The following is a 107,290-nucleotide window of genomic DNA, read 5'->3' on the forward strand; positions in this document are numbered from 1 at the left end:
GAACAGCACCGGTGCGTCGTCGGCAGCGGTATCCGTGCTCATGCGTTCTTCCACTGCGCAGCGCGCTTTTCCAGGAAGGCAGTCACGCCCTCGACCTGGTCGGCGGTGTCGAACAGGTCGACGAAGGCTTCGCGCTCGGCCACCAGCGCCGAGGCGTGGGTGCCGGTGCGGGTGGACTGCACCAGGGTCTTGCAGGCGGCGATGCTGGTCGGGCTCTGCTTGCCGGCCTTCTTCGCCCATTCCAGCGCCAGCGCCTTGGCTTCGCCCTTGCCGACCTTTTCTTCGGCCAGGCCAATGCGCAGCGCGGTCTCGGCGTTGATGCGCTCACCCAGCAGGATCATGCGCTTGGCCCAGCCCTCGCCGACCAGGCGTGGCAGGTTCTGGGTACCGCCGGCACACGGCAGCAGGCCGACGGTGGCCTCCGGCAGCGCGACCTGGGCATGGTCTTCAATGATGCGCAGGTCGCAGGCCAGCGCGCACTCCAGGCCACCGCCCATGGCGTAGCCGTTGATCGCGGCGATCGACACGCCACGGAAACCGGACAGCGCTTCGAAGGCTTCACCGAAGCGGCGCGCGGCCTCACGTGCAGCGGCCTTGTCGCCGGAGGCGAACTGGTTGAGGTCGGCACCGGCGGAGAAGAATTTCTCGCCGTCACCGGTGATCACCAGCGCGTAGATGTCGCGGTCTGCGTTGAGCGCGCCGACCAGGTCGCGCAGCGCCGACAGGCTGTGCACGGTCCAGGTATGCGCCGGCGGGTTGTTCAGGGTGACCACGGCGGTGTGGCCATCCACCTCCACCTTCAGGCCCACGTGCTCCTGGGTACGCCAATCCTTCATCGCAGTTCCTCTTCGGTGTTGAGCAGGTGACGGGCAACGATCACCCGCATGATCTCGTTGGTGCCTTCCAGGATCTGGTGCACGCGGCAGTCACGCAGCAGGCGCTCGATCGGGTATTCGCGGATGTAGCCGTAGCCCCCGTGGATCTGCAGCGCTTCATTGCAGACGTTGAAACCGGCATCGGTGGCGAAGCGCTTGGCCATCGCGCACCACACGTTGGCATCGCTGGCACCGGCATCGAGCTTGCGTGCCGCGGTGTGCACCATCTGCCGTGCAGCCACCAGCTGGGTGACCATGTCGGCCAGCTTGAACTGCAGCGCCTGGAACTCGGCCAGCGCCTTGCCGAACTGGCGGCGCTCGCCCATGTAGCGGCGCGCAGCATCCAGTGCACCCTGTGCGGCACCCAGCGAGCAGGCGGCGATGTTGATGCGGCCGCCGTCCAGCCCCTTCATGGCCAGCTTGAAGCCGCCGCCTTCCTCTCCCAGAAGGTGGCTGACCGGCACGCGGACGTTCTCGAAGGTGATGCCACGGGTGGGCTGGCTGTTCCAGCCCATCTTCTCTTCCTTGCGGCCGAAGCTGATGCCCGGCAGGTCCGCCGGCACCGCAATGGCGCTGACACCGCCGGCACCGGCACCGCCGGTACGCGCCATCACCACCAGCAGCTCGGTGGCACCGGCGCCGGAAATGAAGGCCTTGGAGCCGTTCAGCACGTAGAAGTCGCCATCGCGCACGGCGGTGGTCTTCAGCGACGCCGCATCGGAACCCGCACCCGGTTCGGTCAGGCAGTACGAGGCCAGCTTGCTGCCCGAGGACAGGTCGGTGCCCCACGCATCGCGCAGGGCCGGCTGGCCCCACCTGGACACCATCCACGAGGCCATGTTGTGGATGCTGATGTACGCAGCGGTCGACGGATCGACGTTGGCGAGCTCCTCGATGACGACGGCGGCGTCCAGTCGGCTCAGGCCGCTGCCGCCCACTTCCGGGTCCATGTACAGACCGCAGAAGCCCAACTCACCGGCCTTGGCGATCGCCTCGCGCGGAAAGATGCCCTCCGCATCCCATCGCGCGGCGTGCGGCGCCAGTTCGGCCTGTGCGAAGTCGCGCGCCGCCTCGCGGTACGCCTGCTGCGCTTCTTCCAGTTCCGTCGTCATCGAGTGGCTCATGGCTGCTCCTGCCGTTACTTCAGGCTGATCGTGGTGTTGACGCCGTGGCTCAGCGTCTCGTCATCGAACCAGCGCGCGGTGACCGTCTTGGTCTGGGTGTAGAACAGCACCACCTGCTTGCCATACGGGCCCAGGTCACCCAGCTTGGAGGCGCGCGAACCGGTGAACGAGAACAGCGGCACCGGCACCGGGATCGGCACGTTGATGCCGACCTGGCCGACGTCGATGTCTTCCTGGAACTTGCGCGCGGCAGCGCCGGACTGGGTGAACAGTGCGGTGCCGTTGCCGTTCGGGTTGCTGTTGACCATCGCGATGGCCTCTTCCAGCGTTTCCGCTTCGAGGATGACCAGCACCGGCCCGAAGATTTCTTCCTGGTAGATGCGCATGTCGGTGGTGACACCGGCAAAGATGGTCGGGCCAACGAAGTTGCCCTTCTCGAAGCCATCGACCTGCGGCTTGCGGCCATCGAGCACCAGCTTGGCGCCCTGCTCCACGCCCGAGGCGATCAGGCCTTCCACGCGCTCGCGGGCGCTGCAGGAGATGACCGGGCCGACGTCGGTACCGGACACGGTGCCGGCGCTGACCTTCAGGGTCTGGGCCTTGGCCACCAGGTCCTGCACCCAGTTGCGCGCTTCACCGACCAGCACCAGCGTGGAAGCCGCCATGCAGCGCTGGCCAGCGGCACCGAAGGCGGCACCGACCATTGCGTTGAGGGTCTGTTCCTTGTTGGCGTCCGGCAGCACCACGGCGTGGTTCTTGGCGCCCATCATGCACTGCACGCGCTTGCCGGCCAGCGAGGCGCGGTTGTAGACGTGTGTGCCGACGCGGGTGGACCCGACGAACGACACGGCCTTGATGTCCGGGTGGTCGCAGATCGCGTTGACCACTTCCTCGCCGCCGTGGACGACGTTCAGCACGCCCTTGGGAATGCCGGCTTCCAGGGCAAGCTCGACCAGGCGCATGGTGACCATCGGGTCCTGCTCGGAAGGCTTGAGGATGAAGGTGTTGCCCGTTGCAATCGCCATCGGGAACATCCACAGCGGAATCATCGCCGGGAAGTTGAACGGGGTGATGCCAGCGCACACGCCCAGCGGCTGCATGATCGTGTAGGTGTCCACGCCATTGGCCACGTTGTTGGCCAGCTCGCCCAGCTGCAGGTTGCCGATGGCGGCGGCGTGCTCGACCACTTCCAGGCCGCGGAACACATCACCTTCGGCGTCCGGCAGGGTCTTGCCCTGTTCGGCGGTGAGGATGTGGGCCAGCTCACTCATGTTTTCGCGGATCAGCTGCTGGTACTTCAGGAAGATGCGCGCGCGGGTGCCGATCGGGGTCTTGCGCCAGGTCTTGAAGGCTTCCTTGGCGGCGGCGACGGCGGCGTCCACTTCGCCGGTGGTGGCGAACGGCACCTGGGCCAGCACGTCCTGGGTGGCCGGATTGATCACGTCCTGCCAGTGGGAAGTGGCCGATTCAACGAACTGGCCATCGATCAGCATGCGGATACGGGGCGCTGCAACAGTCATGACGACAATCCCACAGGGTGCGAAAGATGCTTGGCATTATTCACAGCACCCGGCTCGATTTCCGGGCTGAATCCGCTTAATCTGGCCAACACGCCCCACGATTCCTGTTAATTCTGTGAATTATTCAGCTCCCCAGCGGCAACTCGGCCTGCGCCTGCTGCGGCTGCGCGAGCAGCGCGGCTACAGCCAGGCCGATCTGGCGCGTGCGCTGGGGCTGTCGGCCAGCTACCTGAACCAGATCGAGCGCAACAAGCGCCCACTGACACCGGCGGTGCAGAAGAAGCTGGGAGAGGTGCTGGGCGACGTTTCCTCGCTGTTCGATGACGATGAGCCCGCCGCCCTGCAGGAGGCGCTGGGCGAAACCCTGCGCGACCTGGGCCTGGCCGAGGTCAGCGCGACCGAACTGCGCGCCCTGGCCGGCAACCTGCCGCAGGTCAGCCGCGCGCTGTTGGACCTGCACCGTCGTCACCTGGCGCTGCGCGAGCACGCGGCCGCACTGGAGTTCCAGCTGGGCGAGCCCGGCGCCGGCAGCACCCTGCCCGCCGGTGACCAGGTGCGCGAGTTCTTCAACCGCATGCACAACCACATTCCCGAGCTGGACGAGCTGGCCGAGCAGCTGTTCGCCGAATGGGGGCTGTCGCCCGGGCATGTGGCACCGCGGCTGCGCCAGCTGCTGGCCGACCGCCATGGCGTGCTGGTGGAAGTGGCCGCACTGCAGGCCGGGCGCGAAAAGCGGCACTACGATGCCGGTGCGCGGCGGCTGTGGCTGCCCGATTACCTGGAGCCCGGACAGCAGGCGTTCCAGATGGCGGCCGAGCTGGCCCTGCACGGCTACCTGCCGCAGATCGATGCGGTGGTGGCGCGCGCCGGGTTCACCGATGAGGCACGCATCGCGCAGGCGCGGATCGGTCTCTCCAACTATTTCGCCGGTGCGCTGGTGATGCCGTACATGCGCTTCCTGCGTGCAGCCGAAACCAGCAGCTACGACATCGAACTGCTGGCGCACCAGTTCGGCGTCGGCTTCGAAGCGGTCTGCCACCGGCTGAGCACGCTGGCACGGCGCAGCGCGCCCGGCCTGCCGTTCTTCTTCATCCGCGTGGACCGCGCCGGCAACGTCTCAAAGCGCCATTCGGCCACCGATTTCCACTTCTCGCAGGTGGGTGGATCGTGCCCGCTGTGGATCGTCTACGAGGCGTTCAACCAACCCGGGCGCATCCTCACCCAGACCGCGCGCATGCCCGATGGCCGCCGTCATTTCTGGCTGGCGCGGCAGGTCAGCAGTGGCCCGGTCGGCCATGGCCAACCGCGCAAGACCTTCGCGGTGGCGCTGGGCTGCGACCTGCAGCATGCCGAACGCCTGGTGTATTCACTGGGGCTGGATGTGCAGAGCCCGGGCAATTCGGTATCGATCGGCCCAGGGTGCCGGGTGTGCCCGCGCGAGGACTGCATGCAGCGCGCGTTCGCGCAGTTGCCGGGGCGATAGGGGGTTCTGCAGGGCCGCGCCCTGCACCCGTGGTAGCGCCGGCCGCTGGCCGGCAAGAGCAGCAACCACTGCGGGGTCAGATCCGTTTTCCTGCGGAAACGGATCTGACCCCGATTCGACCGCAGGATCGGGTCAGTAGATCGGGGTCACCTTCATCTGCGGCAGCGGACGCGGTGCGCCGTCGGTAAGGTCCGGGCCGAGGTCCTCCCAGGTGCGGCCCTGCTCGACCATCAAGCCCCACAACTGCTGCGAGGCCAGCCGTTTGTCTTCCGAGCCCAGCTTGTACGACGGTGGCGTCGGCTGACCGCTGGCGACCATCGCGTACGCCGCGCGGTAGGCCAGCACCTGCTGCGCCGGATCATCGGTGCGCGCCACTTCCAGCGTGTAGCGCTGGTAGGCCGAGGCCAGGTTGCGCCAGCGGATCCAGTAGTGGTTCTCGAACGAGAACGAACAGAAGCGCGCACCGGCCAGGCTGCCCTTGTCGGCGATGCGGGAGAGTACCTCCTGCGGCATGTCCAGGTTCATGCCGCCTTCGTCGCCCTGCAGGCTGACGTGCACGATGCGGTCGCGATAACCCGGTGCGCGCGCCTGCAGCAGGTCGCGCCAGTTCTGCATGGTCGCCACCACCGCGAACAGGAAACGACCCAGCTCGGCTGCGGCCAGTGGCGTGGCGATGGACTGGTAATGCCGTTGCCAGCCGTGGCGGTTTTCGGTGGGCAGGAACACCGCATGTTCCAGCGCCTGGCGGCCGCCGCTGCCCCGGCTCACCGCTTCGGCGTGCTGTGGATAGACCAGGTTGATGGCGAAAGTCGGCCAGCGCGGCAGCGCGGCGTCGAACAGATGGATCGGGAAGTTGCTGCTGATGCCGCCATCGGAGAACCAGCAGATGCGGAAGGCGGTGATCACCGGGCCGCAGGTCTGCCCGGCACTGGTCAGCCCTTCCATGCTGTCGGCAACGTTGTGCTCCTGGTCGGCTGCGGGGGCGGTCGGTTCGCAGCGTCGTTCGCGGCGTGAGGGTTCATGCAGCGGCACCGCGCTGATCAGCAGCGGGAAGCTCAGGCTCATGCGCGTGGCCACCAGCACCGGCAGCTTCGGGCCCTGTGGCAAGTGGTAGTACTGCCGCCCTTCCACCTCCAGCGGCGGGCCGGCCTGGCTCACCAGCCACTGCACCACGCTGGCGGGGAACAGCTGCTCGAACTCCTCGCGCAGGAACCAGAACTGCGCACCGCCCAGCGGCAGCGTGCGCGGCTCATTGTGTGAGATGCAGGTGGTGATCATCTGCAGGCTGATCGCATGCGGGCTGTCAGGCTCACCGGCGTAGCGCGGCGCATCGTGCAGGTCGGCGAAGGTCAACGGTGCATCCAGCGGCTTGCCGGACAGCTGCTGCAGGCATTCATGCAACCACTCGGTCAGCGCCGGCCTGCGTGGATCGCGGCTGAGGCCGCTGCACAGGCCCAGCAGGTTGCGACGCGCCACCCGCGCGACCCGCAGCGCGGCACCGGCCACACCCGCACCGTAGGCGCACAGCAGTGATGGCAGCAGCGTGGCGGCCACGCCGCTCCAGCCACCGCCCCACCAGCCCAGGCCGAGCAGCAGCGCCAGCGACACCAGCACTTCCAGCGGCGCGATCTCGAATACCGCAACGGCCAGGCACAGCAGTTTGTGCGGCAGGCTGGCATTGCCGGTCAGCACCACCAGCAGCCGATAGGCCGCGCGCGCGCCGCGCGCCGGCTGGAACAGGCTGTAGATGAAGCCGCGCCGGGACAGCTGTGCCGACACCGCCGACAGCCCGCCATAGCCTGCATCGCCGGGCAGCTGCTCGCCGGCCTGCTGGCGGCGATCGCCGCAGGCCGCTGCAGCCGCCACCGCTGCCGCAATGGCGCCGGCTGAAGTGCCGCCGATGCTCTTGAAGCGATACTCGCGGGCCAGCGCCAGTACCGCATTGGGGTACACGATGCCGCTGGTGATGCCGCCTTTCATGACCAGATCGCAGTACTTGTCCGCCACTGTCTTGCCCCCGAGCATGCCGTCCGCCGCGTGGGTTGCAGTATGGCGCAGCGGCTTCTCAGGACCTGAGAACAACGGCGCAGTCCGCGCACGCAATGCGCCGTTCAGCAGAAAGCACGGCTGCAGGCTTGACCCGCCCCGCCATCGGCGTAGCATCTGCAGCAAGCCAAGGGACAGACCCGCGGCTGCCACAACGACATGAGGGATTCTCATGGAATTCGACTATCTCGTCTTCATCGGGCGATTCGAGCCCTTCCACAACGGCCACGCCGCCGTTGCCCGCCTGGCCCTGAGCCGGGCCCGCAAGCTGATCTTCCTGGTCGGCTCTGCCGATACCCCCCGCAGCCTGCGCAATCCCTGGACCGTGGCCGAACGCGCCGTGATGATCCAGGCAGCCCTCGACGGCCACACCGACCGTCTGCTGATCCGCCCGCTGCGTGACCACCTGTACAACGAAGCACAGTGGATCGCCAACGTGCAGCGCCAGGTGGCTGACGCCCTGCGCAACGACGGTGCCGCCGCCGATGCCAGGGTAGGCCTGATCGGCATGGACAAGGATGCGTCCAGCTACTACCTGCGCGAGTTCCCGCAGTGGCCGCTGGTGGACGTGCAGCACACCGCCACCCTGTCGGCCACCGAGCTGCGGCGCTACCTGTTCGAGGCCGGCGACGTCGACTTCCACGGCGCGCTGCTGATGCTGCGTGGCAATGTGCCGGCGCCGGTGTACGACATGCTCGAAGCGTTCCGCAAGAGTGCGCCTGCGTATGGCCAGCTGGTGGCCGAGTACCGCTTCATCGAACAGTACAAGGCCGCCTGGAAGGATGCGCCCTACGCGCCCACCTTCGTCACCACCGATGCGGTGGTGGTGCATTCGGGCCACGTGCTGCTGGTGCGTCGCCGCTCGGAACCCGGCAAGGGGCTGTGGGCATTGCCCGGCGGCTTCGTCGGCCAGGAACAGAGCCTGCTCGACAGCTGCCTGCGCGAACTGCGCGAGGAAACCCGCCTGAAGATTCCGTTGCCGGTGTTGAAGGGGTCGCTGAAGGGCCAGCAGGTGTTCGACCACCCGGACCGCAGCCAGCGTGGCCGCACCATCACCCACGGTTTCCACTTCGAGTTTCCGGCCGGCGAGCTGCCGCCGGTGCGCGGCGGCGACGATGCCGACAAGGCACGCTGGATACCGGTGAGTGAGGCCCTGGACATGGGCCCGCAGCTGTTCGAAGACCACCTGCACATCCTGGAGTACTTCCTCGGCCGCGGCTAACCGGCCCGGCTTTCCCACTGGCGGATAGACCGCCGGTGCCACCCGACGCGAAGGAGCTTCCGTCATGCACTACCTCGATAATCTTCTCCTCAACACCGACAGCTACAAGGCCAGCCATTGGCTGCAGTACCCGCCGGGTACCGATGCCACGTTCTTCTACGTCGAATCACGTGGCGGCCTGCACGATCGCACGGTGTTCTTCGGCCTGCAGGCGATCCTCAAGGACGCGCTGGCACGGCCGGTCACCCACGCCGACATCGACGACGCTGCGGCGGTGTTCGCCGCGCATGGCGAACCGTTCAACGAGGCCGGCTGGCGCGATATCGTCGACCGGCTTGGCGGCCACCTGCCGGTGCGCATCCGCGCCGTGCCCGAGGGCAGCGTGGTGCCTACCCACCAAGCACTGATGACGATCGAGTCGACCGATCCGGCCGCGTTCTGGGTGCCGTCGTACCTGGAAACGCTGCTGCTGCGGGTGTGGTATCCAGTCACCGTGGCCACCATCAGCTGGCACGCACGGCAGACCATCGCCGCGTTCCTGCAGCAGACCAGCGACGATCCGCAGGGGCAGCTGCCGTTCAAGCTGCATGACTTCGGCGCGCGCGGTGTATCGAGCCTGGAATCGGCCGCGCTGGGCGGTGCCGCACACCTGGTCAACTTCCTCGGCACCGATACCGTATCGGCGCTGTGCCTGGCGCGCGCGCACTATCACGCGCCGATGGCCGGCTATTCGATTCCCGCCGCCGAGCACAGCACCATCACCAGCTGGGGCCGCGAGCGCGAGGTGGACGCCTACCGCAACATGCTGCGCCAGTTCGGCACGCCCGGTGCGATCGTGGCGGTGGTATCGGACAGCTATGACATCTACCGCGCCATCAGTGAGCACTGGGGTACCACCCTGCGCGATGACGTGATCGCCTCGGGCGCCACCCTGGTCATCCGCCCCGACTCGGGCGACCCGGTGGAGGTGGTTGCCGAAAGCCTGCGCCGGCTGGATGAAGCGTTCGGCCACAGCCTCAACGGCAAGGGCTACCGCGTGCTCAACCACGTGCGGGTGATCCAGGGCGACGGCATCAATCCGGACACCATCCGGGCGATCCTGCAGCGCATCACCAACGACGGCTACGCCGCCGACAACGTGGCCTTCGGCATGGGCGGTGCGCTGCTGCAGCGGCTGGACCGCGATACGCAGAAGTTCGCACTGAAGTGCTCGGCGGCGAGGGTCGAGGGTGAGTGGATCGACGTCTACAAGGATCCGGTCACCGACGCCGGCAAGGCCAGCAAGCGTGGCCGCATGCGCCTGCTGCGCCGCCTGGACGATGGCAGCCTGCACACGGTGCCGCTGCCGGCCAACGGCGACGACACCCTGCCGGACGGCTTCGAGGACGCAATGGTGACCGTGTGGGAGAACGGCCGCCTGCTGCACGACCAGCGGCTGGACGACATCCGCACGCGGGCGGCCGTGGGGCATTGAAGGTGCATTCCGACCGGGGTCAGAGCCCGCTGCGTGGCAGCGGGATCCGACCCCTTCCTTCCGCTGGGGCCGGATCCCGTTGCAGCGTAGCGGGTTCTGACCCCTGCGCTCTTGACCGGCGCCACCAACAGGTCCACCTTGCACACGCCGAAGGTATCCCTCCCATCGCTGCGGCGCGGGGAGGGATTTAAACGGGAATCCGGTGAAGGCGCCTCGCGCGTCCATTCCGGAGCTGCCCCGCAGCGGTAAATGGAAACGAATCCTGCCAACAGCACTGGGCTCGCGCCTGGGAAGCGGCGGGTAGTAGGTGGGCTGCGGCCCGTGTCCATCAGCCCGAATACCGGCCCCGGCCGGGGGACACGACCGTCCCCTGACTCGACCTGGAATCTCCGCGGGGAGGTTGCCGGGGCCGTCGTCGTCCTGCGCGTGCAGGCGGTGTGGCCGCGCGCGTCCTGTTCACGGTATCCGGCCAGACCCGTTCACCCACGCGCTGATGCATGGGCCACCGCCGTTGCCGGCGGTCCATGCGGTACCTGACGATGACCGAGCTCCAACGCCCCACCCTGACCCTGCCCGCCGACGGCAAGCGCCTGCTGCTGCATTCGTGCTGCGCGCCCTGTTCCGGCGAAGTGATGGAGGCGATCACCGCCTCCGGGATCGACTACGCGATCTTCTTCTACAACCCCAACATCCACCCGGTGAAGGAGTACGAGCTGCGCAAGCAGGAGAACATCCGCTTCGCCGAGCAGCACGGCATTCCCTTCATCGACTGCGACTACGACACCGACAACTGGTTCAGCCGTGCACGCGGCATGGAAAACGAGCCTGAACGCGGCATCCGCTGCACGATGTGCTTCGACATGCGCTTCGAGCGCACTGCGCTGTACGCGCACGAGCACGGTTACGACACCATCAGTTCTTCGCTGGGCATCTCGCGCTGGAAGAACATGGCGCAGATCAACGGCTGCGGCATCCGCGCCGCCTCGCGCTATGAAGGCCTGCAGTACTGGGACTACAACTGGCGCAAGGGCGGCGGCGCCAGCCGCATGATCGAGATCAGCAAGCGCGAGCAGTTCTACCAGCAGGAATACTGCGGCTGCGTGTACTCGCTTCGCGATGCCAACCGCCATCGCCGCGAGAATGGCCGCGAGCGGATCAGGATCGGCCTGCTGTACTACGGGCGGGACGCTGGGACGCCACAGGGCGATTGACGTGCAGGCATGGGGCGGCCACGCTGGTCGCCCCTTCTGTTGTAGCGGAACTGCCATGACCGCCCTGCCCGCCGATGTCGCCCTGCTGGTGATCGACCTGCAGCCGGACTTCATGCCCGGTGGCGCCTTGGCCTGCGACCAGGGCGATGCGCTGGTGGCACCGATCGCCGATCTGCTGGCGCAGCGCCGCTACCGCACCGTGGTGGCGACCCAGGACTGGCACCCGGCCGACCATGCCTCGTTCGCCAGCCAGCACCCCGGCCAACGCCCGTTCGAGACCATCCTGCTGCACGCGCAGCCGCAGACCCTGTGGCCGGACCACTGCGTGCAGGGCAGCGCCGGTGCCGCGCTGCACCCGGGCGTGGACTGGACCGTGGCCGACCTGATCCTGCGCAAGGGCACGCGCCAACAGGTGGATTCGTACAGCGCCTTCCGCGAGAACCATGGCCCCGATGGCGAGCGCCCGGCCACCGGCCTGGCCGGCTGGCTGCACGAGCGCCGCATCCGCGAAGTGCACGTGTGCGGCCTGGCCCGCGATTACTGCGTGCTGTGGAGCGCGCAGGACGCGGTGAAGTCCGGCTTCCGGGTGAAGTTCCTGTGGGACCTGACCCGGCCGGTGACCGAAGCCAACGACGCGATGGTGCGCGATGCGCTGGGCAAGGCGGGGATCGCAATCGCCTGACCCACGACGGTAGTGCCGGATCACATCCGTGGGTAGCGCCGGGCCATGCCCGGCGGACCTGGAAGGGGCAGCACGTTACCGGAACACCACCGTGCGATGCCCGTTGAGCAGGATGCGGTGCTCCACATGGCGGCGCACGGCGCGTGCCAGCACCAGCGATTCGGTATCGCTGCCCAGCCGCACCAGCTCGCGCGGCGCCATGGCGTGATCCACGCGGGCCACGTCCTGTTCGATGATCGGTCCTTCGTCCAGATCCTCGGTGACGTAGTGCGCGGTGGCGCCGATGATCTTGACCCCGCGCGCGTGTGCCTGGTGGTACGGCTGCGCGCCCTTGAAGCTGGGCAGGAAGCTGTGGTGGATGTTGATCGCACGCCCGGCCAGCGCGCGGCACAGCGTGGGTGACAGGATCTGCATGTAGCGTGCCAGCACCACCAGGTCGATGCGCTCGCGCTCGACCAGGTCGATGATCTGCTGCTCCTGCACCGCACGCGTATCGGCGGTCACCGGCAGGTGGTGGAACGGTACCTGGTAGGACGCGGCCAATGGCGCGAAGTCGGCGTGGTTGGAGGCCACCGCGGCAATGTCGACCTTCAGCTGGCCGCTGTGGGCGCGGAACAGCAGGTCGTTGAGGCAGTGCCCCTGCTTGCTGACCAGCACCAGCAGGCGTGCCCGGCGGCGGCCATCATGCAGCTGCCAGTCCATGCCGAAGCCTTCGGCAAGCGTGGCCATCGCGGCGTGCACGGTCTCCAGCGGCAGGCCGGCGTCACGGTCGAAATGCACGCGCAGAAAGAAGCGGCCGCTTTCCTCATCGCCGAACTGCTGGGCGTCGAGGATGTTGCAGCCGTGGTCGAACAGCAGGCCGGACACGCGGTAGACGATGCCGGTACGGTCGGGGCAGGACAGGGTGAGGATGGAATCGGGGCGCATCGCCACAGTGTAGGGCAGCTTCCTGCCCAGCAGCCGGATGATCACCGATGCAACCGAACCGCTTGGTTCAGTCCCAAGCGATACTTGGCCATCACCGTGGCAAGCTGGTCGGTCATGAACCTGTTGCAACTGATCCGCAGCTTCACCCGCACCGCAGAGACCGGCAGCATTGCCGCCGCGGCCCGCATCCTTGGCATCAGCGCCACCGCAGTCGGCCAGAACATCAACCGGCTGGAAGCGCATCTGGGCGTACGGCTGCTGAACCGGAGTACGCGCCAGCTGGCGCTCAGCGAGGCCGGCGCGCTGTACCTGGCGCAGGTCCGCCACATCGAGGCCGACCTGGCGCGCGCGCAGGCGATGGTCACCTCCGGTGATATCGAACCGGCCGGGCCGCTGCGCATCGCCAGCAGCAGCGCGTTCGGCCGCCACGTGCTGGCCCCGTTGCTGCCGTCACTGCAGCAACGCTACCCGCAGCTGCAGCTGGAACTGCGGCTGACCGACCGCGCCGTGCAGCATGGTCCAGAGGCGGTGGATGCCAGCATCCGCATCGGCGCGCAGCTGGAAGACGGCGTGGTCGCACGGCAGCTGGCACGCGTGCCGTTCGTGTTCTGCGCCTCGCCGGCCTACCTGAAGGCCCATGGCACCCCGCAGGAACCATCGGATCTGGGCAGCCATCGCGGGCTGCTGCACCGCTTCCCCACCGATGGCCGGCCGTTGCGCTGGGGCCTGCTGAAGGACGGCCAGCGTGTGGACGCCGTGCTACCGCCGAGCATGGTCTGCGATGACATCGATGCGCTGGCGTCGCTGGCGGCGGCCGGTGCCGGCATCACGCGATTGGCTGCGTTCGTGGCCGAGCCCTACCTGCGCGATGGACGCCTGCAGGCCGTGTTCGGCGCCGACAGCACGTGGCGTCCGGAGCCGATGGAGGTCTATTTCTGCGTCAGCGATCGCCGCGACTTCACCGCCAAGATCCGCGCGCTGTTCGAGCACCTGCGGGCCGGCATGGCGCCGGCCTGGCGGGTGTGAGCCTCAGCGCGCCTTGAACACGCCGCGCGCATCGCGCGGCTCGCAGCGCAGGTACTGCGGCGCCGGTTCCACGCTGTCGCGCAATGCGGCGGCGGCATGCCACGGCCAGCGCGGGTCGTAGAGGATGCCGCGCGCCAGGGCCACGGCATCGGCGTGGCGATGGCGCAGGATCGATTCGGCCTGCTCCGGTTCGGTGATCATGCCCACGGCGATCACCGGCATGCGCACCTTGGCCTTGATCGCCGCCGCGAACGGCACCTGGTAACCGGGGCCGACGGTGATCTTCTGGCGCTCGTCCAGGCCGCCACTGGAGACATGCAGGAAATTGCAGCCGCGCGCGTCCAGCACCTGGGCCAGTGCTTCGCTCTGCACCAGGTCCCAGCCACCCTCGACCCAGTCGCTGGCGGAAATGCGCACGCCCACGGCGACCTTGTCGGACACCGCCGCGCGTACCGCGTCGAACACTTCCACCAGCAGGCGCAGGCGGTTCGGCAGCGACCCACCGTAACCATCGGTGCGGCGGTTGCTCAGCGGCGACAGGAACTGGTGCAGCAGGTAACCGTGCGCGGCATGCAGCTCGATCAGCTCGAAGCCCAGGCGCTCGGCGCGCACCGCACTGGCAGCGAAGGCGGCGATGACCTCGGCGATGCCGGCTTCGTCCAGTTCCTGCGGTGCCGGATCGGCGGCATGGAACGGCAGCGGCGACGGCGCCACGGTGGCCCAGCCACGCGCATCGCCGGCCGGCAACTGGCCACTCCCGTCCCACGGGCGGGCGGTGGATGCCTTGCGGCCGGCATGGCCCAGCTGGATGCCCAGCGGCATCGGCGACCAGCGGCGGACGCTGGCCAGCACCTGTGCCAGCGCGGCCTCGGTGCCGTCATCCCACAGGCCCAGGTCGGCCCAGCTGATGCGGCCGCGCGGCTCGACCGCGGTGGCTTCCAGGATCAACAGGCCGGCGCCGGACTGCGCCAGGTTGCCCAGGTGCATGGCGTGCCAGTCGCTGGCGCGGCCGTCTTCGGCGGAGTACTGGCACATCGGCGCGATGACGATGCGGTTGGACAGGGTCAGGGGGCCGAACGAGATCGGCGAAAACAGCTGGCTCAAGGGGGTGATGAACGACGTAGGGGGTGTGTATTGCACCGCTGCGCGGCTTCTGGATCAACCGTCTGGATGGATCGCTGTTTCGCAGCCGATCATGCCGCCGAGCGCCGAACAACCCCTTGTAAAGCCGAGCCCACGCTCGGCTCAGCCCGCCACCCAACCGGACAAGGCTTCAGCGCAGTCCCGCTCATCCTTGAACAACAGCAGGTCGTCGGCACGGGTGCGGCCGCGGTTCAGCGCCGCCACCGGCAATCCTGCCTTCGCCGCCGCCTGCACGAAGCGGAAGCCGGAATAGACCATCAGTGACGAGCCCACCACCAGCACCGCATCGGCCTGCTGCAGATGATCGTGCACCGCCGCCACCCGCTCGCGCGGCACGTTCTCGCCGAAGAACACCACGTCCGGCTTCAGCACGCCGCCGCAGTGCGGGCAATCGGGCACCACGAATGTGGAGAAATCGGTCTCCAGGTCGGCATCACCGTCGGGGGCGATGCCGGCCTCCAGCGCGTCCCAGCCGGGATTGGCGTCCAGCAGCCGCTGCTGGAAATCCTCGCGGCCACTGCGGCGCTCGCAGCCCATGCAGCGCACCAGATCCAGGCGGCCATGCAGGTCGATCACGTTGCGGCTGCCGGCGCGCTGGTGCAGGCCGTCCACGTTCTGGGTCAACAGCACCTGCAGCTTGCCGCGGCTTTCCAGGGCGGCCAGGGCCTGGTGGGTGCCGTTGGGCCGGGCCAGGCCGAAGCGCGGCCAGCCCAGCAGGCTGCGCGCCCAGTAACGCTGGCGGGTGGTCGCCTCGCCCATGAAGGCCTGGTAGGTCACCGGCGGCGTGCGTTTCCACTGGCCGTCGGCGTCCCGGTAATCGGGTATGCCCGAGGCGGTGCTGCAACCCGCGCCGGTCAGCACGAACAGGCGCTCGGCGCGGTCGATGAAGTCGGTCAGTGGCAGGGTCATGGCTGCCAGATGGGGGCGCCGCAGTGCCCCCGCAAGCACCGGTTCAGCCGGTGGTCTCAGGCGGCCGGCAGCGGCGGCACCGCGATCGGGTGGCCTTCCTCGTCCAGCGCGATCATCACGAAGTGGCCGCGGGTGCACAGCTTGCGCTCGCCGCTGTGCAGGTCCTCGGCGACCAGTTCCACCTCGACCTTCATCGAGCTGCGGCCGACTTCGACGATGCGGCCGATGGTTTCCACCATCTGGCCGATGCGGATCGGCAGCTTGAAGTCGACCTGGTCGCTGCGCGCGGTCACCACGGTGCGGCGCGAATAGCGGGCGGCGGCCAGGAACGCGGCCTTGTCCATCCATGCCAATGCCTGGCCACCGAACAGGGTGCCCAGGTGGTTGGTGTGGTTGGGGAAGACGATTTCAGCCATGCGCACTTCGGTGGGCGGCACGGTCTCGGGGATCGGGGTCATGGGGGTGCTTCGGTGTGGGGTGCTGCGGATTCTAAGCGACCGGCGTGATGGCCATCGGCATGCACGTGCAACGGTCACCCGGCAGCGGTGCCTGCGCAGGCCGCGCCTGCGGCAGGCGTTACACTGCGCCACGCCCACTGCCAGGACTGCCCATGCCCGCCACTTCCGACCTGCTGGCCTTTGCGCTGGTTTCGCTGGCCATGGTGCTCACGCCCGGGCCGAACATGATCTACGTCATCTCGCGCTCGATCTGCCAGGGGCCGATGGCTGGCCTGATCTCGCTGGGCGGGGTGGCGCTGGGCTTTGTGTTCTACATGCTGTGTGCGGCACTGGGCATCACCGCCCTGCTGATGACCGTGCCGTTCGCCTACGACGCGCTGCGCATCGGCGGCGCGCTGTACCTGCTGTACCTGGCCTGGCAGGCGCTCAGGCCCGGCGGCCGTTCGCCGTTCGCGGTGCGCGACCTGCCGCAGGACAGCCCGCGCAAGCTGTTCACGATGGGCTTCCTGACCAATCTGCTGAACCCGAAGGTGGCGGTGATGTACCTGTCGCTGCTGCCGCAGTTCCTGCACCCGGACGGCGAAGGCAGCGTGCTGATGCAGTCGATCGTGCTGGGCTCCACCCAGATCCTGGTCAGCGTCAGCGTGAACGGCATGATCGCGCTGACCGCCGGCAGCATCGCCGGCTTCCTGGCCGCGCGCCCCACCTGGCAGATGGTGCAGCGCTGGCTGATGGGCACGGTGCTGGCCGGGCTGGCGGTGCGCATGGCGGTGGAAGGGCGGCGCTGATTGTAGAGTCGAGCCATGCTCGACTTTCTTGCGAGCAGCAGTCGAGCGTGGCTCGACGCTACGGAAACAAAAAACCCCGGCATTGGCCGGGGTTCTTCGTTGCGGCAGGCCTGGCCGGTTCGATCAGAAGTTCATGTCGAAGGCGACTTCGCCCTGAACGCCGACCTGGTAGGCCGAGACGCGGCGTTCGAAGAAGTTGGTCAGCTCCTGCACGTCCTGCAGTTCCATGAACGGCAGCGGGTTGCGCACGTTGTACTTCTTTTCCATGCCCAGCTTGGCGAAGTGCTGGTCGGCGCAGTGCTGCAGGTACTGGCGCATGTCGCGGGTCGAGATGCCGGCCACGCCACCGGACAGCACGTCCTCGGCGAACTGCACTTCGCATTCGATGGCTTCGGCCAGCATGTCGTAGACCTGCTGCTTCATCTCGTCGTCGAACAGGTCCGGCTCTTCCTCACGCACCACGCGCACCGACTCGAACGCAAACTCCATGTGCGCGCTCTCGTCGCGGAACACCCAGTTGGTGCCCGAGGCCAGGCCCGGCAGCAGGCCGCGCGAACGGAAGTAGTACACGTAGGCGAACGCAGCGAAGAAGAACAGGCCTTCGATGCAGGCGGCAAAGCAGATCTGGTTGAGCAGGAACTGGCGGCGCTGTTCGCGGGTCTCGATGCGGGTCAGGTCCTGGATCGAGTCGATCCACTTGAAGCAGAAATCGGCCTTCTTCTTGATCGAGTCGATGTTCTCCACCGCCGAGAACGCCTTGGCGCGCTCTTCCGGATCCGGCAGGTAGTTGTCCAGCAGGGTCAGGTAGAACTGCACGTGCAGTGCTTCCTCATACAGCTGGCGCGACAGGTACATGCGCGCTTCGGGCGCATTCAAGTGCTGGTACAGGTTCAGCACCAGGTTGTTGGACACGATCGAATCGCCGGTGGCGAAGAACGCGACCAGGCGGTGGATCAGGTGGCGCTCACCCGGCGACATCTTGCTGTGCAGGTCGGTGATGTCGATCTGGAAGTTGATCTCTTCCACCGTCCAGGTGTTCTTGATCGCATTCCGGTACATGTCATAGAACTGCGGGTAGCGCATCGGGCGCAGGGTCAGTTCAAAACCGGGATCGAGCAGCATCTGCTTGGGCTTGTCGGCCATGGGTGTTTCCTTGAATTCCTGGGTGAGCCGCCGGGCGTGGCCCGGCGCTACCGTGGGTGTTTTTCCGCAGCCGAGCATGGCTCGGCTCTACAGGTGCGAGGTGTTCGAGTGCCGACCAACGGTCGGCACCCACCGCGCGGTGTCTTACTGGCAGGCCTCGCAGGCTTCCGGGTTTTCCAGCGAGCAGGCGATGGCTTCGTCCGGGCTGAACACCTTGGCCGGGGCCGCAGCGCTGACCGTGGTCTTGGCGATCTTGGTGGCCGGGCGCGAACGCAGGTAGTAGGTGGTCTTGATGCCCTGCTTCCAGGCGTACATGTACATGGAGGACATCGCGCCGATGTTCGGGCTTTCCATGAACAGGTTGAGCGAGGCCGACTGGTCGATGAAGGCGCCACGCTCGGCGGCCATGTCGATCAGCGAACGCATCGGCAGTTCCCACGCGGTGCGGTAGACCTCGCGCAGCGTTTCCGGAATCTGTGCAACGCCGGCGATGGAGCCTTCGGCCAGCTTGATGGCATCGCGCATGTCGGCGGTCCACAGGCCCAGCTTCTTCAGCTCGTTGACCAGGTAGCGGTTGACCTGCAGGAAGTCACCGGACAGGGTCTCGCGCTTGAACAGGTTGGACACCTGCGGCTCGACGCACTCGTAGCAGCCGGCGATCGAGGCGATGGTCGCGGTCGGGGCGATCGCGATCATCAGCGAGTTGCGCAGGCCGTGTTCCTTGATGCGGGCGCGCAGGGCATCCCAGCGCGCGGTGTCTTCCGGCACCACGTTCCAGGCGTCGAACTGCAGTTCGCCACCGGCGGCACGGGTGTCGTTGAACGACGGGTGCTTGCCACGTTCCTGGGCCAGCTCGCAGGAGGTTTCCAGCGCGTGGAAGTAGATCGCTTCGGCAATCTTCTTCGACAGGGCGCGGGCTTCGGCGCTGTCGAACGGCAGGCGCTTGCGGAAGAACACGTCCTGCAGGCCCATGCAGCCCAGGCCGACCGGACGCCAGCGCAGGTTGGCGCGGCGGGCGGTTTCGATCGGGTAGAAGTTCAGGTCGATGACGCGGTCGAGCTGGCGCACGGCCAGGCGAACGGTCTCGGCCAGCTTGTCGAAGTCGAACTCGTTGTGCTCGTCGAAGTGGTTGCCCAGGTTGATCGAACCCAGGTTGCACACGGCGGTTTCATCGTTGGAAGTGACTTCCAGGATTTCGGTGCACAGGTTGGACAGGTGGATCACGTTGCCCGGGCGCAGGGTCTGGTTGCTGGCGCGGTTGCACTTGTCCTTGAAGGTCATCCAGCCGTTGCCGGTCTCGGCCAGGGTACGCATCATGCGGGCATACAGCTTGCGCGCGGAGATGGTGCGGTTGGCCTTGCCCTGGGCTTCGGCCTGCAGGTAGGCCTGCTCGAAGGCTTCGCCGAACAGGTCGGTGAACTCCGGCACGACGCGCGGATCGAACAGCGACCATTCCTGGTCGGCTTCGACGCGCTTCATGAACAGGTCCGGCACCCAGTTGGCCAGGTTCAGGTTGTGCGCACGACGGGCTTCGTCACCGGTGTTGTCGCGCAGCTCGAGGAAGTCTTCGATGTCGGCGTGCCAGGTTTCCAGGTACACGCAGGCCGCGCCCTTGCGCTTGCCGCCCTGGTTCACTGCGGCCACCGACGAATCCATGGTCTTCAGCCACGGCACGATGCCGTTGGAATGGCCGTTGGTCGACTTGATCAGCGAACCACGCGAACGCACGCGGGTGTAGCTGACGCCGATGCCGCCGGAGAACTTCGACAGCTGGGCGATGTCGCCGTACTTGGAATAGATCGATTCCAGCGAGTCCTGCGGCGAGTCCAGCAGGAAGCACGAGGACAGCTGCTCGTGGGTGGTGCCGGAATTGAACAGGGTCGGGCTGGACGGCAGGTAGTCCAGGTTGCCCATGCGCTTGTACAGCGCCAGGGTCTCGGACACGTCCTCGCTCAGCGCGCTGGCGATGCGCAGGAAGAACTGCTGCGGGGTCTCGATCACCTTGCGGGTGTGCGGGTGGCGCAGCAGGTAACGGTCGTACAGGGTACGCAGGCCGAAGTAATCGAAGTTCAGGTCCAGCGAGATGTCGATGGCATCGTTGAGCTTGCGTGCGTTGGTCTGCACGAAGTTCAGCAGGCGGTCGTTGATCAGGCCGACTTCATGGCCACGGCTGACCGACTGCGAGAAGGCGTAGATTTCCTGGCCCGAGACTTCCTTGGCGATGTAGTTGGCCAGCAGGCGCGCGGCGAGACGGCCGTACTCGGGCTCTTCACCGATCAGCAGGGCGGCGGTGCGGATGGACAGTTCGTCCAGCTCGCGGGTGGTGGCACCGTTGTACAGGCCGGAAATGGTGCGGGTGGCCACGCGCATCGGGTCGACGGCGTGCAGGCCTTCGGAGGAACGCTGCACCGCACGCACGATCTTGTTCAGGTCCACCAGTTCGGTGGTCCCATTGCGCTTGGTAACACTCATCGCGTTGGCCGTCGGCGGCGACGTCAACAGGAATTCGCTTTCCTTCTCGATGGTGGCGCTGGATTCGGTGCTCACGGCGTGTGTCCTCTTGGCGTGATTTGGGGGTGCTCGATGCATCGGGTGACGCGGCCCGGGACATGACAGCCCAGGATGGCAGGACGGCGTCGCAGGGGATGAGACCCTGCGCCTGCCACTGCCGTTGACGATCGCGGATGGGTACCCCGGGGCAACCCCTGGAATGGGGGTTGCTGCGACCGACGGCCACAAGATAGTGGGGGTAATGGGGTCCGTCAACGCCAAATGTAGTGAAATTCGGCAATCCCTTGCGCCGCAAGGATCGTGCCATCGGCGCCCTGATCAGACGCTTCAGACCTGCCGGAACGGGCTGCGCAGTCAAGTCCGAAAGGCGTCATTGCGGTGGCACAACGCACCGCGAAAACGGAACAATGACAGCTTCACATGACAGTGATGAAACTGGCTAGGGACAACCCTGTGGATAGGTGGTGGGCAGCCGGTGGGAAAGCCGGTATGGCCGGACGAATCGCCATCGCGCAGTGACTTTCGGCGGGTGACGGCGCCTGCCGAACGCGGGATGCTGGGGTCCTGCAATGACCGGAAAGGATTCCACCATGCGCCTGTCAGCACCCGCCTTGGCCCTGCTGGCTGCTGTGGTCACCGTACCTGCAATTGCCGCTGACACCCCGAAGCTGCGCGCGGACCAGTGCGGTATCCACACCGACTATGACGTGCTGGTGGACAGCGGTGGCATCTGGCTGCGGCATGGCCCGCAGGCACCGCACGAGGTGGTGTTCCACGATGGCGTGCTGAGCCTGGACGACACGGTCGTGCCGGTCAGCGAGGCCGACGCGGCCCGCCTTCGGCAGATGGAGGCCGGGGCACGGCAGCTGATGCCGGCCGCCACGGCGCTGGCCCATGAAGTGAGCGGACTGAGCTTCGACGTGCTCGACGGGGTCTATGAAAGCCTCACCGGTACCGCCAACAGCCGCAAGGTCCGGCGCCTGCGCCGGCAGGCCGATGACTGGATCGGCGGCACGCTGGGCAAGGGCTACTGGGAACAGGCTGTGTTCGGGCCAGGCTTCGAGGCCAAGGTGCAGGACATGGCCGAGTCGCTGTCCGCCTCCATCGCCCGCAGCATGCTGTGGCAGATCTTCACCGGACGCAGCGATGCGATGGAGGCACGCGCCGACCGTCTGGACGCGCAGATGGAACAGCAGCTGGAAGGCCGCGCCGAACGCATCGAGGCCCAAGCACAGTCGCTGTGCCCGCTGGTGCAGTCGCTGGCCGACACCCATGACGCGCTGGAAGTGCGCTACCAAGGCCAACCGCTGCGGCTGCTGGAGCGCAGCGAGAGCGTTCGGGTGGAGCACGGCGATGGCTCGGGCCTGCAGGTGTCGGCCGGGCCGGATGAGCGGCCGCGTGGGAATGCGGTGGCGCCTTCCCGATAGCTGCGCGGCGCTGCTGTAGAGCCGAGCCCATGCTCGGCTCCCTTTCGGCACATCATCCAGAAGCAGCCGAGCGTGGGCTCGGCTCTACAGTAAACCGCCCTCACGCCCGGTGCGGGGTACCCAGGTACTCGGCGCTCTGCATCTCGATCAGGCGCGAGGCGGTGCGTTCGAACGCGCCCTGCAGGCGCTGGCCGGTGTACAGCTCGATCGGCGAGGTGCTGGCGGTGCAGACCAGGTTGACGTGGCGGTCGTACAGCTCGTCGATCAGGTTGACGAAGCGGCGCGCGGCATCCTCATTCAAGCGGTCGAAGGCGGGAATGCCGCCCAGCAGCACCGTGTTGAACTCGTGCGCGATCTCGATGTAATCCGAGGGCCCGCGCGGGCCTTCGCACAGCGCGGCGAAATCGAACCAGGCAATGCTCTTGCCGCGGCCACGCACCGGGATCTTGCGGCCCTCGATCTCGATGTTGCCGGGCTTGGCCGGCTGGCCGCCGCTCAGCTCGTTCCAGCGCGTGGCCAGCCAGTCGTCGCTGTCGGCCGCCAGCGGTGCGCGGTATACCGGCGAGCGGGTCAGCGCGCGCATCCGGTAATCCTCGGTACCTTCGGCGTACAGCTCCACGCAGAAGCGCTGCAGCAGGCCGATGGCCGGCAGGAAGCTCTCGCGCTGCAGGCCGTTGAGGTACAGGTTCTCCACTGCGGTGTTGGAGGTGGTGACCAGGGTCACGCCCTCGGCGAACAGGCGCTCGAGCAGCCGCGCCAGCAGCATCGCATCGCCGATGTCGGTGACGAAGAACTCGTCCAGCACCAGCACGCGCAGGTTGCTGCGCCATTCCTGGGCGATCTTCGCCAGCGGGTCGCTCTGGCCCTGGTGCTCGCGCAGGCGCTCATGGACGCTGCGCATGAAGCGGTGGAAATGGGTGCGGTACTTCTGCTTGATCGGCAGCCCGTCGTAGAACAGGTCGACCAGGAAGGTCTTGCCACGGCCGACGCCGCCCCAGAAGTACAGGCCCTTGATCGGCTCGGGCTTCTTCCAGAACGAAGACAGGCGGTCCAGCCAGCCATCCTCGGCACTGTCCAGCAGGCCCAGGTGGATGCGGTCCAGCTCGGCCAGCGCCGCATGCTGGGCCGGATCGTTCTGCCAGTCGCCACGGGCAACCCCTTCCGCATACCGCTGCGACGGGGTCAGCTCGGGTGCACTCATGCCGCCGCGCCCAGCCAGTGCTTGACGCCGTGGGTCAGCGCGCCGCGCAGGTCGATCAGCTTGCGGTGGAAGAAGTGGCTGGTCTCGGGCATGCGTACCAGCTCATGCGGGGCGTCCAGCGTGTCCAGCCACTGGTAGACGGCCTGCGGGTCGACGATCTCGTCCTGCTCGCCCTGGATCACCAGCCAGCGCGCCGGCGGCGCGATGCCGTCGAAATCCCAGCGACCGGCCGGCGGCGCGATCGAGATCAGCGCTTCCGGCTGCAGCGTGGCGGCGGCCTTCAGCGACACGAACGCACCGAAGCTGAAACCGGCCAGCCACAGGCGGTCGTCCGGGCGCTGGCTGCGCACCCAGGCCGCGACGGCCTTCAGGTCATCCTGCTCGCCCACGCCGCCATCGAAGGTGCCAGCCGAACCACCCACGCTGCGGAAGTTGAAGCGCACCGTGGCGATGCCCAGCTCGCGCAGGGTGGAGGCGGTCATGGTGACCACCTTGTTGTGCAGGGTGCCACCTTCGGTGGACAGCGGATGGCAGACGATGGCCACGATCGGCTGCACCGGCACATCGGCCTTGGGCAGGTCGACGACCACTTCCAGCGGGCCGGCCGGGCCGTCCAGTTCGAGGCAGGCGGTTTCGCCGGGGGCGACGGGGAACAAGGGCTTGTGCATGGCACCATGATACCGTCCCCCGCCCCTGCCCTGTGCCCGCCCCATGCTCTATCTGTCACTGGCCGTGATCTGCAGTGTGCTGGTTTCGGTGTTGTTGAAGGTGGCCGCACGCCGCCAGCTGGATGTTGCGCAGATGGTCACCTGGAACTATCTGGTGGCGGCAACGCTCACCGCCGTGGTGCTGCAGCCACCGCTGGATGCTCTGCGCGCGCCGCGTGCGCCGTGGCCGTCACTGCTGGCGCTGGCGGTGGTGCTGCCCTCGATCTTCCTGGTACTGGGCCGCGCGGTGGCGGTGGCCGGCATCGTCCGCAGCGACGTGGCGCAGCGGCTGTCGTTGCTGCTTTCCCTGGCCGCCGCCTTCCTGTGCTTCGGCCAGACCGCAACGCCCTGGAAACTGGCCGGCCTGGGCCTGGGCCTGCTGGCGATGGTGGCCATCAGCCTGCGCCCGCGCGGCCCGGCGGTGGCGTCCTCACCCGGCGGCTGGGGCTGGCTGCTGGGCGTATGGGCCGGATTCGCAGTGGTGGACGTGCTGCTCAAGCAGGTGGCGCTGTCCGGCACGCCGTCGATGGCGGCGGTGCTGGCCAGTTTCAGCGTCGCCTTCGTGCTGATGCTGGCAGTGCAGCTGTGGCGGCATACGCGTGGCCGCAGCCGGCTGGCCTGGCGCAACCTGGGCGCGGGCGCGCTGCTGGGCCTGCTCAATGGCGGCAACATCCTCTTCTATGTACACGCGCACCAGGCGATGCCGGACAGCCCGGCCACCGTGTTCGCCGGCATGAACATCGGGGTGGTGGTCTTGGGCGCGCTGGTGGGTGTGCTCGCCTTCGGCGAGGCCACCACGAAGTGGAACCGCGCCGGCCTGGCACTGGCGGTGCTGGCGATCGGGATGATCGCCTGGGGGTGAGCGATACCCGGGGTCGGATCCCATTCCCACGGAATGGGCTCTGACCCCTACGCCTCAGACCCCGCGATGCCTTGGGTCAGAGCCCATTCCGTGGGAATGGGATCCGACCCCGGCCTGGCGCGTTACTTGTCGAAGCCCAGCAGCAGCGGGTCGTGGTCGGAGCTGCGCCACGGGCCCTGCACGTTGCGGCCCTGGTAGCCGCTGGCGTCCTGCTCGTCGGCGTTGCTGTGCCATTCGGCGGCACCGCGCAGGCGCCTGGCCATGCCCGGGTTCAGCAGGGCGTGGTCGAGGCGGCCGGTGTAGCCGTTGTAGACGTAGCTGTAGGGATGCTCGACCTTGGCAACCTTGAACGCGTCCTGCCAGCCCAGATCATGCAGGGCGCGGATCGGGTCTTCCATCGCGTAGGCATTGAAGTCACCCAGCAGCACCGCGTCCCTGGCGCCGGTACCGGTCGGATCGGTCTGCAGCCAGGCGTGCAGCTGCTGCGCCGACGTCACACGGGTGGCGTTCCAGCAGCCCTGATTGTCGTTGCGATCGGCGTCGGCACCGGCCGCGTCACGGCAACCCTTCGATTTGAAATGGTTGGCAACCACCACGAACGGCGCGCCCTGCTTGCCCTGGAAGGCCTGCGCCAACGGTACGCGGCTGTGCTCGACGAACGGGCCGCCGGTCAGCGTGGCCGGCTTGCCGACCGGCTGCAGGCGCGTGCTTCGGTAGATGATCCCGACCCGGATCGGGTTGTCGCCGGGGCCGTTGCCGGCGTCGACGAAGCGCCAGTCGCCCTGCGCGCCGCGGTCGCGGTTGAGCGCATCGACCAGTTCGGCGATGGCCGACTGCGGGCCGTAGCCGTCGTTCTCCAGTTCCATCAGCGCAGCGACATCGGCGCCCAACGCATTGACCGTGGTGACCAGCTTGGCGAGCTGCGCCTTGTGCTCGTCCAGCGTGCGCGCGCCGCGCAGCGTCGGGAAGCCACCGCCCTGGCCGTCACCATTGAAGAAATTCTCCAGGTTGAAGGCGGCCACGTGCAGGCTTCCCGGCACCGTGGGTACTGCCGGGCGCTTCAGTTCCGGCAGCTTCAGCGCGCCTTCGACCTGCAGGCGCGGATGGCCCTGCGCGTCCACGCGCACGATGCCCTCCACATTGCGCAGTTGCATGCCGGTGCGCAGCACCGGGTTGCCCGGCAGGTAGGGCACGCTGGCGGGGTCGCGGGCATCGCTGCCATCCTCCAGCACCAGGCGGCGGCGCTGGTTGTCGGCCATCACCTGCTCATAGCCGGCAGTGCCCGGCGCGGCCACTTCGGTCGGCTGCCAGAGGCGGCCATCGAACGCCACCGTGAGCTGGCCGAAGTGCTGCAGGCCATCGGTACCGGCCAGGGTAAGCGGCGCGGCGATGCGCACGCGCTGCCCATCCAGCGCGCGCCAGTCGGCCGGCGCAGCGGTCAGCACCACAGTGGCGCTGCCGCGCGCGACGGAGGGCGGCGCGACCGGCGTGGCCTGCGGCTGGGCCTGGGCAAAGGCGCCGGCCGGCAGCAGCAGGGACAGGGCAAGGGCGAGGGAACGGCGGCGCATCAACGGGCGACTCCATGGAAGAGGCGCACAGACTAACCCTGAAATGCGAAACCCCGCCTGCGCAGCGGGGGCATATGAGCGATCAGGCCTCGGTGGGCAAAGCCGGGGGATCGTAGAGCCGAGCCCATGCTCGGCTGCACCTGGCCACACCGCGCGGAGAGCAGCCGAGCGCGGGCTCGGCTCTACAGGAAGCGGCGCGTTGCGGCGGTTACTTCAGGTTGCCCAGCATCCAGTCCACGGTGGCGTGGATCTGTTCTTCGGTCAGCGCCGGGTTGCCGCCCTTGGGCGGCATGATCCCGCCGTCGGGGCCGGTATAGCCCTCGATGGCGTGCTTGTAGAGGGTGTCCTTGCCCTGCGCGATGCGCTTGTCCCAATGCGAATGGTCCAGCGTCGGTGCCATGCCCACACCGTTGGTGTGGCAGGCGGTGCACAGGTTGTCGAAGATCACCTTGCCATCCTTGGTGCCGCCGTAGGCCACCTGCGACCCCGCCTTGGCCAGCGCGGCGGCCTTGGCCGCGGCCTGCGCGGCGGCGCCGGTGCTGCCGGCATAGACCGCGCCGGTGGGCGAAATGCGCTGTTCGGTGCGCTTGGCCGCAGTGGGCGACACCTCGGGCGGAATCCGGGTGTGGATGTAGGCGGCAAGGAGGATGAGGCCGAGGGTGATGGTCGCCAGCAGCGCGATCACCATGGAGAAGCGTTTCAGGAACTCCAGATCGTAATTCCGCACTCTTCGTTACCCCTGGCTGATAGTCGTTGGACCACGGCTGAGCGACTGCGTGATGGACCGAGTATAGAACGCGCCTTGCGTGCGACAACAGGCGTCACTGCTGGTGCGGCGCAACATGCCGGGGGCTGGGGTCGGGGATGGGGTCAGATCCCTTTTGCGCCGCAAAAGGGATCTGACCCCAGCAACAGAAGCCGGCCAGCGGCCGGCGCTACCGGATTACCGGGGCACCGATCGCGCGCAGGCAGAAGCTGCAGATCGCATCCACCAGCGCGTCTTCGTCGCGGTGCGCTTCGCGGCTGGGCGCGGTCGGACCGACCATCGCTTCGGTGAAGGCGCCGACCAGGCACGCGGCGGCCACATGCGCGTCCTGCGCCGGCAGCTCACCGGCGGCCACGCCTTCCTCCACCAGCCGCAGGAACACGTCGCCGAACGCGCGACGTCCGCGCATGCGCTCGGCCTCCACGTCCGGATCGACCGGTTCGACGATGAAGGCGTGCGCCAGCCCCGGCCCGGCCAGGGCGCGGCGGACGAAGGCGGTGATTGCCAGCCGCAGGCGCTCGCTGGCCACCTCCGGACCGCTGGCGATGCGCTCCATGATCGCGACCTCGTGGGCCACCGCGGCGTTGAGCACCTCCACGAACAGCTCGGCCTTGGACGGGAAGTGGCGATAGATCAGGCCGGTGGACACCCCCGCCTGGGTCGCCACGGCGGTCACCGGGGCGTTGCGCCAGCCGCCGGTGGCGACCAGCTCGCGGGTGGCCAGCAGGATCCGTTCACGGGCGCCCGCCAGGCGTTCTTCCATCAATGCAGAGCGTTTATAGGCCATGTTCTGATTCTAGTTTCAATTTTTGAATTCGTATTCACTTCTTATCCGAACCCCGCTACGCTGGGGCCATCGCCCGTGCGGGTGGCGGTCCTGCCGACCGCCGCCCGCTCCCCCGCCGGGTGCGTCCATTCCCTGCCATCCCGCCGTGGAGCCACCACAATGCACGTGCCATCCCTGAACTTCGATCTTGGCGAAGACATCGACCTGCTGCGCCAGAGCGTGGCCCATTTTGCCGCCGCCGAGGTCGCACCGCTGGCCGCCGAGGCTGATGCCAGCAACCAGTTCCCGCTGGCCCTGTGGCCGAAGCTGGGCGAACAGGGCCTGCTCGGCCTCACCGTGGAAGAAGAATACGGTGGTACCGGCATGGGCTACCTGGCCCACGTGGTGGCGATGGAAGAAATCTCGCGCGCCTCCGGCGGCATCGGCCTGTCCTATGGCGCGCACTCCAACCTGTGCGTGAACCAGCTGCGCAAGAACGGCAACGAAGAACAGAAGCAGCGCTTCCTGCCCGGCCTGTGCAACGGCAGCCTGGTCGGCGCGCTGGCGATGAGCGAACCGGGTGCCGGTTCGGATGTGGTGTCGATGAAGCTGCGCGCCGACAAGCGCGGCGACCGCTACGTGCTCAACGGCAACAAGATGTGGATCACCAACGGCCCGGATGCCGACGTGCTGGTGGTCTACGCCAAGACCGACATGGAGGCCGGTGCCAAGGGCATCACCGCGTTCCTGGTCGAGAAGGGCATGAAGGGCTTCTCCACCGCGCAGAAGCTGGACAAGCTCGGCATGCGCTCCTCGCCCACCTGCGAGCTGGTGTTCCAGGACTGCGAGATTCCCGAAGAGAACGTGCTGGGCCAGGTCGGCGGTGGCGTGCGCGTACTGATGTCCGGCCTGGACTACGAGCGCGTGGTGCTGTCCGGTGGCCCGCTGGGCCTGATGGCCGCGGCCATGGACGTGGTCATGCCCTATGTGCACGAGCGCCACCAGTTCGGCGAACCGATCGGCAGCTTCCAGCTGATCCAGGCCAAGATCGCCGACATGTACGTGGGCCTGGGTGCCTGCCGCGCGTATGTCTATGCCGTGGCGCGCGCCTGCGACCAGGGCCGCACCACCCGCCAGGACGCCGCCGGTGCGATCCTGTACGCCGCCGAGAAGGCCACCTGGCTGACCGGCCAGGCGATCCAGATCCTCGGCGGCAATGGCTACATCAACGAATACCCGACCGGCCGCTTGTGGCGCGACGCCAAGCTGTATGAAATCGGCGCCGGCACCTCGGAGATCCGCCGCATGCTGATCGGCCGCGAACTGTTCCAGCGCACCCTGTAAGGCCACCGCGATGACCGTCCTGAACAGCCAGCTGCAACCGGGCAGCGAAACGTTTGAAAGCAACCGCGCGGCCATGCAGGCCGTAGTCGACGACCTGCATGCCACCCTCGCGCGCACCGCGCTGGGTGGCAGTGAGGCGGCACGCGCCAAGCACACCGCGCGCGGCAAGCTGCTGGTGCGCGACCGCATCGACGCCCTGCTCGACCCCGGCAGCGCCTTCCTGGAAATCGCGCCGTTGGCCGCGCACGGCATGTATGAAGACGCCGTGCCCGCCGCGGGCGTGGTGGCCGGCATCGGCCGGGTGAGCGGCGTGGAATGCGTGATCGTGGCCAACGACGCCACGGTCAAGGGCGGCACCTATTACCCGATGACGGTGAAGAAGCACCTGCGCGCGCAGGAGATCGCCGAGCAGAACCACCTGCCGTGCATCTACCTGGTCGATTCCGGTGGCGCGTTCCTGCCGCTGCAGGACGAAGTCTTCCCCGACCGCGACCATTTCGGCCGCATCTTCTACAACCAGGCCAACCTGTCGGCGCAGGGCATTCCGCAGATCGCCTGCGTGATGGGCAGCTGCACCGCCGGTGGCGCCTATGTGCCGGCGATGAGCGACGAGACCGTGATCGTGCGCGAGCAGGGCACGATCTTCCTCGGCGGCCCGCCGCTGGTGAAGGCGGCCACCGGTGAAGTGGTCACGGCCGAGGAACTGGGTGGCGCCGACGTGCACACCCGCATCTCCGGCGTGGCCGACCACATGGCCGACAACGATCTGCAGGCACTGGCACGGGTGCGCGCGATCATCGCCCAGCTCAACTGGCGCAAGCCGGAACCGGCGATGGCGGTGCGGCCCCCTGAAGCGCCATTGCTGCCGGCCCATGAGCTGTATGGCGTGATCCCGGCCGATACGCGCAAGCCCTACGACGTTCGCGAAGTGATCGCGCGGCTGGTGGATGGCTCGCGCTTCGACGAGTTCAAGCCGCGCTACGGCGCAACGCTGGTGACCGGTTTCGCCCATCTGAACGGCTACCCGATCGGCATCATCGCCAACAACGGGATCCTGTTCTCCGAGTCGGCCCTGAAGGGCGCGCACTTCATCGAGCTGTGCACCCAGCGCAACATCCCGCTGGTGTTCCTGCAGAACATCACCGGCTTCATGGTCGGCCGCAAGTACGAACAGGGCGGCATCGCCAAGGACGGCGCCAAGCTGGTGATGGCGGTGGCCTGTGCCAGGGTGCCCAAGTTCACCGTGGTGATCGGCGGCTCGTTCGGTGCCGGCAACTACGGCATGTGTGGCCGTGCGTACTCGCCGAACTTCCTGTGGATGTGGCCGAACGCGCGCATCGGCGTGATGGGCGGCGAGCAGGCCGCCAGTGTGCTGGCCACGGTCAAGCGCGATGGCATTGAAGCCAAGGGCGGCCAGTGGCCGGCGGCGGAAGAGGATGCCTTCAAGGCACCGATCCGCGACCAGTTCGAACAGCAGGGCCACCCGTACTACGCCAGCGCGCGCCTGTGGGACGACGGCGTGATCGATCCGGCCGACACCCGCCAGGTGCTGGCGCTGGCGCTGTCGGCCAGCCTCAACGCCGCCCCGCAGCAGACGCGCTTCGGCGTGTTCCGCATGTGACCCGTGCCATGACCGAGCACGCTCCTATGAAGCACGTTGCCATGTTCAGCAAAGTCCTGATCGCCAACCGCGGCGAAATCGCCTGCCGCGTCATCGCCACCTGCCGCCGCCTCGGCATCGCCACCGTGGCGGTGTATTCCGATGCCGACCGCAACGCACGCCACGTGCGCCTGGCCGACGAAGCCGTCCACATCGGCCCGGCCGCCGCACGCGAGAGCTACCTGCGTGGCGATGCCCTGCTTGACGCCGCGCGCGCTACCGGCGCACAGGCCATCCACCCCGGTTACGGCTTCCTGTCCGAGAATGCCGACTTCGCCGATGCCTGTGCCGCCGCCGGCATCACCTTCATCGGGCCACCGCCCAGCGCCATCCGCGCGATGGGTGACAAGAGCGCGGCCAAGGCGCTGATGGCCAAGGCCGGTGTGCCGCTGACGCCGGGTTACCACGGTGACCAGCAGGCGCCGGACTTCCTGCGCGCGCAGGCCGATGGCATCGGCTACCCGGTGCTGATCAAGGCCAGCGCCGGTGGCGGTGGCAAGGGCATGCGCAAGGTCGAACGCAGCGAGGACTTCGTCGATGCGCTGGCCAGCTGCCAGCGCGAGGCGGCCTCGGCGTTCGGCAACGACCACGTGCTGGTCGAGAAGTACGTCGAGCGCCCGCGCCATATCGAGATCCAGGTGTTCGGTGACAGCCACGGTGAGGCGGTCTACCTGTTCGAGCGCGACTGCTCGGTGCAGCGCCGCCACCAGAAGGTGCTGGAAGAAGCACCCGCGCCGGGCATGAGCGCGGAACGTCGTGCTGCAATGGGCAAGGCCGCGGTCGATGCCGCACGCGCAGTGGGCTATGAGGGTGCGGGCACGGTGGAATTCATCGCCGGCCCGGACGGCGATTTCTACTTCATGGAAATGAACACCCGCCTGCAGGTCGAGCACCCGGTCACCGAATACATCACCGGCACCGACCTGGTGGAGTGGCAGCTGCGCGTGGCTTCGGGCCAACCGCTGCCGCTGCGCCAGGACCAGCTGGCCATCCATGGCCACGCGATCGAAGCGCGGCTGTACGCCGAGGATGCCGACCGTGGCTTCCTGCCCTCCACCGGCACCCTGCGCCGCCTGCGCCTGCCGGCAGCGTCGGCCAACGTGCGCGTCGATACCGGCGTGGAGGAAGGTGACAGCATCACCCCGTACTACGATCCGATGATCGCCAAGCTGATCGTCTGGGACGTGGACCGCGACGCCGCGCTGCGCCGCATGAGCCAGGCCCTGGCCGACTGCCAGGTGGTGGGCGTGACCACCAACGCCGGCTTCCTGCGCCGCCTGGTGAATACCGATTCGTTCGCGCACGCCAGGCTGGATACGGCGCTGATCGAACGCGAACAGGCGGCATTGAGTGCCGTGGGCGACGCGGGTGTGGACCTGTGGCTGCTGGCCGCCGTGGCCGCGGTGGCAAGCACGGCGCCCGCCAGCACCGACGTGCGCGATCCGCATTCGCCGTGGCGGTCACAGGATGGCTGGCGCCTCGGTGCGTCCGCGCCGCGCGTAGTGCCGCTGCAGCAGGGCGAACGCAAGCACACGCTGAAGGTGTGGGCGCAGGCCGATGGCTGGCGCGTGCAGTGCGATGACGCTGCACCGGTGCGGGTGATCGGCACGGCCGATGTGCACGGACTGACGGTGCAGCTGGGCGAGCGCCGCGGGTCGCTGCAGCTGCTGCGCGACGGTAACCAGCTGTACCTGTTCGGCGCCGACGGCCAGCACCGCTTCACCCTGCATGATCCAGTGGGTGAATCGGACCACGCCGTGGCCGACGCCGGCAGCCTGCTGGCACCCATGCCGGGCAGGATCGTGGCCACGCTGGTCGCGGCCGGTACCGAGGTCAAGCGCGGCACGCCGCTGGTGGTGCTGGAAGCGATGAAGATGGAGCACACCCTGCAGGCACCGGCCGATGGCACGGTGAAGGGTTACCGTGCCAAGGCCGGCGACCAGGTCGGCGACGGCGCGGTGCTGGTGGACTTCGAGGCGACCTGATCGCCGGGGCGACGGCCGCTCAGCGGTCGTCGCCCGTCGCCACCCGCCCGGCCGGATCGAATTCGGCCGTGTCCAGCGTGGCACTGCGCCAGCCCAGGCCACAGATGGCCATCGCGCTCTGGCCGATGCCATCGAACCCAAAAGCACGATCGACATCGGCATCGTTGATCGCCGCTGTCACGAATGCTGCCAGCCCGCGCTCGGTGGCGCACAGGTACAGCAACTGCGAAATGTGGCCCACGTCCAGCGTCACCGCACGGTGCGCCTTGGCATGGTTGCGATACTTCCAGAAGCAGCGGTCATAACGCGGTGCCAGTACCAGCAGCGCTGGCGCATCGGCGAACCACGCCTGCCCGGACAGCATCCGCCGCGCCATCGCAGGCAACGCCTGCGGCGGTGGCGAGGGCAGCGGCAGCACGGCGTGCTGCACCGGATGATAGTGGTACAAGCCCGGTGCCAATCCTTCCACGTTCTGCACCAGCAGGAAGCCCTCGGTGGGATGCAGGCCGCCACCGGAAGGCACGTTCTTCTTCAGGAACTCGGTATCGCGCTCGACCTTCTGCACCGCGTGCGCCATCAACGTCCGCTGCAGCACCTGGGCCAGCAGTGGCAGCGGCAACGCGCGCTGCGGGTCGAAATTGCGGCAGGTGGTGCGACGCGCCAGCAGTGCATCGAACGCGGCCTCTTCGCTGCGCGGCAGCGGCTGGTAGTCGCCCTGCATCGGCTGCACCACCGGCGGTGGCGGCCCCAGGCGCTGGCGCAGGCCGGCCGCGGTGTCCAACCCCTGCCGGCGCATGTCCTCCACGCTGTCCACGGCCTGCCAGCGCGCATGGCGATGGGCCAGCGCAGCCAATGGCCACCACTGGCTGCGCCGCAGCGCCTCGTCGCGCATCTGGTGCCCCACCTCGCTCGGTGGGTCGGTCAACAGCAGGCCCTGTTCGACCAGGCGGGCCAGCATGGCCGGGCAGGCATCGGCGGGCGGTTCGCTCCAGCGGTGCGCGCTGAGCCCGCCCAGCAGCTGGCGCTCCTCGGCGTCCACCGGCAGTGGCTGGTCCAGGTGGGCGGCCAGCGCCACCCAGCTGATCTGGCTGTCCATCTCGGCGTGGCCGGCCAGCATCGCGCGCAGGTCCAGGGTGACCGCCTCGCGAGGCTCGAACATCAGGCTGGCGCAGCGGCGCAGGCGCATCGGTTTCCTTCCTTGTGCCGCACAGCCGGCATAGCAGCAACGACCGCAGCGCGGCCAACTTTAGCGACGTGCACAGCGCGGCCCTCAATGGCGGGCTGTCGCGGCCGATACGAGTAGCTCCACCTACGGACAATCCCCATGAGCCATCCCCGTCTTTCCGCCGCCGACGCCAGCACCCTGCTGGACCACCTGATCGGCAGCGAAGCGTTCCGCAGCCACTTCACCGCTTCGCCGGCCAAGGCCCTGGCCTCGATCGGGCTGGACGGTGCCGTTGGCGAAAACGACTGCATGAAGATCGGCACCCTGGCCTCGGTCGAGGAGCTGAGCCGCACCCGTGATTCGCTGCATGCGTACCTGAGTACCTCGACCGCCTCGATGACCGTGGTGTTCTGCTTCGAAGCCGACCGCATCGACGAGCGCGTCAACGCCTGAGTCCGCATCAGCGCGACACTCGCACCGACGTCGCCTCGGTGGCGATGTCGTGCACATTCAGGGGTTGCCAGACCTGCATGGACGCCACCTCGGCAATGGCCTGGCCGTGGTGCCGGGCCAGCCAGGCCTGCTCGCGACGCACGCCGGCAGTGTCCTGCTCGGCACGCAGTGCCTGCAGCAGCACAACGTGGGCCTGCACAGGTTCGCTGCCATCAAAGGTGGGCTCGAGCAGATGGCGTGCCGCCCGCGGACGCTGTTGCGCCAGTTCGGCCATCGCCAACACAACCCGACGCCACTTGCCCACCACAGGGCTGCGCTGCCGCTCCAGCAGTTCGCCATGGTCGCGCAGCCACTCTGCGGCCAGCGCATGCTGGCCCTGGCGCTGGGCCAGATAAGTCAGGGCCAGCAGCTGCAGGCTGCGGCTGCCCACGGCGGAGTCGTCGTTGTTCCGCAGCAGCGGCCGCAGCACGGCGGCAATGGATTCAAGCTCCTTCGCATCGCCGGCCGTGCACAGCGTGGTCACGGTGGCGTGCTGCAGGCGTTGATGGATCTGGTAGTCGATCAGATCCGGTGCTGGACCGTCCGCAGCAATCGCGGCATGCAAACTGCTGCAATCACGCTGCTCCGCAGCCACCAGCAGGTGGGCCCGCAGGCGCATGCGCTGTTGCAGGTCGTCCCCCCGCGGCAACCGCATCAACAGCTGCTGCGCCTGTGCATCCAGGCCCTGCGCAACCAGCACGTCCACATCCAGGTCGTCGGCCTCGTCATTGCCGCGCAGCATCCGTGCCTGGCGCAAGGTGCGCATTGCCTGCTGCGGCTGGCCGAGGCCCAGCTGTGCCCGCGCCAGATGGATGGTCGGATACAGCCGCAACGGGTCCTGAGGCACCGTCGCGGCGCGCGCATAGGGCTCGGCCTCGGTGAAGCGATTGTCCTGCAGCAACCCCCAGGAGGTATTGGACAGCCCAGCAAACGAATCCGGATAGATCTTGGCCAGTGCACGCCACTGTTCCAGCGGCCAGCCACCGGGTTCCAGTTCGGCCTGCCAGCCCTTCAGGTACAGGCGCTCACGCGCGGGCAGGCGCTGCTGCTGGGCCAGCGCGTGCTCCAGCGCGTCACGCGCGTCCGCGACCTGCGCGGTGCGCGCATGCAGCTTGGCCACGCCCATGTAGGCCAAGGCAAAACCGGGATCGATGTCGATCGCGGCCTGGTAGAGGTTGCGTGCTTCTTCGAAGCGACGCTGACCCAGTGCGCTCTCGGCCAGCGCGAACGCACGCAGTGCGCGCAGGTCCTGGGTCGAGGCGCGCGGCAGCGGCAGGGATTGCTCCAGGCTGGCCACCGACTCGCCCAGTCCGCGACGCAGGCGACCGACCACGTCGTCCACGGCGAACACCATCTGGTCGGATCGATCGGCGGTGGCGGTGAAGGTCTGGATCACCTGGCCACTGCCCGGTGCGGCAACATCGATGGCCAGCTCGTAGCCACCGATCTTCTGCCGCACGGTCGGCAGCAGCACCGCGCGCGCGCCCTCCCGCACCGCCACATCGACCGCGGTATCGCGGTTGAGCCGGGTATCGCCCGAGAGCCGCGCCATTTCCAGGCTTTCGCGGATCTTGCCTTCCGACAGCACGTTCACGTAGCGCGACTGTTCCAGCGCGATCCGGATCGCGTGCCGCATCGAGTCATCGAAGATCGGATCGCCGGTGAGGTTGTCGACATCGCCAAGCACCACCCAGTCACGTTCGGCGAAGGCAATGGCCGGCTCCGACCGCAGCAGCAGCCAGCCGCCCAGCACGGCCGCGGCAAGGATCAGGCCTTCGGCGGCCAGCACCAGCGGTTGCCGCCACAGCGGCAGGTCGCGGCGCGCCTTGGCGTTGGCGCGCGGCATGCGCAGCGGCGCCGAACCGATCTCGCCCACTTCGATCACTTCCTGCACCACCGGCACGCCCTTGAAGCGCCAGCGCCCGTGCGATTTCCACAGCAGGCGCGTGCCACGCTCGCCCAGTGCATCGGTGGCACGGCGGGTCAGCGATTCGGCCACCGCCGACAGCAGGATCTGGCCGGGGCGGGCCAGCATCATCAGGCGCGCCGCCATCGGCTTGGCCAGGCCTTCCACCTCCATCGACTTGGCACCGGCACGGACCGCCTCGGTACTGTTCTCCCAGGTCAGCACGTCGCCCACGTGCAGGCCGGCGCGCGCGCGCAGTTCAATCGCGCGCTGCTGGCCCAGCGCGTGCAGTTCGCGCTGGTAGTCCAGGGCGAAGCCCAGTGCGTCGACGGCGCGCTCGAACAGCATGAACAAGCCATCGGAGCGATCGATCAGCTGGCCGTTCCAGCGCTGCTGCAGCACCAGTACCAGGCGATCGTGTTCCTGGAACAGGCTTGCCGCCGCCACATCGCCGATCCGCTCGACCAGCTGCAGCGAATCACACAGATCGGTGAACAGCAGGGCGCGCAGCTGTGGGCTATGCGGGGCTGACGTTCCGTTGTCGCCATTCATCGCCTGCCTCTCCCTATTGGCCGTCCGGATCATCCGCCCAGCGCAGGCAGTTGCCGCCATCGCGCTTGGCCTGGTACAGCGCACGATCCGCGCAGGCATACCACTCGCTCCAGCCTGCCTCCGGCGCCAGCAGGCAGGCGCCGATGCTGACCAGGCTCACATGCGGCGTGCCATGGCTGCGCTCGAGCAGGCCATGCACCGCACTGATGATGAACTCGGCCGCGTGCTGCACGATCTCGCGGTTGCCACGGCGCAGGATCAGGCAGAACTCATCGCCACCAAGCCGGCAGGCCAGGTCCTGCTCGCCGGCCATCGAGCGCAGGATGTTGCCCATGCTCTGCAGCACGCGGTCGCCGGCCTGGTGGCCGTGGCGGTCGTTGATCTGCTTGAAGCGGTCGCAATCGATCAGCAGCAGCGCCTGCGGCGGCCCCTCGGCCCGCTCGCGGCACTCCTGCAGGTACAGGGTGAGGCCTCGCCGGTTGTGCAGCCCGGTCAGTTCATCGGTACGCACCAGCTCACGGGTGTGGGTCAACTGATGGGTAGTGATGTACAGATTGTCCAGCGCGGTTTCCAGATCGTGGTTGCGCCGGCGCAGCTGTGCGATCAGTGCCTGTTCGTTGGCCAGCACGCGCATGATCGTGCGGCGCAGGAAATAGGCCACCAGGCCGGGATCGGATTCGACCAGCCGATGGAAATCGGCCGGGCCCAGCTCCAGCACATCGCAGTCGACCAGCGCGCGCGCACTGGCGCTGCGCAGGTGGTCGCCGACCAACAGGCCCAGTTCTCCGAAGAACTCGTGCTGCCCGAGCGTCTTGATCACCAGGTCCTCGCCGAAGTCCAGTTCGATCTGGCCTTCGAGGATCACATACATGCGCTCGCCGCGGTGGCCACGCTGGAACAGCCACTGTCCGGCACGGAGCTTGCATGCGCGGGCGAATCTGGCGAACAATGCCACCTCGGCATCGGACAACAGAGCGTGCACGATCTCGGCCATCGCCACCCGGGCGATACCTGTCGTCACATCACTGTTCTCGGCCGCACCCCTGCCGGTCATTCCCTGCACCCGCCGCCAGCGTCCCCTGGTGAGCCGCGGAGCATAGCACCGCTTTAAAGTGTGCGCCCTATCTCATTTTGACCCTTCTGCCGATCTTGATTGATGTGAAGATCGGTGATGGCCCGTTCTGGTCACGGGTGTCCGGGCAAAACTCCTGCTGGATCAATCCGATGCCGGGCTTCACAGGGTTTCGGCCAAGTTGCCGGCACCGGGGTGCGCCTGATTGACGCTCCGCGCGTGCTGCGCCCTTGCATCGATACAACAACGCCGGCAGGTCCCCCGACCGGCCGGCGTTGTCTGGCCCTTCCCTGGCCACCCTGATCACCCGGAGCCCGGTAGTGCCGGCCGCTGGCCGGCAACTGCATGGGCTTCGGAAACATCGATGGGTTGCCGGCCAGCGGCCGGCACCACCGGATCACGCGGCGCGCCGCATCACGCCGCGCGTTCGCTGCGCCCGCCATGGAACTGTTCTTCCTCGGTCGAGCCGGTCAGCGCGGTGGTCGACGACTGGCCCTGCTGGATCGCCTGGGTCACCGCATCGAAGTAGCCGGTACCGACCTCGCGCTGGTGCTTGACCGCAGTGAAGCCGCGCTCGGCCGCTTCGAACTCGGCTTCCTGCAACTCGACGAACGCGCTCATCTGGCGGCGTGCGTAGCCGTGGGCCAGGTTGAACATGCCGTAGTTCAACGCATGGAACCCGGCCAGGGTGATGAACTGGAACTTGTAGCCGTAGCTGCCCAGTTCGCGCTGGAACTTCGCAATGGTGGCGTCGTCCAGGTTCTTCTTCCAGTTGAAGCTGGGCGAGCAGTTGTAGGCCAGCAGCTTGCCCGGGAACTTCGCATGGATCGCCTCGGCGAACTTGCGTGCGAATTCCAGGTCCGGCTTGCCGGTCTCGCACCACACCAGGTCGGCGTAGGGCGCGTAGGCCAGGCCACGGCTGATCGCCTGGTCCAGGCCGTTGCGGGTCTTGTAGAAGCCTTCGACGGTGCGCTCGCCGGTGGTGAACGGCTTGTCGTTGCCGTCGATGTCGCTGGTCAGCAGATCAGCCGCTTCGGCATCGGTGCGCGCCACCAGCAGGGTCGGCACGCCCAGCACATCGGCGGCCAGCCGCGCGGCATTGAGCTTCTCGATCGCCTCGCGGGTCGGCACCAGCACCTTGCCGCCCATGTGCCCGCACTTCTTCACCGACGCCAACTGGTCTTCGAAATGCACGCCGGCGGCACCGGCCTCGATCATCGCCTTCATCAGCTCGAACGCATTGAGCACGCCGCCGAAACCGGCCTCCGCATCGGCGACGATCGGCTGCAGGAAGTCGATGTCGTCCTTGCCTTCGGCGTGGTGCAGCTGGTCGGCGCGCAGCAGCGTGTTGTTGATGCGCTTGACCACTGCCGGCACCGAATCGGCCGGGTACAGCGACTGGTCCGGATACATCTGCCCGGCCAGGTTGGCGTCGGCCGCCACCTGCCAACCGGACAGGTAGATCGCCTTCAGGCCCGCCTTGACCTGCTGCATGGCCTGGTTGCCGGTCAATGCACCCAGCGCGTTGACGAACTCGCGCTCATGCAGCGACGCCCACAGCTTCTCCGCACCCAGGCGGGCCAGCGAATGCTCGATGTGGACGGTGCCGCGCAGGCGCACCACGTCGGCGGCACTGTAGTTGCGCTGGATGCCTTCCCAGCGCGGGTTGGTATCCCAGTCGTGCTGGATCTGTTCGGCAGTGGGCAGCTTGCTCATGTCTTTCTCCAGTTCGGTTCGTGCGTGCAGCGGGGAGGGAAACGGCGGGAAACGCGGGCGGCGATCAGTCGATGCGCGCGTAGGCCGGCAGGGTCAGGAAATCGGTCAGTTCGTCGCTGCGGCTCAGTTCGCCGAGCAGGGCGATGGCCTCGCCGATGCGTGCGCCACCGGGCAGCGTGGCGGTGTCACCCAGCCGTGCCGGCAGCTGAGCCAGCGTGGCATCCAGCAGTGCCAGGTCGATGGCGGTGCCATCGTCCAGCTGCTGGCCCGGCGTATGCAGCCACTGCCACAACTGGCTGCGGCTGATCTCGGCGGTGGCCGCGTCCTCCATCAGGTGGTGGATCGGCACGCAGCCGTTGCCATCCAGCCATGCCGCCAGGTAGCGCACGCAGACTTCCACGTTGCCTTCGAAGCCGGCGCGGGTGATGGTGCCGGGCGGCCGTGCGATCAGTTCGTCGCGGCCGACGCACACATCCTGGCGCAGCACGCTGTGCTGGTTCGCACCGGGCATGTGTTCGTCGAAGATCGCCATCGCCACCGGAATCAGCGCCGGATGCGCGACCCAGGTGCCGTCGTGGCCGGCGGTCACTTCGCGCAGCTTGTCAGCGCGCACGCGGGCCATCGCCTGTTCGTTGGCGGCGGCATCGTTGTTGATCGGAATCTGCGCGGCCATGCCACCCATCGCATGTGCACCACGGCGATGGCAGGTCTGGATCAGCAGTTCCGAATAGGCCTTCAGGAACGGCTGGGTCATGGTCACCTGGCCGCGCTCGGGCAGCACGCGGTCGGCGTGGCGCCGGAAGGTCTTCAGGTACGAGAAGATGTAGTCCCAGCGCCCACAGTTCAGGCCGACGATGCGGTCACGCAGCGCGTGCAGGATCTCATCCATCTCGAACACCGCCGGCAGCGTTTCGATCAGCACGGTCACCTTGATCTGGCCGTGCGGCAGGCCGAGCATGCCTTCGATGTGCGACAGCGCGGTTTCCCACAGCGCCGCCTCTTCCATGCTCTGCAGCTTGGGCAGGTAGAAGTACGGGCCGCGGTCCTTCGCCTGCAGGGTGCGGGCGTTGTGGAAGGCGAACACCGCCGCGTCGAACAGGCCGCCGGCGATGAACTGGCCATCGATGCGCACGTGCTTTTCGTCCAGGTGCCAGCCACGCGGGCGCACGATCAGCACCGCCTGCTCGTCATACGGGCGCAGCGTGTAGTGCTTGCCATTGGGGGCGGTGTAGTCGAGATCGCCACGCACCGCGGCGGCCAGCGACTGCTGCCCGGCCAGCAGGTTGCGCCAGGTCGGCGAGGTCGAATCCTCGAAGTCGGCCATGAACACCTTGGCGCCGGAGTTCAGCGCGTTGATGACCATCTTCGGATCGGTCGGGCCGGTGATCTCGACGCGGCGGTCCTGCAGCGCGGCCGGCAGCGGCGCAACGCGCCAGTCGCCGCTACGGATCGCAGCGGTGTCCTCGCGGAAGTCCGGCAGGCCGCCCTGGTCGAAGAACGCCTGGCGCTCGCGGCGCGCCTGCAGCCGTGCCTGCCGGCCCGGTTCCACCGCACGGTGCAGCGACACCAGCAGGGCCAGCAGCGGCGCCGGCAGCACGGTGTCCTGGCCGGCCACGCGGGTCGCCAGGGCGATGCCGGGGGTAGCCTTGCTGGCAGGGGTGGGAACAGCGGAAGCGACGGCGGACATGGGGCGACTCCAGCGGTGGGGGAACGTCTCCACGGTGCCGCTGGGCCGGAGTATTTGGCAAAACAGTTTTTGCAATGTTCGACATAAGTTGTGCTAATACTCGTGACACGATGAGCACACGCACCCCGCCAAGTCCGCGTTTTTCCTACAAATCCGACCGGCTGAAGCCATTGCGTGCGTTCTGCCAGACGGTGCGCCTGGGCTCGGTCTCACGGGCGGCTGAGGCACTTTTCGTCAGCCAGCCGGCCATCAGCCTGCAGTTGCAGGCCCTGGAACGGGAACTGGGGGTGCCGTTGTTCGAGCGCAGTGGGCGCCGCCTGGTACCCAGCCGCGAGGGCCAGCTGCTGTACGAGATGGCGCAGCCGCTGGTGGAGAACCTGGACGGGCTGGAGGCGCGCTTCCGCGACAAGGTGCGCGGCCTGGATGCGGGCGAGCTGAACATCGCCGCCAACAGCTCGACGATCCTGTACCTGCTGCCGAAGATCGTCGAGCGCTTCCGCCTGCACCACCCGGACGTGCGCCTGACCCTGCACAACGCGATCAGCGCCGATGGCACCGACCTGCTGCGCGAGGACGCCGCCGACCTGGCGATCGGTTCGATGACCGATGTACCGGCCGACCTGACCTACGCCCCGGCCTACCGCTTCGAGCAGGTACTGATCGCGCCGCACGACCATCCGCTGGCCAGTGGCGGCGAGCTGGAGCTGGCCGACATCGCGCGCTACCCGCTGGTGCTGCCGCCGAAGCGGCAGATCACCTACCGGCTGGTTGACCAGGTATTCCAGCGCCACCGCATCGCCTACACCGTGGCACTGGAAGTGGGCGGCTGGGAGGTGATCAAGCAGTACGTGGCGATGGGCATGGGCATTTCCATCGTGCCGGCGCTGTGCCTGAACGAGGCCGACCGCGAGCGGTTGGCGGCGCGGTCGATGAAGCGCTGGTTCCCCGAGCGCAGTTACGGGGTGATCGTGCGCCGGGGCAAGGCGCTGTCGGCGCAGGCGCGCGCGTTCATCGAGCTGATCCAGCCGGAGTTGTTCAGTCCGCGCGATTACGACCAGAGCGGGCATTCGGAGCGGTGAGGGGTGTTCGGCAGGGCTGCGCCCTGCACCTGCCGAATCAACGTCAACGGCAACGTCAAAAGCGGGCATTCCGTAGATGGCGGGGCGGTGTGGGTGGGTGTCGACCTCGGTCGACACGGTAGATCCACGCCATGCGTGGATGACGGGTGACCGGGGTCAGATCCGTTTTCCGGAGGAAAACGGATCTGACCCCATTTCCGGCTGGCGATGAATAGACTGCACCCATGTCCATCGAACTCCGCCACCTGCGTTACTTCCTCGCCGTTGCCGATACGCTGCACTTCGGCCAGGCGGCGGAGCGGCTGGGCATGTCGCAACCGCCGCTCAGCCAGCAGATCCGCCAGCTTGAAGACCTGATCGGGGCGCGCCTGTTCGTGCGCAGCCATCGTCGTGTACAGCTGACGCCTGCGGGTGAGCTGCTGCAGGAGCGCGCACGGGCCATCGTGCAGCAGGTGGAAACCGCGGTGGACGAGGTACAGCGCGCGCAGCGCGGCGAGCAGGGCGAACTGCGTATCGGCCTGACCCGGGCCACGCCGCTGTCGCCGCAGATTCCGCGTTCGATCCTGCGCTACCGCCAGCAGTACCCACAGGTGCGGCTGCAGCTGAGCGAGATGAACACGCTGCAGCAGATCGATGCGCTGCTCGACGGTTCACTGGACGTGGGCATCATCCGCAAGCGCGCATTGCCGCCGGAGCTGGTGGCGCACAGCCTGTTCGTCGATCCACTGGCGTTGATCGTGCATGCCGACCACCCTGCCCTGCGCAGGCTGTCGAAGCAGGGCACGTTGTCGCTACGCGACTTCGCGCAGGAGCCGTTCGTGGCATTTCGCCGCAGCGCGGGCGCGGGCATCCATGACCACATGATCGCGCTGTGCGCGGCCGCCGGGTTCACGCCGCGCATCGTGCAGGAAGCTGGTGAGGCATCGACATTGATCAGTCTTGCGGCTGCAGGCCTGGGTGCGGCGATCCTGCCCTCGTCCTGCGATCACATCCGCGTGGAAGGCGCGCGCTTCGTGGCGCTGGCCGATGCCGGTGCGCATTCGGAGGTGCAGCTGGCATGGCACCGCGAGGGGGTGACGCCGCTGATCCGCAACTTCGCCGGGCTGTTGCGCGGGGCGTTCGCCGAAGGGTGAAGTGCCACCCACCTAGGTTTGGTAGACGCCAACCTTGGTTGGCTGCCGTGCCAGAGCGCCGACCAAGGTCGGCATCTACCAGAGCAACGCCGCGCCCGTGCGGAACGCGAGGCTGGCGTCAGGCCGTGACCGGCTGCGGCGCGCGCTGCTGCAGCGCCCAGACGATGCCGCCCCCGATCAGGGTCAGCACGGCAGCGAACGCGCACACGCCCAGCCAGTCCCAGGCCGCGTAGGCCAGGCCACCCACCCCGCCCAGCACGCTGGAGCCCAGGTAGTAGGCGAACAGGTACAGCGCCGACGCTTCCGCGCGCATCGTACCGGCACGGCTGCCGACCCAGCTGCTGGCCACCGAGTGGCCACCGAAGAAGCCGAAGGTCACCAGCGCGATGCCCAGTGCCATCGTGCTCAGCCACGGCATCGCCAGCAGCGCGATGCCGGCGCCGATCAGCGCGAACGAGATCGACAGGATGCGGCCGCGCCCGTACCGCGTAGCCTGCTGGCCCATCCACGCCGAACTGAAGGTGCCCACCAGGTACACGCTGAAGATCAGCCCGACCACGGTCTGGCTGAGGTGGTACGGCGGCGCCAGCAAGTGATAGCCCAGGTAGTTGTAGAGGGTGACGAACACGCCCATCAGCACGAACGAGGTGGCGAACAGCCACGGCAGGCCCCGGTCGGCGAACAGCGTGCGCCAGCGCGACGGCAACTCGCGCAGGCCATCGCGTCGCGCGCTGAAATGGCGCGACGGCGGCAGCTGCAGCCACAGCAGCACGGTACTGGCGATGGCGATGATCGAGACCACGCCGATGCCCCAACGCCAGCCCCAGTGATCGGCGATGATGCCGGCCAGCAGGCGCCCGCTCATGCCACCGATGGCGTTGCCGCCGATGTACAGGCCCATCGCCAGGCCCAGCGCGCGGCTGTCCATCTCCTCGACCAGGTAGGTCATCGCCACTGCCGGCACGCCGCTCAGCGCCAGGCCAAGCAGGGTGCGCAGCACCAGCAGCGTGGTCCAGTCGTCCACCAGCGCCGTGCTCAGCGACAGCATGGCCGAGGCCAGCAGCGCGGCAATCATCAACGGGCGGCGGCCGACCGCATCGGACAGCAGGCCGGCCAACAGCATCGCCACCGCCAGCGTGCCGGTGGTCAGCGACAACGACATCGCGCTGCCTGCGGCGGACACGCCGAAGTGGCGGCTGAACTCGGGCAGCAGCGGCTGCACGGTGTACAGCAGGCCGAAGGTGGAGAAGCCGGCCAGGAACAGTGCCAGCGCGGTGCGGCGGAAGGCCGGCGTGCCCTGCTGGATGCGGGTCTCGGCGATGGGATCGACAGTGGGGGGGCGGCGCTCGACGGCCGCCGCGGTTTCGCCAGTCATGGGATCGAAGGGCCGGTGGGGCGGCCGGGCATGGGAGGGAACGGGCCTCAGACTAGGCCTGTCGATCCAGTCGATCCATAACCTGATAAGTCAGGATTGATACTCAAGAAGTATCAATTCAGCTTACAGGCGCTGCCACTCGAAACCTTCGCCGCGGCGGTAGTACACCGCCACCGCACGGCCGTAGACCTTGTCGGCGTCGACGAAGCCGAAGAAGCGGCCGTCGAAGCTGTTGCCGCGGTGGTCACCCAGCACCAGCACCTTGCCGGCCGGCACCACCAGATCGGCGATGTCCGGACCGCCGCCCATGTCCAGGTCGAGGCGGGCACGGCGCTCGCCGAAGGCTTCCACGTCCTGCAGATCGGCGATCTGCAGCGGCTGGCCGTTGATGCTCAGATGGCCCTCGCGCATCTGCACGTGGTCACCGGCCACCGCCGCCACGCGCTTGATCAGGCGGGTGCCGTCGGCCGGTGAATCGAACACCGCCACTTCACCGCGCTGCGGGACGCCGGTGGCCATCAGTTCCTTGCCGGTGAACGGCAGGCGCAGGCCGTAGGCGCGCATGTCCACCACCACCCGGTCGCCCGGCTGCAGGGTCGGCTGCATCGAGCCACTCGGCACCACGTAGTGGTTGGCGAGGGTATCGCGGGCGGCGGCGAGCAGGCCGAGCATCACCAGCAGCGGCAATGCTTCCTTCTTCAGCCAGACCAGCGCGCGTTCGGACAAGGGAGGACGGGCAGCAGCATCCATGACAGGCTCCGGGTAGGTGGTAGCTGCATCAGACCACATCCAGGCGGGAGAGGTTCCCGCGACGCGATCCGGTAGAGCCGAGCCCACGCTCGGCTTGTTCCTTGCAGCGTCGAGGTTGCCCGACTGGGGCGCAGAGCGGCCGAGCGCAGGCTCGGCTCTACAGGAAGGGTTACGCAGGTTTTACGCGCGGGACCGGCCGCGGGCATCGCACCTTTACGGGCGGCACGCGCATCGTGTGCCCACCGCGCCGCAGGGCGCATTCCGCAAGGTGTTGTATGACCCTCCTGGTGATCCGCCACGCCTCTTCGTCGGCACCGCGTCCCCAACTGCCGACGCAGCTGGCCGGCCATCGCGTGCTGTGCAGCGACTGCGCCAGCCTGTCCGAGGTACGCCAGTGCCTGTGCCAGCCGCAGGCGCGCTCGGCCGACTGGGTACTGCTGGATGTCGGTACCGCTGACGAGGCGCAATGGCAGGCCGAAGGTGGCGCGCTGCAGGCGGCGCTGGAACGGCTGCCGGCGCAGTACATCGAACTGCAGGCCCCCAGCGAACCCGGTCTGGAGGCACGCCTGCGCCTGCAGCACGGTCCCGCCGCCGTGGTGGTCGACCAGCGCAGCCAGCTGGCCGGCTACCCGTTGTCGCTGGCCATTGTCGGCCGCCGCCTGGCACAGGAGGGCTGAGCCATGTCGATCTTCATCATCCGTGGCCCGGAAGCGGCCGGCGCCCTGATCCGCACCGCGATGCCGCTGCCGGCACCGGTCCTGAAGTCACTGGTGCATCGTGCGATCGACGCCGGCACCAGCGTGGCGATCCGTGCCTGTGGTTCTGAACAGGAACTGCTGGACGCCCTACGCGTGGCCGACCACAGCCGCGGCGAGGTGACCCTGCTCGACCCGGGCGCGTGTGCCAACAGCCTGCGCCTGCAGCGCCTGCTGCCGTACCTGCACAACGCCTATGTGGAAGTGCATGACGACGGCGCGGTAGCCGAGCCGTGCCTGCCGGCTGGTGTCGGCCAGCGCCTGGGCATCGCCGCCGGCTACGGCGCGCAGAGTTACGTGCTGGCGCTGGATATCGCGCTGGATCACCTGGGCCTGGCCGAGCAGGCCAACCGGGTACACGTGGGAACGTAACGCTGTTTGTAGAGCCGAGCCCATGCTCGGCTGCCTTTCCAGGAACCATCAGCCGAGCGTGGGCTCGGCTCTACAGAAGAACGTCGAGCATGGCTCGACGCTACAGAAAGAAAAACGGCGGGGTTGCCCCCGCCGTTTTCGCTTTCTTACTTCAACCCGCGGAACTTCAGCAGCGGTTCCACCGACGGGTCCTTGCCACGGAAATCGCGGTACAGGGTCGACAGTTCCACGCTGTTGCCGCGCGAGAGGATCTTGTCGCGGAACTCCTGGCCATTGGCCGCGGTCAGGCCACCGTGCTCGGTGAACCACTGGTAGGCGTCATGGTCGAGCACTTCGGCCCAGAAGTAGGCGTAGTAGCCGGCCGAGTAACCGCCACCCCAGATATGGTCGAAGTAGGTGGTGCGGTAGCGCGGCGGCACCTGCGGCAGGTCGACCTTGAACTTCTTCAGCGCGCTGGCTTCAAAGGCGCCGACATCCTGCAGCGGCGCGTCGGCCTTCTGCGTGTGCCAGGCCAGGTCCAGCAGCGCGGCCGACAGGTACTCGGTCGTCGCGTAGCCCTGGTTGAAGCTGCGTGCCTTGAGGATCTTGTCGACCAGCTCCTGCGGCATCGCCTCGCCGGTCTTGTAGTGCTTGGCGTAGTTGGCGAACACCTTCGGGTCCAGCGCCCAGTGCTCGTTGAACTGCGACGGGAACTCGACGAAGTCGCGCGAGGTCGCGGTGCCGGCGATCGACGGGTACTTCACGTTCGAGAACATGCCGTGCAGCGCATGGCCGAACTCATGGAACATGGTGGTGACGTCGTCGAAGCTGATCAGCGCAGGCTGGCCGGCGGCCGGCTTGGTGAAGTTGCAGACGTTGTAGACCACCGGCTTGGCACCGGTCAGGCCGTCCTGTTCGACGAACACGTCCATCCAGGCGCCACCGGACTTGCTGTCACGCTTGAAGTAGTCGGTGTAGAACAGCGCCAGCGAGGTGCCGTCCTTGTCGAACACTTCGTACACCTTCATGTCCGGGTTGTAGGTCGGAATGTCGGTGCGCGGCTTGAAGGTGATGCCGTACAGCTGGGTGGCGGCGTAGAAGACGCCGTTCTGCAGCACGTTGTCCAGTTCGAAGTACGGCTTGATCTGCGACTCGTCCAGATCGTACTTGGCCTTGCGCACCTGCTCGGCGTAGAAGTCCCAGTCCGAAGCGGCGACCTGGAACCCACCCTTCTGCGCGTCGATGACCTTCTGGATCTCGCCGGCTTCGGCACGCGCCTTGGCAGTGGCGGCCGGCACGGTATCGGTCAGCAGCTTGAGCGCGGCGGCCGGGGTCTTGGCCATCTGGTCGCCCAGCTGGTAGTCGGCGAAGGTGTCGAAGCCGAGCAGCTTGGCCTTCTGCGCACGCAGCTGGGCCAGGCGCTGCACGGTCTGCCGGGTGTCGTTGGCATCGCCGCGCTCGGCGCGGGTTTCCGAGGCCTTCAGCACGGCGGCGCGCTGGTCGCGGTCGCTCAGCGAGCCGAGCACCGGCTGCTGGGTGGTGTTCTGCAGCGGCAGCAGGAACTTGCCATCCAGCTTGCGGTCCTTGGCGGCGGCGGCAGCGTTGTTGATAGCGCCCTCGTCCAGGCCGGCCAGCTTGGCCTTGTCGTCAACGACAACGGCCGCAGCAGCGGTGGCGGCCACCAGGCGGGTGTGGAACTGGGTGGAGAGCGTGGTCTCTTCCACGTTGAGCTTGCGCAGGCTCGCCTTGTCGGCGTCGGACAGCTGCGCACCGGCGCGCACCAGGCCATCGTAGTAGTGCTCGACCAGGCGCTTCTGCACCGGGTCCAGCTCCAGCGTGTCACGCTGGTCGTACAGCGACTTCACGCGCGCGAACAGCTTCGGATCGAGGTTGATCTCGTCCTGGTGCGCGGCCAGCTTCGGCGCCACTTCTTCCTGGATCTTCTGGCGTGCGTCGTTGGTATCGGCCTGGACCAGGCCGAAGAAGATGCGCGACACGCGGGTCAGGGTCTCGCCGCTGCGCTCCATCGCCACGATGGTGTTGTCGAAGGTGGCCGGCTCGCTGCTGTCGGCGATCCTGCGCACGTCGGCCAGGTGCTGGCGCATGCCCTCTTCGAAGGCCGGCAGGTAGTCGCTGTCCTTGATCTTGTCGAACGGCGGGGCCTGGAACGGCAGCGTGCTGGCACTCAGCAGCGGATTGGTGGAGGCTTCGGCCGGCTGCTGGGCCGGGGTCTTCTGGGCATCGGACACGGGGGTGGACTCCTTGCCGGAACAGGCCGCCAGCGCCAGGCTGATGGCGGCGGCCAGGACTACGGTACGCGACATGTAAAACGCTCCTTGGGCAGACGGTATGGATACCAGCCCTCCACCCTACTCCTGTCGCGCTCGCCCGGCATGTGCCGGACGTGGCGTCTATGCGGCGGCCTGCAACCGGCTCAGACCGTGCCGCGGGTCTTGCCGATCCAGGGCCGGTAGAACTCGCGGATGGCAGCCATGTCGGCCACATCGTCGCCGCTCGGGGTGAACAGCGGACCGATGCCGATGGTCTTTTCCGGATAGTGGAAATACGCCGCCAGGATCGGCACGTCAGCCATCCGGGCGATCTTCAGGAAACCGGCCTTCCAGTCCTTCACCGCCTTGCGGGTGCCCTCGGGCGTGATGGCGAACCACATCTTCTCGTTGTTGCGCAGCAGGTCCACGGCCTGGCCGACGGTGCCCTGCGGCGAGCTGCGATCGAGCGGGATCACGCCCAGCTTGTGCAGCAGCGGGCCCAGCGGCCACCAGAACAGCGAGGCCTTGCCCAGCACCTTCACCTTCATGCCCAGCGCGATCTTCGCCGCCATGCCCCACAGGCCGTCCCAGTTGGACGAATGCGGGGCGATGATGAAGACCAGCCTAGGGATGTCCGGCAGGGTGCCGGTCACCTTCCAGCCGCCCATGCGCAGGGTGCAGCGCGCCAGCCAGCGCAGGAAGGCGTTGGGTTTGACCTGCGGCATCTGCGGCGGCACGGCCGGCAGCAACGAAGTCGGGTTGTTCAAGCAATCACTCCCAGTCACGTGATGAGCGCCCGCGCTTGATCTGCGCGCGCCCGCGTTTGGCGTCCAGACGACGCAGTTTCGACCCGAGGGTCGGCTTGGTGGCCTTGCGCGGTTTGGGCACGCTCAGCCCGGCCTGGATGAAGGCCGCCAGCCGCTCGCGCGCATCCTCGCGATTGCGATCCTGGGTGCGGAATCGTTGCGCGTCGATGACCAGCACGCCTTCGCCGGTCATGCGCCGGTCACGCCGCGCCAGCAGGCGCGCGCGCAACGGTTCGGGCAACGAGGGCGAGTTGGCCACGTCGAAACGCAGTTCCACCGCGGTGGACACCTTGTTGACGTTCTGGCCGCCGGCGCCACTGGCGCGCACGAACCGCTCGACGATCTCGCCGTCGGGGATGTCAAGCTGCGCGCTGATGGTGACCGGTCCACTGCCCATCCGCGCATTGTAGCGGCAGGCACGTGGTGAAGTACGCCATCGCGCCCCGTATGCCGCCGATCAGGCACCGAACACGCCGCCTTCGCCTGGGCTGCGGGTATGCTGGCAGTCCCATGTACCGCAGGAAGCCCCGCATGACCCGCTCCACACCCGCCCTGCCGTCCCTGCTGCGCCGCGCCGCCCTGCTGCTGGCGCTGGCCGTGGCCAGCGTTCCGGCCCTGGCCGCCCCGCCGACCGACGGCGACATCAACCGCCTGCTGTCGGCCTCGCGCGCGCAGAGCATGATCGACACCATGGTGCCGCAGATCGAAGCCATGCAGCAGCAGCAGTTCCAGCAGGTGGCCGCGCAGCGCCAGCTCACCGCCCAGCAGCAGGAACAGCTGAAGCGGATCCAGGCCCGGACCAGCCAGACCCTGCGCCAGGCGATGTCGTGGCAACAGCTGCGGCCCATGTACGTGGACCTGTACAAGAAGACCTTCAGCAAGGAAGACGTGCTGGCAATGGCCGAGTTCTACGAGAGCGCGGCCGGCCAGAGCCTGCTGGACAAGACCCCGGCGCTGATGCAGAACGTGATGGTGGCGATCCAGGCGCGCATGCAGCCGCTGTTCGCGGATCTGCAGAAGGACCTGGAAGCGATCGTCAACGAGCCGGAAAAGAAATAACGGGGTGCGCCGGGCCACGCCCGGCCGCTGGCTGTAGAGCCGAGCCCACGCTCGGCTTACCGCAGCAGCATCAGGCGTCGTCCACCTGCCAGCCGAACAGGTCCAGCGCCTTCTGGAACTCGCGATCCAGCGGCGCACTGACATCCACGCTGCCACCGTCCGGGTGCGGGAAGCGCAGGCGCTCGGCGTGCAGCAGCATGCGGTGCACGCCCTGCATGCGGAAGATGCGGTTGTGGCGGCCATCGCCGTGGCTGGTGTCGCCGATCATGTGGTGCGACAGGTGCTTGAGGTGCCGGCGGATCTGCCGGAAGCGCCCGGTCTGCGGCTGGCAGCGCAGCAGCGCGTAGCGCGAACTGCTGAACTCACCCACCGGCACCGACAGCTCGCCGGTGGCCAGGCGCTGGAAGTCGGTGACCGCCGGCTTCTTCACCGGCTTGCCCGGGCCGCCGTCCAGGTCATGGTCCACCCGCCAGGACAGCTCGGCCGGCCAGCCCCGGCAGACCGTCAGGTAGTCCTTGGCCACTTCACCCCCCATCAACGCCTTGCCCAGCGCACTGGCGGTCTCGCGGTCGAAGGCCAGCAGCAGGCAGCCGCTGGTGGCCCGGTCCAGGCGGTGCACGAGGAAGATCGGGCGGCCCAGCTGCTCGCGCAGGCGGTCGGCCAGGAAATCATCTTCGCCACGGGCCAGCTTGCTGTCGTGGACCATCAGCCCGGCGGGCTTGTTGACCACGGCCAGGCGCTCGTCCAGGTGCAGCAGCTGCAGGGGCGCGGTTTCGGTCTCGACCGCGGCGAGGGTGTCAGGTTCGGTGCTCACCGCAGGATTATACGGGCGCCCTGATCGGGGTCAGATCCCTTTTCCTGCGGAAAAGGGATCTGACCCCGGGTTGGTGGCGCGGCGGTCAAGCGTTGCGCACGGCCAGAAGCTCGCCGTTGCCCACCGGCACCAGGCTGGTGCCGAAGTCCGGATCGGCATCCAGCAACGCGCGCAACGGTTCCATCTGCGCGGCGTGCGAGGTGGCGTTGTCCACCACCAGCAGGCCCCCCCGCCGCAGCACACGGCGCAGCTGCGGCCACCAGCCGGCGTACTGTTCGCGGTCCGAATCGAGGAACAGCAGGTCAATGCTGGCATCGGCGGCCTGTGCCAGCCACTGCCCGGCATCGCCGTGGACCAGCGTGATGCGATCGGCAAGGCCACTGCGCGCGAAGGCGTCACGCGCCATCGCCACCTTGTCCGCGGCGTATTCCAGTGTGGTCACGTGTCCGTCGATGGCGGCTGCGGCTTCGGCAATCCACAGCGTGGAATAACCGTTGGAGGTGCCGATCTCCAGCACCCGGCGCGCATTGCCGAAACGCACCAGCACCGACAGGAATTCACCGGTGTCCGGCGTGATGTTGAGCATGCGCCGGGCGCGCTCGGTTTCATGCGCGTCGTTTTCAGCACCGAAGCGTGCCAGTTCGTTCTTCAATTCCGAAAGCTGCATCGTCATTGCTTCTTTCATTTGCCACAGCAAGGGTGAGCATTGTGGCCTGTCCGGCCACATTTCGTACTTCTCTTAAGCCTGTACTCCGATGAGGTTGCGATAGTTCCCGCCTTCTTCACGCGGGATGGTCCACCGGCCCGCGGCCCTCATTGGTTTCCGCAAGGACACGGCCATGGTTCTCGACATTCTGGCAATCGGCGCCCACCCCGACGACATCGAACTCGGTTGCGGCGGCAGCCTGGCCAAGCTGGCCCGCGACGGTGCACGCATCCATGCGCTGGTGCTCAGCCGTGGTGGCCGTGGCTGCCATGCCGGCATCGACCGCAGCGACGAATCCCACCGCGCGTTGCGCCGCCTGGGTGTGACCGAGGTGATCCAGCAGGATTTCCCGGATACGCGCTTTCCTGCCTGCCGCAACGACATCGTCGCGGTGATCGAGCAGGCCTGCGCGCAGATCGCACCGCATCGCGTCTACACGATGTGCGGCGAAGACCACCACCAGGACCATCGCACCGTCCATGAAGCGTCAATCATCGCCTGCCGCAGCATCCCGCAGATCCTCTGCTACGAGAGCCCCAGCACCCTGCCGCAGTTCGCACCGCAGGTGTTCGAGGACATCAGCGCACAACTGGACCTGAAGATCCACGCATTGCGCGAGCATGCCAGCCAGGGCGATCGCCACTACATGCAGGAGGACCACCTGCGCTGCCACGCGCAGTTCCGCGGCCAGCAGATCGGCATCGGCCCCAGTGAGGGCTTCGTGCCCTACCGGCTGGTGCTGTGATGAAAACGCTGCTGTTCCTGGCCATGTGTGCCTTCATCCTGGTGCGTGTGTGCGTGCAGGCCTCGCGTCGCCCCAGCACGCGCCTGTACAGCATCGATGCGATCGTGCCGGCCTACAACGAAGCGCCGTGCCTGGAGCGCTCGTTGACCGGCCTGCTGCAGAACCCCTACGTGGCACGGGTGATCTGCGTGAATGACGGTTCCACCGACAACACCGCCCAGGTACTCGATGCGCTGCAGGCGCGCTGGCCCGGGCGCCTCGTGGCCGTGCACCAGGCCAACACCGGCAAGGGCGGCGCGCTGATGCATGGCCTGCGGCACGCCACCGCCGAGCAGGTGTTCCTGACCGACGCCGACACCCACATCGATCCGCGCGGCCATGGCCTGGGCCACCTGCTGGACGAGATCGAGCGCGGTGCCGATGCGGTCGGTGGCGTACCCTCGTCCAGCCTGCAGGGTGCCGGCTTCCTGCCGCATGTGCGCGCCAGCCTGAAGCTGCCGATGATCGTCATCAAGCGCAGCTTCCAGCAGTGGCTGGGCGGCGCACCGTTCATCGTCTCCGGCTCGTGTGGCCTGTTCCGCACCTCGGTGCTGCGCAAGGTCGGTTTCTCCGACCGCACCCGCGTCGAAGACCTGGATATGTCCTGGTCGCTGGTCGCGCAGGGCTACCGTGTCCGCCAGAGCGTGCGCTGCGTGGTCTACCCGCAGGAATGCAACACGCTGGTGGAGGAATGGCGGCGCTGGCGACGCTGGATCGTCGGCTATGCGGTATGCATGCGCCTGCATCGCGGCCTGCTGCTGACCCGCTTCGGCGTGTTCAGCATCCTGCCGATGATGCTGCTTGCCCTTGCCGGCATCGTGCTGACGCTGCAGGTCTGGTTCGGTGCGGCCCAGCTGCATGGGCCGGGTGGCCTCGCCCTGTCGGTGATGCCGTTGTTCTGGATCGGCATCGTCATGTTGCTGGCGGTGATCAGTGCGATCCACCACCGCCGCGCGTCGCTGGTCCCTGCCGCCGCGTTCTCGATGCTGTACGTGCTGCTCGCCTATGCGATCTGGCTGATGCATGGCGTGGCCGGGCTGTTTACCGGCCGCGAGCCGGCACGCGACAAGCCGACCAGGTATCCGCATGTGGTGGAATGACCTCGCCGCCATGGCCGACGCGCTATCGACGCTGCCACCCCACGTCGATTCCAGCGCCCAGGTTTCGCCGCGTGCGATCGTGCGGGGCGAGGTACGGATCGGCGCTGGCAGCCGCATCTGCGACGGCGCCCAGCTGCACGGGCCGGTATCGATCGGCCGCGACTGCCTGATCGGCAACAACGCACTGCTGCGCGGTCCGCTGCACATCGGTGACGGTGTGCGCATCGGCTTTGCCAGTGAACTGAAGAACGCACTGATCGGCGACGGCGCCTGCATCGGCCCGCAGTGCTTCATCGCCGACAGCCGCGTCGACGCCCGTGCCTACCTGGGCGCGCTGGTGCGTACCAGCAACCATCGCCTGGATGGCGCAACGGTCACCGTCCACATCGGCGACACCGTCATCGACAGCCAGCGCGACAAGCTCGGCGCCTGGATCGGCGAAGGTGCCGCGCTGGGCGTCGGCGTGATCATCCTGCCCGGTCGCATCGTCGCCCCGGGCAGCCAGTTCGGCCCGCGCATCACCGTGGAACGAAACCTGCCGCCCGGTCGCTACCGGCTGCTGCAGTCGCTGCATTCCCAACCCCTGGAGTAACCCCATGCGATTGATCATCCGTGGCGCACTGCCGTGCGCCCTGCTGCTGGCTGTGTCCAGCGCCCATGCCGGCATCGACCGGGTGTCGGTGCAGCTGGATCATGCCGACTACACCGATGGCTTTGGCAAGCGCGACGTACAGACCGTGGATGTGGCCGGTCGCAGCGGTGACAGCCGCTGGCATCTGGGCCTGGCCCATGGTGAACGCGACTACGGCAGCAAGCGCTTCAGCGGCAATCGGGTGCAGGGCTCCCTGCACCAGCGCTGGAGTCAATGCTTTTCGACCCGCACCGCCTTCACCGCCTCCAACGATGACCCGGTATTCGTCAACCGCCAGCTCAACCAGGACTTCCAGTGGAAGGTGGCACCGCAGACCGTGCTGAGCGTGGGCGGCAAGTACGCCCAGTACCATGCCGGCGCATACGTGAGTGGCTGGTCGGTAGGTGCCTCGCACTACTTCCCGCGCGTGACCACCTCACTGCGCCACGAGCGGCATCGCCAGTCCAATGGGCCCGACGGCCATGGCACCACGCTGTCACTGCGCCTGAAGGATGCGCAGGGCGGTGGTTCGACCCAGCTGTGGCTGGGCAGCGGTACGTCCGGCTACACCGCCGATTCCGATCCGCTGCTGCTGCGCGAACACGATGCACGTCGTGCCTTCCTGCGCCGCAGCCAGCCGCTGGGGGAGCATCTGGTGCTGGACATGGGCATTGGCAAGACCTGGCACAGGACGCGCCTGGACCGCTTCCAGAGCGTGCAGTCGCACCTGGGCCTGGGCTACCACTGGTAGAGCCGTGGCCGGTCGGCGGCGCGTGACGCCGCCGACCCTCGATCAACAGGCTTCAGCGCCACCACGCGCGCGCCAGCGCCAGCGCGCCGACGGCACCGGACACCCAGCTCCACATCGGCAGGTCGCCCCAGTACCAGCCTGGCGGTTGCAGCACGTACACCAGTGCGGCGATGGCCAGCAGGCCGACGCCGGTGATCGCACCGACCGCGCGCTTCTGCAGGCGCTGCACGCTGGCATCGAGCGCGACCAGATCGCGCGAGCGCATCGCCAGCTCATGGCGGCCCTCCACCTGCTGGGTCAGCCAGGCGTGCACCAGGCGCGGCATGTCCGGCGCGTGGGTCATGATTTCCGGCAAGCGCTTGCCGATCTCGCGCACGACCCGACGCGGGCTGTAGCGCTCGCGCAGGATCTTCGCCAGCACCGGCTTGGCCACCGCCCAGATGTCGATCTGCGGGTCCAGCTGGCGCCCGACACCTTCGATGTTCAGCAGGGTCTTCTGCAGCAGGATCAGCTGCGGCTGCAGGGTCAGCTGGTAGCGCTGCGCCACGCGGAACAGCTTCATCAGCACTTCGGCCAGCGAGATCTGCGACAGCGGGCGGGTGAAGTACGGCTCGCACACCGAACGCACGGCCGCTTCCAGATCATTGATGCGCACGTTGTCCGGCATCCAGCGCGCCTGCACGTGCAGTTCGGCGATGCGGCGATAATCGCGGTTGAAGATGGCCATGAAGTTCTCGGCCAGGTAGTACTGATCTTCCTGCGACAGCTGGCCCATGATGCCGAAGTCCAGCGCGATGAAGCGCGGGTTGGCGCGACGCGACGGATCGGTATCGACCCAGATGTTGCCGGCGTGCGCATCGGCATGGAAGAAGTTGTCGCGGAACACCTGGGTGTAGAACACCCGCACGCCCTTGGCGGCCAGCGCCTTGCGGTCGATGCCGGCCTTGTCCAGTGCAGCGATATCATCGGACGGAATGCCCCACACGCGCTCCAGGGTCAGCGCGCGCTCGGCGGTGTGGCTCCAGATCACTTCCGGCACGTACAGGTCGTCGCTGTTTTCCCAGAAGCGGCGCAGCACGCTGGCATTGGCGCCTTCGCGCTGCAGGTCCAGCTCAGCGGCCAGGGTGTTCTCGACTTCGGCCACCACTTCGCGCGGACGGATCTTGTCGGCACGCGGATGGGTACGCTCGACCAGGGCGGCCAGCGAGTTGAGCAGGGCGATGTCGGCGTCGATCTGCTTCTCGATGCCCGGGCGCAGCACCTTGACCACCACCTGGCGGCCATCGGCCAGCGTGGCCGCATGCACCTGTGCGATCGAGGCCGAGGCCAGCGGTTCGGTATCGAAGCTGGCGAATGCCTCGCTGACCGGCAGGCCGAGTGCTTCCTCGACGATGCGGCGCGCGGTATCGCCGTCGAACGGCTTGACCCGGTCCTGCAGCAGGGTCAGTTCGTTGGCCACGTCCGGCGGCACCAGGTCGCGGCGGGTGGACAGGATCTGGCCGAACTTGACGAAGATCGGACCGAGATCCTGCAGCGCCAGGCGCAGACGCGCACCGCGCGACTGTACAGCGATGTCGGCCGAAGCACGCGGCACGAACGGTTTGGCCAGGCGCAGCCAGCGCTCAGCCGGCGTGCCGTGCAGCAGGTCGTCCAGGCGGTAGCGCAGGATCACCCGGCCGATGCGGCTTGCCCGCAGCACGGCCTTCATGCGGCACCCCGCAGGCGCTGGACGCGCGCGCCAAGGCGCTCGACGTCATCACGCAGTACGTCCACATCATCGTGGAAGGCATCCAGTTCGGCGCGCGGTACCACGTCGCGCGATTCCTCGGTGATGAACTCGGCAGCGCTGTGGGCCAGATCGATCGCACCCTGGCGCGCGTGCTGCAGGGCGCTGCGCAGGGTGTTGGCCACCTGCACACCCAGTACCTCGCCGAACACGCTGACGAACGGCTGCTGCCAGTCCGGATCGAAACCCTTGGCCAGCTGCTGCAGGCGGCGCGCCAGTTCGGCGTCGCCGGCCACGCGCACGCGGCCCTTGCTGTTGGACTCGCCGCGCCGCGCGTTGGCCAGCAGCGGCAGCTGCGCCAGCACGCCGGCCAGGCTGCTGCGCACGGCCAGGTCGGCTTCCTGCGCATCCACCGGGCCGACCCGCAGCTGGTCGCCGTCGACGCTGATGCGCATCGCCAGCGACGGCGCTTCCAGGGTCAGGTCGATGTGCCGGCCATCGAGGCTGGCCAGTGCATGGCGGGTATCCGGATCCAGCGCCAGCGCGCGGTTCAGGGCGATCTGCAGGGCGCGGCCAGCGACCGGCTTGAGGGACTTGAGCAGGGAAAGAGCCATGTGCGCATTCTACCTGCGTGGGTGGGGGGCTTGCGCCGGGCTGCCGCCCGGCACCCGCGGTAGTGCCGGCCGCTGGCCGGCAAGATCAACATCAAAAGCTGGCGATCCGTGGGATGGCGGGGTGGGTCCCGTTGCTGCGCAACGGGCTCTGACCCCAATGCTGATGGGATCTGGCGTTGGTAGATGCCGACCTTGGTCGGCGCTGGATGTCAGGGGGCCAACCATGGTTGGCCGCTACCCGAGCCGGCAGCCCGGTGATTCATCTGTGCCTCACCTGGGTGGCTATGGAAGGTTCATGCTGTACGGCCACGCAACGCACAGGACATCGCATTCCCATGGCACGGACCCGGGTCGGCATCATCTTCGGGGGCAAATCCTCCGAGCACGAGGTTTCACTGCAGTCGGCGAAGAACATCCTCGATGCGCTTGATCGCGAGCGCTTCGAGCCGGTGCTGGTCGGCATCGACAAGCAGGGCCAGTGGCATCTGAGCCAGCCGGACACCTTCCTGATCAACGCCGATGATCCGTCGCGCATCGCGCTGCATCGCTCGGGCCAGTCGCTGGCGGTGCGCCCGGGTGCGGAACAGGCACAGCTGCAGCCGTCCGATCCGGCCAGCGCGCTGGGCCAGATCGATGTGGTGCTGCCGATCGTGCATGGGCCGCTGGGCGAAGACGGTGCGCTGCAGGGCCTGCTGCGCATGGCCAACCTGCCCTTCGTCGGCTCGCCGGTACTGGGTTCGGCAGTGGCGATGGACAAGGACGTGACCAAGCGCCTGCTGCGCGACGCTGGCCTGCAGGTGGCACCGTGGCTGTGCATCCGTCGCCACCAGGCGGCAACGGTCGATGTCGATGCGGTGATCGCGCAGCTCGGCCTGCCGCTGTTCGTGAAGCCGGCCAACCAGGGTTCGTCGGTGGGCGTGAGCAAGGTCAAGGACGCAGCGGGCTTCGCCGACGCACTGGCATTGGCGCTGCGCTACGACCACAAGGTGCTGGTGGAATCGGCGGTGGTCGGCCGCGAGATCGAGTGCGCGGTACTGGGCAACGCGCACCCGCAGGCCAGCCTGTGCGGCGAGGTGGTGGTGCACGACGAGTTCTACGCCTACGACACCAAGTACATCAACGAAACTGGCGCCGAGGTGGTGGTACCTGCGGATATCGATGCCGCAACCCAGGCGCGCATCCAGCAGATCGCACTGCAGGCCTACCAGGCGCTGGAGTGTGCCGGCATGGCGCGCGTGGACGTATTCCTAACTGCGGGCGGCGGGATCGTCATCAACGAGGTCAACACGCTGCCGGGCTTCACCCGCATCAGCATGTACCCGAAATTGTGGGGTGCCAGCGGAGTCGATTACACGACGTTGATTACGCGCCTGATCGAACTGGCACTGGAGCGTCACGAAGCCGATCGCGGATTGCACAGCGCCGCGTAGCGTTGTGATCGCCCGCAGAGCCGAGCATGGCTCGACTCTGCGGAAAGCGATGCCGGCCAGCGGCCGGCACTACCGGCTAGCCGCGCTTGCGGAACATCGAGATCACCGCAAGGATCAGGAACACCACGAACAGGATCCAGGCGATGTTCGTTGCGGCGCCGGCAATACCGGAAAAGCCCAGAACGGCGGCGATGATGGCGATGACAAAGAAAATGATGGCGTAATGCAGCATGGCGCTCCTCGCGGGTGGTCGAGCCTTGGATGGCGTGGGTCCATCCTCCCGATCCTGCGGTGTGCAACCAGTGACGGCGATCTATGCAGCAGATGAAGCCTTCAGCCTGCGCAGCCCTTCTTCGATGCTGACCTGCGGCACATAGCCGAAATCCCGGCGGGCCGGCTCCATGCTGTACCAGTGCGGCGTGCACAGCTGCTCGGCCAGGAAGCGGGTCAGCGGCGGCTCGCCACGCAGGCGCAGCAGCGGCCACAGCCGTTCGCAGACCGCGCCGATGCGATAGGCGGTCTTGAAACTGATCGCCTTGTCCACCGTCGGCGCGCCAACAGCGGCCAGCAGCCGGTTGACCAGCTCGCGCATGGGCAGCGGTTCGCCGTTGGAAATGAAGTAGGCCTTGCCCGCACACGCGGCACCCGGCGCCAATGCCTCGAAAGCGAGGAAATGCGCGAGCGCGGCGTTGTCGATGTAGGTGGTATCGACCTTGTTGTTGCCGTCGCCGACCAAGCGCAGGCGGCCCTGACGTGCACGCTCGGCCAGGCGTGGCACCAGCTGCTGGTCACCCGGGCCCCAGATCAGGCGCGGGCGCAGTGCCACCGTCGCCAGCGATACATCGTTGGCGGCCAGCACGCGCTGTTCGGCGATCGACTTGGTCGCCGCATACGGTGCCTGGAAGTCCTCGCCGTACGGCACCTCGTCAGCCCCCAGGCCTTCCACCGGATGCGTGGCGCGGTGGGTCACGCTGGGCGTTGAGGTGTAGACCAGCCGGTTGATGCCGTGCGCGCGGCATGCCGCAATGACATTGTCGGTGCCGACCACGTTGGCCTGGTGGTAGCTGTCATAGCTGCCCCAGGCGCCGGCCTTGGCGCCGTTGTGGAACACCGCATCGACGCCGGCCACCGCGTGCAGCACTGCCTGCGCATCGGCCAGATCGCCGCGGATCTGGCCCACGCCCATGGCCTGCAGTTCCGGGTAGTGGCTGCGGTTGAACGCCAGCACCTGGTGGCCACGTTCGACCAGCCCGCGGCACAGCGCCTGGCCAAGGAAACCACCACCACCTGTGACCAGGATCTTCATGCGCGCTTCTCCAGTTCGGCGCTGGCCCAGACGGCGAGCTTCTCGCGGCCGATCTTGGCGTTGTGACGGATATCGACGGGGAACGCGGGATGCATCAGGAAGTGCTGCAGGCCGGCCTCAGGGGTGCGCGCTGCGGCATGCGCACGCAGCGCTTCCTGCAACGCCGGGCTGTCGCTCTGGCCACGCTGCAGTTCCACGCACAGCACCGGTACCTGCGCACCCGCCGGGCCAACGCCGACCAGTGCCGTGCGTGCCACGCCGGGCACGGTATTGAACACCGGCTCGACCTGTTCGGTGTACAGCGGCCCTTGTGCGGTTTCCACGCGATGGGTCTTGCGCCCGCAGAACCACAGCCGGCCCTGCACATCGAAGTAGCCCACGTCACCCATGCGATGGACGATGCGGGTGCTGCCATCGGCCAGCGTCTCGCGGATCTTAGCTGCGGCCGTGGCCTGCGGGCGGTTGAAGTAGCTGTCGGTGGCGGTCGGGCCAGCCACCGTGATTTCTCCCACTTCGCCAACCGCCAGCACGCGCGCCTGCGACCAGTCGGCCAGCGGCGCGTCATCGATGGCGATGATGCGCACTTCGTTCGGGGCCACCACGCTGCCCACGCAGGTGCCGGCGCCGGCCTCGGTGGCCGCGCGGGTACGCTCCAGCTCACGCCCCTCGACCACCGCCACCGGCAGGCACTCGGTGGCGCCGTACGGGGTCCAGAACTGCGCATCGGCGGGCAGCAGGCTGCGGATGGTGGCGACCACGTCCGGCGGCACCGGCGCACCGGCCGAGGTCACCCGGGTCACCGTCGGCAACGGCCGGCCATGCCGGGCCAGCACCCGCATCAATGCCGGCGAGCCGAACAGCTGGGTCACGCCGAAGCGCTGGATGGCATCGTGCAGGCGTGCCGGATCGGCCTGCGCCGGCCGGGTCGGGTCCATGTCCGGGATCACCGAGGTCAGGCCCAGCGCCGGGTCGAACAAGGCAAAGGGCGGGAAGGTCGGCAGGTCCACGCCGCCCGCTTCCATGCCGAACGCGCTGCCCAGCAGCTGGATCTGGCCCAGGAAGTGGCGGTGGCGGTAGACCACGCCCTTGGGCACACCGGTGGAGCCGCTGGTGAACAGGATCGCCGCCATGTCCTCGCCATCGGTGTCGGCCAGCATCGCCCCGCCCTTGGCGCCGGCGCGCTCCAGCGCGGCCAGGCTGGTACCGCCCCAGCCGAGGCGGCGGCCAACGGTGACCAGGCGGGTCGCCGACGGCGCCCAGCGCAGCGCCAGCCGCGCCACGTGCGCCAATGGAATGCCAATGAAGGCCTGCGGCTGCGCCTCGTCCAGGCACTGTTTCAGCGCGCGCTTGTCGATGCCCGGATCGACCAGCACCGGCACCGCGCCCAGCTTGAACAACGCGAACATCAGCAGGAAGAACTCCGGCGACGGCCGCACCATCACCACCGTGCGCACTCCACGGCCGATCCCATAGCCGGCCAGGCCGGCGGCCATGGCATCACTGCGGGCGTCCAACTGGCGGTAATCCAGGGTGACATCGTAGGCGGCCATGCCGTTGCCGGCGCCCCGGCGGCCCGGGCAGCGGATGGCGATCTGGTCAGGGCGTTCACGCGCCAGTTCAGGCAGGCGCGCGGCAATGTTGCAGGGTCGGTTCATCCGTTCATTGTCGCCGCTTACGGAATTTCTTGCGCGGCGGCCCACTTCGTGGAAAATCCGCACCCTCGTTCCTGATTCCGACTGCCGCCCGAGGCGGCTTGCCCATGCAACATCCCTGCATGACCTGCGGCGCCTGCTGCACCCAATACCGCGTGGCCTTCCACTGGATGGAATCGGACGAGGTCACCCCCGGCGGCGTGCCGCACCAGCTGACCGAGGTGCTGGACCCGCACCGCCTGTGCATGCGCGGCACCCACTCCAAGCCGGTGCGCTGCGTGGCGCTGGACGCGCAGATCGGCGTGTACTCACGCTGCACCATCCACCCCAACCGGCCCAGCGTGTGCCGTGAGGTGGATGCATCGTGGGAGTACGGCAAGGCCAGCCCGCAGTGCGACAAGGCACGCATCGCCTACGGCCTGGACCCGCTGACGCTGGCCGACTGGCGCTGGCGCGATGACGCCGACAATGACGACGATCACCCGGACGACAACGGCAACAGCCCGTCCTCACCGCCGCAGGCACCGGTCGCGGCGTAGTAGTGCCGGCCGCTGGCCGGCAACCTCATGAACCCTTCGGGTGTGCCGACCAACGGTCGGCACCCACCGGAAGAGGAAGGGGTGGGTGCCGACCGTTGGTCGGCACACCGATCAGATCGGGTTCTTGTCCAGAAAAGCGCGGATCTCCGGCACCAGCACTTCGTGCTTGTCTTCCAGCACGTAGTGCCCGGCGTCCTCGAAGGCATGCACCTGGGCCTGCGGCAACGCGGCCTGGAAGCCCTTCAGGAAGTGGTGGTCGAACACGAAGTCGCGCAGGCCCCAGCCGAGGAAGGCCGGTCGGTCGGCGAACGACGGCAGCGCCTTGCCGGCCCGCTCCAGCAGCGACCAGGCCTTGTCGGCCGGCGACAGCGGGATGTCCTGCATGAAACGGATGGTGCTGATCCGGTTGGCCCAGCTGTTGTACGGCGACACGTAGGCGCGGCGCACGTCGGCCGGCATCTTCCGCTCCACGCCCAGCCACGAGGCACCGGACGAGAACGCGTTGAAGCTGCGGATGATCCACTCGCCGATCTTCCAGTGGCGGCCCAGCGCGATCTGCCACGGCATCTTCTTCGCCGCCGGCATCGGGAACGCAGCGGTGTTGAGCACCACCAGGCGCTTGACCTGGTCGTGGTGCGACAGCGCCCAGCCGAAGCCGATCATGCCGCCCCAGTCGTGCACCGCCAGGGTCACCGGGCCGGTGATGCCCAGGTGCTTCAGCAGCGCATCGAGGTCGTCAACGCGCGACTGCAGCGTGTACTCGTAGCGGCTGTCATCGGGCTTGTCCGACAGGCCCATGCCGATGTGGTCCGGCACGATGCAGCGGTATGTGTCCGACAGGCCGGCCACCAGCGTGCGCCAGTAGTAGCTCCACGACGGGTTGCCATGCACCATCACCACCACTTCGCCATCGCGCGGGCCTTCGTCGAGATAGTTCATCGACAGGCCGGGGCGAACCTCGAAGCGCTGCGGGTGGGCGGGGTAACCGGGAAGATCGCGCATGCGGAGCACCTAGGGAGAGTCGCGGCGCAATGTGGAGCCGAGCCGATGCTCGGCTGCTCTCCGGTCCGCTGCGGAAGAGCCGCGCTGCGCGCGTGAGCCGAGCATGGCTCGGCTCTACAGGAGGTCGGGCAGCGGGCTGCTTACCAGACCACTTCGGCCATCGAGCAGTTCAGGCCGGAACCAATGCCCAGAAGTGCAATGCGATCGCCCTTCTTCAGCTTGCCCAGCTGCTTGAGCTTGCTCAGCACGATCGGCACCGAGGCCGGGCCGATGTTGCCGTGCTCGCCGAAGATGGTCATGACCTTCTTCGGGTCGATGCCGAAGTTCTTGATGAACGCAGCGGTGTGCGGCTGGCTGACCTGGTGGATCACGAACTGGTCCAGCTCTTCCACGGCCCAGCCCAAGGCGATCTTGGCGGCGGTGAAGGTCTTCTGGGCCAGCTTGATGCCTTCGATCAGCAGCAGGCGGGTATCGGTGACCATGCGGTCCAGATTGCCCAGGCACAGCTGGTTCCACTCGGTGGCCGAACGGGTCACGCCACCCTTGTAGCGGGGTGCATCCGGCACCAGTTCCGAGCGCGCCATCACCATCGCGGCGGCGCCCGAACCGGTGGTCAGGGCGGCCAGCTCGTTGCGGAAGTCGTCGGCGGTGACGTCCGGGGCGGTCATGCGCTCCAGGGTCTTCTCGTACACCAGGTTGGCGGTCTCGCCATCCACCACCAGCGCGTAGTCGATGTCGCCACGCTCGATCATGCGCGCCGCGATATCCATGCCGTTGATGAAGGCCAGGCAGGCATTGGCGACGTCGAAGGTCATGCACTCGTCGCTGACGCCGAGGTTGCCCGACACGATCGAGGCGGTGGACGGCTCCAGGTAGTCGCGGCTGACCGAGGTGTTGACCAGCAGGCCGACCTGCGTCGCATCGATGCCTGCGTCTTCCAGCGCCTTGCGGCCGGCCATGGTGGCGGCATCGGACGCCAGCACGCCGTTGTCCCACAGGCGGCGGGCATGGATGCCGGCGATATCGCCGAGCACGTCGGTGCGGATACCGAGGCGATCCAACGTCGGCTGCAGCCGCTCGTTGATTTCCTTGGTCGTCAGCGTATGCGGCGCATCAACGTGTGCCAGGCCGGCGATCGAGACATTCTTGAAGAGCATCGAGGTTAGCGCCAAGGCTCAGGCAAAAGGGGGCGCTATTCTATAACCCCCGGGGCCTTCACCGCATCTTTACGAATTCAGGCTTGGCCGTATGGTGAAGCGTTCAGCGCGGCGGGCACTGGAACGCGGCGAACCGCTGGCTGCCATCGGCGGGCGCGGCGGCGGCCTGTACGGCGTTGGCGCCGGCACTCGGGGCCTCGTTGCGGGCCAGGGTTTCCAGCTCTTCCTGCACGCGCAGCGGGTTGCGGTTGTAGAAGCCGACCTTGCTCTTCACGGTGACCACCACCTCGCCCTTGGCGATGCAGCCGGCCGGAACCGGACCTGCCGGCAACACGCGGGTCGCCTTGCCGGCCGGTTCGATCGGCACCCAGGTACAGGCAGTGACGGTGAGCAGCAGAGAGGAAAGCAGCAGAACGCGCATGGGCAGATCCTGGAAGGGTATGGGGCGATTCTGCCTGAACAGCCTGAATCGGGGGTAGCCGGGGCCGGGGTCAGAGCCTCCTGCGGGGGATCCGACCCCAGGTCGGCGGAGGGGTCGGATCCCCCGCAGGGGGCTCCGACCCCTTAAGGGGTTGCCGGCCAGCGGCCGGCACTACCGGGGGAGCCGGCCCGCCACAGGCGGGCCGGGTCGTGCCTTATTTCTTGACCGGGTTGCCCTCGGCGTCGATCACCGTCACCTCGCCCAGGTTCAGCGCGCGCACGGCCGCTTCGGTCTGCTTGAGATCGCCCACCACCACCCAGGTCAGGGCCTGCGGCTTGATCTCGGCAGCGGCCTGCTGCACCTGCGCCGGGGTCATCGCTTCGATCTCGGCCTTGCGACGCAGCACATAGTCGTCCGGGCGCTTGAACTGCACGATCGAACCGATGGTCGCGGCCACGGCACTGGCGGTCTCGTAGGCACCGGGCAGGCTGAGGGTCTGGATGTTGCGGATGCGGTTGACTTCGGCAGCGGTGGCCGGCTTGCTGCCGTCGGCGAATGCGGCGATCTCCTTGCGCATTTCCGCCAGTGCCGGGCCGGTCTTGTCGATCTGCACCGGCGCACTGGCCATCCACGGGCGCTGGCCCACCGAACTGGTCGCGCTGCTGCGCGCGCCGTACGACCAGTGCTTGTCCTCGCGCAGGTTCATGTTCAGGCGCGAGGTGAAGTCGCCGCCGATCACGCCGTTGGCAATGTCGAAGCGGGTCGAACTGGCGGCGCTGGACGGCGCCACCACCTGGCCGGCGAACAGGTTGGCCTGCACCGCACCCGGCTGGTCGATCAGGAACACGCGCGGGCCCTTCGGCAGCGCGACATCGGTGGCCGCCTTCACCTGCGGCGCCTCGCCGGTCGCCTTCCAGTCACCCAGCTGCTTGTCCAGCAGCGGCACGATCTCGGCCAGGGTGGTGTCACCGACCACGATCAGGGTGCCATTCTGCGGGCGCAGCCAGTCGTGGTGGAAATCAACCAGATCTTCGCGGGTCAGGCCGTTGATCGCCGCCTCGTCGCCGCTGCCGGTGAACGGGATGGCGTACGGGTGGCCCTTGCCGTACAGCAGAGGCGGCAGCACGCGCATGGCCACTGCACCCGGGTTCACCTTCTCCTGCTGGATGCCGGCGATCCAGGTCGCCTTGACCCGGTCGATCTCGCCCTGCTCGAAACGCGGTTCGCGCAGCAGGTCGCGGTACAGCGCCAGCGACGGTGCCAGGTTTTCCTTCAGCGCCGACAGGTCCACGCTCATCGAGTCCAGGCCGGCCGAGGCATCCAGGCTGGCGCCCAGTGCGTCGGCGGCGTCGGCGAAGGCCAGCGAACCGAGCTTGCCGGCGCCTTCGGTCATCAGGCTCATGGTGAAGTTGGCGGTGCCGGGCTTGCGACCCTGGTCGGCGCTGAAGCCGCCCGGGAACTGGTAGCTGAACTGCACCACCGGAATCTCGTGGCGTTCGGCCAGGATCACCTGGGTGCCGTTCTTCAGCGTGGCGCGCTGCAGTGCCGGGAACTTCAGCTGCGGGAACTCGCGGGTCTGCGGCACGCCGGCCTTGCGGTCCACCTGTTCCGGCAGGGTGCTGTACTTCGGGTCCACCGCCGGCACGGTGAACGGCTTCGGCGTCTGGCTCGGTTCTTCCTTCAGCGCCACGCGCTCACCCGGTGCGATCACCAGGGTGTGGCTGCCCTTGTCCAGCCACTCTGCGCCCAGGCGGCTCAGATCGGCGGCACTGGCCTTCTCGATGTTGGCCAGCGAGGTGCGGAAGCAACCCGGGTCGCCGGTGAACACCGCGCACTCGGCCAGCGCATCGGCCTTGCCGCCGAAGCCACCGATGCGCTCGATGCCACGGATGAAGCCGGCACGGGCGCCGGTCTTGGCGCGCTCCAGCTCGGCCGCGGTCGGGCCCTGCTTGATCAGGCGGTCCAGTTCCTCGTCGATGATCTTCTCGACCTTGGCCGGGTCCTGGCCCTGCTTGACGGTCGCCACGATCACGAAGTTGGAGCCCAGCTGCGACGTCGACAGGCCCGAGCCGATGCTGTCCACCAGCTTGTCCTGGTGCTGCAGGCGCTGGCTCAGGCGTGAGGACTTGGCGCCGCCCAGCACTTCGGAGAACAGCTGCAACTGGTCGATGTCGGCGGTGCCGACCTGTGGCACGTTCCAGGCGCGGTAGATGCGCGCCTGCGGCACCTTGTCGGTCATCGTCTCGCGGGTATCGGCACTGCGCTTGGCCACGTTCACCGCCGGCTGCGCCATGGTCGGGCCAGCGGGGATGCTGCCGAAGTACCTGGCGACCTTCTCCTTGGCGGTGGCCAGATCGATGTCGCCGGCCAGCACCAGCACCGCGTTGTTGGGGCCATACCAGGTACGGAACCAGGTCTTCACGTCATCCAGCGAGGCCGCGTTGAGATCGTTCATCGAGCCGATCACGCCGTGGTGGTACGGGTGGCCAACCGGATACAGCGCCTTGTTGATCTGGTCCCAGGCCTGGCCGTAGGGCTGGTTCTCGCCCTGGCGCTTCTCGTTCTGCACCACGCCGCGCTGCTCGTCCAGCGCAGCCTGGTCGATCGCACCGACCAGATGGCCCATGCGGTCCGACTCCATCCACAGCGCCATGTCCAGCGCGGTGGTCGGCACGTTCTCGAAGTAGTTGGTGCGATCGGTGTTGGTGGTGCCGTTCTGGTTGGTGGCACCGACCTGCTTGAACGGTTCGAAGAATTCGCCGTCGTGGTTCTCGCTACCCTGGAACATCAGGTGCTCGAACAGGTGCGCGAAGCCGGTGCGGCCGGCCGGCTCATCCTTGCTGCCCACGTGGTACCAGACGTTGACCGCGACGATCGGCGCCTTGCGATCGGTATGCACGATCACGCGCAGGCCGTTGGGCAGGGTGAACTGCTCGTACGGGATATCGACCTTGGCCGGTGCCGTCGGCCTGGCGGCAAGCGCGGAGGTGGGCGCAAGCGTGCCCAGGGCGGTGCTGAGGGCGACGGCCAGCAATGCGGCGCGCGGGCGAAGGGCGAGAGACATATCCGGATCCTTGGTCACATAGGTGAACCCCGATCCTAGCCTGCGCAGGCAACGGCAGGAATCGGTCGCCAGTCACTGGGGGTGTTTGCCCTGAAGGCCATCCGGCCCGGCCCCAGCCGGGGGGCGTGAACCGTCACATGTGCCGGCTGAAGGCGTCCGGACAGTGTCCGCGGCACATCGAATGGACAGGTGTCCGCCCACCGGACACTTTTCGATTGATAAAAAACCCTTGTAAATCAATGAATAAAAGTTGGCACGGGGATTGCTTGGCACTTCCTGCGCCAAGAAGGGCTTCAGACGCAAGCTGACTGAAGACTGAACAAATGCAGGAAATCGAAAATTCTTCTTGCATCCCCAGAACTGGTGTACTACCTTACTACCACACCACTGATCACCAACACTAAACAGGCCCCGTCATGAACGCCAAGACCATTGCCATCGCCATCGCCCTGATCGCCGGCACCGCGGTTGTTTCGTCGGTGCAGGCCTCCGAATCCATCAAGACCCTGGCCACCGTGCAGGTTCGCCCGGCGGCCGACCAGCTGGCCCAGCAGGCCTGGGAACAGGCCAGCGGCATCCCGACCCTGGCCACCGTGGAAGTGCGCCCGAGCGCCGACCAGCTGGCCGAGCGCAACGGCTACGTCGCCGCCCCGGTCGCCGCCGCGATGCCGATCACCACCCTGGCCTCGGTGGAAGTGCGCCCGAGCCTGGAACAGCGCGTCGCCCTGGCCGCCGAACTGGAAGCCCAGCGCTACGCCGCCACCCTGGCTGCCGCTGCCACCAGCGTCGCCAACCAGGTGATCGTCAACCTGCCGGCCCTGCAGGTGCGTCCGAGCGCTGCCGACCTGCAGGCCCTGGCCACCGAAACCGCCCAGGTCCTGCTGCGCCCGTAAGCGGTGCCGCCCTGCCCAGCGCAGGGCGTGCGCCGTAGAGGCGGCCGCCGTCGCAGGTACACTGCGCCGATGAATGCCGCGCCCCAGTTCCACGTAATCCTGTTCCAACCGGAAATCCCGCCCAACACGGGCAATGTGATCCGGCTCTGCGCCAACACCGGCGCGCAGCTGCACCTGGTCGAGCCGCTCGGCTTCGCACTGCAAGACAAGCAGCTCAAGCGCGCCGGCCTGGACTACCACGAGTACTCGCGCCTGCAGGTGCACCCCGACCTGGACACCGCGCTGGCGCGGATCGCACCGAAGCGGTTGTTCGCCCTGAGTACGCGTGCCAGCGTCCGCTACGACAGCGTGGCGTTCGAAGATGGCGATGCCTTCCTGTTCGGCCCGGAAAGCCGTGGCCTGCCGCAGGACGTGCTCGATGCGCTGCCGGATGGCCGCCGCCTGCGCCTGCCGATGCGGCCGGGCAACCGCAGCCTCAATCTTTCCAACACCGTTGCCGTGGTGATGTACGAGGCGTGGCGGCAGCATGGGTTTGCCGGCGGCGCGTAAACCGCTCCGGGGTGGCTGTGGATCGCTGCTGGTGGGTGTGACCTGCTTCTGGTGGGTGCGGACCTTGGTCCGCACTGTTCCCCGGTCTCGTGCCGAAGGGGTGTGCCAACCAAGGTTGGCACCTACCAAAGACAGGTCAAGGCGGCTGCAGAAACTTCTGGAAAGATGTGCCAACCAAGGTTGGCACCCACCGGAACCAGGTTTCAGAACGCGTTGATGCCGGTCAGTTCGCGGCCGATCACCAGCTGGTGCACGGTCTCGGTGCCTTCATAGGTGATCACCGATTCCAGGTTCAGTGCATGCCGGATCGCCACGTGTTCGGTGGTGATGCCGGCCCCACCCAGCAGATCGCGACATTCGCGGGCGATGTCGATCGCCATGCGGCAGTTGTTCCATTTGGCCAGGCTGACCTGCTGCGGCTGCAGCTGCCCGGCTTCCTTCAGGCGGCCCAGCTGCAGGGCCAGCAGCTGCGCGGTGGTGATGCGGCGGGCCATTTCGGCCAGCTTGATCTGCGCGCTCTGGGTGGCCGCCAGCGGGCGGCCGAACAGCACGCGCTCCTTGGCATAGCCCAGCGCTTCATCCAGGCAGGCAACGGCGGCACCGATCGGGCCCCAGCTGATGCCGTAACGGGCCTGGGTCAGGCAGCCCAGCGGCCCCTTCAGGCCCTTCACGTTCGGCAGGCGATGGCTGTCGGGCACGCGCACGTCATCGAAGAACAGCGCGCCGGTCAGCGACGCGCGCAGGCTCATCTTGTGCTTGATCTCCTGCGTGGTGAAGCCGGCCATGCCCTTCTCCAGCACGAAGCCCTGGATGCCGTCCTCGGTCTGCGCCCAGACGATGGCCAGGTCGGCCACCGGGCCGCTGGTGATCCACATCTTGCTGCCGCTGATGCGCCAGTCGCTGCCGTCGCGCACCGCGCGGGTCTTCATGCTGGCCGGGTCGGACCCACCGTGCGCCTCGGTCAGGCCGAAGCAGCCGATCAGTTCGCCGCGCGCCATCGCCGGCAGCCACTGCTGGCGCTGTTCCTCGCTGCCGTAGGCATAGATCGGGTACATGCACAGCGAGCTCTGCACCGAGACGAAGCTGCGCAGGCCCGAATCGCCGCGCTCCAGCTCCTGGCAGATCAAGCCATAGCTGACCGCACCCAGATCACCGCCGCCGTATTCGGCCGGCAGGGTGGCGCCCAGCAGGCCCAGCGAGGCGATCTCCGGCACCAGTTCAGAGGGGAAACGGGCCTGGTCGAAGGCATCGCCGATGATCGGCAGCACGCGCTCGTTGGTGAAGCGGGCGACGCTCTCCTGCACCGCGCGCTCTTCCTCATTGAGCAGGGAACGGACATCGAACAGATCGTACGGATGCAAAGCCATGGCACTCACGCGCAGTCAGGACCCGGCCATTGTCGGTCATCCGGGCAGAGCGTGCCGACCAGGGTCGGCACCCACCCGGGCCGCAGCCTTACGCTGCACCGCAGCAATCGTGACGTGAACATCGGCGATCTAGCTCGATCACGCGCGGCCCGGTACCCTGACACATTCAAACAACCGTTTCGCTCGTGGCTGCACGCGCGATTCCCAGGCACCGCCGGTGGCCCCGATGCCGGCCCTACCCACGAGTCATGCAATCGATGAGCGCTGAAGCCAACGCCCTGCCCCCGCGTGAAGTAATGGAATTCGACGTGGTGATCGTCGGCGCCGGCCCCGCCGGCCTGGCCACCGCGATCCGCCTGCGCCAGCGCGCGATCGAAGCCGGCCGCGAGTTGTCGGTGTGCGTGCTGGAGAAGGGGTCCGAACCAGGCGCGCACGTGCTGTCTGGTGCGGTGATGGATCCGCGCGCGCTGACCGAGCTGTTCCCGGACTGGGCCGAGCGCGGCGCACCGCTGAAGCAGAAGGTCACCCGTGACGAATTCCTGTTCCTCAGCGAAACCGGCGCGCGCAGCACGCCCAACGCGCTGCTGCCGGAGTGCTTCCACAACGAAGGCAACTACATCATCAGCCTGGGCGAAGTGACCCGCTGGCTGGCGCAGCAGGCCGAGGCGCTGGAAGTGGCGATCTTCCCCGGCTTCGCCGCAGCCGAGGTGCTGTACGGCGACAACGGTGAAGTGATCGGCGTGGCCACCGGCGACATGGGTATCGAGAAGGATGGCAGCATCGGCCCGGCGTTCGAGCGCGGCATGGCGCTGCAGGCGAAATACACGATCTTCGCCGAAGGCGCGCGCGGCCATCTCGGCCGCCAGTTGATCGCGCGTTACACGCTGGACGAAGGCAAGGACCCGCAGGCCTACGGCATCGGCATCAAGGAGCTGTGGCAGATCGACCCGTCCCGGCATGAGCCGGGTCTGGTGGTTCACGCCGCCGGCTGGCCGCTGGACAGCGACACCTACGGCGGCGCGTTCCTGTACCACGCCGACGGCGGCAAGGTCGCCATCGGCTACGTGGTAGGCCTGGACTACAGGAACCCGTGGCTGAGCCCATTCGAAGAGTTCCAGCGCTTCAAGACCCATCCGTCCATCCGCAAGCATCTGGAAGGCGGTACCCGCATCGGTTACGGCGCGCGTGCGATCACCGCCGGTGGCCTGCTGTCGCTGCCGAAGACGGTGTTCCCGGGCGGTGCACTGGTCGGCTGCGAGGCCGGCTACCTCAACGCCAGCCGCATCAAGGGCAGCCATGCCGCGATCAAGACCGGCATGCTGTGCGCCGACGCCGCGTTCGACGCGCTGGCCGCCGACCGCCAGCACGATGAACTGAGCGCCTACCCGAAGGCGTTCGAAGCCAGCTGGCTGTTCACCGAACTGCAGCAGGCCAAGAACTTCAAGCAGTGGTTCAAGAAGGGCCAGACCGTGGCCACGCTGATGACCGGCGTCGAGCAGTGGCTGCTGCCGAAGCTGGGCGTGCGCAACCCGCCGTGGACCCTGCACCGCACGCAGCCGGATCATGCCTGCCTGGAACCGGCCGCCAAGCACACCCGCATCGCCTACCCGAAGCCGGATGGGGTGCTGACCTTCGACCGCCTCAGCTCGGTGTTCCTGAGCAGCACCAACCACGACGAGAACCAGCCCAGCCACCTGACGCTGAAGGACCCCAGCATTCCGGTGAAGGTGAACCTGGCCGAGTACGCAGGCCCGGAAGCCCGCTATTGCCCGGCCGGTGTGTACGAGTTCGTTGGCGAAGCCGACAACGCGCGCCTGCAGATCAACGCGCAGAACTGCGTGCACTGCAAGACCTGCGACATCAAGGATCCGACCCAGAACATCGTCTGGGTGACCCCGCAGGGCGGCGGCGGCCCGAACTACTCGGGCATGTGATCGCCCCGGGCTGCGACCGTGTGTCGCAGCCCGACCGCTCCACCGCACCGCTATCCTGCCCACCCATGCGTGCCTGCCGCCTGCTCACCGCCGTTGCCGTGGCCCTGCTTGCCACGGCCTGCCAGCGCCCGCCCGCGGTGCCGGCCACGCCCGAACAGGCCCGGCAGCAGGCCATGCAGCGCGCGTTCGAACTGTGTGCCGGCTGCCACACCGTGCAGCCCGGTGGCATCCACCGCTTCGGACCCAACCTGCACGGCGTGATCGGCCGCCGCGCCGGCAGCCTGCCCGACTATGGGTATTCCGACGGCATGCGCCGCGCCGACATCACCTGGACCGCACAGACGCTGGATACCTTCCTGCAGTCACCCACGCACCTGGTGCCGGGCACCCGCATGTACAACGCCTTCCCCAGCGCAGAACGCCGCGCCCTGGTGATCGCCTACCTGCAGCAGCAGTCGGCTCAGTGAGCCAGGCGCTGCAGCTGTTGCTGCAGCCGCGCCACGAAAGTCGTTACGGTGGCGAACAACGGCGCCGTATCGGCCTCTGCCGCATCCTGCAGGCGCTCGACCAGGGCATTGGCCTGCTGGGCCAGTGCCGTGGCCCCGATCGCCCCGAGCCCGCCGGCCTGGCGATGCAGGTGCAGCGCCGCAGCCTGGCGGTCGCCAGCCTGCACGGCGCGCTGCACGGCGGCCAGGTCACCCTCGCTGGCCTGCAACAGGCTGTCGCGCAGCTGCTCGGCCACCACGCGCGAGCCGAAGCGCTGCTGCAGGGTGGCCAGATCAGGCAATGCTTCACCGTCGTCGGCGGCAACCTCCGGCACCGGCACCTCGAACGACTGGCCCTGGGCCTGCGGCAGCCAGCGCAGCAGCGCCGCACGCAGCGTGGCCAGCGACAGCGGCTTGGCCAGTACCTCGTCCATGCCGGCCTCCCGGCAGCGGCGCGCATCGTCGTCCAGCACGCTGGCGGTCAGCGCCAGCACCGTCAGCCGCGGCTGGCCGGTACGGCCCTCGCGTTCGCGCAGCAGGCGGGTGAAGCCAAATCCATCGAGTACCGGCATGCGGCAGTCGGTGATCACCAGGTCGAAGCTCTCCCACGACAGGCGATCCAGCGCCTGCTGGCCATCGCCCAGCAGCACATGGGGCACGCCCAGCTGCTGCAGCCGCCACGCCATCATCGCCTGGTTGGTCGGGTGGTCCTCGATCACCAGCACCCGCGCCTGGCGCAGCGCGGCGGGCAGCAGCGCGGACTGGTCCTGCTCGGCCAGCAGTGCCGCCGCGTCCTCGCTGCCGGCCTCCACCAGCGATACCCGCACTTCGGCGCGGGTTCCTTCGCCCAGCGTGCTGTGCAGGGTCAATTCGCCCTGCATCATCTGCACCAGTCGCTGGCAGATGCTCAAGCCCAGGCCAGTGCCGCCGTGGTCACGCTGGATGTAGGCACCGGCCTGCGTAAAGGGCGCGAACAGGTGCTGCAGTTGTTCCGGTGCGATGCCGATGCCGGTGTCGGTAACGCTCAGGCACAGCGGTTGCACGCCGTCTTCGCTGGTCGGCCCCAGCACCTCCAGCTGCAGGCGCACCTCGCCTTGGCTGGTGAACTTGATGGCATTGCTGAGCAGGTTGAACACGATCTGGCGCAGCCGCACGCCGTCCACTTCGTGGGCCGGCGCCAGCTCGGGATCGATCTGCACGTGCAGCGCCAGGCCACGCGCGCTGGCCTGGGCCGACAGCAGGCGGCACACGCTCTCCAGCAGGGGCCGCAGCGGTTGCGGCACCGGTTCCAGGCGCAACGCCCCTGCTTCCAGCCGCGAGTAATCGAGGATGTCATCGAGGATCTGCCGCAGCATCTGGGCCGAATCCTCGATAACGCCGAGGATGCGCTGCTGTTCGCTGTCCAGCGGTGAGTGCGCCAGCACCTCCAGCATCCCCAGCACGCCACTCATCGGCGTGCGGATCTCATGGCTCATCGTGGCCAGGAAGCGCGATTTGGCCTCGGCGGCCTGCTCGGCGTCCGCCTTCGCCGCCGCCAGGGCATCGGCCTGCATCCGCGCTTCGCTCACGTCCACCCAGTAACCGCTCCAGATCACCGCGCCCTCTTCGGCGGCATAGGGGTGGGCCTGGCTGCGCACCCAGCGCACGCCCTCCCCATCGCTGCGCAGGCGGAACTCCAGGATCAATGGGGCGAACTGGCGCGCGGCCTGCTCGATGGAGTGCAGGATGTGCGCGCGGTCCTCTTCCTCGATGCGTTCCAGCAACACCCTCGCATCCTGTTCGGCCTGCTGCCGTGTAATGCCGAACAACGCAGGCAGGTCACCGGCGATGAACGGGAAGCTGAGCGCGCCATCGGCGTCGCGACGCGCCTGATAGACCACTGCAGGCAGGTTGTCGGTCACCTCGGCCAGACGCTGCTCCAGCTGGCGACGTCCTGCCACCTCGCGGCGCAGCCGCCAATGGCCGACGCCATGTACCAGCAGCGCGGTCAGCAGCACCAGCAGCACCGGCACGCCCCACCGCAGCACCTTGTTCCAGTCGACACCGTTGCGGTACTCCACCCCCAGCCAGGCATTGCGCAGGGCCTCGCGCTTGCGTGGGGTCATCTGCAGCAGCAGGCGATCGAAGGTGGTAGCCAGTGCCGCGTGGCGGCGGTCCACAGCCAGCACCAGCTGGTCGTTGAAGCCGGCCGGTGCCGCCACCTGCAGCCGCCCCGGGAAACGGCTGCGCAGCAGGTGATCGACCACGGCAAGGTTGCCGATGTACGCATCGGCGTCGCCAGCGAGCAGGCGCTGCAGCGACTGTTCGGCGCTGCGTGCAGCGATGATCCGCGCCTGCGGTGCCTGCTGCAGCACGTAGCCGCGCACACGCTCCGGGTCGGACAGCAGCACGCGCTTGCCCTGCAGGTCAGCCAGGCCCAGCAGCGACTCGCCATCGCTCCTGACCACAATCACGTTCGGCACGCTGATGAAGGGCTGGCTGAACACCCAGTCCGGGCCCAGGTACCGTGAATCGACAGGAATGCCCATCACCGCCTGCAGCTCACCGCGGCGGGCCTTCTCGCGCACCTCGTACCAGTCGTGGCTGTCCTCGACCTGCAGGTTGGCACCGGCCTGCATCAGGCGCTGCAGGTATTCGCTGGCCAGCCCGCTGGGCCGGCCATCCTCGCCGGTGAACGACAGTGGCGCGGCATTCGGGGCGAAACCGATCTTCAACGGCTGCTCCAGCACGCGCTTCTCGGCCTGGCTCAGCGCCAGCTGCGCCGATGCCGACCAGTGCGGCGGTGGCAGCCATCGTTGTGCGAGGGCATCACGCTGGGCCTGGCTGGTGGCCGCCAGCGCCAGGTCCAGGGCTTCAGCCAGGGGTTGCTTGCTGTTGGGAATGCCGAAGTGCAGCCGTTCAGGGGGCAGGTCGCTGGGCCGCAACAGCGCCACGCCCTGCAGGCGCCGGCTGGCAATCAGCTCGGTGGCGACAAAGGCATTGCCGATGTAGACGTCGGCCTTGTCGTCTCTGACCATCTGCAATGCGCTCAACGTGTCGTTTACGACAAGCTGGCGGGCACGCGGGAATCGGGCGCGCACCTGCGGACCGGTCAGGAAATCCTGCTCGATCACCACCCGCAGACCCTCCAGGTCGGGCATGTCGGAGGCACGCAGGTCGTCCGGCCGGCCCACCAGGGCCAGCGGCGCTTCGCTGTAGGCCGCGGTATAGACCATGCAGCGGGTGCGGTCGGCACTGAGGCCGACATTCATCACCACGTCGATCTCGCCACGACATGCCGCATCCAGCACGGATGTCCAGTCCGGATAGCGGCGCGCCTCGACCTTCATGCCGAGCTGGCGTGCAAGATGCGACAGGTAGTCCGGTCCCAGACCGACCTGCTGGCCGTCACGGAGGGACTCGAAGGGCGGCCAACCGCTGTCATACTGCCCGACAACGATGGTCGGATGCGCCACCAGGTATTCGCGCTGCAACGGGCTGAGCGGCAGCAGCCCAGGGGCCGGCTGTGCCTGGGCCACGGGCAGGGCCAGCACCGCCAGCAGCAGGAGCAGCCCGCGAACAGCCCACCTACGCATCTGCGTCGATCTCCTAGAATCCTGCCAGGGACCGCGATGGTCGCGGCCCGGCGTGCCCGATGGCCATACTAGAGCATGAGCTTGCGCATCATCATCGCAGACGATCACCCGGTGGTCCGCATCGGTACCCGCGCCGTCATCGAGTCGAGCGGCGTAGGCCGCGTGGTCGGCGAGGCCGACAGCGCGCAGGCGCTGATGACCCTGCTCGCCAACCAGCCCTGTGACCTGCTGGTCACCGACTACTCCATGCCGGGCAGCCCGCAGGCCGATGGCTTCGCCATGATCGGCATGATCCGCCGCCGGCATCCGGACCTGCCGGTGCTGATGCTCAGCGTCTCCAGCAACCTGGCGATCCTGCGCATGGTGCTCGACAGTGGCGTGCTCGGTCTGGTCGACAAGAGTTCGTCAATGGACGAGCTGCCGCAGGCCATCCAGTCGGTGTACCGCGGCCAGCCCTACATCAGCCGCAGCCTGCGCGAGCGGGTGGACGCGGCCGGCAGCTGGCGCATGCGCGAGGGCGACGGCAAGCCGTTGTCACCACGCGAAGTGGAGGTGCTGCGACTGCTCGGCACCGGCATGACGGTGAAGGAGATTTCGCTGCAGCTGCACAAGAGCGTCAGCACCATCAGCCGGCAGAAGGGCGACGCCATGCTCAAGCTGGGGTTGAAGGGCGACGCCGAATTGTTCGACTACCTGCGTGATGGCAAGATCTGAGACGCACTTCACATCACAGACCCGGCTGCCGCCCCCCCTCTTTGACGGCCTGCGGATCTGTGCCAAGATGGACAGGCATGGGTTCTCAATGCGAGGTCGAAGGAATCGACCGGCTCATGTCCTCGCTCCCGTCCGTGGTGGATGGGGTGCGGCTTCCTGCCGGCCGTCTGGCCCGGCAACGCTGACCATGGAGAGGCGCATGCAGTCCCCCCCCGAGCTACGTTGGACCCTGCCGTTGCGGCCCCTGCGCGCATTCGCGGCATGCCTGCTCGTCTCTCTTTCCGCTGCCGCCTGCAGCGCCGCCGATCCGGCCCCCTCGTCCTCCCGGCCTGCGCCTGCGCAGGCTGCCAAAGCGCCCCGACAGGATGTTGCCCCGATGCAGAACCCCTCTCCCGATGCCGCCGTCACCCCGCCCGACGCGCCGACCGTGATGTATTTCATCTACCAGGTGGATGGCGACGGTGCGACGTCCTATGAGGTCCAGAACGGCAGCGTGGCGACCTTCTGGTTCGGCCACCGCTTCACCCTGGACGGCACCACCTACTACACCGGCTTTTCCTGGGATACCCGCGAGCATTACGGCAAGCCGGGCGAACAGCAGCCGGCCGGCCCCGACGACCGCGCCAATCTGGCCGAGGCCACCTTCGTACTGGCCGGCGGCGACGCGAAGAAGCCGTGGAAGTTCCGCGGCCAGGAATGGACCATCGGTGCGCTCGGCGCCTACGACAAGGCCGACGACGTCGATACCCGGCGCAAGCCGATCGAACACCACACCGCCGACGGCCGCCTGCTGCTGGCGGTGCCGACCAGCAGCTTCGACCGCGGCATCAGCAGCAGCGGCTACGCCCTGCTGCTGTTCAACCCCAAGCGCAGCGAGGACGACCTGGACAGCAAGGTCTGGCGCTACGTCGGCTCGGTGCGCACCGGCGAAGACAACAGCGCGGCCTGCGACGACGGCAACGTGATGCCGTGCACCGACAGCGATGGCGAACTGGCCTTCGTGGCCGATGGCAACGGCCTGCCGCAGCTGACCGTGACCTTCAAGGGCACCACCATCGAAGCCCCGGGCAAGACCCGCGCGCTGGGTGCCGGCGACACCGTGCACTACCGCTTCGACAGCAAGGCCCAGCAGTACATCGCGCCCTGATTTCCATCCGCCGCAGGCGGGTTACCTGTTGACCGACATGTTCTTGACTCACGGATGAGTCCGGTTGGCGATTCGCGGCATCGGCCGCTCCATCAACCCCGAGGAAAACGTCATGGCACAGCATGACTACAGCAAAAAGGAAGTCCTGGACATCGTCGAGCAGGTCGCCCGGCAGAAGGGCATCCCGGTCGATGACTTCATGCGCTTCGCGCACATCGAGACCGGCGGCACCTTCAACGAGCGCGCCCACAACACCTCGACCGGCGCCAAAGGCCTGTTCCAGTTCGTGCCCGGCTCGGCCCGCCAATACCACCTGACCGGCCACGAATTCGACCCGACCCGCAACACCGAAGCCGCCGCGCAGATGTACCAGGACAACCTGGGCTCGATGGCGCGCCGCAATGAGCGCACCGGCCACCCGTACCTGTCCGGCGGCGACACGCCGACCGGCCTGGACCTGTACCTGGCCCACCAGCAGGGCAGCGCCGGCTATGGCTCGGTGCAGACCGCGATCGCCACCGGCACCTTCGGCGTGGTCCGCAACGGCCATGGCGAAGAGATCAACATGCGCCGCAACGTGCTCAACCAGATCGGGTCCGATGCCAAGGCGCTGACCGGCCACACCCTGGCCGAAATGCGTGGCATGAACGACGGCGACCTGGCGCGGACCTTCTCCAGCTACTACATCCACAAGTACGCAGCGATCAGCATCCCGGAAAAGCACATCACGCCGCAGACCGTGGCACCGGGCCAGGCCCAGGCTCCAGGCACACCTGCGCAGACCGCCGCAGTGGGTGCCGCTGCGGCCACGCTGGCGGCGACCGCAACGGCTCCTGCTGCGCCGAAGCCGGGCATCGAACTGCACGCCGCGTACGACGCTGGCGTGAAGTACGACGATGTGAAGTACGCCATCAACATCCCGGGCCACGCGCTGTACGTGCCGGGCAAGACCGGCAAGAACGTGGACCAGGGCTACATCGATTGCTCCGGCTGGGTCGGCACCCTGCAGAACCGGACCATGGACGAGATCAACCAGAAGGCCGGGCACGCTGTCTTCAGCAAGGCCGACCGCATCGACCTGGGCAACCTCGGTTCCGGCGGCATCGTGCACAAGGCCGTCGAACAGTCCGGCGTGCTGCTCGAGCGCGACGCCATCCTCAAGCCCGGTGCGCTGAAGGAAGGCATGGTCATCGGCCTGGATACGGCCAGGACCCGCCACGAGCACTGGAATGGCATCGACCACATCGTGATGGTGGTGCGCGACCCGAACACCGACAAGCTGCTGATCAGCCAGTCCACCGGCAGCAAGGGCGTGCACACCATGCCGGTGGAGGATTACCTCAAGCAGGTGAAGGACCACCCGCACTGGAAGCTGTTCGCGTCGGACCCGTTGTCCAAGGCGCGCGACCTGCTGGAAAGCCGCACCCAATCGCATGAGCAGACCCAGGGCAAGCCTGCGGCCGAACACAAGGCCGCTGCCGCCCCGCACGCCGAGCTGTACAAGCCGGGCGCGCACAGCGAGGGCGTGCGCAAGGTGCAGGAGCAGCTGGGCCACCTCGGCTATGCCGGGGCCGACGGCAAGCCGCTGGCCGAGGACGGCCGCTTCGGCCGCAATACCGAAGCGGCGGTACGCCAGCTGCAGAAGGACAACGGGCTGGTTGCCGACGGCATCGTCGGTGCGAAGACGCTGGATGCGATCAAGGAGGCCCGCGAGCGCCCGCTGCTGAACGACGAGCGGCACCCGCGCAATCCGATGTACCTGCAGGCCACCGAAGGCCTGGAACGGATGCCGGCGGGCACCTTCAAGGACCGTCACGCGCTGGAAAGCGCCGCAGCGGCCCTGACCAGGGAGGCGCATGCCGCCGGCCTGCAGCGCATCGACGCGGTGGTGCCCAGCCCGAACGGTGAGCGCCTGTTCGCCGTGCAGGGCACGGTCGGTGACCCGGCGGCCAGCCGCGTTGCGGTGGAAACCCGCACCGCCAGCGAGCAGAGCATGGCGCTCAGCAGCGGCGCGGTGCAGGGCGCGCCGAACGTGCTGCACCAGCAGCAGGACGCGCAGCAGGAACAGACCCGCCAGGCGCAGAAGGCCATGGGCGTCTGAGCCCGCAGCGCCTTGCAGACCGGGAGGGGCCGCGCCATGCGCGGCCCTTTCCCTTTCTGCCAGCTGAGCGGTAAAAGCCACTTTCAGCCTTGCTTCATGCCGCCTGACGCTAGATGAATGCGCAAGCCGCCCGGTAGGCCAGGCAATGTTCCGGCAATGTCGGAACGCCAGCGTGGTCTCCACGGCAGCCGGGGCGCCCCGCGCCCTCCCTGCCCAGCGTGGCATGCACCTCACAGGAGAACCGAACATGCTCAGTACTTCCACACTCAGCTTCCGTGGTCTGGCGATGGCCCTGGCACTGGTTGCCGGTGTCGCCGTGGTCAGCGATGCCAGCGCGATGTCGAGGAAGGACAAGCGCACCCTGGTCGGCGCCGTGGTCGGTGGCGTGGCCGGCAACCTGCTGTCCAACGGCGACCCTGCGGCCACCGTCGGCGGTGCCGTGGCCGGCGGCGCGATCGGCAACCTGACCACCTCCGACCGCCGCGACCGCCGTTACTACGACAATCGCCGTTACGACGACCGCTACGATCGCCGTTACGATCGTGGCTACTACCGCAGTGGCTACTACGACCGTGGCGATGACCGCCGCTGGCAGCGTGAGCGCTACTACGACAACCGCTACTACCACGACCGCGGCCGCCATCGCGGCTGGTAAGCAGCGCCGACATACCGATGACGCGGAGACGGGCGGGTCGATGACCCGCCCGTTTGCGTTGGCCACGCGCATGGCGTTGAATGCGCAGCCTTGGATGTGACTTTCCCGATCGGACTGTGGCATGACGTCTTCCTCCCACCGCGTGCAGGGCCTCAACAACGACGAGGTCGCTGCCGACTGGCCACCGATCAGCGCGGCGGACATCGCGTGGCTGAGTACGCGTTACCCGCAGCTGGGCGGGCACAGCCAACCCCGCTGGCACAGCCCGCGGCCGCTGTCTGCCGCCGCCATCGTCAATGGCACGCGCGCACCGGTATTCATCAAGCGCCACCACCACAGCGTGCGCAGCGCGGCCTGTCTGGAAGAAGAACACCACTTCATCGCCCATCTCGCCGCCGCCGGCGTGCCAGTGGTGCAGGTGCTGCCGGCCACCGATGGCCACACTGCGGTCGAACACGGCGAATGGACGTTTGAACTGCACGATGTCGGCGTGGGCGACGACCTGTATCGCGACGCGGTGTCGTGGTCGCTGTTGACCGATGTCGCGCAGGCCCGCGAAGCAGGGCGCACGCTCGCACAGCTGCACCGTGCCGCCGCCAGCTACCACGCGCCCCAGCGCAGCACCCATCTGCTGGTGGCGCGCGACGACCTGATCCGTGCCGACGATCCGATCGCCGCCATCAAGGCAGGACTGGATGAACGTCCCGGGCTGGCACGCTATCTCGCGCGCATTCCATGGGAAGCACAGCTGCAGCGCGACGTGCTGCCGTGGCACGCCGGCCTGGCCGAGCGCCTGCGCGCCGAGCCCCGGCTGTGGGCGCACAACGACTGGCATGTCTCCAACCTGCTGTGGCGCAACGGCGAGGTCAGCACCGTGCTGGATTTCGGCCTGGCGTCGCCCACCAGCGCGCTGTTCGACCTCGCCACCGCGATCGAGCGCAACGCAGTGGCGTGGCTGGAACTGGAGCGCGGCATGGAGGCAGTGCGCATCGATATCGCGCTGGCCCTGCTCGACGGCTACCGCGAGGTGCTGCCGTTGTCGGCGGCACGCGTGCACCTGCTGGCCGACCTGCTGCCAATGGTCCATTTCGACTTCGCACTGTCCGAAGTGGAGTACTTCGAAGGTGTCACCCGCTCAACCGCGAATGCCGACGTGGCCTGGCAGCCCTTCATGCTGGGCCATCCGGCGTGGTTCCACAGCGCGCCGGGGCGGGCACTGCTGCAGGCCCTGCACGCCGTCGCGTGATCCGGTTGACGCAGCGTTGCGGTCAGATCCCTTTCCGCAGGAAAGGGATCTGACCCCGGCTGGCGCTCGCAAATCCGTACCATTTGTAGTGAAATGGTCACCTGAAGCGGGGGTGCCTGGATCTGCCAGGCTGAGAGAGTCCCTTGGAACCTGATCCGGTTTGCACCGGCGTAGGGAGCTTTGAGCCGCAGCCACACCCCCATCATGGGCCGGTGCACCTGCGCGCCGTCGCTTCGTCTCCCTTGTTGTCCGAAGACGAACCGAATGAACCGCTGCCTGCGCCCCACCCTGCTCTCACTCGCCCTCTGCGCCGCGCTGCCGCTGCATGCCAGCGAGGCCGAGGCCACCACCGATGCGGCTGCCACTGGTGCCGAACGCTCGCCGACCGAACTGGCGGCGGTGCGCGTGGAGGCCGGCAAGCCGAAGGCCGATACCTCGCGCGTGAATGCCTTCGGCGGCGGTTCGTGGAAGGACACGCCGGCTTCGGTGAACGTGCTCGAGCGCGACTATCTCGAACGTCGCCAGGTACGTTCGCTGTCCGAGCTGGCCAGCAACGATGCCTCGCTGGGTGATGCGTATGCACCTGTGGGCTACTACCAGAACATCGCCATCCGCGGCTTCGCGCTGGACGCCGCCACCGGCTACCGCTTCAACGGGCTGTCCATCGCCGGCGAGCAACGCCTGGCGCTGGAGAACGTGCAGTCGGTCGAGATCCTCAAGGGTGAAGCCGGCCTGGCGGCAGGGGTGATGGCGCCGGGCGGGATCATCAACTACATCGGCAAGCGCCCGGCTGAAGTACGCACCGCCACGCTCGGCACCGATTCGGAAGGCTCACGCTACGTCGCCGTCGATGTCGGCCACTGGATCACCCCGCGTTTCGGCCTGCGCCTGAATGCCGCATGGGACTCCAGCAATTCCTACGTCGCGCACGCCGATGGCCGCCGCAACTTCTACTCGCTGGCCGCCGACTGGCTGATCGGCGAGCGCGGCAAGCTGGAAGTGGATGCCAACTACCAGACCAGCTCGCAGCGCTCGGTGTCCGGCTACCAGCTGCTGGGCGCGCGTGACCTGCCGCGCGGTGTCGACCGCGAGCACCTGCTCGGCTACCAGCCGTGGCAGCGCCCGGTGGATATCGCCAGCACCAACATCACCGCGCTGCATACCTACGACTTCAACGATGCCTGGCAGTCGCGCGTCTCGGTCGGCCACAGCCGCTCGGTGATCGATGACAACGTCGCCTTCGCCTACGGCTGCTACTACGCCGTGCAGTGCGCCGATGGCAGCGTGCCAGGCAACTACTTCGCGCCCAACGGCGACTACGATGTCTACGACTACCGCAGCCCGGACGACACCCGCCGCAACCAGCAGGCCCGTGCCGAGCTGCGTGGCCGCTTCGAGACCGGCAGCGTCGGCCATCAGCTGACCCTCGGTGCCGACTACTTCCGCCGCACCGTGGACAAGCGCCCGAGCGTCAACGAGTACGTCGGCACCAGCAACATCCACGATCCGCAGGTGCCCGTGTTCGAGCCGTCGCCGAAGATGCCCGGCCCCTCCGCACGACGCCTGGACAGCCGCCAGACCGCGTTCTTCGCGCTGGACCGGATGAGCTTTGGCGATGACTGGCAGTGGTTGGCCGGTGGCCGCTTCGTGCGCCTGGACGAGCGTGCCTACGACAAGCGTGGCGTTCCGCAGCGGCACAGCCGCCTGTCGCGGTTCCTGCCGCAGACCGCGGTGGTGTGGAAGGCCACCGATCAGCTCAACGCCTATGCCAGCTACGTGCGCGGCATTTCGCTGGGACAGGAAGCGCCGTTCTGGACCAGCAATGCCGACACTTTCCTGCCGTCGGTGCAGTCGCGGCAGCTGGAAGTGGGCGTGAAGTACGTGCCGGTCGAAGCACTGACCTTGGGCGCGGCGGTGTTCCGCATCTCGCAGCCGTACCAGTACGCCAGGCCCGACAGCAGCGACGTCGGCTACACCTTCGTCGAGGAAGGCACGCAGACCCACACCGGCCTGGAGCTGACCGCCAACGGCCAGCTGACCGACACACTGCAGATCGTGGCCAGCGCCAGCGTGCTGCAGGCGCGCGCGCGCGACACCGGCACGCCGGCCTATGAAGGCCATCAGCTGGTGAACGTGCCGAAGGTACGCGCCAGCGTGCACATGGCCTACGCGCTGCCGTTCGTGCAGGGCCTGGACGTGACCGGTGGCTGGCGCTATGCCGGTGCCAACGTGGCACGCGCCGACGGTGGCGTGCGCGCGCCGGACTACTCGGTGTTCGATGCCGGCCTGCGCTTCCAGCATCGCCTGCACGAACGCGCGGTGACCTGGAACCTGTCGGTGGACAACGTATTCAACCGCTTCTACTGGCGCGATACCGGCAGCAGCGGCGGTGACTACTACCTGTTCCCCGGTGCACCGCGACAGGCCCGCCTGTCGGTGACGTTCGCGCTGTGAGCGGCGTGATGCTCGAGTGGACCGCCGCGCTGTTCAGCATCCTCGGCGTCTGGCTGATGGCCAGGCGCCGGCTGTCGGCATGGCCGGTGGGCCTGCTGTCGGTGGTGCTGTATGGCCTGGTGTTCGCCGAGGCCAAGCTGTACTCGGACACCCTGCTGCAGGTCGCCTTCGGTGGCTTCCTGGTCTATGGCTGGCTCAACTGGCGGCAGCACGCCGCCGATGAGGGCAGCATCCGCATCGTGCCACTGGCACGCGGCACGCTGCTGCGCGACCTGGCCTTCGGCCTGTGCGGTGGCGTGGCGCTGGGTGCGGCCATGCACACCTTCACCGATGCCGCGCTGCCCTGGCTGGACGCGATGCTGACCGCGCTGAGCCTGGTCGGCCAGTGGTGGCAGGCACGCCGCCACGTGGCCTGCTGGTGGGTGTGGATCGCGGTGGACGTGGTCTATGTGGGTGCGTACCTGTTCAAGTCGCTGCACGTGACCGCGGCACTGTACGTGTTCTTTCTCGGCCTGGCCGTGTTCGGCCTGCGCGCATGGAGCGCCGCCGCGCGCGAGCCACAGGTGGCAACGCAGTAGAGCCACCCCATGCGTGGCTGGGGCTACCGGTAGTCGCCAACCTTGGTTGGCGCGCGCCTGCCGACCAAGGTAGGCATCTACCCACCACATCCACGCATGGCATGGATCTACTTCGGCTCCAGCAACAGGCCCAATCGCATCGGTTGGCGCATGTCGGCCGGCGGTGCCGCCTGCAACGGCGCGGCCTGCAGCGTCGCGCGCAGGTCGGCGTCGACCTGGGCATCGCCCAGGCTGTCGAATTCCAGTTTCGAAATACGGCCATCCGCCGCGATCCACACGCTCACCGGAAGCGGTGCCGGTGTGTCAGGGTGCGCCTGCAACCACGCCAGCACACGCTGCGCCTGCGGGTCCTGTTCCTGCTGCAGGCGCTGCTGCAGCTGGCCTCCCACGGCGGCGGCGTAGGCCATCCAGTGCGCAGGGGCTTCCTGCGCGGAAACGCTGGCACTCCCCAGTGCCAACGCGCCGAACACCGCAGCCAGACGCCGCCACCAGCGGCGTAGGCCGGTCCTGTTTGCTGACACCATCGCCTGCCTCCTGCACTCCCATCCAGCGCGCCATGGTCGGCGCCATAGATGACAGGCGGATGGCGGCCGGTGATGGCCCGGCGCTTCGAGCTTGCCCGATTGCGAGGGATTGCCTTCGATCAGTCCAGACAAGCCTTCAGATCATCACGTGTCCAGCCGGTGAGGCCTGCACCCTTCCAGTAGCGTGCAGACGTACCAGTCGGGACAGGGGCAAGCTCGACAATGGCAATCACCCCATGGTTCACAGGGTTGTCGATGACAATGCGCTGCCCGGATTCAGTGGGCAGCACGCGCACGACCTTGTTGCGTTGTGTTCACGTCTGGGACAGGCAGACGGTGACCTGCTGTACCGATTTCGAAGAACCAAATGACTCGGGCGCTTGTTCAAGCAGACCAGGTGCTGTCGAGCAGCCGGCGATGCCCATGAACAATGCCGCCAGGAATGGGGCTCTCAAGACAGACATACGTCCTCCAGATGCATACGCGTGCGTTGATCACTCGCCCAGGTCGGCCAGCACCTTGCGCGAGGGTGCGAAGAAGGTCACGCCGGTGGTGGCGGTGGAGAAATCAAGGATGCGGTCATGCAGCGGTGCGGGATTGCCGATGAACATGCGCTCGAGCATCGTCTCGATCACCCACAGGCGGCGGGTGTAACCGATGAAGTAGGTACCGTACTCGCCACGGCCCGGGTTGGCGAACGGCATGTTGTCGCGCAGGATCTCGTGCTCGCCGTCGGCGTCCTCGATGGTGCATAGCGTCTTGTGCGATTTCTGCGCATCGGCCGGCGCATCATCCAGCTCGATGTTGTCGTGCTTGGTGCGGCCGATGATCGCTTCCTGCGCCTCGGTCTTCTGCGCGCGCCAAGCATCGAGGTTGTGCAGGTACTTCTGCACCACCACGTAGCTGCCACCTGCGTGGTCCGGATCCTCGTCACCAACAATCGTGGCTTCGGGCAGCGACAGTCCTTCCGGATTGGCGGTGCCGTCGACGAAGTCGAGCAGGTCGCGGCCATCGAAATAGCGGAAGCCGGCCACGTCATCGACTGCTTCCACCGCATCGCCGAACGCCATCAGCAGGTTGCGCTCGAAGGCCACGATCAGGTCCATGGTGCGTGCGCGGATGTGGTACAGCAGGTCACCGGGCGTGGACACGGCGGTGTGGGTCGCGCCCTTGATCTCGCGGAACGGCTTCAGCTCGCGTGGCGGCGTGGAGCCTACCAGCGGCTGCCACACGCGATGGCCGATGGCCACGTTGCAGGTGAAGGTGCGCTCGATCTCGCGGATGGCGGTGTTCTTGATCAGATCGTCGGTACTGGCCAGCACCTCGCGCGCCTTGGCGATCGACGCCTCGTCATCCTTCACCTTCAGCACCAGGAACGCCGCCGAATGGGTGAGCGGCGCAGTGATCTGCTGCGGCTCGTTGTCGAGCGTGTGGTTGACGGCGGTGATCGGTGCGGGCTGGGAGTTCACGGCGGTTCCTGCTGGCTTGAGGCGGACGCATCGCGTGTGGCGATGTGCGGGCGATCATAGCGGAACCGCCTGACCGGGGACGGAGCGGTTCTCGTTCCGTCCACCGGCGAAGGTACGAAGACCTCAGTCCACATCACTCCAGACCGCCAGCTCGTAGCCGTCCAGATCGCGGAAGTGGAAGCGGCGGCCGCCGGGGAAGGCGAACACCGCCTGCACCACCTCGCCACCGGCGGCGACCACGCGCTGCTGTGCTTCGGCCAGGTCCGCGCAGTACAGGATCACCAGCGGACCGCCGTGCGCATGCACCGCTGCGTCGGCCACGAAGCCACCTTTCAGGCGGCCGTCGTCGAACTCGGTATAGGCCGGACCATAGTCGGTGAAGCGCCAGCCAAACACCTCACCGTAGAAGCGCTTGCTGCGTGCGATGCTGGCGACGGCGAATTCGATGTTGTCGATGCGGCGTTCGGCATCGTGGGTAGCTTCGTGGCTCATGAGGTGTCTCCGTGATTGGAACCCCAGCTTCGGTCAGCGCGGCGCTGCGATCTTGAACGAAACGGCCATCAGTGGCCCCACTCCAGGCGCAGCTCGCGTGCGGTCATGCCAGCCAGTTCACGCGCCTCACGGCTGAGATGGGCCTGGTCGGCATAGCCGGCCTCGGCGGCCAGCATCGCCAACGAGTGCTGCGGCAGCGCGCGGCTGTGGCGCAGGAAGCGTTGCAGGCGCAGGATCCTCTCAAGTGTCTTGGCCCCATAGCCGAACTGCAGCTGGCTGAAGCGCCGCAGGCTGCGCGGGCTCAAGCTCAGGCGTGCCGCAAACTCATCCAGCGTGGCATTCCCCCTGGCAAGCGCCTGGAACAGGACGTGCGCCCGCTGTGACCGGCTGTCGAGCGCCGCGCCCCCAAGGTGCGGCTGCAGGCAGTGCGCCATCCGCAGCAGGCGCTGTGCAGGCGCGGTGTCGCCGATGGAGGCCGCCGCCTTGTTCGCCCACGCGCCCTTCAGATCAGCCAGTGGCACGGCCTGGCCGATGATCCCGGCCAAAGGCAGGCCCAGCGCGGCCAATGCCTGGCCGGGGCGGAAGCGTGCGCCCAGCACCTGCGCACCGGGTGCCAGCGCCGGGTGCGCGGCCACACGGTCCGGGCCGACGACGAACAGCGCACCGTCGCGCCAGAGGATATCCACGCAGCCATCGGGCAATACGGTGATGTGCCCATCGGCATCGGCAGGAAGCTGGCTCTGCCACAGCTGGCCAAAGTGGCCGCGCAGCGGCGCAGGCGTCAGATGTTCCTGGTAGGTCGTGCCGGTGCCTGCAAGAGAGGAAGGGTCGCCCATGCCGCATTGTGGCGCCACGGGGCCCATAAAAGTGAAGCCCGGCGCGAGGCCGGGCTTCGGTTGGCGTGTGGGAGAGAGAGAGAGAGTCACACGCCAGCACAACACGCACTAACGACAGGCGTTTGTTACCAGGTGAAGCGCGGGCCCACGAACCACTCGCGGTCGCCGGCCTTGGCCAGCTTCACTTCGCCGCTCAGGCCCCAGTTCTGGTTGAACTTGGCGGTGGCGCCGACACGGCCGTAGAACTCGCCGTCCGGGTTGATGCCGTGCTTCTTGGTGTAGTCCTCGTAGCCGGCCATCACGTAGCCTTCCACGTACGGGTTGAACGCGGTGCGCACGCCGACTTCGGTCGAGTAGCCGTTGAAGTCCAGGCCATGCTTCATGTCGAACTTCTGGTACGCAACGCGGGCCACCAGGTCGGTGTTCGGTGCGATGCCGTAGTTGTAGCCGGCACCGATGCGCCACTGGTCGACGTCATTCTTGAACTTGTCGGTCTCCTGCGCGCTGTAGTCGCCGAAGATGTGGAAGTTCGGGTGCACCGCCACGGAACCCTTCACCTTCCAGCCATCGGCGTCGCCGCCCTTGGCATCGGTGTTCACGTAGCCGCCTTCAACGTAGTTGTACGACAGGCCGTCGGTTGCCGATGCAGCGAACGGCAGGGCAGCCAGGAGACCCAGGGCGAGCAGCGAATTCTTGTTCATCGGGACACACCTTTAATTATTTTGGTTTCGTCGGCCGCCTCCCGGGAGGGGGAGAGAGGAGGCGGTCGACAGGTGTGAATTATCCGTTAGGGGGTCTAATCGACCCTGAATATTGAACTGACTGGTGTATAAATAAGGCTGGCGTTCAGGGAACTCCACATGCCGCACGCGTCCGTCGCATCACTGCTGTTTCCGCCCCATGCGCGCCGCGCGGTGCGGGTGCTGCTGCTCGTCGCCCTGCCGATGATGCAGCTGCCAGCCAACGCGGCCGAGCGCGCCCAACCTTCTGCACGCATCGTGGTACAGACAGACGATGTCACGCGTTTCTTCAGCGTGCTGGATGCCACTGGAGGAAAACCAAGTGCCGAAGACCTGCAGCGCGGCTATCTGGACACCGGCACGGAGGCATTGCGCAGCTTCACCGACAGCCGCATCGGATCAATGGAGCGTTTGGCCAGGGCCATCCAGGACAAGCCGGCGTTGTTCGCCAGGGCGCGGACCTGTGCAGCGGCATTGCCGGCGATCCGCGCGCGGGTTGCCGACGCACTCGATCGGTTGGGCACGCTGCTCCCCACTGCACGTTTTCCTCCGGTCACCGTGCTGGTCGGGCGGGGTAACAGCGGCGGCGTCACCACCGAAGATGGTGTGGTGATCGGACTGGAAGCACTGTGCAACGCCGACTGGATGCAGCCTGACGTCGGCGATCGTTTCGTGCACCTGATCGCCCATGAGTACGTGCACGTGCAACAGCCCGGTGCGAGCGTCGATGTCGCGCAGCCCACCCTGCTCTATCAGACGTTGCTTGAAGGCGGCGCCGAGTACGTGGGTGAACTGATCTCGGGGCAACCGGCCAACGCGCATCTGCGTCGCTGGGCCCAGGGCCGCGAATGTGCGCTGGAGCGCGCGTTCGTACAGGACAGTGGGGGCACCGATCTTTCGAAGTGGCTGTACAACGGCCCCGGCGATGAAGCACGACGTGGAGATCTCGGATACTGGGTCGGCTACCGCATCGCGCGCAGCTATGTTTCCCGCGCGCCAGACAGGACCAGGGCCATCGCCACGCTGCTGGATGTGCGACCCGACACCGCCGCGACCGTGTTCGAGGCGAGTGGATGGACGCCTGCCTGCACTGCTGCCAAAGGCATGGAAACGCAAGTGCTGTGAGAGCCGCTTCATACTGATGAATTGGCGACCTTGAACAGGCACAAGGCACGCCGCCGACGTAGATCAGCTCGCCTGATCCCGCTTGTTAATGTTGGGTCAGAGGCCGGCTTCACAGTGCTTCCACGTATTCAAATTCCAGCTGAAAGCGCTTGGTAGCGGCGGGAACAAACGCCGCTATATTCCAGCTTCCCCAGACGAAGGAGGGAGTGCAATGAACCTGAACCCGCAACACATGAAGACGGCCCGCGCACTTGCTGTAGCGCTCATCGCCACCGTAAGCCTTGGCGCCTGCGCGTCATACAAGAACGAGTTTGCAACCATCAACTCGCGTCTCGATCAGCTCGACGTCAAGGTGCAGGGCGCTGCGCAGAGCGCGGAGTCCGCCAACCAGTCCGCACAGCAGGCCAATCAGCGCCTGGACCAGATCGAAGGTCGCGTGCAGCAGCTTGAAAGGGCACCTGCCGGCCGCAAGCCGCGCGGGTAATCGCTCCCTCACCTTTTGAATTGATCCACCTCTGTATCGGGTGTATCGGGGACCCAGTGGCCTTCGCCGGCCACTGGCATCCTTCCACCCACGATTGCATTGCAAGGAGCCGTCCCATTCGTACTTCCCCCTCCCCTGCACGCCGCGCCCTCCATGCCTCCCTGGCCATGGCACTGGCCGTTGCGTGCAGCGGCGTAGCCAACGCCAGGGACAAGGACGCACCTGCACCATCGGTCGCCGCCGTTGATGAACTTCCGCCCGACCAGAGCGTGTCCGAGACAGTGATCGAGCTGGCCGGCTGGGTGGTCGCCAGCAAGGACAACCAGGGCTATCCGTTTGCGGTCATGGACAAGGCGGCGGCGCAGGTTCTGGTCTTCGGCGGTGACGGCAAGCTGCGCGGCGCCGCACCGGCGCTGTTTGGGTCGGCGATCGGCGACCATTCCGCACCGGGCGTCGCCAAGCTCGCACTGAGCGCGATTCCCGGCCACGACCGCACCACGCCTGCCGGCCGCTTCATTGGCGGTTACGGCCCGTCCGACGATGCCGGACGCGTGCTGTGGGTGGACTACGATTCCGCCGTGTCGATGCACCCGCTACCGCCGGGCAGCCCGAAGGAAAAGCGCGCCGAGCGGTTGGCATCGCCCTCGCCGGACGACAACCGCGTCACCCACGGCTGCATCAATGTCTCGCCCGCGTTCTACGAGCAGATCGTGCAGTCCACGTTCGAGAAGGGCGGTGTGTTCTACATCCTGCCGGACAAGGATTCGATCGCGAAGACGTTCCCGGAGTTCGCGCAGAGCCGTGCCGTCACCGATGGCAACCAAAAGAAGACCGCACAGCACGCTGGCGAGTAGTGCGTTTGTGCGTCCGCCCTGGGCGTTGTGGGCACATGCCCGGGCCATGCCCGCCCGCCGGGCGGCTGCGATGCACAGTCTGCTCATGGAGAGTCGCCTGCGTGTGAGGCGTGGTGCCCCCGAGGCCCGGCACGCTGGCATACTGCGCCCGTAGACGATCCTGCGAGGCAATGTCTGCCTCGTCCATGAGGCCGCCGGTGGACCCACTCTTCCAGTTTCTGCTGAGCACGATGGGAGGCGTATTCGTCTTCCTGTTCTTCGTGGCGCGCGACTACCTGCGTGGATTGGGGTGGCTGCTCGGTTCCTGGGATCCGAACATGGGGCACGCGACCGAAGATGCGCTCATTTCGAAGGCCAATCGCAGCGCCTTGCTGATTGCGGCGGTGCTTCTGGCGTGGGCCTTCATGGGCCCTTCTCCCTACCGCCGCAACTGGGAAATCGAAGTAATGGGCATCGGCACCGGCATGTTGCTGGCCTATGTGGTGATCATCCGCCTTGCAGCTTCAAGGGTGAAGAGGCTGCTTGGGTGAGCGTGCCTCACATCGGCACCAATGAGGATCAGGAAGCCGTAGCCTCTGCAGCCCGCGCCAATGCCGCGGCGTGCGCGTCGCCCTTCCGCTCGCTGTAACGGTCTACCAGGTAGTCCGACCGGCCCCGCGTCAGCAGCGTGAACTTCACCAGCTCTTCCATCACATCCACCACCCGATCGTAGTACGGCGAGGGCTTCATCCGGCCGTCGTCATCGAATTCCTGCCAGGCCTTGGCCACCGACGACTGGTTGGGGATGGTCAGCATGCGCATCCAACGACCAAGCACGCGCAACGCGTTGACCGTGTTGAACGACTGCGAGCCGCCGCTCACCTGCATCACCGCCAGCGTCCTGCCCTGCGTGGGCCGCACGCTGCCATCTTCCAGCGGCAACCAGTCGATCTGGTTCTTGAACACGCCGGTGACCGTGCCATGCCGCTCGGGGCTGACCCATACCTGGCCTTCCGACCACTGCGACCATTCGCGCAGTCGCTGCACTTCAGGGTGGTGCGGGTCCACGCTGTCCAGCATCGGCAGCGCATGCGGATCGAACACCCGGGTTTCGCACCCCAGATGGCGCAGCAGTCGCTCGGCTTCCAGCGCCAGCTTGCGGCTGAACGACTGGGGCCGCAGCGAGCCGTAGAGCAGGAGGATGCGCGGCGGCCCCAGATCTGCCGCGGCGAGCTGGTGATGATTGGGCTGGGGCAATGACGATTCCACCAGGTTGGGCAGGTCCAGGCTTGTGATTGGCTCATTCATTCGATTATTCTAGAAATATGGAAACATCGAATGCAATCTCCGCCCTGACCGCCCTCGGTCATGCCACCCGCCTGGCTGCCTTCCGCCTGCTGGTGGAGGCCGGCCCGGCAGGGCGCATGGCGGGCGACATCGCTACGGCCCTGCAGGTGCCGCCGGCCACGCTCAGCTTCCACCTGAAGGAGCTGGTGCAGGCCGGGCTGGTGGAGAGCGAGAACCAGGGCCGCAACGTCTGCTATCGGGCCAACTTCGATGCCATGAACGGCTTGATCGAGTACCTCACGCACAACTGTTGCGCGGGCTCACCCAGCAACCAGTGCGTCCCCGCCGAACCCGCCTGCAAGTGCTGATACCGCACACGACCCACCCCATCGAAGCGATTGCCACATGACCCGCAATGTCCTGTTCCTCTGCACCGGCAACAGCGCGCGCAGCGTGCTGGCTGAAGCCACCCTGCGCGCCTGGGACAGCGATCGCTTCAGGGCATTCAGTGCGGGCAGCCAGCCCACCGGCCAGGTCAATCCGTTCGCGCTGGCACAACTGCATGCCGAAGGAATGCCCGTTGAAGGGCTGCGCAGCAAATCATGGGACGAGTTCGTGGATGCAGCGCCCATGGACCTGGTCATCACCGTGTGTGATGCGGCCGCTGCCGAAGCTTGCCCAGTGGTGTTCGGTGACTTCATCCGCAGCCATTGGGGCCTGCCCGATCCGGCCGCCGTGGCAGGCAGCGATGCCGACAAGGCCGCAGCCTTCGCGCTGGCCCATGCCATCGTGAAAACCCGCCTGCGTGCGCTGCTCGCACTGCCCGAATCGGTGTGGTCCGAACGCGAAGCGCTGCAGCACGCGCTGGACCGGATCGGCCAGCTGTTGCCGACCGACGGCGCGCAGTGACGGTGCCACTGCCATGAGTCTGTTCGAGCGACACCTGACGCTGTGGGTTGTGCTGTGCATTGCGATGGGCACGCTGCTGGGCCACGTCCTGCCCGGTGCCTTCGCGGTGCTGGCGTCCGCCGAAGTGGCCAAGGTCAATCTGCCGGTTGCGGTGCTGATCTGGCTGATGATCATCCCGATGCTGCTGAAGGTCGACTTCCGCGCGATGCGCCAGTTGCAGCAACACTGGAAGGGCATCGGGGTAACACTGTTCATCAACTGGGCGGTCAAGCCGTTCTCGATGGCGCTGCTGGGCTGGCTGTTCCTGCGCCATGCCTTCGCCGACTGGCTGCCCGCAGCACAGATCGACAGCTACATCGCCGGGCTGATCCTGCTGGCAGCCGCACCCTGCACCGCCATGGTGTTCGTGTGGAGCAACCTGTGCCGCGGTGATGCCAACTTCACCCTGAGCCAGGTGGCGTTGAACGACGCGATCATGGTGGTTGCCTACGCGCCGGTGGTTGCACTGCTGCTCGGCCTGTCGGCGATCACCGTACCGTGGGATACGCTGTTGCTGTCCGTTGGTCTCTACATCGTGGTGCCGGTGCTGGCTGCTGCACTGCTGCGGCACTGGATCCTTTTGCGCAGCGGCGAGGCGGGCCTGCAACTCACGCTTCGAAGGTTGGGGCCGCTGTCCCTGTCCGCGCTGCTGCTGACGCTGGTGGTGCTGTTCGGGTTCCAGGGCCAGCAGATCGTGAAGCAACCGCTGGTAATCGCGCTGATTGCCGTGCCGATCCTGATCCAGGTCTATTTCACCTCGGGCCTGGCCTACCTGCTCAACCGTCGGCTGGACGTGGCACATTGCGTGGCCGGCCCGTCAGCGCTTATTGGTGCCAGCAACTTCTTCGAACTGGCGGTGGCGACTGCGGTGGGACTGTTCGGCGTGCATTCCGGGGCGGCGCTGGCGACGGTGGTGGGCGTGCTGATCGAGGTGCCGGTCATGCTGTCCGTGGTGCGCATCGTCAACCGTACTCAGGCCTGGTACGAAAGACCCCAAGAGCGCTGACAACCAGAGTGGGGCGAGTTCGATTTACGTTCTTCGCTCCGCACTGTCGTCATCGGCTTGGTGGGGTACCCATATCCCTGTCATCAAGTTCGAACCATGTCGCATATTCCCCATGCTGCCACGGACGTTGCGGCGCCTGCGTCTGCGACGACTTAACAGCATGCAAGAATGCTGAAAGCGTCTTTGATCGAACGCTGTTTGCAACTCGTCTGATTGGCGTTTCGCAGCGACGGCGGTACAGATGGCGTGCCACCGGAAAAAGGTGGCCGGGCCTCGAAAACCCGTGGCAATGCGTACGTTGTATGCGCCTGCCCGTCGGCGTCACCCAGTGTGGCGCCGGCGGGCAATTCGTCTGCCGACTATGGCGGGCGGAGCGTGGAGGCCTTGTGCCTGCCGGCCTTGTACGCACTGTCCCGGTTTTCGAGCCACGTCTCCGCCCGCCACCTTTGCGTGGCGGCTACCGTCTGTCCTGCACGGGGCACTGCCATGACATCACCGGACTTCCCACGCCTGCATCCGCATCGCTCATCCGCCACTGGCGGTGGGCCGCCAGAGCACGCGGCTGCGACCGATCCGAATGCCTTCATCGCCACGCTTCACCGCATCGGCAAAGGCGCGGCCGCCGACGGCCAGCCCTGGCCAGAGCGTCACCAGATGCCGGGCCGCTGCATGGCGCTGGCCGATGCGGACTGTGCACTGGCCGGCCAACGCGTGACGCTGGAGCTGCTGCTGGCGGCCGAGCGCGTGCGTCAGAACGGCACGGAGGCCGAGTACGTGGGCGACCGGGTGATGGAAGGGCTGATCCTGGCGTGCCTGACCATGAACGCACAGGCCAGCGCGCGCATGCAGCCGGAAGGATGAGGCGGGCACCACATCACTCGCAGAGCGCGCTGTCTTCCTTCAACGCGGCATCCTGCAGTGGCTGGCGTTGTTCAATCTGGGCACGTTGTTCCGCCGTCGGCTCGCCCAGCCACCACACACGACAGCGCGCGGTAAGACGGCCGACCATCTTCGCCTCCGTCGGCGAATACAGCATCGCCAACGCGGTGCCGGGGCAGTCGTGGGCCTGGCAGGCGGTATAGAACCACCACGGCTCGCCCTGCAGCACCAGCAGCTCACCAGGACCGCTGGGCCCGCTCAACAGGCGTTCGCGCAGCGATGGAATCTCCCTGTCAGCGGATTCGGCTGCGGCTGTGTTCTTCATCAGGGCGTTGAACGCGGCCAGCACCTTCGGGTCCTTGCGGCCGCAGTCGTCCACGGTATTGCCGCCCACCAGGGTGAAGAAATGCGTCGCCAGCGGGTTGTCCGCGCAGGTGAGTTCGCCGCCGGCACTCGGGTCTTCCGGTTCGCCTTCGTTGTCCCACACCGAGGGATCCACGCCACCTTCGATGGATGGCGCCTTCTCGCCCACCGTTGCCGTGGCCGCAGGTGCTTCTGTGGCCGGTGCTGGTGCGGCTGGTGCTGCATCGGGTGCCGGTGCCTGCCCGCAGGCGGCCAGCAATGCGACCGTCAGTGCCATCCCTGTGATTCGAATCTTCATTCCCTGTCCTTGTCTGATCTGCGCTGCATCCAGCAAATCGGCAGCCGCGTGATTCTAACCAGCACCGTGCCAGGATGCGTTCGTAGCGTCCCGTCATCGCCTGGAGCCGGACGCATGCGCCGTACACGACTCGCCAAGATCTTCTGCAGTGCCCTGCGGCTGGCATCGCCGGCAATTGCCCACGATGCAGAAAACGCGAAGCCTGCACGGCCTCTCCCGGGCGCAGCCCTGCCCGCACCGCTGGAGCGCGTACTACGCGATTACGAGCGGGCGTGGCGCTCGGCTGATGCCAAGGCATTGGCTGCGCTGTTTGCCGAGGATGGTTTTGTACTGCAGAGCAACCAGCCGCCGGTGCGCGGGCGTACTGCGATCGAGGCCGCGTATGCCGGCCAGGGCGGCAGTCCGTTGCGGCTGCGGGCGTTGGCTCACTCGGTGGAGGGCAACACGGGCTACATCATTGGTGCGTATCGCTACGGCAGCAACGAGGGGGACACCGGCAAGTTCACGCTGACGCTGAAGCGCGTGGGCGACGGGCCGTGGTTGATCTTCTCGGACATGGACAACACCAGCGCGCCGCCACGGGCGCGGTGATTGCCGCCGTCGGGCGCCAACCAAGGTTGGCAGCTACCGGAAGCGGGTTCGGCAGTAGATCCACGCCATGCGTGGATGGCTCGCGCACATAAAAAACCCCGGCACGTGGCCGGGGTTTCTCGATTCACTTGAACAGCGTGTCCGGGTATTCCGGTTTCTGTTCCCGCGCCAGCAGTGCGCGCAGGCCTTCTTCCGGGGTCTGCTCGCCGTGCAGCACGGCACGCACGCCGTCGGAGATCGGCAGGTCGATGCCATGACGGCGTGCCTGTCGCATCACTTCGTCGGCGGTCTGCACCGACTCGACCACCTGGCCGATTTCGCGCACGGCATCCTGCAGCGTCTGGCCACGGCCCAGGGCCAGGCCCAGGCGACGGTTGCGCGACAGATCGCCGGTGCAGGTCAGCACCAGATCGCCCAGGCCGGCCAGGCCCATCAGCGTTTCCGGCTTGGCGCCGATCGCCGCAGCCAGGCGCAGCATTTCATTGAGACCGCGGGTGATCAGGCCGGCACGGGCGTTGAGGCCCAGCTGCATGCCATCGGCCACGCCGGTGGCCACCGCCAGCACGTTCTTCATCGCACCGCCCAGCTCGGCACCGACCATGTCGTCGCCGGTGTAGGCGCGGAACGCCGGGCCATGCATCGCCTCGGCCACCGTCTGCGCGAACTCGGGCACGTCGCCGTGCACGGTGATCGCGGTGGGCAGGCCCTGGGTTACTTCCTTGGCGAACGATGGCCCGGTGACGACGGCCAGCGGCACGTCCTCGCCCAGCACTTCGCGCGCCACTTCATGCAGGAAACGGCCCGAACCGGGTTCGAAGCCCTTGGTGGCCCAGGCCACGCCGGCACCGGCCGGACGCAGCGGCGCCAGCGCACGCACGGTTTCACCGAAGGCATGCGACGGGGTCACCACCAAGATCCAGGCCGCGCCTTCCACCGCCGACGCCAGGTCGGTGGTGGCACGCAGGCTGTCCGGCAGCGGGATGCCCGGCAGGTAGCGCGGGTTCTCGTGGCGCTGGTCGATGGCCTCGACCACGGCAGCGTCGCGCCCCCACAGCACGGTCGGATGACCGTGCCGTGCGAGCAGGCTGGCCAGCGCGGTTCCCCAGGAACCGGCGCCCAGCACGGCGATCTTGTCAGCGGGAGTGCTCATCCGTGACGTCGCGGCAGGAATCAGGCGTTGCCAGCCGGCTCGGAGTCAGCCAGCGACGGTGCGTCGCCCTGCTCCTGGCGCTGGCGCAGGGTTTCTGCGTACAGGCCTTCGAAGTTGATCGGCTGCAGGAAGAACGGCGGGAAGCCGCCGGCCTGGATCAGGTCGCTGATCAGCTGGCGCACGTACGGGAACAGGATGTTCGGGCACTGGGTGCCAAGCAGCACGTCGATCGACTGCGGGTCCAGGCCGACCAGGCCGAACACGCCGGCCTGCTTCACTTCGGCCACGTAGGCGGTGCGCTCACCGGCCTGGCAGGTCAGGGTCACGGCCAGCACGACTTCGAAGGCGTTCTCACCCAGGCGCTGCACCTGCTGGTTCAGGTTCAGCTGCAGCTCCGGCTGCACCTGGTCATTGAAGATGGTCGGGGCGTTCGGCGACTCGAAGGAGACGTCCTTGACGTAGATCTTCTCGACGGTGAAAGCGGGGCCGGTGGCGGCATCGACCGGCGCAGCAGCGCCGTTGGTGATCTCTTCGGACATTTCCAGTAACTCCAATGAATGCAATGAAAACGATGGTCGAATTACTGCGATGGGGGCGGGATCAGGCCCATACAAGGCCGGATCCGCCACCTGCGGCAATCAGTTGCGGCCCTTGACCAGCGGCAGCTCGGCCTGCTGCCAGGCGGGAATGCCGCCGTCGAGCACGTAGACCTTCTCGAAGCCGGCCTTCTTCAGCGCCTTGGCGGCGGTTTCCGAGGCGTTGCCGCTGCGGCACACCAGCACCACCGGCGACTGCTTGGCGTTGGCCACCAGCTTGTGGTCCGGGCCGAAGGCACTGGCCTGGGCGTTGCGGCTGCCGGCAATGTGGCCCTTCTCGAAGTCACCGCTGGCCGACAGGTCGACCACCACCGTGCCGCCCGCGTTGATCAGCTGGGTCAGTTCGGCGGGCTTGATGCCCTTGAAGCCCCGGAACAGGCGGCGGATCTCGGTGACGATGATGGCCACGGTCAGGCCGACCAGGGCCGCGGACAGCATCGGGTTTCGGCCTGCAAAGGCCAGCAACTCTTCGTAATTCACTCAGGTCACGGGTCGATTAAGCGGGCGCCGATTGTCGCACAAGCCGGACGCGGCCCGTCACTGCCCCTTCCACAGGTCCGGCAGGCCGGCGGTCTGCCACCAGCGCTTGGCTTCCGGGTCCCAGCGCCAGCGCTCGACCACGACCACCGTGCGCTCGGCCTGGGTGTTCTGGTTGATCACCCCGATTTCGACCCGGCGCTCGACCAGTCCCCCGTCCAGTGAGGCACTGCTGCGCTCGCGGTAGGACGACACGCGCAGCTGCGCGTAACGGTTGAGCTCGAACTCGGTGGGCGGCTTTTCCTTGCGCAGCTTGGGGTCGAGGTAGCCGATGGCATCGTCCATGCTGCCCCAGCGGATGGTCGCCCCGTAGGCGATCTGGGTCTCTTCCAGCAGCTTGCGCTGCTTGCGGCTGAGGTCGTCGGCCGAGGCCACGGCACTGGCCAGCAGCAGGGAACAGATCAGGAACTGGATCAGGCGGCGCATCAGTGGTTTCCCCAGAACGTCAGCCTGCCATCCTACCCTTTGGCGAAGGCAACGAAGCGACCGCTGAATTCGGCGGCGGGCTTGCCATCGGCGCCGGGCTGGGTGGCGATGATGCTGATGCGGGCCTTGCGGCGCTGCCGGAAGGTGTTCAGGAAGGCATCCCAGCCGGTGGCCTCGGCCGCCTCAGCGTGGGCGTGCAGGTCTTCGTAGACCGGGGCCAGGTAGCGCAGGTTGCTGTCGGCCACGTAGACCTCGGCATCGTGGCCGGCCAGGCGCAGGCGCAGGCTGACCAGCGCCCAGCCGGACAGGGTCAGCACCGAGGCCAGGCTGCCGCCGAAGGCGTTGCCCTTGTCGTTGACGTTGGCGGCCAGCGGCGCGGTGATGCGCAGCACGCCATCGGCATAGCCGTCGAGCTGGATCTGCATGGCGCGCACCGCCGGCATGCAGTCCAGCACGTCCTGCAGGGCGGCCAACGAGGAAGTCAGGGCATCAACGGACATCGGAGCAGCGACCACGACAACGAAGGGCCCGCATAATGCAGGCAATGGCCGACCATACGATACCCACTGGCGCCACCCGTTCCGGCGCGCGCTGGACCCTGATCTCGCTGCGCCCGCGGGGCCAGAATGTGGCGCTGCGCCGCGCCGTTGCTGGGCTGGGCGGGGATGTCCTGGCCCTGGCGCCCTGGCGCCTGCAGCGCCTGCATGGCACGCCTGTGGTGCGTCAGCTGCAACGCGCGCTGAACTGCGATCGGGTGGTGTTCACCAGCCCGGCCGCCGTGACCGCGGCCGCCACCCTGCTGCCGCTGGCCGAGGCGCAGCGCAGCCCGTGGCTGACCGTCGGCGAAGGCACCGCGCGCGCATTGCGGGCACACGGCATCACCGAGGTGCATGCGCCGCAGCGGATGGACAGTGAAGGCCTGCTGGCGCTGCCGGTGCTGGCTGACGTACAGGGCCTGCGCATCGGCCTGGTGACCGCGCCCGGCGGGCGTGGCCTGATTGCCGCGCGGCTGCAGGCGGCCGGCGCCACAATCGAACGTGCCGACATCTACCAGCGTCGCCTGCTGCACCTGCCGCCCCGTGCGCTGGCTCGATTGGCGCATTCAGCGCAGCCGTGGATGCTGGCGGTGAGCAGTGGCGAAGCGCTCCAGCATTTCTGGCAGCAGCTTCCGCCGCCCTTGCAGCAGCGTCTGCAGGCGCACGCGACTGCCGTGGTGGCCAGTGATCGCCTCGGCGAACAGGCCCGGGCACTGGGCCTGCAGCATGTCGTGCGCGCGGCAGGCCCCACCAGCGCGCAGCTGGTGGCGGCCGCACACGCCACGCTCACCGTCCCGGCAGCGACCTGAACAGGGACGTGGGTCACGCTTGCCGCTGTCGTCGGCAACAGTGATGCTGTGCACAACGCGGCCTGCCGGCCCCCGACCGGCGACGTTGCCGACAAGGAAGCCCGATGAACGACACTCCGCCCGTTTCCCCGCCCCGTCGACCCGTGCGCTGGCTGCTGCCGCTGGCCGGTGTGGTCGTGCTCGGCGTGGGCGGCTATGCCGGCTGGTATGTCTGGCAACAGCAACAGAACGAACAGGCAGCGCAGGCACAGACCACGGCTGTCCAGCTGAAGGGCCTGGAGGCCACGCTGGATGCGCTGCGTCGTGACCAGCGCGCGACCAGCCAGCGCCTGCAGGACGCGGCCGCCACCAACCGCGTGCTGCGCGACGAGATGCTGGGCCTTTCCCAGCGCAGCGCATTGCTGGAAGAGAACCTGGCCAAGCTGGCCGACAGCGCCAACCAGGGCCGCCAGGCGGTACAGCGCGATGAGGCCGAACTGCTGCTGACCCAGGCCGCGCAGCGCCTGAACTACGCCGACGATGTGGAAGGCGCACGCCGGTTGTACGCCCAGGCCGCGACGGCACTGGCCGAACTGCCCGACAGTGATGGCCTGAACCTGCGTCAGGCGCTGGTGCAGGAGCGCGAGGCACTGGATGCGCTCGGCAGCGGCCCACGCGTGCAGTCGCTGCAGCGTCTGGATGCTGTGGGCAGGGCACTGCAGGGCCTGCCTTCGCAGATCACCGGCACAACCGGCAGCAGCACCGCCAAACCCTGGTGGCAGGCAGCTCTGGCGCCGTTCGTGGACATCACCCCGAGCCGCCAGAACGGCCCGCTGACCGCCGCCGAACAGCGCAATGCCGACGACGCGCTGCAGCTGGAACTGACATTGGCACGTGCGGCAATCGAGCGCGGCGACCGCGCGGGGCGCAATACCGCATTGGACCGCGTGGAGCACTGGGCACAGCGGCGCTGGCCGGATTCACCAGCCCTGCGCGCGCAACGTGCTGAACTGAAGGCCTTGCGCGAACTGCCGCTGCAGGCCAACGACGCTGTCCTTGGCAGCACCCTGCAACAACTGCGCACCCAGACCGACCGGAGGTAAGCCCGCATGAAACCCCTGCAATCCCTGGTCGTGCTGTTGCTGGCCGTGGCCATCGGCGTGGTCGCTGCGCAATGGCTCGGCGCCGATGACCTGAACCGCTTCGGCGAAGTGACCCTGCGCTACGGCGGCTACGACTACCACAGCAACCTGCCGAAGGTGGCGCTGCTGGCAGTGATCGCGGTGCTGGTGCTATGGCTGCTGTTGAGCCTGATCGCCGCACCGTTCCGCGCCTGGGGCCGCTACCGCCGCAAACAGGGCCGGGTGCGCCTGATCGACGGCCTGCAGGCCTATGAGCACGGCCAGTGGCAGCGTGCCGAGAAACTGCTGGACGGTGCCGCCAAGGATCCGGAAGTGAGCGCGGTGGCGCTGGCCAACGCCGTGCGCAGCGCGCAGGCACGTGCCGACGGCCCGGCTGGCGAGGCGCTGCTGCAGCGCCTGGGCGAAAGTGATGCCACCCTGCAGGCGCTGCTGCGCGCCGAACAGCTGCTGGCGCGCGATCTGCCGGTGGATGCGATCAACGCATTGGACGTAGCGGCGATCCAGCCGCTGCCGCCACGTGGCCTGTGGCTGCGCACCGAGGCACTGGCACAGGCCGGCCGCGCCCACGAGGCGTATGGCCAGCTGGGTGCACTGCGCCAGAGCAAGGTGCTGCCGGCCGAGGCCAGCAGTGAACTGGAAGCACGCCTGGCTGCACAAGCGCTGCTGGAAGCGGCCGACGTCAACGCACTGGCCGCGCAGTGGGAAGCCACGCCGAAGGCACTGCGACCGACTCCGGACGTGGTTGGCGCCTATGCCAGCCGCGCGGTGGCGCTGGACTGGGACGAGCCGGCGCTGCTGGCGCTGGAACAGGCCCTGGACCAGCGCTGGGATGAGGAACTGGTGGCGCTGTATGGCCGTCTGCCGGCCGAGCGCCTGGCTACCCGCCAGGCCAACCTCGCACGTTGGCGCAACGTGCATGACGGCTCGGCCGCGTTGCGCCTGGCGCAGGGCCGCGTGGCCCTGGCCCAGCAGCAGTGGGAGGCCGCCGATGCGTTCCTGCACGAGGCCATCGCCGCCGGCGCCGGTGCACCGGCGTGGGAAGCGCTGGGTGAACTGTTCGCCCAGCGTGGCGAACACGCGCTGGCCGCGCAGTGCCTGGCCAATGCGCTGCGCCTGCAGCGCGGCGAGGACAGCGTGGCGCTGGTGCGCGGCGGCGAGACGCCACTGCGTGCCACGGTGGAAGAACAGCCGCTCGCGGTGCAGCCGCCGGTGTATGACGCCAACGAAGAGCGCGACGAATTCGGTAATCCGCGGTTGCCGTGACCGCTGCTGAAATAGGCCGACCAACGGTCGGCACCCACAGGAGCAAAAAACGCCGCCCAATGGGCGGCGTTTTCATGTGCGGGACCCGTTAGTCGCCAACCCTGGTTGGCGCGTGGCCTTTCCGAGCGATGCCGTTTCACAGCCGACCAAGGTCGGCATCTACCACAGCAGATCCAGCACGCATTTCTGGTAGTCGCCAACCTTGGTTGGCGCGCGGTCGCAGCGATCAGCGTTCGACGATCGCCACCACGCCCATGCCGCCGGCGGTGCAGATCGACACCAGCGCGCGACCACCGCCGCGTTCGGCCAGCTGCTTGGCGGCGGTGGCGATGACGCGGGCGCCGGTGGCGGCGAACGGATGACCGGTGGCCAGCGACGAACCCAGCAGGTTGATCTTGTCCGGGTCGATGCGGCCCAGCGGTGCGTCCAGCCCCAGGCGGTTGCGGCAGTAATCCTCGCTCTCCCACGCACGCAGGGTGCACAGCACCTGCGCGGCGAAGGCTTCGTGGATCTCGTAGATGTCGAAGTCCTGCAGGGTCAGGCCATTACGCTTGAGCATCTCCGGCACCGCGATGGTCGGCGCCATCAGCAGGCCTTCGCCATGCACGAAGTCCACCGCAGAGACATGCGCGTCGCGCAGGTAGGCCTGCGGCTCATGGCCGTGCGCGCGCGCCCACTCTTCGCTGGCCAGCAGTACCGCAGCGGCACCGTCGGTCAGCGGGGTGGAATTGGCGGCGGTCAGCGTGCCGCGGCCGGAGACCTTGTCGAACGCCGGCTTCAGCGTGGCCAGCTTTTCCAGCGAGGTATCCGGACGCAGGATGTTGTCGCGCTCGACGCCACGGAACGGTGCGATCAGGTCGTTGAAGAAACCGCGCTCATAGGCAGCGGCCAGCTTCTTGTGCGAGGACACCGCCCACTCATCCTGCGAGTCGCGCGAGATGTTCCATTCCTTGGCCATGTCCTCGCAGTGGTCGCCCATGCTCTTGCCGGTGCGCGGCTCGGCCACGCCCGGGAACTCGGGCTTGAGCTCGGAGAACTTGAAGCCGGAAGTGAGCGCGCGGATCTTGTCGCCAGTGCTCTTGGCGCGGTTGGCGGCCAGCAGGCGTGCGCGCAGCTTCTTGCCGTAGACGATCGGCACGTCGGAGGTGGTGTCCGAACCGCCGCCGATGCCCGATTCGATCTGGCCCAGCGCGATCTTGTTGGCGACAGTGATGATGCTGTCCAGCGAAGTGCCGCAGGCGCGCTGCAGGGTGATGCCCGGGGTCAGCGGCGACAGGCCGGACGACAGCGTGGCTTCACGGCCCAGGTTCCAGTCGCTGGAGTGCTTGATCACCGCACCCATCGCCACTTCACCCAGCTGCTGGCCGTGCAGGCCGAAACGTTCGACCAGCGCGCCCAGCGTACGGACCGACATGCCGAGGTTGCCGACATCCGAATACGCGGTGTTCTGGCGGCAGAACGGAATGCGGACGCCACCGAGGATGGCGACGGGACGAGCGTTGGGCATGGAGATACCTGGCATGGATGAGGGTGTCTGCAACATGGCCTGCACGGCGGAGCAGGCATAATGGAGCCAAGTGTAGCTGCCGCCCTGTGATGGGCCAACCGTGGAACCATGAGCAAACCCGACCCTGCGATGAATGCCCTTGGCGTGCTGGCCCTGGAACTGGCCGGCGGCGAAATCCCCCGCCAGGCGGTGCTCAGCGCTGAACAGGCCGGTGAACTGGCCGAACGCGTCGGCCGTGACCTTTCCAAGCTGGTGCCGCAGGTGGCCGAGCTGGACCTGGTGTTCGCGGCCGCCCATTTCGACCCGGCCGAAGTACTGCGCCCGGGCTGGCCGATCCATCGCCGCCTGGAAGAACTGCAGATGCGTGCCCCGGGCCGCAACCAGGGCCCGCGCCTGCTGGCCTTCGGCACCGATGCCGCAGGCGATGTGCCGCTGCCGTTCCAGGCCGATGCGACCCTGGTGGGGGGCGGCCTGCGCGTGGTGCCGTTCCTGCTGACCGGCAGCGACGTGGCCACCACCAACGCGGTGGCCAATGCGCTGGAAGAAACACTGCTGGCCAACGGCATGGCGCATGCCGACACCGCGTTGATGGCACAGAACAGCTTCGGTGCCCGCATCGAACACGCGCGCTATTTCACCGTGAACGACCTGGCCGCGATGATGTCGATGCAGTACGACAACCAGGGCTTGGCGGCGCTGTGGCCGCTGATCGAGAGCGCGATCATGGCGCCGGGCGAAGACGAGTGGCTCAATGCCGCGCCCGAGCCGCTGCTGCGCTATACCCATGGCGAGGCACGCATGGCGCTGTTCGATCCGGCGGGTTGGTGCGCGTACTACAACCACAGCAAGAACGATTGCGACCGCCTGCAGGGCATCTACGAGCAGTTCCTGATGCGCCAGCGGCAGATGGCCGCGGTGCTGGAAGCGCACGGCGTGCCGGTGCTGTTCGTGCACTGCGAGGCCGGGCAGGACGCGCGCGAGCTGCTGGCGCGCTGAAGGCGGGTAGTGCCGGCCGCTGGCCGGCAACCTCCGGATGTGCGATTGCCGGCCAGCGGCCGGCACTACCGATAAAGAAGAAC

101 protein-coding genes and 2 riboswitches (1 of these 103 cut by a window edge) are annotated in these 107,290 nt (G+C 67.5%); of the genes, 48 read left to right on the forward strand and 53 right to left on the reverse strand.

The annotated features are described in order from the left end of the window. The 4 genes in view from AC5P8F_RS14835 to AC5P8F_RS14850 are tightly spaced (at most 14 nt apart) and all read right to left on the reverse strand, a layout consistent with a single transcriptional unit that may run on beyond the window. A protein-coding gene (locus AC5P8F_RS14835; protein WP_495228462.1) for an enoyl-CoA hydratase/isomerase family protein crosses the window boundary here: on the reverse strand, positions 1 to 42 show its beginning. Its footprint begins 1,134 nt before the window's first position; 42 of the gene's 1,176 nt are visible here — the first part of the coding sequence; it begins with the start codon at positions 40 to 42; its stop codon lies off the left edge, out of view. Further along, positions 39 to 836 carry an enoyl-CoA hydratase gene (locus AC5P8F_RS14840; RefSeq protein WP_005407685.1) on the reverse strand — a complete coding sequence of 266 codons (798 nt, stop codon included), beginning with the start codon at positions 834 to 836 and terminating at the stop codon, positions 39 to 41. The genes AC5P8F_RS14835 and AC5P8F_RS14840 overlap by 4 nt, the downstream gene beginning before the upstream one ends. Then, positions 833 to 1,999, reverse strand: a complete 1,167-nt coding sequence (locus AC5P8F_RS14845) for an acyl-CoA dehydrogenase family protein (RefSeq protein WP_014645592.1) — start codon at positions 1,997 to 1,999, stop codon at positions 833 to 835. Before AC5P8F_RS14845 ends, AC5P8F_RS14840 begins: the two co-directional genes overlap by 4 nt. 14 nt (positions 2,000 to 2,013) lie before the next feature. Further along, complete coding sequence (locus AC5P8F_RS14850; RefSeq protein WP_014645591.1) at positions 2,014 to 3,519, reverse strand: CoA-acylating methylmalonate-semialdehyde dehydrogenase; 1,506 nt, start codon at positions 3,517 to 3,519, stop codon at positions 2,014 to 2,016. Positions 3,520 to 3,634: 115 nt separating this feature from the next. Between AC5P8F_RS14850 and AC5P8F_RS14855 the strand changes: the two genes are divergently transcribed. Continuing rightward, entirely contained in the window at positions 3,635 to 5,002 is a 1,368-nt protein-coding gene (locus AC5P8F_RS14855; protein ID WP_014645590.1) for a helix-turn-helix domain-containing protein, read from the forward strand. Between the two features lie 132 nt (positions 5,003 to 5,134). On the opposite strand, the gene AC5P8F_RS14860 is transcribed toward AC5P8F_RS14855, so the two are convergent. After that, positions 5,135 to 7,027 (reverse strand): patatin-like phospholipase family protein, encoded by a 1,893-nt coding sequence (locus AC5P8F_RS14860; RefSeq protein WP_329768281.1) that lies wholly within the window; start codon positions 7,025 to 7,027, stop codon positions 5,135 to 5,137. A gap of 193 nt (positions 7,028 to 7,220) precedes the next feature. Between AC5P8F_RS14860 and AC5P8F_RS14865 the strand changes: the two genes are divergently transcribed. From AC5P8F_RS14865 to pncA, 4 genes are all read left to right on the forward strand, one after another. Further along, positions 7,221 to 8,270, forward strand: coding sequence for a bifunctional nicotinamide-nucleotide adenylyltransferase/Nudix hydroxylase (locus AC5P8F_RS14865; RefSeq protein WP_014645588.1), 1,050 nt, complete (start codon positions 7,221 to 7,223; stop codon positions 8,268 to 8,270). Positions 8,271 to 8,334: 64 nt separating this feature from the next. Beyond that, positions 8,335 to 9,744 (forward strand): nicotinate phosphoribosyltransferase, encoded by a 1,410-nt coding sequence (locus tag AC5P8F_RS14870; RefSeq protein ID WP_329768280.1) that lies wholly within the window; start codon positions 8,335 to 8,337, stop codon positions 9,742 to 9,744. 133 nt (positions 9,745 to 9,877) lie between these two features. Next, positions 9,878 to 10,107, forward strand: a riboswitch (cobalamin riboswitch). 161 nt (positions 10,108 to 10,268) lie between these two features. After that, positions 10,269 to 10,955, forward strand: coding sequence for an epoxyqueuosine reductase QueH (locus AC5P8F_RS14875; protein WP_478411162.1), 687 nt, complete (start codon positions 10,269 to 10,271; stop codon positions 10,953 to 10,955). 55 nt (positions 10,956 to 11,010) lie between these two features. Further along, positions 11,011 to 11,637 (forward strand): bifunctional nicotinamidase/pyrazinamidase, encoded by a 627-nt coding sequence (gene pncA, locus AC5P8F_RS14880; protein ID WP_126411607.1) that lies wholly within the window; start codon positions 11,011 to 11,013, stop codon positions 11,635 to 11,637. Positions 11,638 to 11,712: 75 nt separating this feature from the next. On the opposite strand, the gene purU is transcribed toward pncA, so the two are convergent. Beyond that, on the reverse strand, positions 11,713 to 12,564 hold the full coding sequence (purU, locus tag AC5P8F_RS14885; RefSeq protein WP_005411937.1) for a formyltetrahydrofolate deformylase: 852 nt from the start codon (positions 12,562 to 12,564) through the stop codon (positions 11,713 to 11,715). A 114-nt stretch (positions 12,565 to 12,678) separates the two neighbouring features. Between purU and AC5P8F_RS14890 the strand changes: the two genes are divergently transcribed. After that, on the forward strand, positions 12,679 to 13,590 hold the full coding sequence (locus tag AC5P8F_RS14890) for a LysR family transcriptional regulator (protein ID WP_049441881.1): 912 nt from the start codon (positions 12,679 to 12,681) through the stop codon (positions 13,588 to 13,590). A gap of 3 nt (positions 13,591 to 13,593) precedes the next feature. Here the strand turns inward: AC5P8F_RS14890 and AC5P8F_RS14895 are convergent, their stop codons facing one another. From AC5P8F_RS14895 to AC5P8F_RS14905, 3 genes are all read right to left on the reverse strand, one after another. Further along, a complete protein-coding gene (locus tag AC5P8F_RS14895; RefSeq protein WP_134808415.1) occupies positions 13,594 to 14,694 on the reverse strand; it encodes an NADH:flavin oxidoreductase/NADH oxidase in 1,101 nt (366 codons plus the stop codon). A 141-nt stretch (positions 14,695 to 14,835) separates the two neighbouring features. Then, positions 14,836 to 15,642: an NAD-dependent protein deacetylase gene (locus AC5P8F_RS14900; protein WP_100450898.1), complete on the reverse strand. Its 807-nt coding sequence runs from the start codon at positions 15,640 to 15,642 to the stop codon at positions 14,836 to 14,838. A gap of 56 nt (positions 15,643 to 15,698) precedes the next feature. After that, positions 15,699 to 16,100, reverse strand: coding sequence for an acyl-CoA thioesterase (locus AC5P8F_RS14905; protein ID WP_004153688.1), 402 nt, complete (start codon positions 16,098 to 16,100; stop codon positions 15,699 to 15,701). Positions 16,101 to 16,252: 152 nt separating this feature from the next. Here AC5P8F_RS14905 and AC5P8F_RS14910 point away from each other — a divergent pair, with 152 nt between their 5' ends. Beyond that, positions 16,253 to 16,888, forward strand: a complete 636-nt coding sequence (locus tag AC5P8F_RS14910; RefSeq protein ID WP_032956621.1) for a LysE family translocator — start codon at positions 16,253 to 16,255, stop codon at positions 16,886 to 16,888. A gap of 123 nt (positions 16,889 to 17,011) precedes the next feature. On the opposite strand, the gene AC5P8F_RS14915 is transcribed toward AC5P8F_RS14910, so the two are convergent. Then, entirely contained in the window at positions 17,012 to 18,031 is a 1,020-nt protein-coding gene (locus AC5P8F_RS14915; protein WP_005420683.1) for a ribonucleotide-diphosphate reductase subunit beta, read from the reverse strand. Positions 18,032 to 18,175: 144 nt separating this feature from the next. Continuing rightward, on the reverse strand, positions 18,176 to 20,578 hold the full coding sequence (locus AC5P8F_RS14920; protein WP_075076407.1) for a ribonucleoside-diphosphate reductase subunit alpha: 2,403 nt from the start codon (positions 20,576 to 20,578) through the stop codon (positions 18,176 to 18,178). Positions 20,579 to 21,132: 554 nt separating this feature from the next. Between AC5P8F_RS14920 and AC5P8F_RS14925 the strand changes: the two genes are divergently transcribed. Next, positions 21,133 to 21,969: a DUF2884 family protein gene (locus AC5P8F_RS14925; RefSeq protein WP_032956617.1), complete on the forward strand. Its 837-nt coding sequence runs from the start codon at positions 21,133 to 21,135 to the stop codon at positions 21,967 to 21,969. Between the two features lie 100 nt (positions 21,970 to 22,069). On the opposite strand, the gene zapE is transcribed toward AC5P8F_RS14925, so the two are convergent. Together zapE and AC5P8F_RS14935 are read right to left on the reverse strand one after the other, a co-directional pair. Continuing rightward, a complete protein-coding gene (zapE, locus tag AC5P8F_RS14930; RefSeq protein ID WP_049441797.1) occupies positions 22,070 to 23,170 on the reverse strand; it encodes a cell division protein ZapE in 1,101 nt (366 codons plus the stop codon). After that, a complete protein-coding gene (locus tag AC5P8F_RS14935) occupies positions 23,167 to 23,838 on the reverse strand; it encodes an alpha/beta hydrolase (protein ID WP_014645576.1) in 672 nt (223 codons plus the stop codon). Before AC5P8F_RS14935 ends, zapE begins: the two co-directional genes overlap by 4 nt. A gap of 43 nt (positions 23,839 to 23,881) precedes the next feature. On the opposite strand from AC5P8F_RS14935, the gene AC5P8F_RS14940 reads away from it, so the two are divergent. Beyond that, positions 23,882 to 24,739, forward strand: a complete 858-nt coding sequence (locus tag AC5P8F_RS14940) for an EamA/RhaT family transporter (RefSeq protein ID WP_126411603.1) — start codon at positions 23,882 to 23,884, stop codon at positions 24,737 to 24,739. A gap of 122 nt (positions 24,740 to 24,861) precedes the next feature. On the opposite strand, the gene AC5P8F_RS14945 is transcribed toward AC5P8F_RS14940, so the two are convergent. From AC5P8F_RS14945 to AC5P8F_RS14955, 3 genes are all read right to left on the reverse strand, one after another. Beyond that, a complete protein-coding gene (locus AC5P8F_RS14945; RefSeq protein ID WP_049441793.1) occupies positions 24,862 to 26,307 on the reverse strand; it encodes an ExeM/NucH family extracellular endonuclease in 1,446 nt (481 codons plus the stop codon). A 208-nt stretch (positions 26,308 to 26,515) separates the two neighbouring features. Continuing rightward, positions 26,516 to 27,034: a c-type cytochrome gene (locus AC5P8F_RS14950; RefSeq protein ID WP_495228468.1), complete on the reverse strand. Its 519-nt coding sequence runs from the start codon at positions 27,032 to 27,034 to the stop codon at positions 26,516 to 26,518. A 208-nt stretch (positions 27,035 to 27,242) separates the two neighbouring features. Continuing rightward, a complete protein-coding gene (locus AC5P8F_RS14955) occupies positions 27,243 to 27,860 on the reverse strand; it encodes a TetR/AcrR family transcriptional regulator (protein WP_014645572.1) in 618 nt (205 codons plus the stop codon). Positions 27,861 to 28,019: 159 nt separating this feature from the next. Between AC5P8F_RS14955 and AC5P8F_RS14960 the strand changes: the two genes are divergently transcribed. From AC5P8F_RS14960 to AC5P8F_RS14970, 3 genes are read left to right on the forward strand one after another with little or no spacing between them, the layout of a single operon-like run. Next, on the forward strand, positions 28,020 to 29,183 hold the full coding sequence (locus tag AC5P8F_RS14960; RefSeq protein WP_014645571.1) for an isovaleryl-CoA dehydrogenase: 1,164 nt from the start codon (positions 28,020 to 28,022) through the stop codon (positions 29,181 to 29,183). A 10-nt stretch (positions 29,184 to 29,193) separates the two neighbouring features. Then, positions 29,194 to 30,804: a carboxyl transferase domain-containing protein gene (locus AC5P8F_RS14965; RefSeq protein WP_014645570.1), complete on the forward strand. Its 1,611-nt coding sequence runs from the start codon at positions 29,194 to 29,196 to the stop codon at positions 30,802 to 30,804. An 8-nt stretch (positions 30,805 to 30,812) separates the two neighbouring features. After that, positions 30,813 to 32,828, forward strand: a complete 2,016-nt coding sequence (locus tag AC5P8F_RS14970; protein ID WP_495228470.1) for an acetyl/propionyl/methylcrotonyl-CoA carboxylase subunit alpha — start codon at positions 30,813 to 30,815, stop codon at positions 32,826 to 32,828. A 19-nt stretch (positions 32,829 to 32,847) separates the two neighbouring features. Here AC5P8F_RS14970 and AC5P8F_RS14975 read toward each other — a convergent pair whose 3' ends face one another. Next, a complete protein-coding gene (locus tag AC5P8F_RS14975; protein ID WP_046427993.1) occupies positions 32,848 to 34,014 on the reverse strand; it encodes a putative peptide maturation dehydrogenase in 1,167 nt (388 codons plus the stop codon). Between the two features lie 138 nt (positions 34,015 to 34,152). On the opposite strand from AC5P8F_RS14975, the gene AC5P8F_RS14980 reads away from it, so the two are divergent. Then, positions 34,153 to 34,446, forward strand: coding sequence for an NHLP-related RiPP peptide (locus AC5P8F_RS14980; RefSeq protein ID WP_014645567.1), 294 nt, complete (start codon positions 34,153 to 34,155; stop codon positions 34,444 to 34,446). A gap of 7 nt (positions 34,447 to 34,453) precedes the next feature. Here AC5P8F_RS14980 and AC5P8F_RS14985 read toward each other — a convergent pair whose 3' ends face one another. From AC5P8F_RS14985 to aceB, 4 genes are all read right to left on the reverse strand, one after another. Then, the gene (locus AC5P8F_RS14985; RefSeq protein ID WP_180834779.1) at positions 34,454 to 36,943 is read right to left on the reverse strand and encodes a putative peptide modification system cyclase; all 2,490 of its coding nucleotides are present in this window, start codon (positions 36,941 to 36,943) and stop codon (positions 34,454 to 34,456) included. 13 nt (positions 36,944 to 36,956) lie between these two features. Further along, entirely contained in the window at positions 36,957 to 37,997 is a 1,041-nt protein-coding gene (locus AC5P8F_RS14990; RefSeq protein WP_046427986.1) for a GGDEF domain-containing protein, read from the reverse strand. A 432-nt stretch (positions 37,998 to 38,429) separates the two neighbouring features. After that, positions 38,430 to 39,731 (reverse strand): isocitrate lyase, encoded by a 1,302-nt coding sequence (gene aceA, locus AC5P8F_RS14995; RefSeq protein WP_019661879.1) that lies wholly within the window; start codon positions 39,729 to 39,731, stop codon positions 38,430 to 38,432. A gap of 64 nt (positions 39,732 to 39,795) precedes the next feature. Beyond that, on the reverse strand, positions 39,796 to 41,418 hold the full coding sequence (aceB, locus tag AC5P8F_RS15000; protein WP_049404592.1) for a malate synthase A: 1,623 nt from the start codon (positions 41,416 to 41,418) through the stop codon (positions 39,796 to 39,798). Between the two features lie 110 nt (positions 41,419 to 41,528). Between aceB and AC5P8F_RS15005 the strand changes: the two genes are divergently transcribed. After that, positions 41,529 to 42,497, forward strand: a complete 969-nt coding sequence (locus tag AC5P8F_RS15005; RefSeq protein ID WP_046427979.1) for a LysR family transcriptional regulator — start codon at positions 41,529 to 41,531, stop codon at positions 42,495 to 42,497. 224 nt (positions 42,498 to 42,721) lie between these two features. Beyond that, complete coding sequence (locus AC5P8F_RS15010) at positions 42,722 to 43,630, forward strand: LysR family transcriptional regulator (RefSeq protein ID WP_014645561.1); 909 nt, start codon at positions 42,722 to 42,724, stop codon at positions 43,628 to 43,630. Between the two features lie 118 nt (positions 43,631 to 43,748). Here the strand turns inward: AC5P8F_RS15010 and AC5P8F_RS15015 are convergent, their stop codons facing one another. Together AC5P8F_RS15015 and lepB are read right to left on the reverse strand one after the other, a co-directional pair. Beyond that, entirely contained in the window at positions 43,749 to 45,005 is a 1,257-nt protein-coding gene (locus AC5P8F_RS15015) for an MFS transporter (RefSeq protein ID WP_111206829.1), read from the reverse strand. A 123-nt stretch (positions 45,006 to 45,128) separates the two neighbouring features. Then, positions 45,129 to 45,755 (reverse strand): signal peptidase I, encoded by a 627-nt coding sequence (gene lepB / locus AC5P8F_RS15020; RefSeq protein ID WP_495228473.1) that lies wholly within the window; start codon positions 45,753 to 45,755, stop codon positions 45,129 to 45,131. Positions 45,756 to 46,030: 275 nt separating this feature from the next. Here lepB and AC5P8F_RS15025 point away from each other — a divergent pair, with 275 nt between their 5' ends. Next, positions 46,031 to 46,432 carry a hypothetical protein gene (locus AC5P8F_RS15025; protein WP_126411598.1) on the forward strand — a complete coding sequence of 134 codons (402 nt, stop codon included), beginning with the start codon at positions 46,031 to 46,033 and terminating at the stop codon, positions 46,430 to 46,432. Positions 46,433 to 46,435: 3 nt separating this feature from the next. Further along, a complete protein-coding gene (locus AC5P8F_RS15030) occupies positions 46,436 to 46,882 on the forward strand; it encodes a 3-dehydroquinate dehydratase (RefSeq protein ID WP_004153636.1) in 447 nt (148 codons plus the stop codon). A 146-nt stretch (positions 46,883 to 47,028) separates the two neighbouring features. On the opposite strand, the gene dcp is transcribed toward AC5P8F_RS15030, so the two are convergent. The 3 genes from dcp to arfB all read right to left on the reverse strand — a co-directional run bounded on the left by dcp (position 47,029) and on the right by arfB (position 50,334). Next, positions 47,029 to 49,185 carry a peptidyl-dipeptidase Dcp gene (gene dcp, locus AC5P8F_RS15035; protein WP_049405170.1) on the reverse strand — a complete coding sequence of 719 codons (2,157 nt, stop codon included), beginning with the start codon at positions 49,183 to 49,185 and terminating at the stop codon, positions 47,029 to 47,031. Positions 49,186 to 49,295: 110 nt separating this feature from the next. Next, a complete protein-coding gene (locus tag AC5P8F_RS15040; RefSeq protein ID WP_049405171.1) occupies positions 49,296 to 49,898 on the reverse strand; it encodes a lysophospholipid acyltransferase family protein in 603 nt (200 codons plus the stop codon). Positions 49,899 to 49,902: 4 nt separating this feature from the next. Next, complete coding sequence (gene arfB, locus AC5P8F_RS15045; protein WP_495228475.1) at positions 49,903 to 50,334, reverse strand: alternative ribosome rescue aminoacyl-tRNA hydrolase ArfB; 432 nt, start codon at positions 50,332 to 50,334, stop codon at positions 49,903 to 49,905. A gap of 113 nt (positions 50,335 to 50,447) precedes the next feature. Here arfB and AC5P8F_RS15050 point away from each other — a divergent pair, with 113 nt between their 5' ends. Next, positions 50,448 to 50,996 (forward strand): DUF2059 domain-containing protein, encoded by a 549-nt coding sequence (locus AC5P8F_RS15050; RefSeq protein WP_401730180.1) that lies wholly within the window; start codon positions 50,448 to 50,450, stop codon positions 50,994 to 50,996. 70 nt (positions 50,997 to 51,066) lie between these two features. Here AC5P8F_RS15050 and AC5P8F_RS15055 read toward each other — a convergent pair whose 3' ends face one another. Continuing rightward, complete coding sequence (locus AC5P8F_RS15055; RefSeq protein WP_014645554.1) at positions 51,067 to 51,810, reverse strand: pseudouridine synthase; 744 nt, start codon at positions 51,808 to 51,810, stop codon at positions 51,067 to 51,069. A gap of 85 nt (positions 51,811 to 51,895) precedes the next feature. Beyond that, on the reverse strand, positions 51,896 to 52,483 hold the full coding sequence (locus tag AC5P8F_RS15060) for an O-methyltransferase (RefSeq protein ID WP_142235527.1): 588 nt from the start codon (positions 52,481 to 52,483) through the stop codon (positions 51,896 to 51,898). A gap of 166 nt (positions 52,484 to 52,649) precedes the next feature. Between AC5P8F_RS15060 and AC5P8F_RS15065 the strand changes: the two genes are divergently transcribed. Genes AC5P8F_RS15065 through AC5P8F_RS15080 form a run of 4 tightly spaced genes read left to right on the forward strand, consistent with a single transcriptional unit; the run spans position 52,650 to position 55,782 of the window. Continuing rightward, positions 52,650 to 53,261, forward strand: a complete 612-nt coding sequence (locus AC5P8F_RS15065; RefSeq protein WP_014645552.1) for a PIG-L deacetylase family protein — start codon at positions 52,650 to 52,652, stop codon at positions 53,259 to 53,261. Continuing rightward, entirely contained in the window at positions 53,261 to 54,400 is a 1,140-nt protein-coding gene (locus AC5P8F_RS15070; RefSeq protein WP_014645551.1) for a glycosyltransferase family 2 protein, read from the forward strand. The genes AC5P8F_RS15065 and AC5P8F_RS15070 overlap by 1 nt, the downstream gene beginning before the upstream one ends. Then, positions 54,387 to 54,992 carry an LbetaH domain-containing protein gene (locus tag AC5P8F_RS15075; protein ID WP_032962223.1) on the forward strand — a complete coding sequence of 202 codons (606 nt, stop codon included), beginning with the start codon at positions 54,387 to 54,389 and terminating at the stop codon, positions 54,990 to 54,992. The genes AC5P8F_RS15070 and AC5P8F_RS15075 overlap by 14 nt, the downstream gene beginning before the upstream one ends. 4 nt (positions 54,993 to 54,996) lie before the next feature. Further along, positions 54,997 to 55,782 carry a YaiO family outer membrane beta-barrel protein gene (locus tag AC5P8F_RS15080; protein ID WP_478406213.1) on the forward strand — a complete coding sequence of 262 codons (786 nt, stop codon included), beginning with the start codon at positions 54,997 to 54,999 and terminating at the stop codon, positions 55,780 to 55,782. 52 nt (positions 55,783 to 55,834) lie between these two features. Here AC5P8F_RS15080 and ubiB read toward each other — a convergent pair whose 3' ends face one another. Both ubiB and AC5P8F_RS15090 read right to left on the reverse strand, forming a co-directional pair. Next, positions 55,835 to 57,490 (reverse strand): ubiquinone biosynthesis regulatory protein kinase UbiB, encoded by a 1,656-nt coding sequence (ubiB, locus tag AC5P8F_RS15085; RefSeq protein WP_495228478.1) that lies wholly within the window; start codon positions 57,488 to 57,490, stop codon positions 55,835 to 55,837. After that, complete coding sequence (locus AC5P8F_RS15090; protein WP_049405183.1) at positions 57,487 to 58,122, reverse strand: ubiquinone biosynthesis accessory factor UbiJ; 636 nt, start codon at positions 58,120 to 58,122, stop codon at positions 57,487 to 57,489. The genes ubiB and AC5P8F_RS15090 overlap by 4 nt, the downstream gene beginning before the upstream one ends. A gap of 335 nt (positions 58,123 to 58,457) precedes the next feature. Here AC5P8F_RS15090 and ddlA point away from each other — a divergent pair, with 335 nt between their 5' ends. Next, complete coding sequence (ddlA, locus tag AC5P8F_RS15095) at positions 58,458 to 59,552, forward strand: D-alanine--D-alanine ligase (protein ID WP_329768273.1); 1,095 nt, start codon at positions 58,458 to 58,460, stop codon at positions 59,550 to 59,552. Positions 59,553 to 59,628: 76 nt separating this feature from the next. Here the strand turns inward: ddlA and AC5P8F_RS15100 are convergent, their stop codons facing one another. The 3 genes from AC5P8F_RS15100 to oleC form a co-directional block, all read right to left on the reverse strand. After that, a complete protein-coding gene (locus AC5P8F_RS15100; RefSeq protein WP_005407633.1) occupies positions 59,629 to 59,784 on the reverse strand; it encodes a DUF1328 domain-containing protein in 156 nt (51 codons plus the stop codon). 81 nt (positions 59,785 to 59,865) lie between these two features. Beyond that, positions 59,866 to 60,858 carry a 2-alkyl-3-oxoalkanoate reductase gene (gene oleD, locus AC5P8F_RS15105; RefSeq protein ID WP_126411593.1) on the reverse strand — a complete coding sequence of 331 codons (993 nt, stop codon included), beginning with the start codon at positions 60,856 to 60,858 and terminating at the stop codon, positions 59,866 to 59,868. Beyond that, complete coding sequence (oleC, locus tag AC5P8F_RS15110; protein WP_111206826.1) at positions 60,855 to 62,513, reverse strand: olefin beta-lactone synthetase; 1,659 nt, start codon at positions 62,511 to 62,513, stop codon at positions 60,855 to 60,857. The genes oleD and oleC overlap by 4 nt, the downstream gene beginning before the upstream one ends. Positions 62,514 to 62,617: 104 nt before the next feature. Here oleC and AC5P8F_RS15115 point away from each other — a divergent pair, with 104 nt between their 5' ends. After that, entirely contained in the window at positions 62,618 to 63,049 is a 432-nt protein-coding gene (locus AC5P8F_RS15115; RefSeq protein ID WP_029380125.1) for a YkgJ family cysteine cluster protein, read from the forward strand. A 111-nt stretch (positions 63,050 to 63,160) separates the two neighbouring features. Here AC5P8F_RS15115 and AC5P8F_RS15120 read toward each other — a convergent pair whose 3' ends face one another. The 4 genes from AC5P8F_RS15120 to AC5P8F_RS15135 all read right to left on the reverse strand — a co-directional run bounded on the left by AC5P8F_RS15120 (position 63,161) and on the right by AC5P8F_RS15135 (position 68,693). Continuing rightward, positions 63,161 to 64,051, reverse strand: a complete 891-nt coding sequence (locus AC5P8F_RS15120; protein WP_046427956.1) for an alpha/beta fold hydrolase — start codon at positions 64,049 to 64,051, stop codon at positions 63,161 to 63,163. A 140-nt stretch (positions 64,052 to 64,191) separates the two neighbouring features. Continuing rightward, a complete protein-coding gene (locus AC5P8F_RS15125; RefSeq protein WP_014035559.1) occupies positions 64,192 to 65,208 on the reverse strand; it encodes a 3-oxoacyl-ACP synthase III in 1,017 nt (338 codons plus the stop codon). A 103-nt stretch (positions 65,209 to 65,311) separates the two neighbouring features. After that, entirely contained in the window at positions 65,312 to 65,629 is a 318-nt protein-coding gene (locus AC5P8F_RS15130; RefSeq protein ID WP_005407628.1) for a DUF4156 domain-containing protein, read from the reverse strand. A 214-nt stretch (positions 65,630 to 65,843) separates the two neighbouring features. Beyond that, positions 65,844 to 68,693, reverse strand: a complete 2,850-nt coding sequence (locus AC5P8F_RS15135; protein WP_049441774.1) for a M16 family metallopeptidase — start codon at positions 68,691 to 68,693, stop codon at positions 65,844 to 65,846. A 416-nt stretch (positions 68,694 to 69,109) separates the two neighbouring features. On the opposite strand from AC5P8F_RS15135, the gene AC5P8F_RS15140 reads away from it, so the two are divergent. Both AC5P8F_RS15140 and AC5P8F_RS15145 read left to right on the forward strand, forming a co-directional pair. After that, positions 69,110 to 69,586 (forward strand): XAC0231 family protein, encoded by a 477-nt coding sequence (locus tag AC5P8F_RS15140; protein ID WP_014645542.1) that lies wholly within the window; start codon positions 69,110 to 69,112, stop codon positions 69,584 to 69,586. Positions 69,587 to 69,655: 69 nt separating this feature from the next. After that, positions 69,656 to 70,135 carry a tRNA (cytidine(34)-2'-O)-methyltransferase gene (locus AC5P8F_RS15145; RefSeq protein ID WP_495228481.1) on the forward strand — a complete coding sequence of 160 codons (480 nt, stop codon included), beginning with the start codon at positions 69,656 to 69,658 and terminating at the stop codon, positions 70,133 to 70,135. A 203-nt stretch (positions 70,136 to 70,338) separates the two neighbouring features. Here AC5P8F_RS15145 and AC5P8F_RS15150 read toward each other — a convergent pair whose 3' ends face one another. Further along, positions 70,339 to 71,502, reverse strand: coding sequence for an acyl-CoA dehydrogenase family protein (locus AC5P8F_RS15150; protein WP_046427898.1), 1,164 nt, complete (start codon positions 71,500 to 71,502; stop codon positions 70,339 to 70,341). A 257-nt stretch (positions 71,503 to 71,759) separates the two neighbouring features. Between AC5P8F_RS15150 and AC5P8F_RS15155 the strand changes: the two genes are divergently transcribed. Both AC5P8F_RS15155 and AC5P8F_RS15160 read left to right on the forward strand, forming a co-directional pair. Continuing rightward, complete coding sequence (locus AC5P8F_RS15155) at positions 71,760 to 73,436, forward strand: electron transfer flavoprotein-ubiquinone oxidoreductase (RefSeq protein WP_041862952.1); 1,677 nt, start codon at positions 71,760 to 71,762, stop codon at positions 73,434 to 73,436. A 65-nt stretch (positions 73,437 to 73,501) separates the two neighbouring features. Further along, positions 73,502 to 73,903: a c-type cytochrome gene (locus AC5P8F_RS15160; RefSeq protein ID WP_014645538.1), complete on the forward strand. Its 402-nt coding sequence runs from the start codon at positions 73,502 to 73,504 to the stop codon at positions 73,901 to 73,903. Here AC5P8F_RS15160 and AC5P8F_RS15165 read toward each other — a convergent pair. Then, a complete protein-coding gene (locus tag AC5P8F_RS15165; RefSeq protein WP_495228484.1) occupies positions 73,897 to 77,496 on the reverse strand; it encodes an ATP-binding protein in 3,600 nt (1,199 codons plus the stop codon). The genes AC5P8F_RS15160 and AC5P8F_RS15165 overlap by 7 nt on opposite strands. Before the next feature lie 75 nt (positions 77,497 to 77,571). Between AC5P8F_RS15165 and AC5P8F_RS15170 the strand changes: the two genes are divergently transcribed. The 7 genes from AC5P8F_RS15170 (at position 77,572) to pnuC (ending at position 86,391) form a co-directional block, all read left to right on the forward strand. After that, on the forward strand, positions 77,572 to 78,210 hold the full coding sequence (locus tag AC5P8F_RS15170; RefSeq protein ID WP_014035550.1) for a response regulator: 639 nt from the start codon (positions 77,572 to 77,574) through the stop codon (positions 78,208 to 78,210). 376 nt (positions 78,211 to 78,586) lie between these two features. Next, a complete protein-coding gene (locus tag AC5P8F_RS15175; protein WP_032959390.1) occupies positions 78,587 to 79,357 on the forward strand; it encodes a hypothetical protein in 771 nt (256 codons plus the stop codon). A gap of 112 nt (positions 79,358 to 79,469) precedes the next feature. Beyond that, positions 79,470 to 81,458 (forward strand): peptidoglycan-binding protein, encoded by a 1,989-nt coding sequence (locus AC5P8F_RS15180; protein ID WP_032959398.1) that lies wholly within the window; start codon positions 79,470 to 79,472, stop codon positions 81,456 to 81,458. A 247-nt stretch (positions 81,459 to 81,705) separates the two neighbouring features. Further along, positions 81,706 to 82,113 (forward strand): glycine zipper 2TM domain-containing protein, encoded by a 408-nt coding sequence (locus AC5P8F_RS15185; RefSeq protein WP_014645533.1) that lies wholly within the window; start codon positions 81,706 to 81,708, stop codon positions 82,111 to 82,113. A gap of 121 nt (positions 82,114 to 82,234) precedes the next feature. Then, positions 82,235 to 83,359 carry a phosphotransferase enzyme family protein gene (locus tag AC5P8F_RS15190; protein WP_197574347.1) on the forward strand — a complete coding sequence of 375 codons (1,125 nt, stop codon included), beginning with the start codon at positions 82,235 to 82,237 and terminating at the stop codon, positions 83,357 to 83,359. Between the two features lie 98 nt (positions 83,360 to 83,457). Next, positions 83,458 to 83,553: riboswitch (TPP riboswitch) on the forward strand. Positions 83,554 to 83,623: 70 nt separating this feature from the next. Beyond that, entirely contained in the window at positions 83,624 to 85,813 is a 2,190-nt protein-coding gene (locus tag AC5P8F_RS15195) for a TonB-dependent receptor (protein WP_262225348.1), read from the forward strand. An 8-nt stretch (positions 85,814 to 85,821) separates the two neighbouring features. Continuing rightward, the gene (gene pnuC / locus AC5P8F_RS15200) at positions 85,822 to 86,391 is read left to right on the forward strand and encodes a nicotinamide riboside transporter PnuC (protein ID WP_495228488.1); all 570 of its coding nucleotides are present in this window, start codon (positions 85,822 to 85,824) and stop codon (positions 86,389 to 86,391) included. 107 nt (positions 86,392 to 86,498) lie between these two features. Here the strand turns inward: pnuC and AC5P8F_RS15205 are convergent, their stop codons facing one another. The 6 genes from AC5P8F_RS15205 to AC5P8F_RS15230 form a co-directional block, all read right to left on the reverse strand. Beyond that, positions 86,499 to 86,915, reverse strand: coding sequence for a hypothetical protein (locus AC5P8F_RS15205; protein WP_329768266.1), 417 nt, complete (start codon positions 86,913 to 86,915; stop codon positions 86,499 to 86,501). Between the two features lie 119 nt (positions 86,916 to 87,034). Further along, positions 87,035 to 87,211: a hypothetical protein gene (locus AC5P8F_RS15210; protein WP_495228490.1), complete on the reverse strand. Its 177-nt coding sequence runs from the start codon at positions 87,209 to 87,211 to the stop codon at positions 87,035 to 87,037. A gap of 198 nt (positions 87,212 to 87,409) precedes the next feature. Beyond that, positions 87,410 to 88,384, reverse strand: a complete 975-nt coding sequence (locus tag AC5P8F_RS15215) for a Dyp-type peroxidase (protein ID WP_445392078.1) — start codon at positions 88,382 to 88,384, stop codon at positions 87,410 to 87,412. A gap of 123 nt (positions 88,385 to 88,507) precedes the next feature. Further along, entirely contained in the window at positions 88,508 to 88,876 is a 369-nt protein-coding gene (locus AC5P8F_RS15220) for a VOC family protein (RefSeq protein WP_478409314.1), read from the reverse strand. Between the two features lie 68 nt (positions 88,877 to 88,944). Continuing rightward, the gene (locus tag AC5P8F_RS15225; protein WP_495228494.1) at positions 88,945 to 89,712 is read right to left on the reverse strand and encodes a helix-turn-helix transcriptional regulator; all 768 of its coding nucleotides are present in this window, start codon (positions 89,710 to 89,712) and stop codon (positions 88,945 to 88,947) included. 125 nt (positions 89,713 to 89,837) lie between these two features. Then, on the reverse strand, positions 89,838 to 90,413 hold the full coding sequence (locus tag AC5P8F_RS15230; RefSeq protein WP_005411880.1) for an OmpO family porin: 576 nt from the start codon (positions 90,411 to 90,413) through the stop codon (positions 89,838 to 89,840). Between the two features lie 159 nt (positions 90,414 to 90,572). Between AC5P8F_RS15230 and AC5P8F_RS15235 the strand changes: the two genes are divergently transcribed. The 4 genes from AC5P8F_RS15235 to AC5P8F_RS15250 all read left to right on the forward strand — a co-directional run bounded on the left by AC5P8F_RS15235 (position 90,573) and on the right by AC5P8F_RS15250 (position 93,445). After that, positions 90,573 to 91,577, forward strand: a complete 1,005-nt coding sequence (locus AC5P8F_RS15235) for a DUF2268 domain-containing putative Zn-dependent protease (protein WP_289213841.1) — start codon at positions 90,573 to 90,575, stop codon at positions 91,575 to 91,577. Positions 91,578 to 91,788: 211 nt separating this feature from the next. After that, entirely contained in the window at positions 91,789 to 92,061 is a 273-nt protein-coding gene (locus AC5P8F_RS15240) for a hypothetical protein (protein ID WP_010487149.1), read from the forward strand. Between the two features lie 167 nt (positions 92,062 to 92,228). Beyond that, the gene (locus AC5P8F_RS15245) at positions 92,229 to 92,915 is read left to right on the forward strand and encodes a L,D-transpeptidase (RefSeq protein ID WP_014645514.1); all 687 of its coding nucleotides are present in this window, start codon (positions 92,229 to 92,231) and stop codon (positions 92,913 to 92,915) included. A 197-nt stretch (positions 92,916 to 93,112) separates the two neighbouring features. After that, a complete protein-coding gene (locus AC5P8F_RS15250) occupies positions 93,113 to 93,445 on the forward strand; it encodes a hypothetical protein (protein ID WP_227864434.1) in 333 nt (110 codons plus the stop codon). Between the two features lie 28 nt (positions 93,446 to 93,473). Here the strand turns inward: AC5P8F_RS15250 and arsH are convergent, their stop codons facing one another. Further along, positions 93,474 to 94,202 (reverse strand): arsenical resistance protein ArsH, encoded by a 729-nt coding sequence (gene arsH, locus AC5P8F_RS15255; RefSeq protein WP_049441739.1) that lies wholly within the window; start codon positions 94,200 to 94,202, stop codon positions 93,474 to 93,476. Between the two features lie 17 nt (positions 94,203 to 94,219). Between arsH and AC5P8F_RS15260 the strand changes: the two genes are divergently transcribed. From AC5P8F_RS15260 to AC5P8F_RS15275, 4 genes are all read left to right on the forward strand, one after another. After that, positions 94,220 to 94,549 (forward strand): ArsR/SmtB family transcription factor, encoded by a 330-nt coding sequence (locus tag AC5P8F_RS15260; protein ID WP_014645511.1) that lies wholly within the window; start codon positions 94,220 to 94,222, stop codon positions 94,547 to 94,549. A 37-nt stretch (positions 94,550 to 94,586) separates the two neighbouring features. Next, entirely contained in the window at positions 94,587 to 95,090 is a 504-nt protein-coding gene (locus tag AC5P8F_RS15265; protein ID WP_111206057.1) for an arsenate reductase ArsC, read from the forward strand. A 13-nt stretch (positions 95,091 to 95,103) separates the two neighbouring features. Next, on the forward strand, positions 95,104 to 96,135 hold the full coding sequence (arsB, locus tag AC5P8F_RS15270; RefSeq protein ID WP_495228498.1) for an ACR3 family arsenite efflux transporter: 1,032 nt from the start codon (positions 95,104 to 95,106) through the stop codon (positions 96,133 to 96,135). A gap of 486 nt (positions 96,136 to 96,621) precedes the next feature. Then, a complete protein-coding gene (locus AC5P8F_RS15275) occupies positions 96,622 to 96,996 on the forward strand; it encodes a hypothetical protein (protein WP_049441737.1) in 375 nt (124 codons plus the stop codon). A 13-nt stretch (positions 96,997 to 97,009) separates the two neighbouring features. Here AC5P8F_RS15275 and AC5P8F_RS15280 read toward each other — a convergent pair whose 3' ends face one another. Next, positions 97,010 to 97,675 carry an Ivy family c-type lysozyme inhibitor gene (locus AC5P8F_RS15280; RefSeq protein WP_197574344.1) on the reverse strand — a complete coding sequence of 222 codons (666 nt, stop codon included), beginning with the start codon at positions 97,673 to 97,675 and terminating at the stop codon, positions 97,010 to 97,012. A gap of 114 nt (positions 97,676 to 97,789) precedes the next feature. On the opposite strand from AC5P8F_RS15280, the gene AC5P8F_RS15285 reads away from it, so the two are divergent. Further along, positions 97,790 to 98,266, forward strand: coding sequence for a YybH family protein (locus tag AC5P8F_RS15285; RefSeq protein ID WP_329768258.1), 477 nt, complete (start codon positions 97,790 to 97,792; stop codon positions 98,264 to 98,266). Between the two features lie 124 nt (positions 98,267 to 98,390). On the opposite strand, the gene AC5P8F_RS15290 is transcribed toward AC5P8F_RS15285, so the two are convergent. From AC5P8F_RS15290 to AC5P8F_RS15310, 5 genes are all read right to left on the reverse strand, one after another. Next, the gene (locus AC5P8F_RS15290) at positions 98,391 to 99,416 is read right to left on the reverse strand and encodes an NAD(P)H-dependent glycerol-3-phosphate dehydrogenase (protein WP_005420929.1); all 1,026 of its coding nucleotides are present in this window, start codon (positions 99,414 to 99,416) and stop codon (positions 98,391 to 98,393) included. Between the two features lie 20 nt (positions 99,417 to 99,436). Beyond that, positions 99,437 to 99,955, reverse strand: coding sequence for a protein-export chaperone SecB (secB, locus tag AC5P8F_RS15295; RefSeq protein WP_005407596.1), 519 nt, complete (start codon positions 99,953 to 99,955; stop codon positions 99,437 to 99,439). 99 nt (positions 99,956 to 100,054) lie between these two features. Next, the gene (locus AC5P8F_RS15300) at positions 100,055 to 100,492 is read right to left on the reverse strand and encodes a rhodanese-like domain-containing protein (RefSeq protein ID WP_014645505.1); all 438 of its coding nucleotides are present in this window, start codon (positions 100,490 to 100,492) and stop codon (positions 100,055 to 100,057) included. Between the two features lie 57 nt (positions 100,493 to 100,549). Further along, positions 100,550 to 100,975, reverse strand: coding sequence for a hypothetical protein (locus AC5P8F_RS15305; protein WP_014035526.1), 426 nt, complete (start codon positions 100,973 to 100,975; stop codon positions 100,550 to 100,552). 32 nt (positions 100,976 to 101,007) lie between these two features. Further along, positions 101,008 to 101,475 carry a YiiD C-terminal domain-containing protein gene (locus AC5P8F_RS15310; RefSeq protein ID WP_005407593.1) on the reverse strand — a complete coding sequence of 156 codons (468 nt, stop codon included), beginning with the start codon at positions 101,473 to 101,475 and terminating at the stop codon, positions 101,008 to 101,010. Between the two features lie 35 nt (positions 101,476 to 101,510). Here AC5P8F_RS15310 and AC5P8F_RS15315 point away from each other — a divergent pair, with 35 nt between their 5' ends. From AC5P8F_RS15315 to AC5P8F_RS15325, 3 genes are all read left to right on the forward strand, one after another. Then, positions 101,511 to 102,320, forward strand: a complete 810-nt coding sequence (locus AC5P8F_RS15315; protein ID WP_111206059.1) for a uroporphyrinogen-III synthase — start codon at positions 101,511 to 101,513, stop codon at positions 102,318 to 102,320. A gap of 104 nt (positions 102,321 to 102,424) precedes the next feature. Further along, complete coding sequence (locus AC5P8F_RS15320; RefSeq protein ID WP_032959352.1) at positions 102,425 to 103,402, forward strand: uroporphyrinogen-III C-methyltransferase; 978 nt, start codon at positions 102,425 to 102,427, stop codon at positions 103,400 to 103,402. A 6-nt stretch (positions 103,403 to 103,408) separates the two neighbouring features. Continuing rightward, on the forward strand, positions 103,409 to 104,704 hold the full coding sequence (locus AC5P8F_RS15325; RefSeq protein ID WP_495228500.1) for a heme biosynthesis HemY N-terminal domain-containing protein: 1,296 nt from the start codon (positions 103,409 to 103,411) through the stop codon (positions 104,702 to 104,704). Positions 104,705 to 104,930: 226 nt separating this feature from the next. Here AC5P8F_RS15325 and AC5P8F_RS15330 read toward each other — a convergent pair whose 3' ends face one another. Next, positions 104,931 to 106,226 (reverse strand): acetyl-CoA C-acetyltransferase, encoded by a 1,296-nt coding sequence (locus AC5P8F_RS15330; RefSeq protein WP_111206060.1) that lies wholly within the window; start codon positions 106,224 to 106,226, stop codon positions 104,931 to 104,933. 93 nt (positions 106,227 to 106,319) lie between these two features. Here AC5P8F_RS15330 and AC5P8F_RS15335 point away from each other — a divergent pair, with 93 nt between their 5' ends. Then, a complete protein-coding gene (locus AC5P8F_RS15335; protein WP_495228503.1) occupies positions 106,320 to 107,207 on the forward strand; it encodes a hypothetical protein in 888 nt (295 codons plus the stop codon). The last annotated feature ends 83 nt before the right edge of the window (positions 107,208 to 107,290 follow it).

The organism is Stenotrophomonas sp. YJH_SMC_69 (genome assembly GCF_059370495.1).

What these genes read in the sequence shown, in the direction of transcription:
- AC5P8F_RS14840 (WP_005407685.1), bottom strand. Translation starts at nt 836, where the DNA reads ATGAAGGATTGGCGTACCCAGGAGCACGTGGGCCTGAAGGTGGAGGTG.
- AC5P8F_RS14845 (WP_014645592.1), bottom strand. Translation starts at nt 1,999, where the DNA reads ATGAGCCACTCGATGACGACGGAACTGGAAGAAGCGCAGCAGGCGTAC.
- AC5P8F_RS14850 (WP_014645591.1), bottom strand. Translation starts at nt 3,519, where the DNA reads ATGACTGTTGCAGCGCCCCGTATCCGCATGCTGATCGATGGCCAGTTC.
- AC5P8F_RS14860 (WP_329768281.1), bottom strand. Translation starts at nt 7,027, where the DNA reads ATGCTCGGGGGCAAGACAGTGGCGGACAAGTACTGCGATCTGGTCATG.
- AC5P8F_RS14865 (WP_014645588.1), top strand. Translation starts at nt 7,221, where the DNA reads ATGGAATTCGACTATCTCGTCTTCATCGGGCGATTCGAGCCCTTCCAC.
- AC5P8F_RS14870 (WP_329768280.1), top strand. Translation starts at nt 8,335, where the DNA reads ATGCACTACCTCGATAATCTTCTCCTCAACACCGACAGCTACAAGGCC.
- AC5P8F_RS14875 (WP_478411162.1), top strand. Translation starts at nt 10,269, where the DNA reads ATGCGGTACCTGACGATGACCGAGCTCCAACGCCCCACCCTGACCCTG.
- pncA (WP_126411607.1), top strand. Translation starts at nt 11,011, where the DNA reads ATGACCGCCCTGCCCGCCGATGTCGCCCTGCTGGTGATCGACCTGCAG.
- purU (WP_005411937.1), bottom strand. Translation starts at nt 12,564, where the DNA reads ATGCGCCCCGATTCCATCCTCACCCTGTCCTGCCCCGACCGTACCGGC.
- AC5P8F_RS14890 (WP_049441881.1), top strand. Translation starts at nt 12,679, where the DNA reads ATGAACCTGTTGCAACTGATCCGCAGCTTCACCCGCACCGCAGAGACC.
- AC5P8F_RS14900 (WP_100450898.1), bottom strand. Translation starts at nt 15,642, where the DNA reads ATGACCCTGCCACTGACCGACTTCATCGACCGCGCCGAGCGCCTGTTC.
- AC5P8F_RS14905 (WP_004153688.1), bottom strand. Translation starts at nt 16,100, where the DNA reads ATGACCCCGATCCCCGAGACCGTGCCGCCCACCGAAGTGCGCATGGCT.
- AC5P8F_RS14910 (WP_032956621.1), top strand. Translation starts at nt 16,253, where the DNA reads ATGCCCGCCACTTCCGACCTGCTGGCCTTTGCGCTGGTTTCGCTGGCC.
- AC5P8F_RS14915 (WP_005420683.1), bottom strand. Translation starts at nt 18,031, where the DNA reads ATGGCCGACAAGCCCAAGCAGATGCTGCTCGATCCCGGTTTTGAACTG.
- AC5P8F_RS14925 (WP_032956617.1), top strand. Translation starts at nt 21,133, where the DNA reads ATGCGCCTGTCAGCACCCGCCTTGGCCCTGCTGGCTGCTGTGGTCACC.
- zapE (WP_049441797.1), bottom strand. Translation starts at nt 23,170, where the DNA reads ATGAGTGCACCCGAGCTGACCCCGTCGCAGCGGTATGCGGAAGGGGTT.
- AC5P8F_RS14935 (WP_014645576.1), bottom strand. Translation starts at nt 23,838, where the DNA reads ATGCACAAGCCCTTGTTCCCCGTCGCCCCCGGCGAAACCGCCTGCCTC.
- AC5P8F_RS14940 (WP_126411603.1), top strand. Translation starts at nt 23,882, where the DNA reads ATGCTCTATCTGTCACTGGCCGTGATCTGCAGTGTGCTGGTTTCGGTG.
- AC5P8F_RS14945 (WP_049441793.1), bottom strand. Translation starts at nt 26,307, where the DNA reads ATGCGCCGCCGTTCCCTCGCCCTTGCCCTGTCCCTGCTGCTGCCGGCC.
- AC5P8F_RS14955 (WP_014645572.1), bottom strand. Translation starts at nt 27,860, where the DNA reads ATGGCCTATAAACGCTCTGCATTGATGGAAGAACGCCTGGCGGGCGCC.
- AC5P8F_RS14960 (WP_014645571.1), top strand. Translation starts at nt 28,020, where the DNA reads ATGCACGTGCCATCCCTGAACTTCGATCTTGGCGAAGACATCGACCTG.
- AC5P8F_RS14965 (WP_014645570.1), top strand. Translation starts at nt 29,194, where the DNA reads ATGACCGTCCTGAACAGCCAGCTGCAACCGGGCAGCGAAACGTTTGAA.
- AC5P8F_RS14970 (WP_495228470.1), top strand. Translation starts at nt 30,813, where the DNA reads ATGACCGAGCACGCTCCTATGAAGCACGTTGCCATGTTCAGCAAAGTC.
- AC5P8F_RS14975 (WP_046427993.1), bottom strand. Translation starts at nt 34,014, where the DNA reads ATGCGCCTGCGCCGCTGCGCCAGCCTGATGTTCGAGCCTCGCGAGGCG.
- AC5P8F_RS14980 (WP_014645567.1), top strand. Translation starts at nt 34,153, where the DNA reads ATGAGCCATCCCCGTCTTTCCGCCGCCGACGCCAGCACCCTGCTGGAC.
- AC5P8F_RS14985 (WP_180834779.1), bottom strand. Translation starts at nt 36,943, where the DNA reads ATGAATGGCGACAACGGAACGTCAGCCCCGCATAGCCCACAGCTGCGC.
- AC5P8F_RS14990 (WP_046427986.1), bottom strand. Translation starts at nt 37,997, where the DNA reads ATGACCGGCAGGGGTGCGGCCGAGAACAGTGATGTGACGACAGGTATC.
- aceA (WP_019661879.1), bottom strand. Translation starts at nt 39,731, where the DNA reads ATGAGCAAGCTGCCCACTGCCGAACAGATCCAGCACGACTGGGATACC.
- aceB (WP_049404592.1), bottom strand. Translation starts at nt 41,418, where the DNA reads ATGTCCGCCGTCGCTTCCGCTGTTCCCACCCCTGCCAGCAAGGCTACC.
- AC5P8F_RS15005 (WP_046427979.1), top strand. Translation starts at nt 41,529, where the DNA reads ATGAGCACACGCACCCCGCCAAGTCCGCGTTTTTCCTACAAATCCGAC.
- AC5P8F_RS15010 (WP_014645561.1), top strand. Translation starts at nt 42,722, where the DNA reads ATGTCCATCGAACTCCGCCACCTGCGTTACTTCCTCGCCGTTGCCGAT.
- AC5P8F_RS15015 (WP_111206829.1), bottom strand. Translation starts at nt 45,005, where the DNA reads ATGACTGGCGAAACCGCGGCGGCCGTCGAGCGCCGCCCCCCCACTGTC.
- lepB (WP_495228473.1), bottom strand. Translation starts at nt 45,755, where the DNA reads ATGGATGCTGCTGCCCGTCCTCCCTTGTCCGAACGCGCGCTGGTCTGG.
- AC5P8F_RS15025 (WP_126411598.1), top strand. Translation starts at nt 46,031, where the DNA reads ATGACCCTCCTGGTGATCCGCCACGCCTCTTCGTCGGCACCGCGTCCC.
- AC5P8F_RS15030 (WP_004153636.1), top strand. Translation starts at nt 46,436, where the DNA reads ATGTCGATCTTCATCATCCGTGGCCCGGAAGCGGCCGGCGCCCTGATC.
- dcp (WP_049405170.1), bottom strand. Translation starts at nt 49,185, where the DNA reads ATGTCGCGTACCGTAGTCCTGGCCGCCGCCATCAGCCTGGCGCTGGCG.
- arfB (WP_495228475.1), bottom strand. Translation starts at nt 50,334, where the DNA reads ATGGGCAGTGGACCGGTCACCATCAGCGCGCAGCTTGACATCCCCGAC.
- AC5P8F_RS15050 (WP_401730180.1), top strand. Translation starts at nt 50,448, where the DNA reads ATGTACCGCAGGAAGCCCCGCATGACCCGCTCCACACCCGCCCTGCCG.
- AC5P8F_RS15060 (WP_142235527.1), bottom strand. Translation starts at nt 52,483, where the DNA reads ATGACGATGCAGCTTTCGGAATTGAAGAACGAACTGGCACGCTTCGGT.
- AC5P8F_RS15065 (WP_014645552.1), top strand. Translation starts at nt 52,650, where the DNA reads ATGGTTCTCGACATTCTGGCAATCGGCGCCCACCCCGACGACATCGAA.
- AC5P8F_RS15070 (WP_014645551.1), top strand. Translation starts at nt 53,261, where the DNA reads ATGAAAACGCTGCTGTTCCTGGCCATGTGTGCCTTCATCCTGGTGCGT.
- AC5P8F_RS15075 (WP_032962223.1), top strand. Translation starts at nt 54,387, where the DNA reads ATGTGGTGGAATGACCTCGCCGCCATGGCCGACGCGCTATCGACGCTG.
- AC5P8F_RS15080 (WP_478406213.1), top strand. Translation starts at nt 54,997, where the DNA reads ATGCGATTGATCATCCGTGGCGCACTGCCGTGCGCCCTGCTGCTGGCT.
- ubiB (WP_495228478.1), bottom strand. Translation starts at nt 57,490, where the DNA reads ATGAAGGCCGTGCTGCGGGCAAGCCGCATCGGCCGGGTGATCCTGCGC.
- AC5P8F_RS15090 (WP_049405183.1), bottom strand. Translation starts at nt 58,122, where the DNA reads ATGGCTCTTTCCCTGCTCAAGTCCCTCAAGCCGGTCGCTGGCCGCGCC.
- ddlA (WP_329768273.1), top strand. Translation starts at nt 58,458, where the DNA reads ATGGCACGGACCCGGGTCGGCATCATCTTCGGGGGCAAATCCTCCGAG.
- AC5P8F_RS15100 (WP_005407633.1), bottom strand. Translation starts at nt 59,784, where the DNA reads ATGCTGCATTACGCCATCATTTTCTTTGTCATCGCCATCATCGCCGCC.
- oleD (WP_126411593.1), bottom strand. Translation starts at nt 60,858, where the DNA reads ATGAAGATCCTGGTCACAGGTGGTGGTGGTTTCCTTGGCCAGGCGCTG.
- oleC (WP_111206826.1), bottom strand. Translation starts at nt 62,513, where the DNA reads ATGAACCGACCCTGCAACATTGCCGCGCGCCTGCCTGAACTGGCGCGT.
- AC5P8F_RS15115 (WP_029380125.1), top strand. Translation starts at nt 62,618, where the DNA reads ATGCAACATCCCTGCATGACCTGCGGCGCCTGCTGCACCCAATACCGC.
- AC5P8F_RS15120 (WP_046427956.1), bottom strand. Translation starts at nt 64,051, where the DNA reads ATGCGCGATCTTCCCGGTTACCCCGCCCACCCGCAGCGCTTCGAGGTT.
- AC5P8F_RS15125 (WP_014035559.1), bottom strand. Translation starts at nt 65,208, where the DNA reads ATGCTCTTCAAGAATGTCTCGATCGCCGGCCTGGCACACGTTGATGCG.
- AC5P8F_RS15130 (WP_005407628.1), bottom strand. Translation starts at nt 65,629, where the DNA reads ATGCGCGTTCTGCTGCTTTCCTCTCTGCTGCTCACCGTCACTGCCTGT.
- AC5P8F_RS15135 (WP_049441774.1), bottom strand. Translation starts at nt 68,693, where the DNA reads ATGTCTCTCGCCCTTCGCCCGCGCGCCGCATTGCTGGCCGTCGCCCTC.
- AC5P8F_RS15140 (WP_014645542.1), top strand. Translation starts at nt 69,110, where the DNA reads ATGAACGCCAAGACCATTGCCATCGCCATCGCCCTGATCGCCGGCACC.
- AC5P8F_RS15145 (WP_495228481.1), top strand. Translation starts at nt 69,656, where the DNA reads ATGAATGCCGCGCCCCAGTTCCACGTAATCCTGTTCCAACCGGAAATC.
- AC5P8F_RS15150 (WP_046427898.1), bottom strand. Translation starts at nt 71,502, where the DNA reads ATGGCTTTGCATCCGTACGATCTGTTCGATGTCCGTTCCCTGCTCAAT.
- AC5P8F_RS15155 (WP_041862952.1), top strand. Translation starts at nt 71,760, where the DNA reads ATGAGCGCTGAAGCCAACGCCCTGCCCCCGCGTGAAGTAATGGAATTC.
- AC5P8F_RS15160 (WP_014645538.1), top strand. Translation starts at nt 73,502, where the DNA reads ATGCGTGCCTGCCGCCTGCTCACCGCCGTTGCCGTGGCCCTGCTTGCC.
- AC5P8F_RS15165 (WP_495228484.1), bottom strand. Translation starts at nt 77,496, where the DNA reads ATGCGTAGGTGGGCTGTTCGCGGGCTGCTCCTGCTGCTGGCGGTGCTG.
- AC5P8F_RS15170 (WP_014035550.1), top strand. Translation starts at nt 77,572, where the DNA reads ATGAGCTTGCGCATCATCATCGCAGACGATCACCCGGTGGTCCGCATC.
- AC5P8F_RS15175 (WP_032959390.1), top strand. Translation starts at nt 78,587, where the DNA reads ATGCAGAACCCCTCTCCCGATGCCGCCGTCACCCCGCCCGACGCGCCG.
- AC5P8F_RS15180 (WP_032959398.1), top strand. Translation starts at nt 79,470, where the DNA reads ATGGCACAGCATGACTACAGCAAAAAGGAAGTCCTGGACATCGTCGAG.
- AC5P8F_RS15185 (WP_014645533.1), top strand. Translation starts at nt 81,706, where the DNA reads ATGCTCAGTACTTCCACACTCAGCTTCCGTGGTCTGGCGATGGCCCTG.
- AC5P8F_RS15190 (WP_197574347.1), top strand. Translation starts at nt 82,235, where the DNA reads ATGACGTCTTCCTCCCACCGCGTGCAGGGCCTCAACAACGACGAGGTC.
- AC5P8F_RS15195 (WP_262225348.1), top strand. Translation starts at nt 83,624, where the DNA reads ATGAACCGCTGCCTGCGCCCCACCCTGCTCTCACTCGCCCTCTGCGCC.
- pnuC (WP_495228488.1), top strand. Translation starts at nt 85,822, where the DNA reads ATGCTCGAGTGGACCGCCGCGCTGTTCAGCATCCTCGGCGTCTGGCTG.
- AC5P8F_RS15205 (WP_329768266.1), bottom strand. Translation starts at nt 86,915, where the DNA reads ATGGTGTCAGCAAACAGGACCGGCCTACGCCGCTGGTGGCGGCGTCTG.
- AC5P8F_RS15220 (WP_478409314.1), bottom strand. Translation starts at nt 88,876, where the DNA reads ATGAGCCACGAAGCTACCCACGATGCCGAACGCCGCATCGACAACATC.
- AC5P8F_RS15225 (WP_495228494.1), bottom strand. Translation starts at nt 89,712, where the DNA reads ATGGGCGACCCTTCCTCTCTTGCAGGCACCGGCACGACCTACCAGGAA.
- AC5P8F_RS15230 (WP_005411880.1), bottom strand. Translation starts at nt 90,413, where the DNA reads ATGAACAAGAATTCGCTGCTCGCCCTGGGTCTCCTGGCTGCCCTGCCG.
- AC5P8F_RS15235 (WP_289213841.1), top strand. Translation starts at nt 90,573, where the DNA reads ATGCCGCACGCGTCCGTCGCATCACTGCTGTTTCCGCCCCATGCGCGC.
- AC5P8F_RS15240 (WP_010487149.1), top strand. Translation starts at nt 91,789, where the DNA reads ATGAACCTGAACCCGCAACACATGAAGACGGCCCGCGCACTTGCTGTA.
- AC5P8F_RS15245 (WP_014645514.1), top strand. Translation starts at nt 92,229, where the DNA reads ATGGCACTGGCCGTTGCGTGCAGCGGCGTAGCCAACGCCAGGGACAAG.
- arsH (WP_049441739.1), bottom strand. Translation starts at nt 94,202, where the DNA reads ATGAATGAGCCAATCACAAGCCTGGACCTGCCCAACCTGGTGGAATCG.
- AC5P8F_RS15260 (WP_014645511.1), top strand. Translation starts at nt 94,220, where the DNA reads ATGGAAACATCGAATGCAATCTCCGCCCTGACCGCCCTCGGTCATGCC.
- AC5P8F_RS15265 (WP_111206057.1), top strand. Translation starts at nt 94,587, where the DNA reads ATGACCCGCAATGTCCTGTTCCTCTGCACCGGCAACAGCGCGCGCAGC.
- arsB (WP_495228498.1), top strand. Translation starts at nt 95,104, where the DNA reads ATGAGTCTGTTCGAGCGACACCTGACGCTGTGGGTTGTGCTGTGCATT.
- AC5P8F_RS15275 (WP_049441737.1), top strand. Translation starts at nt 96,622, where the DNA reads ATGACATCACCGGACTTCCCACGCCTGCATCCGCATCGCTCATCCGCC.
- AC5P8F_RS15280 (WP_197574344.1), bottom strand. Translation starts at nt 97,675, where the DNA reads ATGAAGATTCGAATCACAGGGATGGCACTGACGGTCGCATTGCTGGCC.
- AC5P8F_RS15285 (WP_329768258.1), top strand. Translation starts at nt 97,790, where the DNA reads ATGCGCCGTACACGACTCGCCAAGATCTTCTGCAGTGCCCTGCGGCTG.
- AC5P8F_RS15290 (WP_005420929.1), bottom strand. Translation starts at nt 99,416, where the DNA reads ATGAGCACTCCCGCTGACAAGATCGCCGTGCTGGGCGCCGGTTCCTGG.
- secB (WP_005407596.1), bottom strand. Translation starts at nt 99,955, where the DNA reads ATGTCCGAAGAGATCACCAACGGCGCTGCTGCGCCGGTCGATGCCGCC.
- AC5P8F_RS15305 (WP_014035526.1), bottom strand. Translation starts at nt 100,975, where the DNA reads ATGCGCCGCCTGATCCAGTTCCTGATCTGTTCCCTGCTGCTGGCCAGT.
- AC5P8F_RS15310 (WP_005407593.1), bottom strand. Translation starts at nt 101,475, where the DNA reads ATGTCCGTTGATGCCCTGACTTCCTCGTTGGCCGCCCTGCAGGACGTG.
- AC5P8F_RS15315 (WP_111206059.1), top strand. Translation starts at nt 101,511, where the DNA reads ATGCAGGCAATGGCCGACCATACGATACCCACTGGCGCCACCCGTTCC.
- AC5P8F_RS15320 (WP_032959352.1), top strand. Translation starts at nt 102,425, where the DNA reads ATGAACGACACTCCGCCCGTTTCCCCGCCCCGTCGACCCGTGCGCTGG.
- AC5P8F_RS15325 (WP_495228500.1), top strand. Translation starts at nt 103,409, where the DNA reads ATGAAACCCCTGCAATCCCTGGTCGTGCTGTTGCTGGCCGTGGCCATC.
- AC5P8F_RS15330 (WP_111206060.1), bottom strand. Translation starts at nt 106,226, where the DNA reads ATGCCAGGTATCTCCATGCCCAACGCTCGTCCCGTCGCCATCCTCGGT.
- AC5P8F_RS15335 (WP_495228503.1), top strand. Translation starts at nt 106,320, where the DNA reads ATGAGCAAACCCGACCCTGCGATGAATGCCCTTGGCGTGCTGGCCCTG.